This is a genomic window from Oligoflexus sp., from assembly GCF_035638955.1.
Classification (GTDB): Bacteria; Bdellovibrionota_B; Oligoflexia; order Oligoflexales; family Oligoflexaceae; genus Oligoflexus.
The window spans coordinates 1-115,343 of record NZ_DASQYZ010000013.1 but is presented as its reverse complement, the minus strand read 5'-3'; the positions used below and the strand labels follow the sequence as shown (position 1 = coordinate 115,343).

General features: G+C 53.4%; 102 protein-coding genes and 1 pseudogene (1 of these 103 running past the window's edge). 60 read left to right on the top strand and 43 right to left on the bottom strand.

The genetic code is table 11. The features are described 5' to 3' along the window. From VE954_RS01265 to VE954_RS01250, 4 genes are all read left to right on the top strand, one after another. A protein-coding gene (locus VE954_RS01265; protein WP_324948821.1) for a PP2C family protein-serine/threonine phosphatase crosses the window boundary here: on the top strand, positions 1 to 481 show its end. 1,385 nt of this gene lie to the left of the window's left edge; only the last 481 of its 1,866 coding nucleotides appear in the window; the start codon falls outside the window, past its left edge; its stop codon occupies positions 479 to 481. Then, positions 478 to 1,986, top strand: a complete 1,509-nt coding sequence (locus tag VE954_RS01260; RefSeq protein ID WP_324948819.1) for a hypothetical protein — start codon at positions 478 to 480, stop codon at positions 1,984 to 1,986. The genes VE954_RS01265 and VE954_RS01260 overlap by 4 nt, the downstream gene beginning before the upstream one ends. Then, complete coding sequence (locus tag VE954_RS01255; RefSeq protein ID WP_324948817.1) at positions 1,980 to 2,768, top strand: hypothetical protein; 789 nt, start codon at positions 1,980 to 1,982, stop codon at positions 2,766 to 2,768. The genes VE954_RS01260 and VE954_RS01255 overlap by 7 nt, the downstream gene beginning before the upstream one ends. Before the next feature lie 198 nt (positions 2,769 to 2,966). Continuing rightward, positions 2,967 to 3,392 (top strand): hypothetical protein, encoded by a 426-nt coding sequence (locus VE954_RS01250; RefSeq protein ID WP_324948815.1) that lies wholly within the window; start codon positions 2,967 to 2,969, stop codon positions 3,390 to 3,392. Positions 3,393 to 3,436: 44 nt separating this feature from the next. Here VE954_RS01250 and VE954_RS01245 read toward each other — a convergent pair whose 3' ends face one another. After that, positions 3,437 to 4,588 carry an FAD-dependent monooxygenase gene (locus VE954_RS01245; protein ID WP_324948813.1) on the bottom strand — a complete coding sequence of 384 codons (1,152 nt, stop codon included), beginning with the start codon at positions 4,586 to 4,588 and terminating at the stop codon, positions 3,437 to 3,439. Between the two features lie 163 nt (positions 4,589 to 4,751). Between VE954_RS01245 and map the strand changes: the two genes are divergently transcribed. The 3 genes from map to VE954_RS01230 all read left to right on the top strand — a co-directional run bounded on the left by map (position 4,752) and on the right by VE954_RS01230 (position 7,134). Continuing rightward, positions 4,752 to 5,507 (top strand): type I methionyl aminopeptidase, encoded by a 756-nt coding sequence (map, locus tag VE954_RS01240; protein ID WP_324948811.1) that lies wholly within the window; start codon positions 4,752 to 4,754, stop codon positions 5,505 to 5,507. 80 nt (positions 5,508 to 5,587) lie between these two features. Continuing rightward, entirely contained in the window at positions 5,588 to 6,928 is a 1,341-nt protein-coding gene (locus tag VE954_RS01235; RefSeq protein WP_324948809.1) for a phospholipase D family protein, read from the top strand. Between the two features lie 11 nt (positions 6,929 to 6,939). After that, positions 6,940 to 7,134 carry a hypothetical protein gene (locus tag VE954_RS01230; protein WP_324948807.1) on the top strand — a complete coding sequence of 65 codons (195 nt, stop codon included), beginning with the start codon at positions 6,940 to 6,942 and terminating at the stop codon, positions 7,132 to 7,134. On the opposite strand, the gene VE954_RS01225 is transcribed toward VE954_RS01230, so the two are convergent. After that, complete coding sequence (locus tag VE954_RS01225) at positions 7,131 to 8,153, bottom strand: diacylglycerol/lipid kinase family protein (RefSeq protein WP_324948805.1); 1,023 nt, start codon at positions 8,151 to 8,153, stop codon at positions 7,131 to 7,133. The genes VE954_RS01230 and VE954_RS01225 overlap by 4 nt on opposite strands. On the opposite strand from VE954_RS01225, the gene VE954_RS01220 reads away from it, so the two are divergent. Continuing rightward, positions 8,139 to 8,957: a metallophosphoesterase gene (locus VE954_RS01220; RefSeq protein ID WP_324948803.1), complete on the top strand. Its 819-nt coding sequence runs from the start codon at positions 8,139 to 8,141 to the stop codon at positions 8,955 to 8,957. The genes VE954_RS01225 and VE954_RS01220 overlap by 15 nt on opposite strands. A 38-nt stretch (positions 8,958 to 8,995) precedes the next feature. Here VE954_RS01220 and VE954_RS01215 read toward each other — a convergent pair whose 3' ends face one another. Both VE954_RS01215 and VE954_RS01210 read right to left on the bottom strand, forming a co-directional pair. After that, positions 8,996 to 9,412 (bottom strand): nuclear transport factor 2 family protein, encoded by a 417-nt coding sequence (locus VE954_RS01215; RefSeq protein WP_324948801.1) that lies wholly within the window; start codon positions 9,410 to 9,412, stop codon positions 8,996 to 8,998. A 14-nt stretch (positions 9,413 to 9,426) separates the two neighbouring features. After that, positions 9,427 to 10,749, bottom strand: coding sequence for a hypothetical protein (locus VE954_RS01210; RefSeq protein WP_324948800.1), 1,323 nt, complete (start codon positions 10,747 to 10,749; stop codon positions 9,427 to 9,429). Positions 10,750 to 10,898: 149 nt separating this feature from the next. Between VE954_RS01210 and VE954_RS01205 the strand changes: the two genes are divergently transcribed. Genes VE954_RS01205 through VE954_RS01195 form a run of 3 tightly spaced genes read left to right on the top strand, consistent with a single transcriptional unit; the run spans position 10,899 to position 12,298 of the window. After that, complete coding sequence (locus VE954_RS01205) at positions 10,899 to 11,363, top strand: hypothetical protein (protein WP_324948798.1); 465 nt, start codon at positions 10,899 to 10,901, stop codon at positions 11,361 to 11,363. Then, entirely contained in the window at positions 11,299 to 11,910 is a 612-nt protein-coding gene (locus VE954_RS01200) for a hypothetical protein (protein WP_324948797.1), read from the top strand. Before VE954_RS01205 ends, VE954_RS01200 begins: the two co-directional genes overlap by 65 nt. Further along, a complete protein-coding gene (locus VE954_RS01195) occupies positions 11,891 to 12,298 on the top strand; it encodes a hypothetical protein (RefSeq protein ID WP_324948795.1) in 408 nt (135 codons plus the stop codon). The genes VE954_RS01200 and VE954_RS01195 overlap by 20 nt, the downstream gene beginning before the upstream one ends. Positions 12,299 to 12,335: 37 nt before the next feature. On the opposite strand, the gene VE954_RS01190 is transcribed toward VE954_RS01195, so the two are convergent. Next, a complete protein-coding gene (locus VE954_RS01190) occupies positions 12,336 to 12,503 on the bottom strand; it encodes a hypothetical protein (protein WP_324948793.1) in 168 nt (55 codons plus the stop codon). 269 nt (positions 12,504 to 12,772) lie between these two features. Here VE954_RS01190 and cobA point away from each other — a divergent pair, with 269 nt between their 5' ends. The 11 genes from cobA (at position 12,773) to VE954_RS01135 (ending at position 23,725) form a co-directional block, all read left to right on the top strand. Continuing rightward, entirely contained in the window at positions 12,773 to 13,558 is a 786-nt protein-coding gene (gene cobA, locus VE954_RS01185) for a uroporphyrinogen-III C-methyltransferase (RefSeq protein WP_324948791.1), read from the top strand. Then, a complete protein-coding gene (locus tag VE954_RS01180) occupies positions 13,533 to 14,150 on the top strand; it encodes a bifunctional precorrin-2 dehydrogenase/sirohydrochlorin ferrochelatase (protein ID WP_324948788.1) in 618 nt (205 codons plus the stop codon). The genes cobA and VE954_RS01180 overlap by 26 nt, the downstream gene beginning before the upstream one ends. Beyond that, positions 14,147 to 15,808, top strand: a complete 1,662-nt coding sequence (locus VE954_RS01175) for an NADPH-dependent assimilatory sulfite reductase hemoprotein subunit (protein ID WP_324948786.1) — start codon at positions 14,147 to 14,149, stop codon at positions 15,806 to 15,808. Before VE954_RS01180 ends, VE954_RS01175 begins: the two co-directional genes overlap by 4 nt. After that, complete coding sequence (locus tag VE954_RS01170) at positions 15,805 to 16,560, top strand: phosphoadenylyl-sulfate reductase (RefSeq protein WP_324948784.1); 756 nt, start codon at positions 15,805 to 15,807, stop codon at positions 16,558 to 16,560. The genes VE954_RS01175 and VE954_RS01170 overlap by 4 nt, the downstream gene beginning before the upstream one ends. Beyond that, a complete protein-coding gene (gene cysD, locus VE954_RS01165) occupies positions 16,541 to 17,452 on the top strand; it encodes a sulfate adenylyltransferase subunit CysD (RefSeq protein ID WP_324948783.1) in 912 nt (303 codons plus the stop codon). The genes VE954_RS01170 and cysD overlap by 20 nt, the downstream gene beginning before the upstream one ends. Then, on the top strand, positions 17,452 to 18,960 hold the full coding sequence (locus tag VE954_RS01160; protein ID WP_324948781.1) for a sulfate adenylyltransferase subunit 1: 1,509 nt from the start codon (positions 17,452 to 17,454) through the stop codon (positions 18,958 to 18,960). Before cysD ends, VE954_RS01160 begins: the two co-directional genes overlap by 1 nt. A 94-nt stretch (positions 18,961 to 19,054) precedes the next feature. Next, the gene (gene epsC, locus VE954_RS01155; RefSeq protein ID WP_324948779.1) at positions 19,055 to 19,879 is read left to right on the top strand and encodes a serine O-acetyltransferase EpsC; all 825 of its coding nucleotides are present in this window, start codon (positions 19,055 to 19,057) and stop codon (positions 19,877 to 19,879) included. A gap of 40 nt (positions 19,880 to 19,919) precedes the next feature. Further along, positions 19,920 to 20,867 (top strand): cysteine synthase A, encoded by a 948-nt coding sequence (gene cysK / locus VE954_RS01150; protein WP_324948777.1) that lies wholly within the window; start codon positions 19,920 to 19,922, stop codon positions 20,865 to 20,867. Positions 20,868 to 20,968: 101 nt separating this feature from the next. Next, positions 20,969 to 21,109 carry a hypothetical protein gene (locus VE954_RS01145; protein WP_324948775.1) on the top strand — a complete coding sequence of 47 codons (141 nt, stop codon included), beginning with the start codon at positions 20,969 to 20,971 and terminating at the stop codon, positions 21,107 to 21,109. Between the two features lie 210 nt (positions 21,110 to 21,319). Next, the gene (locus tag VE954_RS01140) at positions 21,320 to 22,507 is read left to right on the top strand and encodes an aminotransferase class I/II-fold pyridoxal phosphate-dependent enzyme (RefSeq protein ID WP_324948773.1); all 1,188 of its coding nucleotides are present in this window, start codon (positions 21,320 to 21,322) and stop codon (positions 22,505 to 22,507) included. 12 nt (positions 22,508 to 22,519) lie between these two features. Beyond that, positions 22,520 to 23,725, top strand: a complete 1,206-nt coding sequence (locus VE954_RS01135; RefSeq protein WP_324948771.1) for a PLP-dependent aspartate aminotransferase family protein — start codon at positions 22,520 to 22,522, stop codon at positions 23,723 to 23,725. Here the strand turns inward: VE954_RS01135 and VE954_RS01130 are convergent. Both VE954_RS01130 and VE954_RS01125 read right to left on the bottom strand, forming a co-directional pair. Next, the gene (locus tag VE954_RS01130; protein WP_324948769.1) at positions 23,718 to 24,620 is read right to left on the bottom strand and encodes a DMT family transporter; all 903 of its coding nucleotides are present in this window, start codon (positions 24,618 to 24,620) and stop codon (positions 23,718 to 23,720) included. The genes VE954_RS01135 and VE954_RS01130 overlap by 8 nt on opposite strands. A 121-nt stretch (positions 24,621 to 24,741) precedes the next feature. Then, positions 24,742 to 25,500 (bottom strand): RICIN domain-containing protein, encoded by a 759-nt coding sequence (locus VE954_RS01125; protein ID WP_324948767.1) that lies wholly within the window; start codon positions 25,498 to 25,500, stop codon positions 24,742 to 24,744. A 254-nt stretch (positions 25,501 to 25,754) separates the two neighbouring features. Between VE954_RS01125 and VE954_RS01120 the strand changes: the two genes are divergently transcribed. Then, positions 25,755 to 26,705: an SAM-dependent methyltransferase gene (locus VE954_RS01120; protein WP_324948765.1), complete on the top strand. Its 951-nt coding sequence runs from the start codon at positions 25,755 to 25,757 to the stop codon at positions 26,703 to 26,705. After that, the gene (locus VE954_RS01115; protein ID WP_324948763.1) at positions 26,698 to 27,273 is read left to right on the top strand and encodes a DNA-3-methyladenine glycosylase; all 576 of its coding nucleotides are present in this window, start codon (positions 26,698 to 26,700) and stop codon (positions 27,271 to 27,273) included. The genes VE954_RS01120 and VE954_RS01115 overlap by 8 nt, the downstream gene beginning before the upstream one ends. On the opposite strand, the gene hemN is transcribed toward VE954_RS01115, so the two are convergent. Next, positions 27,259 to 28,605, bottom strand: a complete 1,347-nt coding sequence (gene hemN / locus VE954_RS01110; RefSeq protein WP_324948761.1) for an oxygen-independent coproporphyrinogen III oxidase — start codon at positions 28,603 to 28,605, stop codon at positions 27,259 to 27,261. The genes VE954_RS01115 and hemN overlap by 15 nt on opposite strands. A gap of 226 nt (positions 28,606 to 28,831) precedes the next feature. After that, positions 28,832 to 29,800, bottom strand: coding sequence for a hypothetical protein (locus VE954_RS01105; protein WP_324948759.1), 969 nt, complete (start codon positions 29,798 to 29,800; stop codon positions 28,832 to 28,834). Between the two features lie 192 nt (positions 29,801 to 29,992). Here VE954_RS01105 and VE954_RS01100 point away from each other — a divergent pair, with 192 nt between their 5' ends. The 7 genes from VE954_RS01100 to VE954_RS01070 all read left to right on the top strand — a co-directional run bounded on the left by VE954_RS01100 (position 29,993) and on the right by VE954_RS01070 (position 39,938). Continuing rightward, entirely contained in the window at positions 29,993 to 30,661 is a 669-nt protein-coding gene (locus VE954_RS01100) for a carbonic anhydrase (protein ID WP_324948757.1), read from the top strand. Positions 30,662 to 30,875: 214 nt separating this feature from the next. After that, positions 30,876 to 31,850 carry a diacylglycerol/lipid kinase family protein gene (locus VE954_RS01095; protein ID WP_324948755.1) on the top strand — a complete coding sequence of 325 codons (975 nt, stop codon included), beginning with the start codon at positions 30,876 to 30,878 and terminating at the stop codon, positions 31,848 to 31,850. Next, the gene (locus VE954_RS01090; protein WP_324948753.1) at positions 31,847 to 32,884 is read left to right on the top strand and encodes an NAD-dependent epimerase/dehydratase family protein; all 1,038 of its coding nucleotides are present in this window, start codon (positions 31,847 to 31,849) and stop codon (positions 32,882 to 32,884) included. Before VE954_RS01095 ends, VE954_RS01090 begins: the two co-directional genes overlap by 4 nt. After that, positions 32,884 to 34,419 (top strand): hypothetical protein, encoded by a 1,536-nt coding sequence (locus tag VE954_RS01085; protein WP_324948751.1) that lies wholly within the window; start codon positions 32,884 to 32,886, stop codon positions 34,417 to 34,419. Before VE954_RS01090 ends, VE954_RS01085 begins: the two co-directional genes overlap by 1 nt. Next, entirely contained in the window at positions 34,403 to 34,984 is a 582-nt protein-coding gene (locus tag VE954_RS01080) for a hypothetical protein (RefSeq protein ID WP_324948749.1), read from the top strand. Before VE954_RS01085 ends, VE954_RS01080 begins: the two co-directional genes overlap by 17 nt. 157 nt (positions 34,985 to 35,141) lie before the next feature. Continuing rightward, the gene (locus VE954_RS01075) at positions 35,142 to 37,124 is read left to right on the top strand and encodes a helicase-related protein (protein WP_324948747.1); all 1,983 of its coding nucleotides are present in this window, start codon (positions 35,142 to 35,144) and stop codon (positions 37,122 to 37,124) included. A 219-nt stretch (positions 37,125 to 37,343) separates the two neighbouring features. Beyond that, on the top strand, positions 37,344 to 39,938 hold the full coding sequence (locus VE954_RS01070) for a sensor histidine kinase (RefSeq protein WP_324948745.1): 2,595 nt from the start codon (positions 37,344 to 37,346) through the stop codon (positions 39,936 to 39,938). Here VE954_RS01070 and VE954_RS01065 read toward each other — a convergent pair. Beyond that, on the bottom strand, positions 39,868 to 40,620 hold the full coding sequence (locus VE954_RS01065; RefSeq protein WP_324948744.1) for a hypothetical protein: 753 nt from the start codon (positions 40,618 to 40,620) through the stop codon (positions 39,868 to 39,870). The two genes, VE954_RS01070 and VE954_RS01065, sit on opposite strands and share 71 nt — an antisense overlap. A 117-nt stretch (positions 40,621 to 40,737) precedes the next feature. On the opposite strand from VE954_RS01065, the gene VE954_RS01060 reads away from it, so the two are divergent. Both VE954_RS01060 and VE954_RS01055 read left to right on the top strand, forming a co-directional pair. Continuing rightward, positions 40,738 to 41,955, top strand: a complete 1,218-nt coding sequence (locus tag VE954_RS01060; protein WP_324948742.1) for a patatin-like phospholipase family protein — start codon at positions 40,738 to 40,740, stop codon at positions 41,953 to 41,955. A gap of 74 nt (positions 41,956 to 42,029) precedes the next feature. Then, positions 42,030 to 43,178 (top strand): hypothetical protein, encoded by a 1,149-nt coding sequence (locus VE954_RS01055; RefSeq protein ID WP_324948740.1) that lies wholly within the window; start codon positions 42,030 to 42,032, stop codon positions 43,176 to 43,178. 9 nt (positions 43,179 to 43,187) lie between these two features. Here VE954_RS01055 and VE954_RS01050 read toward each other — a convergent pair whose 3' ends face one another. From VE954_RS01050 to VE954_RS01040, 3 genes are all read right to left on the bottom strand, one after another. Continuing rightward, positions 43,188 to 44,915, bottom strand: a complete 1,728-nt coding sequence (locus tag VE954_RS01050; protein ID WP_324948738.1) for an ATP-binding protein — start codon at positions 44,913 to 44,915, stop codon at positions 43,188 to 43,190. 91 nt (positions 44,916 to 45,006) lie between these two features. Further along, positions 45,007 to 46,185, bottom strand: a complete 1,179-nt coding sequence (locus VE954_RS01045) for a glycoside hydrolase 5 family protein (protein ID WP_324948736.1) — start codon at positions 46,183 to 46,185, stop codon at positions 45,007 to 45,009. A 146-nt stretch (positions 46,186 to 46,331) separates the two neighbouring features. Next, positions 46,332 to 46,739, bottom strand: a complete 408-nt coding sequence (locus VE954_RS01040; protein WP_324948733.1) for a response regulator — start codon at positions 46,737 to 46,739, stop codon at positions 46,332 to 46,334. A 472-nt stretch (positions 46,740 to 47,211) separates the two neighbouring features. Here VE954_RS01040 and VE954_RS01035 point away from each other — a divergent pair, with 472 nt between their 5' ends. Beyond that, positions 47,212 to 47,904 carry a response regulator transcription factor gene (locus tag VE954_RS01035; protein ID WP_324948731.1) on the top strand — a complete coding sequence of 231 codons (693 nt, stop codon included), beginning with the start codon at positions 47,212 to 47,214 and terminating at the stop codon, positions 47,902 to 47,904. On the opposite strand, the gene VE954_RS01030 is transcribed toward VE954_RS01035, so the two are convergent. The 10 genes from VE954_RS01030 to VE954_RS00985 form a co-directional block, all read right to left on the bottom strand. Next, a complete protein-coding gene (locus VE954_RS01030; protein WP_324948729.1) occupies positions 47,887 to 49,800 on the bottom strand; it encodes a 7TM diverse intracellular signaling domain-containing protein in 1,914 nt (637 codons plus the stop codon). The two genes, VE954_RS01035 and VE954_RS01030, sit on opposite strands and share 18 nt — an antisense overlap. Before the next feature lie 157 nt (positions 49,801 to 49,957). Continuing rightward, positions 49,958 to 51,973, bottom strand: a complete 2,016-nt coding sequence (locus VE954_RS01025) for an adenylate/guanylate cyclase domain-containing protein (RefSeq protein ID WP_324948727.1) — start codon at positions 51,971 to 51,973, stop codon at positions 49,958 to 49,960. A gap of 19 nt (positions 51,974 to 51,992) precedes the next feature. Beyond that, the gene (locus VE954_RS01020) at positions 51,993 to 52,478 is read right to left on the bottom strand and encodes a chemotaxis protein CheX (protein ID WP_324948725.1); all 486 of its coding nucleotides are present in this window, start codon (positions 52,476 to 52,478) and stop codon (positions 51,993 to 51,995) included. 1 nt (position 52,479) lies between these two features. After that, positions 52,480 to 52,869 carry a response regulator gene (locus tag VE954_RS01015; RefSeq protein WP_324948723.1) on the bottom strand — a complete coding sequence of 130 codons (390 nt, stop codon included), beginning with the start codon at positions 52,867 to 52,869 and terminating at the stop codon, positions 52,480 to 52,482. Position 52,870: 1 nt separating this feature from the next. After that, positions 52,871 to 53,365, bottom strand: coding sequence for a chemotaxis protein CheD (locus tag VE954_RS01010; RefSeq protein WP_324948721.1), 495 nt, complete (start codon positions 53,363 to 53,365; stop codon positions 52,871 to 52,873). Then, a complete protein-coding gene (locus VE954_RS01005) occupies positions 53,362 to 54,246 on the bottom strand; it encodes a protein-glutamate O-methyltransferase CheR (protein WP_324948719.1) in 885 nt (294 codons plus the stop codon). The genes VE954_RS01010 and VE954_RS01005 overlap by 4 nt, the downstream gene beginning before the upstream one ends. Before the next feature lie 11 nt (positions 54,247 to 54,257). Further along, a complete protein-coding gene (locus VE954_RS01000) occupies positions 54,258 to 54,782 on the bottom strand; it encodes a chemotaxis protein CheW (RefSeq protein ID WP_324948717.1) in 525 nt (174 codons plus the stop codon). A gap of 24 nt (positions 54,783 to 54,806) precedes the next feature. Next, positions 54,807 to 57,053: a chemotaxis protein CheA gene (locus tag VE954_RS00995; RefSeq protein ID WP_324948715.1), complete on the bottom strand. Its 2,247-nt coding sequence runs from the start codon at positions 57,051 to 57,053 to the stop codon at positions 54,807 to 54,809. A 22-nt stretch (positions 57,054 to 57,075) separates the two neighbouring features. Then, entirely contained in the window at positions 57,076 to 58,971 is a 1,896-nt protein-coding gene (locus tag VE954_RS00990; protein WP_324948713.1) for a HAMP domain-containing methyl-accepting chemotaxis protein, read from the bottom strand. A gap of 3 nt (positions 58,972 to 58,974) precedes the next feature. Continuing rightward, on the bottom strand, positions 58,975 to 59,406 hold the full coding sequence (locus VE954_RS00985; RefSeq protein WP_324948711.1) for a response regulator: 432 nt from the start codon (positions 59,404 to 59,406) through the stop codon (positions 58,975 to 58,977). 514 nt (positions 59,407 to 59,920) lie between these two features. Between VE954_RS00985 and VE954_RS00980 the strand changes: the two genes are divergently transcribed. The 10 genes from VE954_RS00980 (at position 59,921) to ilvA (ending at position 71,950) form a co-directional block, all read left to right on the top strand. After that, positions 59,921 to 60,544 (top strand): OmpA family protein, encoded by a 624-nt coding sequence (locus VE954_RS00980; protein ID WP_324948709.1) that lies wholly within the window; start codon positions 59,921 to 59,923, stop codon positions 60,542 to 60,544. A 13-nt stretch (positions 60,545 to 60,557) separates the two neighbouring features. Beyond that, positions 60,558 to 61,619, top strand: a complete 1,062-nt coding sequence (locus VE954_RS00975) for an alpha/beta fold hydrolase (RefSeq protein WP_324948707.1) — start codon at positions 60,558 to 60,560, stop codon at positions 61,617 to 61,619. 158 nt (positions 61,620 to 61,777) lie between these two features. After that, entirely contained in the window at positions 61,778 to 62,188 is a 411-nt protein-coding gene (locus VE954_RS00970; protein ID WP_324948705.1) for a hypothetical protein, read from the top strand. A gap of 130 nt (positions 62,189 to 62,318) precedes the next feature. Continuing rightward, positions 62,319 to 63,365, top strand: a complete 1,047-nt coding sequence (locus tag VE954_RS00965; RefSeq protein WP_324948703.1) for a hypothetical protein — start codon at positions 62,319 to 62,321, stop codon at positions 63,363 to 63,365. Between the two features lie 233 nt (positions 63,366 to 63,598). Continuing rightward, the gene (locus VE954_RS00960; protein ID WP_324948701.1) at positions 63,599 to 65,266 is read left to right on the top strand and encodes a pyridoxal phosphate-dependent aminotransferase family protein; all 1,668 of its coding nucleotides are present in this window, start codon (positions 63,599 to 63,601) and stop codon (positions 65,264 to 65,266) included. A gap of 9 nt (positions 65,267 to 65,275) precedes the next feature. Then, positions 65,276 to 67,171 carry a sensor histidine kinase gene (locus VE954_RS00955; protein ID WP_324948699.1) on the top strand — a complete coding sequence of 632 codons (1,896 nt, stop codon included), beginning with the start codon at positions 65,276 to 65,278 and terminating at the stop codon, positions 67,169 to 67,171. Continuing rightward, positions 67,159 to 68,535: a response regulator gene (locus VE954_RS00950; RefSeq protein ID WP_324948698.1), complete on the top strand. Its 1,377-nt coding sequence runs from the start codon at positions 67,159 to 67,161 to the stop codon at positions 68,533 to 68,535. The genes VE954_RS00955 and VE954_RS00950 overlap by 13 nt, the downstream gene beginning before the upstream one ends. 231 nt (positions 68,536 to 68,766) lie before the next feature. Next, positions 68,767 to 69,657 carry a HAMP domain-containing sensor histidine kinase gene (locus VE954_RS00945; protein WP_324948696.1) on the top strand — a complete coding sequence of 297 codons (891 nt, stop codon included), beginning with the start codon at positions 68,767 to 68,769 and terminating at the stop codon, positions 69,655 to 69,657. Beyond that, positions 69,650 to 70,270 carry a hypothetical protein gene (locus tag VE954_RS00940; protein WP_324948694.1) on the top strand — a complete coding sequence of 207 codons (621 nt, stop codon included), beginning with the start codon at positions 69,650 to 69,652 and terminating at the stop codon, positions 70,268 to 70,270. The genes VE954_RS00945 and VE954_RS00940 overlap by 8 nt, the downstream gene beginning before the upstream one ends. 171 nt (positions 70,271 to 70,441) lie before the next feature. Further along, positions 70,442 to 71,950, top strand: coding sequence for a threonine ammonia-lyase, biosynthetic (ilvA, locus tag VE954_RS00935; protein WP_324948692.1), 1,509 nt, complete (start codon positions 70,442 to 70,444; stop codon positions 71,948 to 71,950). 49 nt (positions 71,951 to 71,999) lie between these two features. On the opposite strand, the gene VE954_RS00930 is transcribed toward ilvA, so the two are convergent. Next, complete coding sequence (locus VE954_RS00930; RefSeq protein WP_324948690.1) at positions 72,000 to 73,667, bottom strand: SET domain-containing protein-lysine N-methyltransferase; 1,668 nt, start codon at positions 73,665 to 73,667, stop codon at positions 72,000 to 72,002. A gap of 185 nt (positions 73,668 to 73,852) precedes the next feature. Here VE954_RS00930 and VE954_RS00925 point away from each other — a divergent pair, with 185 nt between their 5' ends. The 4 genes from VE954_RS00925 to VE954_RS00910 all read left to right on the top strand — a co-directional run bounded on the left by VE954_RS00925 (position 73,853) and on the right by VE954_RS00910 (position 81,065). Further along, positions 73,853 to 74,701: a lysophospholipid acyltransferase family protein gene (locus VE954_RS00925; protein ID WP_324948688.1), complete on the top strand. Its 849-nt coding sequence runs from the start codon at positions 73,853 to 73,855 to the stop codon at positions 74,699 to 74,701. A 54-nt stretch (positions 74,702 to 74,755) separates the two neighbouring features. After that, a complete protein-coding gene (locus tag VE954_RS00920) occupies positions 74,756 to 76,849 on the top strand; it encodes a S9 family peptidase (RefSeq protein WP_324948686.1) in 2,094 nt (697 codons plus the stop codon). A 101-nt stretch (positions 76,850 to 76,950) separates the two neighbouring features. Next, positions 76,951 to 79,032 (top strand): adenylate/guanylate cyclase domain-containing protein, encoded by a 2,082-nt coding sequence (locus VE954_RS00915; RefSeq protein WP_324948684.1) that lies wholly within the window; start codon positions 76,951 to 76,953, stop codon positions 79,030 to 79,032. After that, complete coding sequence (locus VE954_RS00910) at positions 79,029 to 81,065, top strand: adenylate/guanylate cyclase domain-containing protein (RefSeq protein WP_324948682.1); 2,037 nt, start codon at positions 79,029 to 79,031, stop codon at positions 81,063 to 81,065. The genes VE954_RS00915 and VE954_RS00910 overlap by 4 nt, the downstream gene beginning before the upstream one ends. A gap of 220 nt (positions 81,066 to 81,285) precedes the next feature. Here VE954_RS00910 and VE954_RS00905 read toward each other — a convergent pair whose 3' ends face one another. The 4 genes from VE954_RS00905 to VE954_RS00890 all read right to left on the bottom strand — a co-directional run bounded on the left by VE954_RS00905 (position 81,286) and on the right by VE954_RS00890 (position 84,350). Then, positions 81,286 to 81,912, bottom strand: coding sequence for a glutathione S-transferase family protein (locus VE954_RS00905; protein WP_324948680.1), 627 nt, complete (start codon positions 81,910 to 81,912; stop codon positions 81,286 to 81,288). Next, complete coding sequence (locus VE954_RS00900; protein WP_324948678.1) at positions 81,912 to 82,793, bottom strand: DUF6279 family lipoprotein; 882 nt, start codon at positions 82,791 to 82,793, stop codon at positions 81,912 to 81,914. Before VE954_RS00900 ends, VE954_RS00905 begins: the two co-directional genes overlap by 1 nt. Before the next feature lie 92 nt (positions 82,794 to 82,885). Continuing rightward, on the bottom strand, positions 82,886 to 83,221 hold the full coding sequence (locus tag VE954_RS00895) for a hypothetical protein (RefSeq protein ID WP_324948677.1): 336 nt from the start codon (positions 83,219 to 83,221) through the stop codon (positions 82,886 to 82,888). A gap of 163 nt (positions 83,222 to 83,384) precedes the next feature. Then, complete coding sequence (locus VE954_RS00890) at positions 83,385 to 84,350, bottom strand: CPBP family intramembrane glutamic endopeptidase (RefSeq protein WP_324948675.1); 966 nt, start codon at positions 84,348 to 84,350, stop codon at positions 83,385 to 83,387. A gap of 220 nt (positions 84,351 to 84,570) precedes the next feature. On the opposite strand from VE954_RS00890, the gene VE954_RS00885 reads away from it, so the two are divergent. After that, complete coding sequence (locus tag VE954_RS00885; RefSeq protein WP_324948673.1) at positions 84,571 to 86,265, top strand: hypothetical protein; 1,695 nt, start codon at positions 84,571 to 84,573, stop codon at positions 86,263 to 86,265. Positions 86,266 to 86,297: 32 nt separating this feature from the next. On the opposite strand, the gene VE954_RS00880 is transcribed toward VE954_RS00885, so the two are convergent. Further along, entirely contained in the window at positions 86,298 to 87,818 is a 1,521-nt protein-coding gene (locus VE954_RS00880; protein ID WP_324948671.1) for an ArnT family glycosyltransferase, read from the bottom strand. Positions 87,819 to 87,841: 23 nt separating this feature from the next. Beyond that, positions 87,842 to 88,519, bottom strand: a complete 678-nt coding sequence (locus VE954_RS00875) for a phosphatase PAP2 family protein (RefSeq protein WP_324948669.1) — start codon at positions 88,517 to 88,519, stop codon at positions 87,842 to 87,844. Positions 88,520 to 88,644: 125 nt separating this feature from the next. Here VE954_RS00875 and secB point away from each other — a divergent pair, with 125 nt between their 5' ends. Continuing rightward, positions 88,645 to 89,106 (top strand): protein-export chaperone SecB, encoded by a 462-nt coding sequence (secB, locus tag VE954_RS00870; RefSeq protein WP_324948667.1) that lies wholly within the window; start codon positions 88,645 to 88,647, stop codon positions 89,104 to 89,106. 190 nt (positions 89,107 to 89,296) lie between these two features. Beyond that, positions 89,297 to 90,385, top strand: coding sequence for a YHYH protein (locus VE954_RS00865; protein ID WP_324948665.1), 1,089 nt, complete (start codon positions 89,297 to 89,299; stop codon positions 90,383 to 90,385). A 147-nt stretch (positions 90,386 to 90,532) separates the two neighbouring features. Here the strand turns inward: VE954_RS00865 and VE954_RS00860 are convergent, their stop codons facing one another. The 4 genes from VE954_RS00860 to VE954_RS00845 form a co-directional block, all read right to left on the bottom strand. Next, positions 90,533 to 91,750 carry a hybrid sensor histidine kinase/response regulator gene (locus VE954_RS00860; RefSeq protein ID WP_324948663.1) on the bottom strand — a complete coding sequence of 406 codons (1,218 nt, stop codon included), beginning with the start codon at positions 91,748 to 91,750 and terminating at the stop codon, positions 90,533 to 90,535. Beyond that, the gene (locus VE954_RS00855) at positions 91,747 to 92,208 is read right to left on the bottom strand and encodes a response regulator (protein WP_324948661.1); all 462 of its coding nucleotides are present in this window, start codon (positions 92,206 to 92,208) and stop codon (positions 91,747 to 91,749) included. The genes VE954_RS00860 and VE954_RS00855 overlap by 4 nt, the downstream gene beginning before the upstream one ends. Then, positions 92,168 to 95,587 (bottom strand): PAS domain S-box protein, encoded by a 3,420-nt coding sequence (locus VE954_RS00850; RefSeq protein ID WP_324948659.1) that lies wholly within the window; start codon positions 95,585 to 95,587, stop codon positions 92,168 to 92,170. The genes VE954_RS00855 and VE954_RS00850 overlap by 41 nt, the downstream gene beginning before the upstream one ends. Positions 95,588 to 95,726: 139 nt before the next feature. Continuing rightward, positions 95,727 to 96,761, bottom strand: coding sequence for a S8 family serine peptidase (locus tag VE954_RS00845; protein WP_324948657.1), 1,035 nt, complete (start codon positions 96,759 to 96,761; stop codon positions 95,727 to 95,729). Between the two features lie 154 nt (positions 96,762 to 96,915). Between VE954_RS00845 and VE954_RS00840 the strand changes: the two genes are divergently transcribed. The 3 genes from VE954_RS00840 to VE954_RS00830 all read left to right on the top strand — a co-directional run bounded on the left by VE954_RS00840 (position 96,916) and on the right by VE954_RS00830 (position 100,307). Beyond that, complete coding sequence (locus VE954_RS00840) at positions 96,916 to 97,404, top strand: hypothetical protein (RefSeq protein ID WP_324948655.1); 489 nt, start codon at positions 96,916 to 96,918, stop codon at positions 97,402 to 97,404. Next, positions 97,401 to 98,102 (top strand): zinc-dependent metalloprotease family protein, encoded by a 702-nt coding sequence (locus tag VE954_RS00835; RefSeq protein ID WP_324948653.1) that lies wholly within the window; start codon positions 97,401 to 97,403, stop codon positions 98,100 to 98,102. Before VE954_RS00840 ends, VE954_RS00835 begins: the two co-directional genes overlap by 4 nt. A 126-nt stretch (positions 98,103 to 98,228) precedes the next feature. After that, on the top strand, positions 98,229 to 100,307 hold the full coding sequence (locus VE954_RS00830; RefSeq protein ID WP_324948651.1) for a neutral/alkaline ceramidase: 2,079 nt from the start codon (positions 98,229 to 98,231) through the stop codon (positions 100,305 to 100,307). Here the strand turns inward: VE954_RS00830 and VE954_RS00825 are convergent. Together VE954_RS00825 and VE954_RS00820 are read right to left on the bottom strand one after the other, a co-directional pair. Further along, positions 100,238 to 101,152 carry a DUF72 domain-containing protein gene (locus tag VE954_RS00825; RefSeq protein WP_324948649.1) on the bottom strand — a complete coding sequence of 305 codons (915 nt, stop codon included), beginning with the start codon at positions 101,150 to 101,152 and terminating at the stop codon, positions 100,238 to 100,240. The genes VE954_RS00830 and VE954_RS00825 overlap by 70 nt on opposite strands. A gap of 9 nt (positions 101,153 to 101,161) precedes the next feature. Further along, positions 101,162 to 101,647: a hypothetical protein gene (locus tag VE954_RS00820; RefSeq protein ID WP_324948647.1), complete on the bottom strand. Its 486-nt coding sequence runs from the start codon at positions 101,645 to 101,647 to the stop codon at positions 101,162 to 101,164. Between the two features lie 195 nt (positions 101,648 to 101,842). Between VE954_RS00820 and VE954_RS00815 the strand changes: the two genes are divergently transcribed. Continuing rightward, positions 101,843 to 102,799: a hypothetical protein gene (locus tag VE954_RS00815; RefSeq protein ID WP_324948645.1), complete on the top strand. Its 957-nt coding sequence runs from the start codon at positions 101,843 to 101,845 to the stop codon at positions 102,797 to 102,799. Positions 102,800 to 102,881: 82 nt separating this feature from the next. On the opposite strand, the gene VE954_RS00810 is transcribed toward VE954_RS00815, so the two are convergent. After that, positions 102,882 to 103,805: a DUF1338 domain-containing protein gene (locus VE954_RS00810; protein WP_324948643.1), complete on the bottom strand. Its 924-nt coding sequence runs from the start codon at positions 103,803 to 103,805 to the stop codon at positions 102,882 to 102,884. Positions 103,806 to 103,904: 99 nt separating this feature from the next. On the opposite strand from VE954_RS00810, the gene VE954_RS00805 reads away from it, so the two are divergent. After that, positions 103,905 to 104,798 carry a hypothetical protein gene (locus VE954_RS00805; protein WP_324948641.1) on the top strand — a complete coding sequence of 298 codons (894 nt, stop codon included), beginning with the start codon at positions 103,905 to 103,907 and terminating at the stop codon, positions 104,796 to 104,798. 187 nt (positions 104,799 to 104,985) lie between these two features. Here the strand turns inward: VE954_RS00805 and VE954_RS00800 are convergent, their stop codons facing one another. Continuing rightward, positions 104,986 to 105,150, bottom strand: a complete 165-nt coding sequence (locus VE954_RS00800; RefSeq protein WP_324948640.1) for a hypothetical protein — start codon at positions 105,148 to 105,150, stop codon at positions 104,986 to 104,988. 267 nt (positions 105,151 to 105,417) lie between these two features. After that, complete coding sequence (locus tag VE954_RS00795; protein WP_324948638.1) at positions 105,418 to 106,584, bottom strand: tetratricopeptide repeat protein; 1,167 nt, start codon at positions 106,582 to 106,584, stop codon at positions 105,418 to 105,420. A gap of 396 nt (positions 106,585 to 106,980) precedes the next feature. On the opposite strand from VE954_RS00795, the gene VE954_RS00790 reads away from it, so the two are divergent. Continuing rightward, positions 106,981 to 107,796: a hypothetical protein gene (locus tag VE954_RS00790; RefSeq protein WP_324948636.1), complete on the top strand. Its 816-nt coding sequence runs from the start codon at positions 106,981 to 106,983 to the stop codon at positions 107,794 to 107,796. A 250-nt stretch (positions 107,797 to 108,046) separates the two neighbouring features. Here VE954_RS00790 and VE954_RS00785 read toward each other — a convergent pair whose 3' ends face one another. Together VE954_RS00785 and VE954_RS00780 are read right to left on the bottom strand one after the other, a co-directional pair. Then, the gene (locus VE954_RS00785; protein WP_324948634.1) at positions 108,047 to 108,394 is read right to left on the bottom strand and encodes a hypothetical protein; all 348 of its coding nucleotides are present in this window, start codon (positions 108,392 to 108,394) and stop codon (positions 108,047 to 108,049) included. A gap of 141 nt (positions 108,395 to 108,535) precedes the next feature. Continuing rightward, positions 108,536 to 110,098 (bottom strand): oligopeptide:H+ symporter, encoded by a 1,563-nt coding sequence (locus VE954_RS00780; protein WP_324948632.1) that lies wholly within the window; start codon positions 110,096 to 110,098, stop codon positions 108,536 to 108,538. A gap of 398 nt (positions 110,099 to 110,496) precedes the next feature. On the opposite strand from VE954_RS00780, the gene VE954_RS00775 reads away from it, so the two are divergent. Together VE954_RS00775 and VE954_RS00770 are read left to right on the top strand one after the other, a co-directional pair. Continuing rightward, positions 110,497 to 111,528: an esterase/lipase family protein gene (locus VE954_RS00775; RefSeq protein ID WP_324948630.1), complete on the top strand. Its 1,032-nt coding sequence runs from the start codon at positions 110,497 to 110,499 to the stop codon at positions 111,526 to 111,528. Continuing rightward, positions 111,528 to 112,565 (top strand): lipase secretion chaperone, encoded by a 1,038-nt coding sequence (locus VE954_RS00770; RefSeq protein ID WP_324948628.1) that lies wholly within the window; start codon positions 111,528 to 111,530, stop codon positions 112,563 to 112,565. The genes VE954_RS00775 and VE954_RS00770 overlap by 1 nt, the downstream gene beginning before the upstream one ends. Here the strand turns inward: VE954_RS00770 and VE954_RS00765 are convergent. Both VE954_RS00765 and VE954_RS00760 read right to left on the bottom strand, forming a co-directional pair. Next, entirely contained in the window at positions 112,562 to 114,466 is a 1,905-nt protein-coding gene (locus VE954_RS00765; protein ID WP_324948626.1) for an adenylate/guanylate cyclase domain-containing protein, read from the bottom strand. The genes VE954_RS00770 and VE954_RS00765 overlap by 4 nt on opposite strands. Before the next feature lie 15 nt (positions 114,467 to 114,481). After that, positions 114,482 to 114,640 carry a hypothetical protein gene (locus VE954_RS00760; RefSeq protein ID WP_324948624.1) on the bottom strand — a complete coding sequence of 53 codons (159 nt, stop codon included), beginning with the start codon at positions 114,638 to 114,640 and terminating at the stop codon, positions 114,482 to 114,484. A gap of 193 nt (positions 114,641 to 114,833) precedes the next feature. On the opposite strand from VE954_RS00760, the pseudogene VE954_RS00755 reads away from it, so the two are divergent. After that, positions 114,834 to 115,343: pseudogene (locus VE954_RS00755) on the top strand (hypothetical protein); the annotation flags it as partial.

The window sequence follows — 115,343 nt, the reverse complement described above, 5'->3', positions numbered from 1 at the left end:
GCGTGGTAAGCTCTGTATGAGCTTCCTGGCTCTGCTGATCGATAGCGAAAACCGCACATTGACCTTCTCCAATGCCGGTCATCCTTATCCCGTTCTGATTCCGGCCAACACCAAGGATACCCGTCTGGGCCCCAACCCGAAGGTGCCCTACCGCCACCTTCTCCAGAAGCGTAAATCCTCCTGTATTCTGGGTCTGGAAAAAGACTCCGTTTTCTATAATGAGACGGTGAACCTGCTCCCAGGTGACAAGATCATTCTCTATACAGATGGTCTGACGGAATTGGAAAACGCGGAAGGCAAGCAGTGGGGCGCGCGTCCCATGAAACTCTTTCTGCAGGCCCATGCCCACGAGGATCCGTTTACTCTTTGCAAATCACTGATGAACAACGCGATCACATTTAACAAAAAGGCCAAGGTCTTTGACGATGACCTGACCCTTTTGATTATCGAGTTCAAACAGGAAGAGATAATGGCTGCATGAGATGTCTTTGGCTCATACTGTTGTTCATTGCGCTGCCTGGGCATGCTGCCGAGGACGTTCTGACCCTTGATGCCATAACTCAAAAGGCCTACATTCGCCTGCAGAACGCCGATAAAATCTTAAGTGGCGAAACCAGCCAGGCGCAGTGGCTCCGCCTCTGCCAGGGTTTGGGCCAAAATCTTCTGGTCAATAACAGCTCGCCGGGCTTCCTGGCCGAATACATCTGCCAGCGGGACATTCAGGAACCTGAAACAGCCGAAGACGTTCCCTGGCGCATTACTTTTACGGCTCGCCCCAAATTTATCGACATTGATATTCAGTTTCAGGCCAAGGGTCGATGGATTCCCGTCCAGACCTTTAGTTTTCATCTGGACGGTGAATTCCTGGAGGATCTGCAAAAGGCCAGCGTGCTCCGCTTCCTCTCCCGTCTGATTGTGGAAAGCCTGCCGACGGGTTGGGTCTATACCCATACGGCAGTCGGCAAGAATCTTGAACTCATCATGCATCCGGATATGCCCCTGCTTCCAGAAGAACTCCTGATCTACGAACTGAACTACATGCCGGCCAAGAACCTGTGGATGCCCAAGCTCAAAGCCCGCCTGGGTCGCAAGCAGCAGTTTCGGAATCTGGAGCAAGGCCGTGCGGAAAGCTTTGAATGGAAGCGCACTTATTCCCCCCTGCGTGAGGGAGAACGCTATTGGATCCAAAACAGCAAGGGACGCAATCAAAGGCAGGCGGAATACGAAAAGAAGATCAATGGTGAAACCCAGGGCTTTTCGCTCCTGAATCTTTTGGATCGCATGCTCTTTGAAAGTTTCTCCTCCAATTACGCTGGCCTGCGTTACGGTCACTCCTTTGTTCAGGGTGAATCGGTGATCACCGAGACGTCGCTCCTTTCCCTGCTTCTGGAAATGCGTAGCGGACCGCTGGCCGGATTGCGTTTGTACTATGACCTGACCCCAAGAGCCGAAAAAGAACACAACGGCCTGGTCGAATTTTTTGAAATGAGCCGTACCTCGCTGGGCTGGTCCTGGGAATTTACCCCGCCCGACGCATGGGACGGCTTGATTTCGCGCATCGATGTGCAGCCCAAGATTGGTCTTCTCAGCTTTCAATCTGAGCTGGCGGTGCAGGATAGCGTCGGGGAATACCAACTGACCGCCTTTGAGGCCCGCCGTGTTCTGAATCTTAATGTCGAACTGGGACTGGAAAAAGAATCGCTTTGGCTACGCAATCGGCTCTGGGCCTCTTATAGTTCGGCCAAGGCCAGCATTGTTAAATCCAATGGCGTGTCCGTGACCAGTGCACGTATTGGAGTCGATGCCTATATCGATCTCATGAAAGAACGAAATTGGGACCTCAAAGCCCTCGCCTTTGGTTACGCCGAACGCCTATCGCTGGAACGCGATCCCAAATCCATCGCCGCTGCAGACAGTGACCTGGCCATTCGTCAGTTCGGCTTCAATCTGCTCTACGTCGGGGGAGGGATAACTGTCTCATGGTAAGACTTCTCTTCATCCTTGCTCTTTTGGGCCTGATGCGGCAAGCGCGGGCTGATGACATTGCAGATCCCATGACCTGGTGGAACCAACTGTCGGAGTCTGTCTGGCAGCAGCCCACGCTCTTGCGCAACATCACGATCCGCACCGGGAATGCCACCAAAGCCCGCCGCTGGGATAAAACCATGGCGGATTTTTCAGGTCTGGGTTTTGTTCAGTATGTTCCTATCGAAGATATGGATTTCATGCGCCGCTTGAATCCTAAAGAAGACCTGTCCGAGTTGCCCAACGACCTGCTGCTCGATCCTGATCTGCTGCAGATGGTGCTGGTGGACCGGGGCACGAAGATGTCGGTCCTTTCCAACACCAGCAAGCATTATAAATCCCTTGGTTCTTGGCCTTTGTCGGCCCAGGATCGCAAAAATTCTTCCACTATGCTGACCTGGATGTCGCGTAATCTCGGTTACGATGCGGTGGTCCTGGATGCCCGTGATGGTTTGATCCTGGCTGGTCTTTTGAAAAATACCAGCGAACTGGGTCAGGGTCTTTTGGTCAAACAGAGTGCCAAGCGCTGGGTGATCAAGGAATCCAATACCCGCGGTGAAGCTCTGCTGCAGATGCTCAAGACCAATGGCTCCTTGGCCGTTTTTGAGGTGCTGCTGGCCAAAGGCAAAACCCTTGAGGTGGAAAAGGGCTCCAAGATTTTACTGGGGCAGAATAATAATTGGATGAAAATCATGCAGCCGGATGCTGCATCAAAGACCAAAACCACCTCGCCTGAACCGTAAGAACGGACATCTGTCCCGCCCGTCTCGGCCTGGTCATGCCGTGTGCAGACTCCAGGACAATGTCCAGGAACATGAACAAGTCCATCCCAATAATACCAGACCAGCCAGCTGCAGTCGGTGATCCGCGCGGCACCCGCAATGGCACTTTCTTTGCACTGCGCGAGGAGCGAAATACATTCCAATGATCGGGAGTCTCCTATGAAATCTCTGCTATCAGCAACTGTGTTGCTTGTCCTGGGTTCCACCGCTCACGCCGTCAGCAATGGTCCCCTTCCCCACTATGTGATGAACTATGGCTGTGGCCCGGAAGACAGGATACCGCAGGCATGCGCCAGTGAATCGGAAACCAAAAACTATTGCACAGGCTTCAAGCATCTTGTCGAGAATATCTCGAACGCCGGCAATCATATCGCTGCCAAGGATTATGTCGTCTGGTGCTGGACCATTCTGGAAGATTGGACGCAGTGCCGTATTCCTTCACCCAAACTGCAGACCCAGTGTTTGAACTACGCTAAAGACCTGGCCGCTCCGGCCACTGAAGGCAGCTGCCAGGCCCTGGGTTTTGAAGTCGCAAGGCAAATGTATCAGGATGATATCAAACTCAAGTGCCCAGCCACGGAATAAGCAGTCCCGCCCCAACAAGACAGGCCGTTCCTATCCGGCGGCCTTTAGGACCCTTCCGACAATCCGACTTCGGGCTTGTCAATGCGGGCCAGTGTCGCCTGCTGGATCCTGGCCGGCATATGCTTCACAGTCAGATCACGCAGCGTCTGCAGCCAGGGTCTTTTAATGTGACACATCGATTGAAACGACCACGATTGCCGTACGATCCATAAGGCTTTGCTCTGCCGAGCCGCCTGATACGATTGCAATGCGATGGGCTCAAGTCCAAATTTTTTCAGTGCCACACCGAGTGCCCAGGCGTCTTCAAGGGCTTGAGCCGCACCTTGTCCAAGATTGGGAGTGGTGGCATGAGCGGCATCGCCCATCAGCGCCACGCGACCTTGCACCCAATGGGTCGTCGGTTGAATATCACTGATATCGGTCTGAATAATGCGGGCAAGATCTGTGCGCTCGACTATCGCCTTATATTCAGGAAACGCGGCCATCAGCTGCAGGGCGTGAACCTTGCCTGCCTCAGGCGTTCTTGTTTCGTGCGGCGGCGCATCGAAGGTCAGATACCAATAAATATCGTGGCTATTGATATGAGCATAGCCGAAGCGACAACCGGGCCCCCAGATCTCGCCTCCAACATGGGGATCGCTTAACAAGCCCGGAGCTGCCGCAATACCACGATAACTGCTGGTTCCGGAATAGCGCAAGGTCACCGGCGGAAAAAATTGCGTTCGCACCTGCGAGCGCAAGCCATCCGCTCCGATCAGAAGCCGTGCGGAGAGTATCACGCCGTCGCGCAACATGACCCGCACCCGATCGCCCTCTTCATGCATGGACTCGATGCCAACACCGAATCGCAACACCTCAAGTCCCAGATCACGCGCCAGCAGTTTCTGCAATTCTGCACGATGAATGGCCAGAACCGTTTTATCCTTCATGTTCATTGAGGATAAAACACCACTGCGGGTGGATACGAGGTCGACGCGATGCATAATCCAGCCCAGGGGCAACAGATCAGGCAGCAAATGAATTTCACGCAAGGCTGCCAGGGCATTGGGAGCCAACTGTAAACCAGCGCCCACTTCGCTCAGCCCCGCGCTGCGTTCCAAAACACAGACACGAAATCCCACCTGACGCAAAAAGTGAGCGCAGCTCAGGCCGCCAATCCCCCCGCCTACCAGGATCACATCCCATTCCTGGACCATGCCGCTTCCTTTCGTTCTCCAAAAACACCAGTTTATCCTGAAGCTTGGCCCTTGGCCACCAGCAATACGCCAGGGGCTGAAGCTCCACGTGCACCGCCCTTAAAAAAGGAGTATCATCCCCGCATCTGCTTGTACTTTGGACAACACAAAGGACCTGAAATTTATGACCATTGAAACTTTCGAGGAATTGGAAGGTTTGAAACGCATTGGCAAGATCGTCGCCAACTGCCTGCAGCACATGGCACGCAGAATGGAGCCAGGCATGACCACGCGTGAATTGGATGACATCGGGCGAGATTTTCTCGCGGCCCATGGCGCACGCTCGGCACCACTCGTCACGTATAAATTTCCAGGCAGCACCTGTATCTCGGTGAATCATGAAATCGCTCATGGCATTCCAGGTGACAAGGTGCTGGAAGCCCGCGATCTGGTCAATATCGATGTGTCGGCGGAACTGGATGGTCTGTTCGCGGATACAGGCGGCAGCTTTATGATCCCACCGGAAACCAAAACCAAACGTCAACTCTGCGAAGCCACGCGCGAAGCCCTTGAGGAAGCGATCAAAGTCGCCCGCGCGGGCCAACCGATTCGTGCCATTGGAGCAGCGATTGAAGCCACAGCCAAACGCCGTCGGCTGACTATCATCCGCAATCTCGGCAGTCACGGCGTCGGCCGCGCCTTGCACGAAGACCCGGAATTTATAGCGCCGTTCTTTGATGCCAAGGATAAAAGAATTTTGAAAGAGAACATGGTGATTACCATTGAACCGTTTCTTTCCAATGGTGCCCATCATGCTGAAGATGGCGACGACGGCTGGACACTGCTCACCCACCCCCGCTTTGTCACAGCTCAGTTTGAGCACACCATGGTGATCACCAAGGGTGCTCCGATCATCGTGACCATTCCCGACGCTGTTTAAAACCTGACCATTCCCGGCCCACTCTTTGCAAAGTGGGTGTTTGTTCGGCAATGAACGCCGACTTCACCGGGAACGTCACCATGCTTGTGTCTATGTTGCTGGCTTTGCTCATGGCCCCTTTCGTCCTGTCGGGCTGTGCCGCACATGCGCTCGGCTCACGACAGAACGCCCCCGTTTCTACTGCCCTGCCGGCGCCTGAGACGTCGCCGCTTGTCAATCTCGTGCAAGCGAAAGCGAAATTTTATCCCAACGAATCGGGATTTTATCCCTTGATCGACGGCGAGACAGCCCTGCGAGCCAGAACTGCCTTGGCCGACACGGCCGTGCGTTCGCTTGATGTTCAGTACTATATTTGGCGCAATGACCAAACCGGACGCCTTATTCTCTCGCGCATTTTGGATGCCGCTGAGCGAGGTGTTCGGGTTCGCATCCTCATCGATGACATCCACAAAGGAGAAGATCGCAGCCTTTTGAAGGCTTTGGATCGACATCCTTTGGTGGAAATTCGGTTATTTAACCCGGCCAGCACGGGCAGCCAGGGTCTAGGCATGATCACGCGTGGCATGGAAATGGTACTCGACTATGGACGCCTGACCCATCGCATGCACAACAAACTTTATCTGGTCGATAGCAGCCTTTTGATAGTCGGCGGGCGCAATATCGGCAACGAATATTTTGATCTGAACGACGAAAAAAACTTTCGAGATCTGGATGTTCTGGTCGCTGGACCCGCCGCGAAACGATTTGGTAAAGTCTTCGACACCTACTGGAACGCCGAGGCGTCCGTGCCGGTCAATGAACCGGGAGAGAATCTGAAAGGCCGGGATTCGCTCGATTGGGCAGCCTTAAGGAAACAGTTTGACGCCGCGGCTGAAGATCAGATGGTCCTCCCTGTTTTGGAACCGGAAAAGTCCTATCCCTGGCTGGTCACTCGGGTCAACCGTATGATCTGGGCGCCTTATCGTATTCTGGCGGCTTCACCTGACATTGTTCACGATGATGAAGCGGAAACCTTTGGGGACCAGTTACTCAAGCTTCCTGAGCCGGAAACGGAGCTGCTGCTGGAAACGGCCTATTTCATCCCCTCACGGGCTTTGGTTCGAAAATTCAGGGAATGGCGCAAAAAAGGGGTGAAGACTCGAATCCTGACCAATTCCATGCGATCCAACGATGTGCTGGCGGCGCATGCTGGTTACGCCAAACACCGCGAGGATGTGCTGACGGCAGGCGCAGATCTCTATGAATGGCGGAGTGATAACCAACCTGCGAAGTCGAAACACAAAAAAGGCGTCCTGGCCAGTCGCGCGAACCTTCACACCAAAGCTTATGTCATTGATCGTGAATATTCGTTTGTGGGCAGCTATAACCTGGATCCACGATCATCAAAAGCCGGGAGTTCGCCAACCTGCTCGTCGGCATGATTGAAAACGGGATGCAACCCACCAATAGCTGGCACGTTAAGCTGCGCTGTGAAGGATCGGAATGTGACAATGAGGACGAGAAACTGCTGTGGCAAGGACAGAGAAAAAATACACCGGTCAGCTTTCAAGAAGAACCGGACAGCAGTTTCTGGCAGAGGGTAAAAGTCAAAATGATCGGCTGGCTGCCGATCGATGAGGCTCTTTAATTTAAGGTCGCGCGAGCATCCTGAGGCATCAAAACGCCCAGGCCGTGCTTGGCCACTCGGAATTCAAAAAAGCCCGTACCGATTTCCTCGCCATCAGCCCGAATCGGCAAATGACTGGGCCCTTTGATGGATGCTTTCTCGCGAACGAAAGCATATTCCTTCATAGGATGATGCGGCTTATGGGTCACAAAAGCCCATAAAAGAGAGAAATAGTGCCGGAACGTGCGCGCCCGGATAATGCAGATTTCGATCAAACCGTCGGATGTGCTGATATTCTCGCCCCAGCGCAATCCCGTGGCCCCCATGGATCCCGCGTTGGTGACCATGATGGTTGACGCCCGGCGCATGAATTTTTTACCGTCGACATCCAGTTCGAAGGTCCAGATGCGTTCCTGAAACATGAGCTTGAACGTATTCCAGATATAGGCGATGCGACCAAATCTTTTTTTCGCATGCTGAGGCGTCTGCGTGGTGATCCAGGAATAGGTCCCGACACTGATGTGACACAGAAAAGCCTTGTTGCCCACCATGACCACATCCACAGGTTCCAGAGCGCCGCCTTCCAACACGAGGTCAACCGCGTCTTCAATTCCCTTGGGAATCAGATGCTCGGCTGCAAACACGTTGGCCGTTCCCGAGGGAACAACACCGAAAACCTTATTCAGCCGAAAGGCTTCGGTGGCCACAGCCGCCAGGGTTCCATCGCCGCCGGCGGCTACAAAAACTTCAGCGCCGTTGCGGTCGGCCTGGTCCAAAATGCTTTTCAGATCATCCTTGGGCTGCAGGATATGAAACTCCACCGCCTTGCCGAGTTTTTGAGCTTTTTCCAGAGCGTAGGTCTGCAGCTTCTCGACATTGGCGCTACCTGACGCGGGATTGAGCACAAAAAAATACCGGCGAAATGCCTGACCGGGATTCCCAGTTTGGGTCCAGGAGTTGCATTCCTCGTCCTGAGTCCGCAAACGCGGAAGAACAGGTGGAACGAATTGATTGTAGGAGACTTCATGCGGCTCATTCATGTATCTGATCTCCACTTTGGCCCCCATTATTCAGATTGGGTTGGGGAGCAGCTGCTGGAAGCGCTTGCAAGGCTCAGGCCAGACGGTCTGATCATTACAGGCGATTTGACACAGAGGGCCAGAGAAGAAGAATTTGTCGCGGCGGCCGCTTTTTTAAAGAAGGCCCGGACACTGACGCCCAAGGTCGTGGTTTGTCCGGGCAATCATGATATTGCGCTCTACCGTTTTTGGGAGCGAATGTTGATCCCTTTTGCTCGCTATCGGAGGCATATTCATCCCCAGCTGGACACAGTGGAACATATACCCGGCGCGACGATTGTGGCACTGAACAGCGTTCGACCTTATACGCGGCTGGTTCAAGGCCGTCTGAGCCGATCGCAACTGGAATTGTGCCGACAGGCCTTTGCCAAGGCGCCAGAGAATGATTTTCGCATCATGGCACTGCATCATCCGATTGGCATGATGGATCAGGGCTTTCATCACCCCTCGCTGGACACGGATTGGCAGGACGTCTGCGGCGGGATTCGTCTCGATATTGTCCTGACGGGACATGTGCATCAGGCCGCCGTCGTTCCATTGAAACCCACACCCTGTTCATCACCCTTGGTTCTGATCAGCTGTGGAACAACGACATCCAATCGCGGACGTGGTGACGAAGAGTCACGGAACCATTTTCACGTTCTGGAAGGAAACGACGAAGGATTGCATCTGGAAAGTTACCGCGTCGAAACCAAGGGCGGTTTTCACGCGTTTGCAAACTATAATTTTCCTCGTCGTCAGGGTTTGTTTGCCCTGACCCAATAGTTCCATTCCAGCGCCTTTCCATGGGAAGGCGCCGCTCTTCAGGAATGCGCGGCCCGGTTTTTGAGCCAGCCCACCAGGCCACCGATAATCGGCAGTTTTTCATAGAACATGGCGCTCAGATCGAAGTAATCGCGATGGTAATAGACCATGCCATCGGCATACTTGATATGAGAAACGCCATCGACATTAAACGGCTTGCCTTCATTCAATTTATCGGCCGTGACGCGCATGGTCCAGGCCAGCATATGCGAGTCGCCTTCCTGCAGATGCTCGCCAAAAGCAAACTGAACATCCTCGGCGCCTTCATACATCTTTTCATAATGATGGATCAGCTGCTCGCGGCCTTGGAGTGCCACCAGGGGATCGCGGAACTGAATATCCTCCCGATAGAACTGAGGGACAAGAGTCGCGATATTATCAGCATTGGCGGTTTGAAAAAAACGTTCGATCTGCATCGGAGCATCCATGATTAAAAGGCCTTGCGGCTCGTGTAAAGAGTACTGAAATCACGAATCAAAGGACAGGTGGAATCCCAGCTGCCTTGCCCCGGACAGATGACATCAAAACTGATTTGATTCTTCAGCGCCTCAGGTGCTGCGATCGAGAGATTCCAAAACCCAAGGCCTGCAAGCTTTGTGCCCTGGGCCACCCGGAAGGTAGCCGCATAGAAAACATCGCGGTCGTCCCAACCCTGCGCGGAATTGCGGACGATTTGCCGACCGAATTCACCCAAATACAGCGGCTTTTGCAGATTGGCCTTGCGCATGACTTCCACGTGCGACTGCACCCAGGCCTGAATGAAAGTGGGACCGTCCTGCTGATCGACCGCGAACCAGTTATAAGGCCAGGCATGGAAGGAGCAGACATCAATCATCGGCTGCTGACAGTCCTCAAGAAAGTAACTGCCTTCGGGCACAAGGTTCTCGATTTCCACCACTTGCGTCAACGGATTGGTCCGCCGACCTTGGTGAAACCGCGAGGCCTGAAACGGATATTGATCGTAATTGAAGGCGGCAAGACTATCCGAGGAAGGCACATAATCCTTCAGAAAGCCCTCGCTCCCCGTACCGACCAGGTGATGAGGATCCCAGCGTTTGATGACACCCGCCGCCCAATTCAACCAGCCGCTGACGGTCTGGCCCGTAATATCCGATCGGCCCCGTGCTTCATTGATCGGCTCCCAGATCAGTATCGTCGGATCATCTTTATAGGCGATACCGGTCAGGTGATTCACCCGTTCCACCATATGTTGGACAATGTCCTGATAAACCGCGCGAGCTGCTTCCGATCGATAAAAATCTTCCCGATCAAAAAAAGGCTTCTGCTCTGGAGGCAGGCCGGCCCATTCCCCCAATTTATTGATGCCGCCATATTCATCCCAGTAATTGGCCAAGGGCATGATCAAGCGAATCTGCAGATCGCGGGCCCGTTTCAGCACGTAATCGAGTTGCTGCCAGGCTTCCTCAGGATACTCAAGTTTCGGTGGAAAAATACCCGGCTGGCGATTGTAAACCAGGCAACGCTTCGGATCCGCGGGCGCGTCACAGTTCGCAAACGCAAAAATACGTAAGGCATTGACCTCGAGTTTTTGCAGAGACGCAAACTGCTGGTCCGCGGCCATACGGGAATCCAGCATGCTGTAGCTATTCGCCGCGAAAAAAACATAAGGCTCGCCGTCGACCCGAAGTTCGCTTCCGTCGGCATAAACGAATCCCTTGGGGCGCGCCGTTTGTGCTTGAAGGTCGAGCGTGGACAAAAGAAATAAAAACCAGCAGTAAATCCTGAAGTGCATCGTCCCATCCTTGTGCTGCCAGGGGTTTCATACCCCATGCTCCGGGTCTAGCATCGGCCTGGAAGGATGTCGATGGGTGTTAGCATGTACAGCCTGGCGTCCCCCCAACAACCCTGCTAATATGTTGGTTTCTTCGGCATGAGGTCCTGGTGAAGCGATTTCTTTGCGAACATCCCCTGGTTTTAACGGCAATTGTCATCGTTGCTGTCAATGACCACTATTTGAAACAGAGTGGGGTGGCAGGGTTTGTCACGGGCAAGTTGTCTGACTTTGCAGGTCTTTGGTTTTTTCCCTTTCTGCTGGCTGATATGTCCAGTCTTGTGCAACGTCGCTGGCAACACTCCTCCTTCATCTTCGGTGGATGCCTTGCGTTCACAGGTCTCTTCTTCGTCTTACTCAAAACCAGTGCGGAGGCTGTAAGACTTTACACCGAAGTTTATGCGACCGTCGGCATCCGGGTCGCCGTGGTACGGGATCTGAGTGACCTTTTGGCTCTTATCATGTTGCCCTTGGCCTTCCTCTTTCATCATCACTTACAGGATCGTATTCATGAGGCTCTACCTTGGAAGTTTCCTTCTACTGATGCTCCTCCGTTCGACTCTCGTACAAGCTGATGCCGTGACCTTGACTCTGGGTCGTCCAACCGGTGAGATGACACCCGATCAGCATCGGTATGCCCGCAGTTACCAGGATAAGATGTTCAAGGACCAAAAGCTGCAGGGAACCCAGGCCGAGGCTGCATGGCATCTTGCGTTCAAGCCCATTGGACGTTTCACCAGCGCCTGGGTGCTCGGCCTGGGTCACGTGAATGCCTCCATTGAGGATTCGTATTCAGGTGGAACTTTAAAGCTGGAGCGGAGCACCACTTTTATTCACGGTGGTTTTCGAGTGATGGAAGAACAGTGGGTTCCGTCACTCCGTTTGGGTCTGGAATTGATAACCATGAAAGGCCTCAACGGCAAGGTCACGCTCAGCGCTCCCACCGGGAAGCAGACCAACCGGGAAGATCACAACATCATGGATATAGGTTCGCCTTATCTGGGAGCCACCGCGGGATATCGCATCACGCCCTTCCTTTCTCTGGACGCCCTGATTCGCTTGTCTCAGTTAACGGGCCCCAACTACTTTCTTGGAGTGACCTATGATGTCTCGCATTTATAGTGGGCTGATCCTGGGGTTTGCCATTGTCACGTCACTGGCAACCTCGCAGAAATCCCATACCAGAAATTTTGCGGAAGGTACTTACCTCGTGACATCGGATTGCCCGAATGCCCAGGCGGAAGGACAACTGCGCATCGACCCGGTGGTATCGGGCAGCGGTCTGGACACAGAAAACTATACTCTGGTCACAGGCACCGATTTTGGGTTTCCCTCAAACACACTCGAGCATGGCGCGGTCAAAGACCCCAACCAGGGCGATACGGCAACCGTGACGGCGAACGGGCGTGAGTGCAAGGCCATGCTGTGGGATACCCAGGCGCATTCCGGGCTGTTCACCTGCCATCGAGGCGACCAACTGGAATGCACCATTCATCTGCAAAAGCTCTAAGGCGACGCTGCCCTGGGTCGGGCCTCCCCGGGGCTTTTCAATTTAAATCTTTGAAATGAGTGGCAAAATCCTGGCAGCGGCAGAGCCTGCAAATACCGGCAGATTGGCTGCAAAAAGGCAAACGCATCCAAACTGTAGTTTTACCGAAAATAACCTTCCAACTTGTGCGGCATTCAGGATTGACTTCAAAATTGACCTCTGGCATGTTCACATCCTGACATCTGTTTCCCACAGAGGTAAATCATGAGATACGAACAACAAGACTTACGACCAAGGCCGACAAGCTCCCTGCTTGCCCCGTCCAACCTCGCCTCCCCTCGCCTTGCTTCCTGTCTATGTTGCCTCTGTTGCTGTTGTTAAAGAACAGCGCCGTTTTTTAATTCCTTTTAAAAATTCAATAAAACGCGCTGGTCTTTGATCCATAGCCTTGAGCTTTTGTGGCTTTGGTTTTGACCAACACTTGGGAGTGCAAGTATGCGTTCAGGTTTTGTCGCCCTTGTTGGGGCTGGGCCCGGTCACGTCGATTATTTGACTTTGGCTGGTTTGAAAGCTTTGCAAAAAGCCGAAGTCATTCTCTATGATGCTTTACTTTCGGCGGAATTCCGCCAGTTGTTTCCCAAGCGCGCGAAAGCCATTTATGTAGGAAAACGCTGCGGTCGGCATGCGCTTGCACAGCATCAGATCAATGCGCTGATTGTCGCTCACGCAGAAAAAGGTAAGTTTGTGGTTCGCCTGAAAGGGGGTGATCCCTTTATCTTTGGTCGTGGCGCCGAAGAAGTCGCCGCCCTCCGGGAAGCTGATATTGAATATCGGGTGATTCCAGGCGTCAGTGCCTTGAATGGAATCGCCGCAAGTTTCGCCCTGCCTCTCACCCTGCGCACCGGCGGCAATGAATTCCGCGCGATCCAGGGTCACCAACTCCCCGATGATCCCCAATGGTGGCAGGATCTGGCTCGCTACAAGGGAACGGTCGCCATCTTCATGGGCCTTGAAAAACTGCAGAGCACCTTGGAAAAGCTGCTCGCCCATGGCCGTGATCCGGCCAGTCCTCTGGCCCTGATTGAAAGTGCGGATGACGGTTCCAGCCATGCCTTTCCTACGACGATTCAAACCATTCTGGCCTTGGGCTACCAACGCGTCGGTCATGGTCCGGTGATTGTTTACCTCGGCGAAAATGTTCGCTTCATGGATACCAAGGCTCAAACTTTCCACAATCTTTTTCAGGAGGCGCCTCATGTCCTTTCTGCCCATTTTCATTGATCTGAAGGACAAGCCCGTGCTTCTCATCGGCGGTGGAGCGGTGGCCCGTGAAAAACTGGAAAAACTGATCCAGGCTGAAGCCCGGGTGCGCGTCATCGCTCGCGTGATCGCCGCAGAGACCAGGCAACTTCTCGCGCAGCATCACCTGTCTTTCGAAGAACGTCCCTTCTTTCCCAACGATGTGACGGGCCATGTCCTGGTGATCTCGGCCGTGAACGATAGCCTCGGTCATGCCCGTATTGCAGCCGCAGCGCGAGCCCGCGGCATCCTTGTGAATGCCGTCGATGAACCGGCGTCGGCCGATTTTTTCTTTGGAGCCCAGATCGAACGCGGTCCGCTGCAGATTGCCATTTCCACCCAGGGTCTCTTTCCCGGTGTGGCTCGCGCTTTGCGCCTGTGGCTGGAAGAGGCGTTGCCGGAGGATCTCAGTGATGAGCTCGGACAGCTCGCTGTCCTTCGCAAAAACGTCCGACATTTCATTCCCGATCCCACCCAACGGATGCGCCAGCTTAAGGAGCAGCTCCAGATCTGGCAAAAAAGTTGGTTAACAGAACACACACATTATTCGCAAGCAGGAGAATCCACACGATGAGTCAGCAGGAAAAAAGCAAAGCCGAAATTCTCAAAGAAGAATCCCGCGGGCTGCGTGGCACCCTGTACGAAGAAATCAAGAGCGACGCCGGTCGTTTTACTGGCAATGCCGAGAATCTTCTCAAATTTCACGGCATGTATCAGTACAAGGATCGTGACAAGAAAAAGCCAGGCGAGGAATCCACCGGTCCCAAACCTTTTACTCTTATGATCCGTGGGCGCATTCCAGGCGGACGCTTGACCTGGCAGCAGTGGCTCGCCTGGGACACCATAGCTTCGCGCTACGCGACTTCAGGTCTCCGCATCACCACACGTCAGTCCCTGCAATTGCATGGCGTTTTAAAGGGGAACGTCAAACCCGTTCTCAAGGAAATCCACGAAGCCCTGAGCAGCACCACCGGTGCCTGCGGTGATGTGGTCAGAAATGTGACGCAATCCGTGAACCCATGGGGCGATCCGCGCCTGGCGCAATTGGATGAGCCTTCAACGTTTCTTTCCAAACACTTTGAAGTCACGTCCAATGCTTATTTTGAAGTCTTTTTGGATGGCGAACCGGTCATTGAAGAAAAACCTGATCCCATCTATGGCAAAGCCTATCTGCCACGAAAATTTAAGATTGGTCTCACCGCCGTTGGTAACAATTCCATTGATATCCTGACTCAGGATCTTGGTTTTGCGGCCACCTTCGACCGACAGGATCAAATCGAAGGTTACTTCGTCTTTGTCGGCGGTGGCATGGGCATGACCCACAGCGATTCGGAAACGCACCCCCGCCTGGCAGATCTTCTGGGCTGGATTCCCAAGGAATCTCTGGTTACGGTGGCGGAAGCTGTGGTCACGACCCAGCGTGATTATGGCAATCGGGAAAATCGCACCTTTGCCCGTCTCAAGTATCTCCTGGATACCCGCGGCGTCGCCTGGTTCAAGGAAGAAGTGAGCCGGCGCGCGCAGTTGACTTTCGATGATCGACCCTTGCCGTCGTGGCAAACACCTCAGCATTTGGGTTGGATTGAAGCGCGTGATGGCACTCTGGCCCTTGGTTTCCATACCCTGTCCGGTCGTTTGATCGACGCCGAACGTCCTTTAAAATCAGCCTTGCGTAACATCATCGAACAGTACCAACTCAATGTGCAGTTGACCGCCGAACAGGATCTGATCCTGTTCGGAATTCAGCCCAAAGATAAACGGGCGATTGAAACTTATCTTGATACGCAGGGTCTCAATCCTCTGAGTCCGCGCAAGCTCTATGATAGAGCCTTGACCTGCGTCGCCCTTCCCACCTGCGTCAAAGCCCTGGCCGAAAGCGAGCGCGTGGGTCCGACTGTTTTTGGTCAAATTCAGGAGACTCTGGATCGCTATCAACTGAATGATAAGGCCCCAGTGGTTCGTATCACAGGTTGTCCGAACGGTTGTGCGCGCCCCTACTCGGCGGAACTGGGCCTGGTCGGCCAGATGCCGGGCCAGTACGCTATTTTTCTGGGCGGCGAACCGGAAGGTCAGCGGCTGGCGTTCAAGGTCAAAGATAAGGTGAAATCTGATGACCTACCCCTTGTGTTCGACAAAATCATTGGTTTTTGGAAGCAGGAAGGTGGCACCAATGAGTACCTCGGCGACTTCGCGCAGCGTGTTGGTGCGGAACGCCTGGGAGCGATTCTATGACTCGCTTGCAATCGGTGACGGCGGACGAACTGACAGAATGGAATCGGCGTTATGCGTCGCTTCCAGCTCTGGATATTGTGCAGCTGTCCTCCCGTTGGTTTTCTCCCAACCTTGTTTTGGCCAGCAGTTTTGGTCCCGAAGACTTGGTGCTCATGCATCTGGCGCTGCAGCAGGACCAAAGGCCCGAGATATTTGTTCTGGATACCGGCCGGCTGCCTCCCGAAACGTATGACCTGATCGAGCGCTGGCGTCTGCGTTATGAGGTGAAGTTCCGCTTTTATTACCCGGATCCTGTGGCCCTGGAATCGTTTGTCACGACCCACGGTCCCAATGCTTTCTATGAAAGCGCAGAGCGCCGCAAGCAGTGTTGTCAGATCCGCAAGGTGCAACCCTTGCAGCGGGCTCTCCAGGGAAAGGATGCATGGCTCACCGGTCTGCGTCGGGAACAATCCGCCGCGCGATCGACCATCGATCTCTTTGCTTTCGATGAAGCGGGGCGTTTAAAAATCAGTCCTCTTATCGACTGGTCCAGGCAGGAGGTGTGGGACTACATCCGGACTCACAAACTGCCTTACAATCCGCTGCATGACAAGGGCTATGCCAGCATCGGTTGCGCGCCCTGCTCACGAGCTATCGAAGCGCATGAGGACGAACGGGCCGGCCGCTGGTGGTGGGAAGATCAAAGTCACAAGGAATGCGGACTGCATTCCCCCGTAAAAAAAGAGGATCAACATGCCCCAGCATCCCTTTGATAATACCTATCTGAATGATCTGGAAGCCGAGAGCATCGAAGTCATGCGCGAAGTCGCGGCCAACTACGAACGACCGGCGATGCTCTATTCCGTAGGCAAGGATTCCTCGGTACTTCTGCATCTGGCCGTGAAAGCCTTTGCTCCAGGTAAAATCCCGTTCCCATTGGTCCATGTGGACACCGGTTTCAAGTTTAAGGAAATGTATCAGTTCCGTGATGATACAGCCAAAAAGCTGGGCGTCGAACTCATCGTTCATCGCAATGAACCTGCCATTGCCGACGGGACCAACCCCTTCAAGCTGGGCACCCGTGCCTGCTGCGCTCTTTTGAAAACGGAAGCCCTGCTGCAGGTTCTGAAAACCTATGGCATCGATGCGGCGCTGGGAGGTGCCCGCCGCGATGAGGAACGTTCGCGCGCCAAGGAACGGATCTTCTCCTTCCGCGATCGACACGGTCAATGGGATCCCAAAAATCAACGGCCCGAACTCTGGAATCTGTATAATACTCGCGTGCATGAAGGTGAAAACATGCGAGTCTTTCCCCTCTCCAACTGGACGGAATTCGACGTTTGGCACTATATCAAGCGCGAGAACATCAATATCGTGCCTCTTTATTTCGCGCATGAACGGCGTGTGCTGGATAAAGGTAGCAGCCTGATTCCACTGGATGAAGATGATCCGCGCTGGAATCACAGCGACGCGAAGAATGTCATCTGCCGATTCCGGACTTTGGGCTGCAGTCCCTGCACAGGGGCCATCCGTTCGAATGCTCAGGACCTGGACGATATTATCAACGAGCTTTTTGAAGCCAAAAGTTCGGAACGCTCCACCCGGGTCATCGATCATGATCAGGATGCTTCGATGGAACTCAAAAAACGAGAGGGGTATTTCTGATGACACAGGCCTCAACCCGTTCCCTGCTGCGCATCACGACCGCGGGCAGTGTGGACGACGGAAAATCAACCTTGATTGGTCGCCTGCTTTACGAAGCGCGCGCAGTTTTTGATGATCAACTGGCCGCGATCGAGAGCGCCAAACGCATTCAAGGCGAGCTTGATCTTTCGCTCCTTACGGATGGCCTTAAGTCCGAGCGCGAGCAGGGCATCACCATCGATGTCGCCTACAAATATTTTTCCAGCAGTCGGCGTAAATATATCCTCGCCGATGCGCCTGGGCACGTGCAGTACACGCGAAATATGGTGACAGCGGCATCACTGGCCGATGTCGCGATTCTTTTGGTCGATGCACGGCACGGAATTCTGGAACAGACCCGGCGTCATGCTTACCTGTCTCATCTTTTGGGCATCAAGCATCTGGTGGTAGCTATTAATAAGATTGATCTGATCGCCTACGACGCGGAGCGCATTCAAGCGATTGAACGCGAATTCCGGCAACTGGAATGGATCAAGCCTGAGCAGTCCTTGCATGTGATTCCAGTCAGTGCCCTGCGGGGTGATAACATCAGCAGTCGGAGTGATCTCACCCACTGGTATCAGGGGCCCGCTTTGCTTGAGGTTCTCGATGCCCTGCCGGCACGAGCCGAAGTGGGCAAGGACTTGCGCTTGCCCATTCAAATTATTCTGCGCGACAGCAGCGGGCAGCGTCTTGCAGCCGGAACCTTGGCCGAAGGTCAGCTGCGGGTGGGCGATCCCATCCGTATTCTGCCTTCGAATCAGACCAGTCGCGTCGCGCAAATTTATCGTTCGGGAGTGGAGACCGACGAGGCTCTGGCCGGTGATGCCATTGCCGTGGCTTTGGAGGACGAACGCGATCTGGACCGTGGCAGTTTTTTCGTCACCGATGGGACCGCTCCCTCCCCAACCCGCCATTGGCAGGCTCAGCTCGTCTGGTTTGATGAGGACGCCCTGCGCCTGGATGAACGTTATATTATACGTCTTGGTACGCAAACCGCACGAGCCCAAATCTCCAAATTGAATCATCGGTTTGATCTCACGACGCTGGCACCTGTTCCGGCGCAAGGCCTGCAGCTCAATGACATTGCCGCTGTAGAAATCGAAAGCTCCAGGCCGCTCTATGCCGCGCCTTATCACCAATCACGGGCGCTCGGCGCGTTTATTCTGATCGATCCTCGCACCTACCGCACGGTTGCGGCTGGCATGATCGATGCGCCGTTGAGTGGCGACGGTCTGCGCCCCGATCAATTGCACCTCGCCGCTGCGAATGATCCCATCTGGCAGGAAAACCGTGGAAAACCGGGTTGGCTCTTTTTGCCCAAAGCCTTTTTGCAGAAAAACACCCTGGAGATTCAGCAGCAATCGGTCGAAAGCCTGCTGGAACTCGGCTGGAACGTGGTGGTGGAGGATGGCAACGAAGGTCAGTTCCTGCGCAAACGTCTGGCGACACGCGGTATCGGCGTTTACCAGGATGGACTCGGCATCTGAGGAAAACTTTTCAGAGGAAAGGATCTGGAACTGTTTCATGAGAAGCGGTATAAAGGGACACATAGAGCCAACGTCCCCTGGCAGGAGATGAAGCATGGGCAACCCCAGGACTTTGAGCGAGCGACTCAGCGAACACAGGCTGGAGCATAATGTGCTCTGCGCCTTTCAGGATGAAATTCATCTTCTGGTGCGTCTGGTCACGGCGGGCCTGCTGTTTAATCCTAATAAGGGGCAGTTTTTCGTCGAAACGGTGCAGCCGGTGGTCGATAAACTGCTGGCCTATCTGCGTCACACCTATGGTACGGAACACCCGCGTCTGACTTCGGTGTCCACCACGGCTCTTCTGGGGGAGATGCAGGCGATTGAACATGTGTTGCGTTCCGATATCGAGGCGGCGCTCAATAACGATCCCGCCACCGATGATGCTTTGGAAGTGATCATCTGTTATCCGGGATTCAAAGCCGTGCGCTATCACCGACTCGCTCATATCTTCTATCAGCATAACATTCCGCTGCTGCCGAGGCTCATCGCGGAGCTGGCGCATCAGGATACCGGGATTGATATCCATCCGGGTGCGCAAATAGGCGCCAATTTTTTCATCGATCACGGCACCGGAGTGGTGATCGGGGAAACGGCCATTATCGGCCGCAATGTGACGCTTTATCAAGGTGTCACCCTTGGCGCCAAACGATTTCACCGAGACGACAAAGGAGTTGTTGTCAAGGGCAACGCCAGGCATCCGATCATCGGAGATGGCGTGACCGTTTACGCTGGTGCGACGATCCTGGGACGAATCCATATCGGCGAAGGATCCAGCATTGGCGGCAATGTCTGGCTCACAGAAAGTGTGCCGCCGAGCAGTCGCGTAACCCAGCAACGCTATCTGTCATCATATTTTACCGATGGCGATGGCATCTGATCATCAACTACCTTTAGGCACGAACACAGGAGTATGCATCATGACCGAACGTCGTCACCGTCCCAAGATTGCCAACGGTATCCTTGAAACTATCGGCAACACCCCACTGGTCCGATTAACCAAAATCGGCAAGGGTCTGCCGGGTGATATTCTTCTGAAATTGGAATATTTCAATCCGCTTTCCAGTGTGAAAGATCGGATTGGAGCCGCCATGATCGAGGCCGCGGAAAAAAGCGGTGAGTTGAAGCCAGGCGGCACCATCGTCGAGCCCACCAGTGGCAACACGGGGATTGCTCTGGCCTTCGTCGCCGCGCAAAAAGGCTACAAACTGATTCTGGCCATGCCGGAAACCATGAGCGTCGAGCGCCGCAAACTCCTCAAGGCTTTGGGTGCCCAGCTCGTTCTCACGCCTGGGGAAAAAGGGATGAAGGGCGCCATTGCCAAGGCGGAAGAGATTCTCGCCGAAAATCCTGGTTATTATATGCCCCAGCAGTTTAAAAATCCGGCCAACGTCGAAATTCACAAAAAGACCACGGCCCTTGAAATCTGGGATGACACCGATGGCAAGGTCGATTATCTGATCTCCGGTATTGGCACGGGTGGAACACTGACCGGAACCGCGAGTGTCATCAAAAAACTGAAACCGTCATTCAAAGCCATCGCGGTGGAACCCAAGGACTCCCCTGTCCTGTCCGGAGGCGCACCCGGTCCGCATAAGATCCAAGGGATTGGTGCCGGCTTTATTCCGGCTATCGTGGATACCAAACTGATTGATGAAATCATCCAGGTGACCAACGATGAATCGGGAGAATGGGCCCGTCGCCTGGCCAAAGAGGAAGGCATATTCGCCGGTATCTCATCCGGGGCCGCTCTCGCAGCCGCGCTCCAGGTGGCCAGCCGTCCGGAAGCCAAAGGCAAACAAATCGTGGTCATCATCCCTAGCACTGGGGAGCGTTACCTTTCGACCTGGCTCTATGAAGACGCCTGAACGTCCGCGGACCCGCACGCGGGTGGCCGACCCATGGGATGGTCCTGATCATCCCAAGAACCGGGGGCTATCATTCGACCTCTCACGCTGGTGACCGTTGCATGGATAGCGTCTCGTTTCGCGGACTTCATACCGGTTGCCAGCCAGGGATCTCTAATCTTATCGAGGCCTTCGCGGTGGTTACCACCGATGGGATGTTCAATCTTATCGAGGCCTTCACGGTGGTTGCCACCCAGCTGTAGGTTTTTTATGGAGCGACCCGTAAAAAATCTTGCCCCTTTTTCTGGGACTCACTATGGTGGGTCTAAAGGATTTGTGGCCGATTGCAGCTTTCTCTGCTAAAGCGCCAAATGAGTTCAAGAAAACTCGCCACGCCCTTGCGTGGCGTTTTTTTTTGCGCAAAGAAACAAATCCTGGTTCTCATTCACTCTTTGCTTCCGGAAGGTTATGCCATGACGCATCAACGTGAACCAGGTCTATCCACACTCTCTGTTCATGGAGGAGAGGCTCGAGTCAAAAGCGATTTTGGTCTTGTGGATCCCATCCATTGTTCATCCACGTATACTTTTGAAAACACCGCCGCGCTGATTGCCATGCTCGAAGGCGAAAGCGAGGAACGCGATGAGTACGCGCGTTACAGCAGCCCCAACTCCCGCACCGTGGAAAAGAAACTGGCGGAACTCGAGGGCACCGAGGACTCCATCTTATGCACGACCGGCATGTCCGCACTGACCCTTCTCTTCCTTGCCGATCTTAAACCCGGCGACAAGCTCGTCTTCTTCGACCAGTGCTATCACCGCACACGGCAATTTTGTTTTGAATATCTCAAAGCCTATGGCGTGGAATGCGTGCAGATTCCCACAGGGGATTTTCAGGCTTTGGAACAGGCCATGGACGGCCGTACCCGACTTCTCTTCACGGAACTTCCCACCAACCCGCATCTGACCGTCATCGACCTGGAGCGTTTCGTTCAAATCGCCAAAGCCTATGACGCCGCGACCTGTGTGGATGCAACGCTGGCGAGTCCTGTGAATCATCTGCCGGCGCGCTGGGGTGTGGATTATATTGTGCATTCGGCCACCAAATATCTGGGCGGGCACAATGATCTGTTGGCTGGCGTTATAGCCGGCACCAAAGCACGGCTTGAACCCATCCGCAAACTCCAGGGGATCATGGGAGCCATAGCCGCTCCGCACACCGCCTGGCTTCTGCAGAGGGGGCTTAAAACCCTGCCCCTGCGCGTGCAGCAACAGAACAAGACCGGTCTCGCCGTTGCTGCTTATTTGAACGAGCATAAACTCGTAAAAAAAGTGTATTACCCCGGGCTGCCCACGCATCCCAGTCATGAGCAGGCCCAAAAATATCTGACAGGCTGTGGTGGTCTGATCAGCTTTGAATTGAAAACCGATCGGGAAGGCTGCGCTCGCTTTATCGATTCCGTTCGCATTCCTCGCATCGGTCCCAGCCTTGGCGGCGTGGAATCGCTGATCGAGCAGCCGGCGATCATGAGCTTTTACAAGGCTTCCGAAGCCGACCGTCAGCGCTGGGGTATCGATAGCGCCCTTGTGCGTTTATCGCTTGGCATCGAGGACACCCAGGACCTTCTCATCGACCTGGACCAGGCTTTGAATCGCATTTAAAGGGGACACCACATGCATTTATCCACGCGTTCGATTCATATTGGCAACGAAAAAGATCCTCTGACCGGCGCGGTGATCCCGCCGCTCTATCTTTCGTCCACCTTTGCCCCACCGGGTGAATTCAGCGAGGCGCTTTATGATTACAGCCGCAGTGGCAATCCCACGCGCGGCGGATTGGAAACCACAATAGCCGCGCTCGAGGAAGGTGTGGGAGCTCTGGCCTATGGCTCCGGCATGGCCGCCATTCACGGCGCGCTTATGCTGCTGAAAAGCGGGGATCATGTCGTCGCCGGTACAGATATTTATGGTGGAACCTATCGCATCCTCCATAAGATTCTGAACCGCGTGGGCATCGAAACAACCCTGGTCCCCTTGGATGATCTGGAGCAGGTGGCAGCTGCCATCCGGCCGACAACCCGCATGATCTGGGCGGAAAACCCCGGCAATCCCCTGCTGTCCCTGGTGGATCTTGCAACCCTTGCGGACATCGCGCACCAGCATGGGGCGCTCCTTGCGGTGGATAATACCTTTGCCACCCCCGTGGCAACGCAGCCTTTGAAATTGGGCGCCGATATTGTCATGCATTCCGCCACCAAATACCTGGGCGGACATTCTGATCTTCTGGGTGGAGCTTTGGTCGTTCGGGATAAGGCCCTACTCAAGGAACTTTATTTCATTCAAAACGCCACCGGCGGGGTGATGGCACCGCTGGATTGCTATCTTTGTGCACGCGGCATCAAAACCCTCGAAGTTCGTTTCCGCGAGCAGTGTAAAAGCGCACTCTGGATTGCCCAGTTTTTGGAAAACCATCCCTCTGTGAAAAAAGTCTATTACCCCGGCCTTCCCTCACATCCCCAACACGAACTGGCTCAAAAACAGCTGCGAGGCCTGTACGGCGGCGTCGTGAGTTTTGAATTGAAATCCGATTTTCAGGCTGCCAAGCGTTTCGTCAGTTCGACTCAACTTTTCCAAAGAGCTGTGAGTATGGGCGCGGTGGAGTCCCTGATCGAGCAACCCGCATCGATGTCCCATGCCAGCTATGATAAGGCTGATCGTCTTAAGGCTGGTATTGATGATGGTCTGATACGTTTGTCGATCGGCCTCGAACATGTGCAGGATTTGATCGAGGATCTCCAGGGAGCGTTTCAACTGACCCTTGAGCAGGATGAGTGCGCTCCATCAGTCAATTGGAATTTGGAAGCAGGGTATTTCAGCTGATTTCCGCGGCGGGCACCTGACGAGGCATCGGCCTCGCCACCACCAAGAGCCCCAGCAGAATCCCAAGAGCGCCTAGCATTTGGCTGGCGCTCAGCCGTTCCCCTAAAAACATGGCGGCCAGTATAACGGCGGAAAGAGGTTCCGTTGTGCTGAGCAGAGCCACTTCCCAATTCTGCAGTTTTTGCAGTCCCGCCAGAAACAGACTCATGGCCAGTACGGTTCCAACCAGCGCAATGAGCAGAATAATCCACCAGGCGTTCCACCACAGATTTTGAATCCTCTCGACGTCATGCACAAAAATGCCCGTTAAAATCATGGCGGCAAAGGTTTGAATATAGGGCACCGAAATATCGGCTGGAACCTTGCGCAGAAGGCGACTCGACAGCAGGATATAAAGCGAATAAAAAAGCGCGGCACAGAGCCCAAGGATCAAAGCGCTGGCCTTATCCACCGAAAACTCCCCCCACACCAGGGCCACGGTTCCCGCCACGACCAGCGGCAGAGCCCAGAGTTTTTGGATGGGAATGGTTTCCTGGAAGAGAAGCCGACCGCCGATCGTCACCATAACGGGATAGGTATAGAGCAGGAGGACCGAAAGCGAGGCCGAGAGGCCACCGAGCGCCGCGAAAAAGCACCAGGCAAAGAGCGCGTAACCAAAAATTCCGAGCACGGCACAGGATAAAAGCTGAGGCCATGATATAAGAAGGCGCTTTGGGCCGCGTATCATATGCCAGGCAAAAAGCATTAGCGCGGCAAAACTGAAACGCAGAGCCAGCAGTTCACCGGCTGTGGCTCCATGCTGATAGAGGAGTTTACCGAGAATTCCAAGACAACCAAAACAGAGACCCGAAGCAATGACCTGCTGAATACCCAACCGACGCTTTGGATGCAACACCCTGCCCTCCCACACGATTCCGTTTCCCGAGAATCGATGGCTTTGAAGGCGCTGTCAACCCTTTCGCATTCCGGTTTGAACCCACCGTCAACTTCGCGCTTGGGCTTTCTCGGACTCGCATTCAGATGGATTTCTTCAGCATGAATTCCGTGTAAGTCGTGGTGCAATTGCCTTGAAAGATAGTGGCACTACCATCGGTGCCGATTTTCAAGCACATGCCGCTCGTCCGATTCTGCAGTTTGAATCTACTGCCATCCGCGGCCGCATCGAAGAATTTCCAATGCTCAGCATTGTCACTCACGGCTTTGCAGGGGCGCAGCGTGGGTGGCGTGCCTTCGCCGGCCATGTTGCCTTCCAGGATCATGCACTTGCCCGACATCTTATGAAGGATGCGAAAATATCCGTTATCACGCATTTCCAGGGTGAATTGCTGGACCTCGGTATTGTTGCAAGGCAGCGAACGAAAGATCGAGCCATCGCCGCCGCTGGCATCCATGGGCTGCATGCAATCATTCGCATAGTAAAGATTATAGGGCCCTTCCAATTTGGGCGCCGTGGGCGTGGCCGCTGGCGTAGGAGTGGCTGTCGGTTTGGGTGCAGGCGACCCGCTGACTGGGGCCCCTTCCGCCTTGGTTTTTTCCTCTTCGGCTGCCTTCAGCTGCTTTTCCAGCGCCTCGCGCTCGGCATCCGACATCTTTTGATTGGTTTCCAGCTGGTTTTTCAGGGCCTCAATAAGGACCTCCAGCGTATCGACACGCGACGAATCCGCGGTCGCAGCATCGCCGTCGCCGCTTGGGTCATCCGTGGGGCTGCGGGGCTTGCAACCAGCCAGGACAAGCCAAGCACTCAAAATCCAAAGCAGTTTTTTCGACCAGTTCATTGTTCGCCTCTTCACGTGTTCACCTGCAAGGCTGAATCCAAGTCCTATGCCATATTCATCATGCCATTTTACTCTATAATGTTCCAGCCTTGTCGAAGGCGGAGGGACTTTGGGGCGTCTGGGCACTATACACCTATGGATTATTCACACCCGATATCAAGGCCAAGAGCCGGCTGCCTGGGAATGGTCGATAAACCCCTGGACAAGCCCTCTTGCCCCCGCTAAAACAGCGAGGCTTAACGGAGGGGGATTGTATGGAAACCGCTGTTTTTCAAAAACGTTTGCAGGATTATTGGACGCCCGAACGTCGCGCCAAATTTCTATCCGGTAAAAGCTATCTGCTGACTCCCTGGCAAGGTGGTGAGCTGCTGTTTGCTCTAGGTCTTTTGAATAAGGACGCGTCGATGTCAGCCGACGCGACGAAAAAATTCATTCAGATCAATCATATGCTGCAGCTCCTGCTGCCGTCTCTGAAGCAACTGGCCAAAAACTTTCCCAAGGTTCGTGTGGTCGATGCAGGCTGCGGCAACGCTTATCTCAGTTTCCTGATAGCCTGGTACTTCCGTGATATTCTGCGCCATCCTTTGGAATTGATCGGCATCGACCATAGTCAGGCGATGATCGATCGTGCCAACGCTCGTGCACTACAGCTGGGATACCACAACAACTTGAAGTTTGCCGTTGCCGATCTGCAGACCTTTTCATGGCTCAGCGAACATCATAAAGCCTTCAGCCAAATCGAAGCCAATTTACGCCCGCACTGCTTTGTGGCTTTGCATGCCTGCGATACCGCGACCGACTTTGCCCTGGCGGAAGCCTTACGATTGAAGGCCGATGTGATCGCCGTGGCGCCCTGCTGCCAGGCGGAACTCGCTCGCGTTTGGAAAGATCAGCCCCTGTCGGATCTGCTGCCAATGAGTCCTGTGATGCGCGCCCCCCACTTCCGCCGTGTGGTCGCTGCGGACATGACCGATATGCTGCGTACCCTGCTGCTGCGAAGCCGCGGTTACGAGGTGACAGCCACGGAATTTGTGGCCAGCGAACATACTCCGAAAAATCGTTTGATGCTCGCCACCCGGCGCGGCAATTTCCTGCGTGCGGCGGAAGACGAATTCACCTCCTTAAAAACTGCCTTGGGAGAGCCTGTCTTGAAACTGGAGGCCCTGCTGAAAAATTCTGGAGAAAGTCGAGCGTCCCATGCTTGATCCGATCCTGCCCTTCAGTTTTTACCAAAAATCGGCTCCGGATTTGGCAGTGGCGCTGCTCGGCTGTCCCATGGTCAGGCGCATCGGCGACCAATGGGTGGGCGGCATCATCACGGAAACCGAAGCCTATACCGAGGATGATGAAGCCAGTCATAGCTTTCGCGGCATGACTGCGCGGAACGCCGCCATGTTTCAAAAGCCCGGCACCCTCTATGTTTACCGAATCTATGGCATTCATTTCTGTCTCAATATCAGCAGTGGTGACGAAGGTCGGGGCGAGGCGGTTCTGATTCGAAGCATTCAACCCCTTTGGGGCATCGAGACCATGCGGAAACTCCGCCTTTGGCCCGAGCCGAAACCGATCAAGGGACTTTGCAATGGGCCTGGCAAACTCGCCCAGGCCTTGGCCATTGATTTAAGCCTCAATGGTGTCTGGCCCGGTCAAAAGAGTGACCTGCAGCTGGGTCCAGCGACCCAGCCTGTGGAGAAATTCAGCTGCGGACCGCGCGTTGGCATTACCAAAAATGTCGAGCGGGCCTGGCGGTTTCAGGCTTCAACTCACCTGTGAACCGCGACCTTCGCGTTGCTGCGTATCGAAGACTGCCGCTACAGCCTGCCGCAGGATCAGGCCAAGCGGCTGGGTCAAACGAATGTCGTGGGTGTCCAACGTCACCAGTCCATCCCGAGCCAGACTTTTCAGGTCGTGCAATTCTTTCGCAAAGTAATGATCAAACTCAACATCATGGAACGCTTCGGTGTAAGGCTTGTCGATCGTCCCGTGACAGAAGATTTGATTGATGACCTCGCGCCGAATCTTATCATCTTCCGTCAGAATACGGGATTTTCGCTTGAATTCATGATCATCAACCATGACGAGCCATTGATCAATGGACTTCGGGTTCTGCACGAAAACATCATCCAGCATACTGATAGCCGATGGTCCGAAACCCAAATGAGGCAGGTTGCTGCCGGTCGTCATACCCTGGAAGTTCCGCCGCACTTCATCCTTGCGTGCGGCCACCGCCAGGGGATCGTTGCTTTTGGCAAAATGATCCAGACCAATGAATTCGTAGCCTGCCGCTAAAAATCGATTGATGCCGAGCAAATTCAGTGCAAGGCAGGCAGCGCCTTCCGGTAAATCCTTGTCGATAAACGTCTGCTGCGCCTTGAACATGTCGGGCAGCACCGCCAGCCGATAATAGGCGATCCGGTCCGGGCTCAATCGAATGACCTGATCCAGCGTCCGCTGCATCGACTCCTCGGTTTGAAAGGGCAAACCATAGATCAAATCGATATTGATATAAGGAATGCCGCACGAACGCACCAACTCGACGGCTTCCGCGACTTTTTCATAAGGTTGAATACGGTTGATAGCTTTTTGGACCTGGGGATCAAAGTCCTGGATCCCAAAGCTGACACGATTGACGCCAATCTCATACAGATAACGTATCTCATCCTCTTTAACCAGGCGTGGATCGAGTTCCACACTCCACTCGGCTTCTTCACTGACGGTGAAACGACTCAACACATTTTCATACAGCTGCCGCCATTGGGCGACGTTCAAAAAATTGGGCGTGCCGCCTCCAAAATGGAGCTGTTCGATCACACAGCTATCGACATGATGCTGGAAATGTGCGACTTCCCGTTCAAGACCTTGCAAATACTGCTGCACCACGTCCTGAGTCGCGGTGCTGGCTGGATTCATGATCTCTTTGGAGCAGCCGCAGTAAAAGCAAAGCCTTTGGCAGAAAGGCACATGAAAATAAAGACTGAAGGCTTTCTGATCAAGTGCTGTGGCATCCAGCTGTTCCTTGATGGCAGGAATGGTGGATGTATCCTTCCAACCGGTGATGGCGGGATAGGACGTATAGCGGGGCAAGGCGAGCCCGGAATACTTCAAGCAAATTTCCTGTTGACGAGCATTCAATGACAAGGTTTTTGACATCTTCAATCCTTCCCGTAAACCAATGCACTCGATCTGCAAAGAGCAGGCCACCTATTTTTCCCATTTCCCAGCGGGCTGCTAAAATTTCAACCCGTAATCTCTGTGGGAAATCACGCACGACGCAAGCACCGGAACCCCGGAAATGACATCGGGTGTTATATCACAAGCAGCGTGAGGATCGTTAGCGCGATCCCAGATGGACACGCATCTGCTGCTCCAGCTTCACGCGGCCGGCATCTCCCATGCCTTGTTGTTCGGCCAAGGCCAGCGCTTCGCGCGCAAACGCCTTCGATTTTTCGTAAAACGGGCGGGCTTCCGCTGGATTTTTCGTTTCCGAGTACTGCGCCCAGGCTGCCCAGACTGCTGCCAGCTGCGCCACGGCCCAAACTTCGCGGAATTCCTTTTGCCGAGCGACAGGATCATAGACCTGACTGATCCGTCGACTTTCTCGCGCCGCAGCCTCGGCTTCCTGGAACCGCAGCAGCTCGGTCAGACTCAAGGAAATATTGTTCCACGTGATGATGAGGGAACGGAAGCGCTCGGCGCCTTCGGGCATCTGCTGGGCCACGACGAGAGCCTCGCGCAGCCATTGTTCGGAAGCAAAATAATTGCGCAGCAGCGCGGCATCGACATCGAGGCTGATTAACGCATCAAAGCGATCCGTAAGGCTCCCCACACGTCGCATGTAAAGCCATTGGATCTGATGCAAAGTATAGGCGCGTTCAAAGTCCTCCTGGTCACGGTAATAGGCACCCAACTTTTTCAGGCTGCGTGCCAGGATGCGGCTCAGATCCGGATCCGGGGTAGGACGCGCGTCGCGCAGCTCCTCGTAATTGGCGAGCAAAAGTCGCAGGGCTTTTTCGGTAGCGCCGATTTCAAAATAAGCCTGCCCCAAGAGCAATCGATGCCAGGCTTTTTCCTGGGGCGTCACAGCTTGCATGGCGCTGAGCTGTTTGATGACCTCTTTGGCCTGACCCGCTTCAAGCTGTGTGGCAGCGTCCTGGAGGGCGCCGGCAGGTGGCACAGCGACGCCAGGGACAGGCGAAGTATCCAAACTTGGATAGCCTGCGTAATCCTGTTCCACCGGCTCGCAGGCCAATAAAAATAAAGCCTGGATAAAGAATGTCTTCAGGCGCCAAACGAACTTCATGCCAATTTCTCCGAACCACTTTAAATGATGACGAAATTTAGTCTACCGCACCGAGCCGATCCGGTCCAATTCTCATCCCGACCGCCAGGAGGGCTTCCTGATGGGCGGGCCCTCGATTTGAGGGATTGCATCCGCAGCAAAACCAAGACATATTTGGCGGCGAAGATCATATGTTATAGGAGTCATTGCGACATGAAAAAACTCTTAAAGGGTATTGTGGACTTTCGGGAAAAGTTGCAACCAGCTTACCGCGAAACGTTTGCTCGTCTTGCCCTCGGTCAATCGCCAGACGCCCTCCTGATCGCCTGCTCTGACAGTCGCGTGGTCCCCAACCTGTTTGCCTCCACCGATCCCGGTGACGTTTTTGTCATTCGAAATGTGGGTAATCTCATCCCACCTTGTGGTGAGGATGGCATTAATATTTTCGACAAATCGGAAGCTGCCGCCGTGGAGTATGCGGTGGATCAATTGAAGGTTAAAGATATAGTTGTGTGTGGTCATTCAGAATGCGGCGCTCACATGGCCGTGCTAAGGGGCACGCAGGAGCTCAGTGGCAATCTGCGGAGCTGGTTGCGCCACGCGGAGCCATCTCTCTTTAAGTTACATGCCGGGACCGGTTTGGATTGTGCAGACCTGGCCCCGCATAATCAATTATCCCAGCTCAATGTGCTCCAGCAGCTGGAACATTTGCGCACCTATCCGAGCGTGCGCCGGGCCATGGAAAACGGTCGTTTACAGCTGCATGGCTGGTGGTTTGATATCGCGAATGCGGAAGTTCACGCTTGGGAACCACCGTTGAACCGGTTCGTTATCATTGATCGGGAAGAAGCCGAAGCCATCCTGCAAAGGATTGACCACTAAGGCTTTCCGGACTTTTGAAAAATCAGGGGACGCACCCCTGGTTCAAGCACACACCGCCATATGGGTTACAAACCGACCCGAGACAAAACATCCTTTCTTCTTCAAGAAAATCTCGCAGAGTCTATGGCTTTGCAGCGAAAGAAATGTCATAACTCATTCCGAGAGTCTTCCCTCGGAAGGAAATTGCTTTATAACGCGCAAGGGCTTGATCATCATGCAAAAAGTTCGAGTCTTCCTGAACACCCGCGCCTCCCAAGGTCAAAGCCGAGATTGGCAAAGTCTGATCCGCCGTCAGCTTTTTCGCAGCGAATTGGATTTCATTTCCCCCAGTGATGAAAGGGAATTGAGAGCCGAAATCAACCGCGCAACGGCAGACAAGGTGGACGTGATCGTTTCCGTCGGTGGCGACGGAACATTTCATACCTTGATCCAGCAGCTGGCCGAACAGGAATCACGCTTTCTGGTTCTGCCGGCCGGTACCGCCAACGACCTGGCGCGGGAACTCGGCATCCATAATCGTGTTCAGGAAGCTTTGGAATTCGTTCGACTCGACGAATGGAAAGCCATCGACCTCATCACCGTCAATGGCATTCATATGGCAACCAACGGTGGCATTGGCATCATCGGTGACGTGGCCGAGAGCATCAATCAGTGGCGGCGTAGCATTCCTGGTTTTCAGTCGCTGATGAGCAACATCGGCCATCCTATGTACACGCTGATCCTGGGCCTTAAACTTCTCGGCTCGCCCCAGAAAAAATATCGCCTGCGTTTGACCTCGCCCGATTATCGAGGCGAGCTGGAGAGCCCTTTGCTGATGATCAATAATCAGCCTTCCGTGGCGGGTTCCTTTAAAATCGCCCCGGATACACGCAACGATGATGGAAAATTTAACGTCAGTATCTTCACGCATCATCATCTGTGTCAGCTCCTGACCGGGCTCTATCGGGTTCGCCAGCACATACCGCCGTCCAACGATCCCCGCATGCTGTCCTTCGAAACCGATCATTTGGAAATCGAACTCCTCGACAGCAAGGATCAAAAAATGGCCTTCTACGGTGATGGCGAACTCCTGACCAGCGCCCGGCGCCTGGAAATCGGTATTAAACCGCAGTCGCTTCGCGTCTATTCGCATCAATTGCCCTATCTCAACGCCTTTGACACCTCCAACCGTTTGGAGGTTCGCCATTGAGTACGGTTCTTATCATTGGCGCCGGCACCTTTTTCGGCCGGCAGTTATGCCAACAATTTATTCACGCGGGTTGGAAAGTCGTAGCTTGCAGCCGTAAAGCGCTGCCCGGGTCGCTGAGTCTCTTACCGATCCAATGGTATAATGCCTCGTTTCGGTCGCAGTCCGAATCATCCCTGCGCCCTCTGCTCAAAGTTGCGGCTGACGCTGAAGTTGTGATCTACGCCGGCGGGCATCATGATCCCGAGGCGAACCATGCGGTGCTTTACGAAGAGCATGTGGTACGCACGGCCAACATTCTGCATTTCTGCCGATACTTGCCGCGCCTCAAGCACTACTATCAAACCAGCACGGTGCGCGTTGCCGGTAACTATGCAGGCCTGTTCGACGAATCCACCAAAATTCCCGATCGAACGCATGATGATGCCTGGGCTGGTGCTCTCTTCGCCGCGGAAAAACTCGTATTCCATGCTGATACCCCCTTTGCCCGCAGCGTGGTTCGCCTCGGTGAGCTTATCGGCTCCACCGTCACGGGAGAATTTCCTCGGATCAGCGGCATGTACCATATTTTGCAAGCCCTTTCACGGCTGCAGAAGTCGCGTATTCCTCTGCGTAAAATGACTTTTCTGCCTTTCGTCTTTTCGGAATCGACGCGCCTGCCACTGCTTCCGGTCGATTTCGCGGCTCAGGCTTTTCAGCAAATCGTAGCCAGCGGTTACCAGCAGCCGGGCAACACCTGGCATATCCTCGGCGGCGAAACGGGCATCTCGGCTCGGATCGTGCTAGCGGAAATGATGAACTTCATGGGCCTTGATATGGAACCCGTAGCCTTGCCTTATGATCGCGTACCCAAGGCTATCTGGAAATATTTCAACATGCCCTTGGACATGCTGGCGACGCTCAACAGTCCCACTCGATTTCACTCCAGGAATTTGCAAGCGTGCTGGCCTGAACTGCGTTTTCCACATTACAAGGACTATGCGCCCACTCTGTTCCGTTATGCGGAAGAGCATCTCTTTAAAGGAGGCAAAGTCTGATGAAACGAATTATCAGTCTGAGTCTGGGCTCCTCTCGTCAGAATTTCGATCGTATCCTGCAGTTTGCCGGTCAGTCGATCCACGTGACCCATTACGGGGTGGATTACGACGAGGAACTCCTGTTTCGTCTGATTCGTCAGCACCAGAGTGAATGCGACGTGATGGCTTTGGGCTGTATTCCCGCCCCTGTTTATATGGGTCGCAAGACACTCCGTCACCGCATTCTGCAGCGTCTCAATCAGGAAGCGGTTCAAGTCCCTATGGTGACAGGTCACCTGCTGCGCTCCACATTCTTCGACTGGACCCTGCAGCATGTGATCAAGCATGGCGAGCTGAAAGTCCAGAACAGCACTCTGACTTTCTTATCGGGACTCACGCAATACGAAGCTTTGCAGTCACTCGACAGTATTGCCAAGGATATTTATTGTTTCGATCCTTGTTTACAGTACAGGTTGCCGACAGCCTTGCACGGCATCAAGGCTCTGCGTCGCTATGCGAACATCGCCGGACGACGGCTCCAGAATTTGCCCGTAACGCTCCCGAACACGCGCCTTAAACTTTCATCGTTGAGTCTCAATCCGATCGTTCACAAAGCTTTGCAGGCTGATTATTTTCTGGCCACGAGCAATGTGATTCGCTGTTTTGATTTACAGGATTTTTCCGATAAAACGCTGCTGCTCGATGATATGAATGAAGAGCTGGCTGCCGATCTGCGCGCCGCCAGGGTTTTCAACGCGTTTTGGTTCAAGCCGCAGATCCCAGGGCTGACCGAGGACCTGCCGTATTCTGTGATCGAAGCTGTCATTCAGCTGTGTCAGGACAGTGATGAAAGTCTGAGCCAGGATGATATTCTGGAATTTCTCACCATTCATCGGGTCAATCCCTGTATGCAGCGGCTGCATGCCGAACGGGAAGGTTCCATTCGGCGCTTTGCCTTTGTGATTCATCCTCTGAGCCGGCGCGACCTGTTCCGCCATCCCGTCCTAAAACCTCTGACCTGGCTGCCAGAGCGCGTGCAGCCGTGGATGGAAAAAGGCATTGGCAAAGCCCCGGGTGTGCTATACGGACGTATCAAAGGCATCAAGAGCATGGCCGACGGTGGCCTGGCTGAGGGTCTGATTTATACTCTTTTTGCCACGCCCAAGGAAATGCTGGCGGCCAACCCGGATGCCATCTATGAAAAAATTCTGGCCATCGCGGACGATGCGAAAAAGCAGGGCGCGGAAATTATCGGTCTCGGGGCTTTCACCAAAATCGTCGGTGATGCCGGTGTGACCATTGCCCATCGCAGCCCCATACCTGTCACAACGGGCAACTCCCTGTCCGCTGCGGCCACGCTTTGGGCGGCGCGCGACGCTCTCCTGAAGCTCGGCTTTATCCAGATTGGCAAGGATAAGCATAAAAAAACGCAGGGCCGCGCCATGGTCATTGGAGCCACCGGGAGCATTGGCAAAGTCTGTGCGCGTATTCTCACTTTTTACCGACGTGATTTTGGTCGCGACCAATGGGGCCCGCCTCATGACGCTGCGCGATGAATTGCAACAAACCGCCCCGCACTGCCGCCTGACCGTCAGCACCCGTCCTGATCGTTTTGCAGGGCAATCCGACCTCATCGTCATCGCCACCAGTGCCACGGAAGGGGGCGTGCTTTCGATTAATAGCGTCAAGCCTGGCGCTCTGTTGTGCGATGTGGGCCGTCCTCTGACTTTTACCGCCAATGAAGCGATCAGTCGGCCGGATGTTTTAATTATTGAAAGCGGTGAAATCGAACTGCCAGGCAAAGTTGCGCTCAACTGCGACATCGGTCTGGAAGCCAGCGTGGTCTATGCGTGTCTGGCTGAAACGGCTCTTCTGGCGCTCGAAGGCCGTCTGGAATCCTTCACCCTGTCGCGGAATATTAATTATCGGAAGGTGATTGAGATCTATAAAATGGCCAAAAAACACGGGGCAAGTCTGGCCACGATTCGCAGTCCCAATGGGATTGTCACGGACCAGGAAATCGAACTCTGCCGAGAGCATGCCCTAAAAGCACTGCGTCTCATGCGTCAGCCACCTACGTCACGGACGTCACATGAAGCGCCTGCACTCGCGCCACGCTGATATTTTTAGAGTCCGGTTATCATTGCATTAACAACCTCCCCTTATCCGATTGGGTGCGTCATCCGGCAATGACCAATCGGCGCATTCCTTGACAAAATTGCGATCAATCTTATATATACGGTGTTGACCTACCGATTGATTACCTCTTGGAAACTGAATGTCGTTAACTACAGAAAAAAGAATAGAACTCACGGAAAAATTAAGGACCACCTTTGTTCAGCACGGGCGGGAAGCGCGTATCGAACATGTCCCTTTCTTTTTCGATCTGACTCCTGACGAGCAGGATGCCGTCAAAAAAATCCTGAAAAAATTCCGATCCGGCTCGCATACTCCGGAAACACTGCTGGAAGAATATCATCGCTGGAAGGACGGAGCGGGCGTGCCCAAAGTCCAGCCTGTCCAACCGACCCAAAAGACCTTTATTAAAAGCGTCAATAAAGCGGCCAACCAGTCGCTAAAACAGGCGCATAAGCAGACCGATAAGGATCAGTTCAAAGCTGAGAAAAAAGACAGGAAGGCCGCGCAAAAACGTCAGAAGAATGCGCTCGAGATCGCTTTGATTGCCGCACTGCGCGAAAATCGGGAGTTCTCGGATTACAAGGACGTGTTTTTCGCCGCGCGCGGGAAGAAGCGCAAGCTGATCGCGTTCCTTGGACCCACCAATAGCGGCAAAACTCATGCGGCCATGGAAGCGATTCGAACTGCCCACTCCGGTGTGTATCTCGGACCTCTGCGTCTGATGGCCTTGGAGAACTACGATCGTTTGCGGGAAAAAGGCGTCAAAGCCGGCCTCCTGACCGGTGAAGAACGCGTGGATCTGGAAGAGGCCACGCACGTCTGCCAGACGATCGAGACCGCGGATTTCAATCAGAACTACGAAGTGGCTGTGATCGATGAGATCCAGCTTTTGACCGATAAGGATCGCGGTGGTTACTGGCTCAACGCGGTGATTGGTATCGCCGCGGATGTCGTGTACCTCTGTGGGGCCCCGATCGTGGAAAATATTCTGCGTGACCTTGCGGAACTGACCGGTGATGAAATTGAGGTGATCTACACCGAAAGGATGTCGCCTCTGGTCTTTGCCGAGCACAAGGAAGACCCTAAGAAAATGCCGGAATCCGGCACGGCCTTTATCTGCTTTTCCCGCAAGAATGTGCTCCTGTGGAAGGATATGCTGGAAGGTGCGGGAGCGAATGTTTCCGTGGTTTACGGCGCGCTTTCGCCTGAAGTGCGGAAGGAGCAGTCGCGGCGCTTCCGTGATGGGGAAACCGACTATCTCGTGGCCACCGATGCTGTGGGCATGGGTCTCAACCTGCCGATTCATAAAATTCTGTTCACCGAAACCGAGAAATTTGATGGCGAAGGCTTTCGCCGTCTGGCACCTCAGGAAGTCAAACAGATTGGTGGACGTGCCGGACGCTATGGAATCGCTTCGGAAGCCGGTATTATTACCAGCTATGATCAGAAGGACCTGCATTTCCTCAAGCAACGCTATTCGGCGCCTGAGCCGGAAGTGGGTTTGACCCATGTGCACATGAAGCCGACCGCGGCGCACATTCGTAAAATATGTGAAAGCTTCAACAACCACAGTCTGGACTTCGCCCTGCGGAAGTTTCAAAAAATCGGTCACGAGATATTTTCGGTCGATATTTCCGAAGAAACGCTGCTGGTGGCTGAAAAAATGGACCGAATTTTTGGTACTGAGGCCTCGTCTTTGAGCGTGCGCTGGTTCTTTGGCATCGCTCCGGCTGACACCAAGAATGAGGACGCTTTTTCGTACTTTCTGGATCTGGCCGTAGGCTACAAAAAAGTTCTCAGCAAAGAAAAGACCACTGTGCCTCTGCAAATTTATGAAGATCCCGACGCCCGTTTGGAGTATGCCGAGGCTCAACGTAAAAATCTGACCGTCTATCTTTGGTTTGCCAACAAGAAGCCGGAGATTTTCGAAGAGAAAGAAAAAGCTCAGGAATTGGCGGCCTTCTACGATGGGCTGATCAACAAACTCCTGGCCGGCAACAAACGAGTCCAGAAGAAAAAAACCATGGGCTTGCCCCTTTCCTTCTGCACGGAATGCAAGGCAATGATGCCCCCATTCACCCAATTCTCGGTCTGCCGTGACTGCCACGCCAATCGCCGGTAATTGATCTGCAACCGGATCAGGGCCTGGGCCCTGACCGGATACGTCCGCCCATTTCCCACCCGAGCGTCCCCCTTTGCAGCGTTCTCATACACTGGAGTATCTGTGCAGGACGGAATCGCACCCTTGTCGGTAAAAAAAAAATTGGTGCAAGCAAAGGGAGTGGCCGGTGGGGGATGCTGAGTGCTACTGTGCAAAGCAGATCAAGCAGGGCTCAGGGCGATGCATAATTGGGTTAAGACGTTCAAAATACTTGCTTACCTTGCTTGCCTAGGTGTGGCTGTCCTTTGTATGACAGCCCTGGCAGGTTTGGCCTACGGCATCCCCGAACTGCGGCAGTGGTTTTCAGAAGGCCCACCGATGCGGGCTAATACCGCCATTGGTCTTCTGTGTGGTGCACTTGGTTTTATCCTGCGCACCTACCCATGGCCGCGACCCCTACGAGGGCTTTTGAACGGCAGCGGCGGCCTGCTGTCGTTGATTCCTCTGTTTATTGGTGTTGTAACCCTTGTGCATTATGGTCTCTCACTCCAATCCGGGTTTGATACTCTTATCTTTCAGGATCCGCTGGTCACAGGAGCCTATCCCGGTCGACCGTCTCCAGAAACAGCCCTTAACCTTTTTGTGCTCGGCAACGCCTTGCTCCTTATGAATCGGCCCAGTGTCTGGTCGCAGCGGATCACGAAAGCCTTGGCCCTTTTCCTTTTGGGCTTGCCCCTGATCACTCTGATCAGTTCATTTTTTGGAGCGAGTAATCTTTACACCATACTGCCTCAGACCCAACATGCTGTGGGCACGGCGACCAACACGGCCGTGGCTATGGTCCTCCTATCGTTTGCGCTGTTTTTTCGCCGACCGGACGAGGGCATGGCAGCGATCTTCGTGAGCCCGACCATGGGCGGACTCATCGCCCGTCGCCAGCTGATGACCCTGATCGTTCTGCCCTTCCTGGTCGTGATTCTGGTTCAGATTGAATACCTTTTCGGCAAGAACGATCGCCCCGTCTCCCAGGCCTTGGCCCTGATCCTTGCCTTTGGCAGTTTGGTCGCCTTCAACTGGTTTACAGCGCGCCGACTGGATCGGATGGATCGGCAGAAGCAAAGGGACGAACAACGCCTGCGCGAGCAGGAAAGACTCCTGGCTGGGGTCCTGGACACGGTTCCAGTTGGGATCTGGATCACCGATATAACTGGCCATATTGTACGCGGCAACCAGGCCGGCATCAAAATCTGGGGCGGCGAACGTTATGTGGACATACCCGAATATGGCCAATACAAGGGTTGGTGGGTTCATAATGGGCAAAGGATCGAGGCCCATGATTGGGCCCTGGCCCGGGCTCTGCAAAAGGGCGAAACTTCGGTTGATGAAACCATTAAGATCGAAACTTTCGACGGCGCGCACAAGGTGATTTTGAATTCGGCGATGCCTCTGCGTAATGATCAGGGTCACATCACGGGTGCCCTGGTCACGAATTACGATATATCCCGCCGCTTCCGCTTGGAACAGCATCAGGCCCTGGTCGCTCATGCTGGTGAGGAGTTACTGACTTTGCGGGACCTGGACACGACATTTTCCCACCTGGCTCAGCTGACCATGAAATCGCTCTGCGATTGCAGTATGATTTTTCTTCTCGATGATGAAAACCGGCCCAAACTTGTCAGCCAGGCCCACCGCGAGACGCCGCGCGCGCAGAAGATGGCCGCCATGCTCAAACGCTATGAGCCCAAATCCGCTGCGACCATGGGTATTATGGGAGTTATTGAACGTGGCCGTTCGATCCTTGTCAAGAATGTGAAAGAAAACACCATCGATGACCTGAGCCAGGATACGCAGAACGCGGCTGACCTTCGTGAGGTGCTGCAATCCTATATGATTGTCCCAATGACCGTGGAACGAAAGGTCATCGGAGCGATCGGCTTTGCGTCCTGCGAACCGGGGCATGTGCTCGATGATATTGATCTGGCCGCTGCGGAAGAACTGTGTCGCCTCTCGGCCCTGGCCATAGAAAATGCCCGTTATGCCGAGAGATTAAAACAAGCCATCCAGGCTCGCGAGGACGTTGTGGCTATTGTTTCCCATGATCTGCGCAGCCCCTTGTCCGTGATCCTGCAAAGCTGCGATCTCATGGTGAGCCGGCTGGAGTCGAGCCCTGAAACCTCGGCGTCGTTATTGAAACTGGCCCATCTCGCCAGGTCTGCAGGCAAACGCATGTATGAATTAATCTCGGACCTCTTGGACCTGGCCCATTTGGAGTCAGGTCATTTCGTTCTCAAAAATGAAGAATTCGAATGCGTGGGCTTTATCCAGGAAATAGTCGAATTATTAACGCCGATCGCCCTGCAAAAAAAAGTGCGCCTCACGGCAGCTCTGCCGGCTGAATTACCATCGCTTTATGCCGATCGCACCCGCTTTACGCAAATACTCAACAATCTGATCACCAATGCCTTGAAGCATACGCCGGCAGGGGGCTTGGTGGACGTGGGTGCTTACGTGCGTGACGACGGCTGGCTGGAGGTGACGGTGAACGATAATGGGAGCGGTATTAAAAAAGAATATTTACCGCTTCTGTTCGAACGCTATTGGAAGCCCCACGAATCAGAAGGTGGTTTCGGGCTTGGTCTGTTTGTCGTCAAAGGCATTGTCGAAGCTCATGGCGGACGCATTGAAGTCACGAGCGAAGAGAACAAAGGAACTTCATTTGCCTTTACCCTGCCGACCATTTTAGTTGTGACAGGTTATGGGCACTCTAGCGTTTCAGATGGGCACGAAGGCTATCATAAAGAATATTCAGCGGCTCCGCCCCATGAGTTCGTTTGATCAACGCTCCAACCAGGATTTGCAGGGATTTTTGCAGAGCCAAGGGATCAGGCTGCATATCCGTGATCATCCGCGGTGCCACCCCTTCCTCGTCCAGAACCCGACCCGTCTGAATGCGACCATCCATCAAACGCACTTCCTGATACACCTTGTTCTCACGCTGCGTAAGCAGAGCCTTGTGCAGTTTTCCATCATGCCAGTCGATATAGAGATCCACCGGACCGTCGCCACGCAGAGCCAAAGTATATTTTTTTTGAAAGCTGTCGCTCAGCAGAATCGTCTCCACCCGATCGAGCGTGGCGCCGCAGCGCATATCTTCCAGAAAGGACCGCAGAAAAACCAGGACAACCTCGTTATCGTGGATGAATTGAAAACCAATTTTATCAGGGCTCTCGTGCACTTTTTTGGCTTTGATCGGACAGGAGCGCTGAAACAGGTAAAGGAAGCCTGAAATTTCGGGATCTGAAAACTCGGGCAGGGACAGTCCAGTTTTGAGAAGCGCAAAGCCCCCATAGCTGATATCGCGGAGCTTCGGGAACTGCTCGATAGGGAATTCCAGCCGGATAAAATCGAAGTCTTCCAGGTTATAGCGCGGATGGATACGGGCATCAGCTACGTCGGCGGCGGTGCCCGAGGTCGCTGCTTCCGTCAAACCCAGCATTTTCTTCAGTTTATCCAACATGGTCCTCATCCTCCAAGGCCTTCCCGAAAGCTTATCAAAACGAAGCAGGAACGTCCAAAATAGAGGTTTGACGCCAGATTTTGATGACAAACCTTTTCGCCTGACGACGAATACGTTATGATGGGGACGAATGGTTGGCTAACAAGGAGGTGGGCCATCTCTTCCCTGCGTGAGAATCGTCTGGCCCTGGTCATGTCTGGAGGCGGTGCCCGAGGCGCCTACCAGGCCGGAGTTGTGAAAGCTCTGGCCGAAATCTGCATTGAAGTGGGAAGGCCTGATGCATTCAGTGTGATCACCGGCGTGAGCGCTGGTGCCATCAATGCCACCTTTCTTGCGGCGCGGCATGATAATTTTTTAAAATCCTCGAAAAAACTCACGGACCTTTGGTGCAATCTGAATATCAATCAGGTTTTTCGCACCGATCTTCGTTCGTTTGGTAACATCGGCTGGAACTGGGCCGCGGACATCATTACAAGCGGCGCCATCGGGACCAAGCGGGCCAACTATTTGCTCGATACCACCCCCCTCTTCAAATATCTGACCGATCATATCGACTTCGCCAATATCAAAAACAATCTGAAGTCAGGTCTGATCGATGCGTTGTCGTTATCCGCCACCGACTACGCGACCTCCACCAACATAACCTTCGTCAACAGCATCAAGCCCTATACGGACTGGAATCGCACACGACGCATCAGCCAGCCCTCGGACATTACCTTGAACCATGTGTGTGCATCAGCAGCCATTCCGCTATTTTTTGCGCCGGTGGCCATCGGCGAACGTTATTTCGGTGACGGGTGTTTGCGCAATACCGCACCGCTGAGTCCCGCGATTCATCTGCATGCGGAAAACATCCTGGTCGTGGGCGTTCAGCATACGCCTCAGGGTGAGACGCCGGTGCCCGTTACGAATGCGGTGCCCAGCATTGCCCGCATCTTAAGCGTTCTCCTGAATTCGGTCTTGCTTGATGGTGTGGCGATCGACGTCGAACGGCTGCGCCGCATCAATCATACGATGAGCCTGGTCCCCGAGGCGGATCGGCAAAAATCGCAGTTACGCTTGATCAACTGCCTCCATATCAGCCCGACGGAAGATATCAGCGCCATTGCCTATCAGGAATATGAACGCCTGCCGCGATCCATTCGCTACCTGGTCGGGGGGCTGGGATCCAAGGACGACGCCGGCAACTTGGTGAGCTATCTGCTCTTCGTTCCCAGTTACTGCGAACGTTTGACCGATCTTGGTTATCGTGATGCTCAGGCTCGACGGCCCGAAATCGCTGATTTTATCAGGAATGCGCTCAGCTCCTCCCTTTCCCCTGAGGGCCTCGATTAAAGGCCAACTTGAAGCCTTGGCCCGCCCCCGCCTTGATGCTATAACCAGCCGGTTTCCAGAACGGGAGTCTGCTGGTGGATCGCACAGAATTCATCTTTGAAGCCGAAGTCACCCATGTGTCCAACCAGGGCTATGGTGTGATCAAAGGGCCTGATCGCGTCACCTATTTTGCCCGTGGCACCTGGCGCGGGGATTACGGTCGCTTTCAGGTCGCGGATGCTTGGGATGGCGACTATCAATTCGTGGAGGTCCTCGCGATCCTGAGACCGTCCATCGATCGACGGGAAGCGCCCTGCCCCCACCTCGGCCCAGGCACGGATCAGTGTTTTGGCTGTCCCTGGATGATGGTGGATGATCAGGCCCAGCTGCGCGAAAAACAACATCGGGTGGTCTACGCTTTGGAACGTGTGGGTTTGCAGGCTCTGCCCGTCGCCACGATATGGCCTTCGCCCACTGCCTTTCATTATCGCCGAAGGGCCCAGTTTAAAACCAATGGCGAGAGTCTGGGCTATGCCGGCCGCCAAGGTCTTGCCATCGCTCCGATTGTCCATTGCCTGGTCCTGACCGATGCCATGCAGAAGCAGCTGCAAGCGTTACGGGCGCGTCTGCCGGAAACCAGCTGGAAACCTGGCCCGGGACATATTTGGAACTACCTGGACATCGATGAAGACACCGACCCGCAGCAATTGAGCATCAATCGTCGACGTCCGTTTCAACAGGCCAATGCTGAGCAAAATAAAGCCATGCGGGGCTGGCTCGCGGAACAGCTGGCGTCTCATCATCGAGCCGATCCCATCCTCGAACTTTTTGCGGGTTCAGGCAATTTCACCGAAGTCCTGGTTGAACAAGGTTTTTCTCAAATCACCGCGCTTGAAGTCGGAGCCGATGCGATCGAGCAGTTGCAAAAGAAAGCCTGGCCAGGTGTGGAAGCCAAACGCATGGACCTTTACGGCAAACACGCCGCTTACGATGTGGCCCGTGCGGCGCAGGATGCGCGCGTCTTGATTGCCAATCCGCCCCGAGCAGGACTCGGGACCATGTGGCGAACGATCCCGTCTCTGCCGTCCTTGCAAACAGTGATTCTTATATCGTGCGATCCGCATTCCTTTGCGGGTGATGCGCGGCGATTGATCCAGCTCGGTTTCACCGCGTCCCGGATTCAGCCTCTCGATCAGATGCCGCACACGCCGCATGTGGAAGTCCTGGCCCGCTTCGATCGATGATGGGCCTACTCAAGCCGACTGTAAATTCTCATGCGCCTGAGGCAGGGTCAGCACGAATCGCGTGTGGGGACATTGCAAATCCACTTCCAAATCCCCACCATGGGCTTGAGCGATGCCGCGGGAAATGCTGAGTCCAAGGCCTGTTCCGTGCCCAACACTCTTGGTCGTAAAAAAAGGTTTCATGATCTTTTCGGCCAGATCCTTGGGAATACCGGGCCCCGAATCCGTGACCGCAATCCGTATCCAGGCGCCCTCGACATAAGCCTCGAGACGGATCCATTTTTCCGGCAGCTCACGAATCGCATCGATGGAATTGTTGATCAGATTGATCAGGACCTGGGAAATTTGCACGCCTCGGCAGACGCAGCAAAGGTCCACGGGAACAGGACTGGCATCCAGATATATATTCTCGTTCTTGAGTTTGGACTCACAAAGGCCGAGGGTTTCATCCACAATGACCCGAATGTTGGTATTCACAAACGGATCGAGATTACCATCGCGAACCACATACCGCAGGCTGCGAATGATGCGCCCGATCCGATCGGCCGTTTTTAGAATCAGGGCCGCTGTGTGTTTTAATTCCTCCCGGTTGAGTTCTTCGCGCCGTAAACGAATCTGCAGCGTTTGCGCAGCACCTTGAACGATAGCCAGAGGATTGTTGATTTCATGAGCAATGCTGCCCGCCATTTCCCCAAGTGAAGCCATTTTTTCCGTGTAGAGAGCGCTTTCCCGCTGCCGCTGCAGCGACTGCTGGAAATGGCGAATCGTAAAGTAACCCAGAGCCAGAATGAGCAGATATACCAGCGTGGCCAGCACGATCACGCGCTGGATTCTATGATAACCAACCAGAACTTCATCTGGATGGCTGATCATCACCAGCGTCCAGCCGACGCTATGCATGGGCGTGGACTGTATAAGCATATTCTCCAGCCCGGCCATGGCATCCGCCAGACGCACATCCAATATACTATCTATGGCTTGTTCAGGATGCAGGCGTTTGGCCTGAGCCAACAGCTCAGTCGGCCGCGAGTGGCCGATAATGTGCCCCGATTTGGCAACCACGATGATGGTGTCCGAGGGTTTGGTCTTGAGGTTGCGCAGAATATCCTGGATTTGAGGCACGACAATATCGACTGAGATGACCCCTTTTTTTTGACCAGTTTTCAGGTCATAAAAAGGCTTTAGCAAGGAAATGTAGGCCACGTCCTGTTCCCTATAGGGACTGGTCACAATAGTTTTTTCATCGATGGCTATTCCAGACTGATACCAAAATTTTTTGTGGTAGTCGTAGTCCGGGGTACTCCATTCATAAGTGATGATGCGTGAAGACTGGGGATCCTTACGATAGGCATAAGGCCCAAAATGCTTCAGCTGGGGATCGAAGGCAAAGGGCTCCCACCAAATGCCGATACCATAAATAAAATAACGGGGGGCACTTTCTAAAAAGTAATCCAGATATTGCTCGATTTGTTTTTTATCGCCCCCTTGATAGCGCTCGACAAAGACCTGAAGTGCGGCAGCCAGCTGGGTGGCAATACTGGAATAGCTCTGGACCTGGATTTCGACTTCACGGGATTTTTCTTTCTGATAATCACGCGCTTCAAAAAGGCCCGCTCGATAAGTTGAAATGTTAAACGTCACAGCCCAGACAAGACCAAGGACGGCCAGTGCCCAACTTGTAAACGTTACGTGAAAATATGTGCGATCTTTTTTTGTTTTCGCCTGGGTTGTTGCCATAACCGTCCCTGGCTCCGAAAGGGGCGGAACCCTGCGGGGTCTGCCCGCGGAGTTCATAAAACCTTTTCAAATGGGAAGTGGCAAGTAAAGTTTATAGCGAAGGCGGGGGCATCAGCTGGATAGGAGAGTCCTGCCGAGGGCTTAAGCTCATGGGAAGCTGATCCGGGGTGCGGGAACTTTTGCGCCGCTGACCCTGAGCGAATTTTTCGATCACGGCCACGGTCGAAGCGCTTTCCGGATAATATACTGTAAAACCATCATAGTCGGGATAAAGGGACCCATCGTCCTGGTGCCCGGATAGTAGCCAGAAATTGGCCCCATCCAGGTTGAGTCGGGCAAACTCCGCATACCAGCTTTCGTACTTGCCGTCCCGTGTGCCTCGATCACGCCGCCCCATTTCTCCACAGAAAATGGGTTTTTCGAGCTTTTCCCGTGCGCTCTGGGTTTGCCACTGAATATAATGGATCGCTCGGGCATCATCATAACCCCAGTCTTCCGGATAAAGATGAAAGGAGGCGATATCGATATGGGGTGAAGCATGCGTCAGGACAAAATCGGTGGCCTCCTCACCCTCTGAACCCGTCGTGACCAGGTGATTGGAATCGATGCTTTTGATATAGGCAGCCATCTCATCAATCCATGCATAAAGCTCATGCGCCCGCGAACGATCGATGCGGGGCTCGTTGGCCAACTCCCACATCAGAATGGTCGGGTCGTCCTTATACCTCAGACCGCTGATGGAATTCGTGCGATACAAAATATAATTGACGTAATCTCGATAAATAGCTTTGGTCTCGGGATCCGAATAAAAATCATCATGCGTTCGGGCCGTGGGTGACCAGCGAATATAGGCATTCATACCACCAAACGCATCCCAATTGTTCACGAATGTCAGAATCAACCGGATGCCCAGCTGCCCGGCTTTATGAACGGCATAGTCAAGGTTACGAAAGGTTGCTTCATCATAAACGCGAGGCTGTGGTTGAAAGCAGTAGCCTTCGTTCCACTGACCGTCGCAGAATGCCCAGGTCCGCATGACCGTCAATCCCATGCGCGAGGCATCCTCCAATACTTCATCGATCATCGCGCGTGACTTATAAAATAGGTAGTACTGATTGGCTCCGGCGAAATAAAAGCTCTGCCCATCCACTGTGAGCCGTGACCCATCACGTCGAACAAATCCGGTCTGGGGCGTCGACGCCTGCACGATGTCGGAACCGAACACCCACAAGAAAAATAGGGCACAACAAGCCTGAGCGGCCTTGAGCATGAGCTGGCCTTCCCTCATAATGTTTTATCGATAATTTTAACTATGGCTTTTTTTGGCGGAAGGGGGCAAGCAAGAACTGCGCATCGAGCGGTAAGAATTTTTGAACACAAGGATTGCTGATCAACTTTTCACCAGATGGATCAAGCTCAGCTCGAGAGCCCAAGGGCACCCCGAGCCACCTGCAGGATGGTCTCCATGCGGAAGGGTTTGGCCAGAGTTTGATAGCCGCGCTCACGAATAATGCGCACGAGGTCATCGCCCTGAGAACGATCTTCAATCCTGCCCGAGATGAAAATCATCTGGGGCATCAATAACCCACGCGCTCGACCGATGGCCGTGATCTCATCAATCATTTGCAGCCCATTGAAATCAGGCATGAGGATGTCGGAAAAAACCAAACGAGGATATTCACAGGCGGTCATCGTCGACAGTTCGTTCAAGAGAATACGCGGTGATGTATAGACTCGACTGCTAATGCCAGGAATTTCACTAAGGAAAGCAGCGATAATTTCCACCGTGCCCTCGTCATCGTCAATCACTACGACTCGACTCATCTTAGACCCGCCCCTCTTCACGTTCGGCCCTTTTCGATCACTCCGGGAAGTATACTTGAGCCCCCGGGTCCCCTCCTAGCTTTTGCCAATTCGAACCCATTCGAAAATTTTTTTTGCTGTATTGTGGATCATACACCAAAACAGCAAATCCTTTTCCCTTAACGATTTCACGAGATACCATTTTCCTCCACTACAGCTTGAAGTGAACGTGTGAGAAAATAGTTTAAGTATTTGTGCTGCACTTTAATTTGAATCTGTATATTATAATTTTTGCGGATTTCCGTAACTGTTAAAAAGTCAATGAAATGACATAATTCACACACGCATAGTCATGATCGGCAAACCAGACGCTCAACCTCATTTCCACTGGAATGTGTGCTTGGCAAAACTCTGGTTTGCTCTTTCTTTAAGGGATTTGAGAACAGAAAACTTCTTTACCCTGTTGGCATCAATCTGAATCGTGGAGCATACTATGACCCTACTCAAAGATCCCGTAGTCGTCAAAATTATAGAAGACGACGAACTGGTGCAGAGCGCCCTAAGTGAAATATTGAAACAACAGGGATTTCATGTTGAATCATTCACTTCGGTCGCTGACTTCCAACAAAACGACGTTCCTCGGGACCGGACCATTTATCTCGTTGATGTGCGCCTCGGTGTGCACAACGGCATGGATGTTGTCGATTCCATTCTGCGCCGCAACCCCTTGGAAGTTGTGATTGTCACGACATCCTTCGGCGGTTTCGAAAACGGTGCGGAAGCCATCAAGCATGGTGCTTTTGATGTGTTGGAAAAACCCTTCACTAACGATACTTTTCTGCGTAAAATTGAAATGGCCACCCTGGAACTTCACAAGCGCGTCAAGGATCAGAAAAACTTCAGCTTGTACGAAGAGACGATGAACAAGCTCAGTTTTGGCGAGAAGAAGGTTTTCGAATACCTGCTCAAGGGCACCGCGAACAAAGTGATTGCTTCCGAACTGAATGTCAGTCTGCGTACGATCGAACTGCGTCGGGCCAAGCTTTTGAAATCATTCGGCGTCGGGTCGTTGGCCGAGTTGGTGAGTCTGCACTGTATGGTGGCGAAAGCTGCGCCACCTTATATGCAGCAGCAGGGAGGCGGCCCTGATTTTTTTCAGGAATCACCCTTAAAGGGCGTGATGTAACGGCAAAGAAACGGTGATACGGAGGCCCTGCTCCTGTCCTGATTCAGTGACAGTGGACGGGCCGATGTTCAGCTCCCCGTTTAACAGCTCGGAACACATTTGCAGGATGCTGAGCCCGAAGCTTCCTGCCCCTGTCAGCTGCTCATTAAATCCCTGGCCAACATTCAGCGTAAAGATCTCCACGCGCTTTTCCTTCGAAATACCCGGCCCCGTGTCGACCAGATCGAAGATCAGGCGGCGGTTGACCAATCGTAGCTGCATTTGAATCAGGCCACTCCTGGGGGTGAATTTGATCGAATTGGAGAGGATGTTGCCTATGATGTTGTGCACCAGAATAGTGGCGTCCGTGTGAATGACCAGGTCATCGCGGACTTCGTTCACAACCTCCAGGCGGATGTCACGATCGTGGCAAAGCGGCTGAAAGACCTGCAGAACCTCACGGATGATCTCGGACACGGGCACCGGTTGAATCTGCACTTTTTGACCCAGCTGCATCTGTCTTACAGCTTCCTTGGCATGCCTGATAATCCGCGTCTGCATGGTAATGGCTTCAAGGGCCTTCTCCAGTTCCTTGTGCGGCAGCTTCTGGCCCTTCACCTTGGTCAGAGCCATATTGCAATAAAGAGAGATGGCCTGGAGCGGGTTGGCAATATCATGCGAAATAATTTTGAGCAGAAGATTCAGACGCTCATTGATGCTGTGATTGCGATGACTTTTCAGCATCTCTGTGTACGCTCGACGCGACCTTATAAACATCGCATAGCTGATGAAGATGATCTGCATCACGTGACCAACCGCGGGAGCATAGAAGGCACTCGGACTGATCGGAACAATGTTCATTTGCGACAGGCGTACATAGACCACGCTGATTGCAATGAACAGAAATGAGCTCGTATAAAGCCATGCCAGCTCCTTGCCACGCAGCATGGCGTTCACGCCGGCCCAACAGGCTAACGAGACAAACAACATGGTATTCAGACTATGCAGGACGAACCCTTGATAGCTCGTGCTGGGAATCAAACGCAGGGCCATGGTAAAAACCGCGATACAGGGCACGGCCATGAAGATTTTGTCCAGATAGGGTGAAAGGCGACGCGTGTCCAGCAAGGGGCGCATAAAGAATGTTCCCGTCACCAGGGTCAGCATCCCCCCGACATAGGATAGATATTTCTGCGTTTCCCACATGGAAAACATGCGAACCCAAATTCCATAATAGGACATCGCAATCGTCATGATGCTGGCGCAATAGGCAGAATACCAAAGGAAGGTCCTATCCCGATAAGCCGCAGCTTGCATAAGGTTATACAGAACCGCAAGAAACATGATGCCCAGGAATAGCCCGACAAAGAATGTACTCAAAACCTCCCAATTGTTGAACTGCTGCCGCGTCGCGATTTGAAAATTTTGGTTCAGCTGCTCATACCCGGTCTGAATCTTAATATAGACGATGGTGGATGTAGCCTTGGGAAAGTGGAAGGTGGCATAGCTGCTGCGACCGATAATCATATCACCGGTTTCGAAATCATCCCGCCGATAGCTTCTATGCTCCACAAACGCACCATTCCGATAAAAATAGAAATCGAAGTGCGGCGCGGAAAAATTGTTAGGCAGATAAATGATGCGCTCGAAATCTTCTGCAGTGGAATTCTGAATCTCAAAGCGCAACCAAATGATTTGAAAGGCACCACCTAATTTGTCGCCATGGGATATGGCCTCACCGGGGCTCTCCCCAATACGAGTCAGAATTTCCTCATCAGTGCCGGCCTCGCTGGGAAAGACTTCGACCGAGGGAACAGGCTGCCGGGACATGGTAGCGTTCAGACTCATCGCCGCAGCATCAGGCAGCCTCGCTGCTCCAAGTAAGGCGAGGACTATCAGAACCAATCTGAGGGTCATGCAGTTTCCAAATTGTAAATTTTCGAAAGAATTCAGAGACAGTGGTATTGGTAACCTGTTTTTCGTGAAGTGAAAAGGGTTGGACGTAAAGTCTTTTGTAAGGGCTCTGGTCGTTTGACCTTTTGCTGCAAAATTGCGGTGATCCGCATACTCCAGCTCATCCGGTCTTTTTTTCCAAGGGTAAAATCCCTGGACGCCAGGGCGCGAGTTCATAAAGGACTTGGGACCCGGCAATCCCTTTCAATTGATAAGACCCGTGACTTCGTCGCGCCTGCATTGGGAGATGACGCGCCATCTCTTCAGTTACGAGCATGGTATTGGGTTCAGCCGCATTCTGAATCCGCGAAGCCAGGTTCACGGTATCACCGATAGCCGTATAGTCACTTCGCATGGGACCACCGAAGCTGCCGACAACCGCTGGCCCACTATGCATGCCCATACGCATCTGCAGCACGGACCAGCCCTGCGACTGCCAGAAGGTGTTCAGGCTCTCCAGAGCCTCCAGCATGCGGGTGGCACAACGCCAGGCAGCCTCGGCCTGGAGGGAGGGTTCCATAGGCTCAGGAGCCCCAAAGAGGATCAGGACACCATCCCCTAAAAATTTATCGATGGTGCCATTGTGCTCAAATACCGTTTCCGTCATCTGCACCAAAAAACTATTAAGAACGACAGCCGTTCGTTCCGGTCCCTGCTGCACCGAAATCTGCGTAAAGTTGCAGAGATCAGCGAAGAGCACAGTAATCTCAAGAGATTTGGCTTTCTCATCCAAGGTACGTTTGCCGGCGACAATATCGGACACCACCCGGGGCGGCAGGAACCGGCGCAGAACATTTTCGGCAATATAACGGTTCATGTCCGTGAGCTTTGCCGTTTGTTTCTGCACCTCTTCCTGCAAATGGCTCGAAAGATACTCTGACTTTTCCAAAGCATCCGCAAATCGTTGCGCAGTCAACTGCAGCTGGAGGGAAATCCAGATGGCACTCCCATAGCCGGATATATTCAGCGGCAGATAATCAATAACGCGATAGACCACCAGCATTTCCAGCACCATGCCGCTGAACGCAAACAGGACACCGATCAGGTGCGGCCACACATGGTCGGCTCTCTTGCACAGAGCACGGATCAGGAAATAGATGATCAAAGCTACCGAACCCAGGCCAAGCATCAGGAAGATTCCAGCGTAGTTGGTCCAGAAATGAACGGGTGTCAGAAGCTGAATCAGCAGGGCTCCCGCACTCAGGACACCCATCATGCGTTCGAGGCGGCGCGGCAGATGTCCATTTGGTAAAAAATCTTTCAGGCTTTTCAGCGACAGATAAGGGACAAGATACCCCGCCCCATAAATAAAGAGATTCTCCAGACGCCAAAGCCAGGGTGAGGAACCGGCGTCCGTGGACGCGGCGTGATACAGAAATGCAATCCGCAGACCGAGCAGCAGGGCCCCGAGTGCCACATAGAGCGCGGTCTTTTCCTGACGACGGCGCCAGGCAAAACTTGCCCCGTAAAAACTGACAAACAACAGAATGCCTAAAATGAAGGCATAAGACTGCTCCTGTTGGGCGAGTAATTCCTGAAATTCAGCCGTCGGACCGAGACGTGGCGGCAACCACATACCGGCCCAGGTGTGATGAAAGCTACTGACCTGCAGCATGATGATCAGTTCTGAACAGGGAGAGATTGCGGCCAGAGGCGCCAGACGCTGAATGGCAAAGGTGGAAAGTTTTGGAGTGCTGCTGGTCAGGCTCGCACCAACCTGACCCAGATCCAAGGTTAATGGCCGATGGGGTTGATTGCGACAGAAGACCTGGCTTTTGGCACTGCTGTAATAAAGACCGTGAAAGAGAGCGAGATCCGCAAGGTTCTGCGGATGATGCAGCCGCAGGATGTAAGTTCCGTAACGGGGCGCATCGGCGCGATCCTGGATGGACACTCCGGCTCCAAGGACCCGAATCGACTCGGCATCGTGGACTAAACTATGTTCGAATTCATGAGGTTCCATGAAGCGGCCTGACAGATAAAGCCACTGGCCGTCCAGATTCAAGTGCTGCGCTTGATCCCAAAGGGCCAAATCGAAACGCCCTGGCATCGGCGCGGCACAAAGCAGTCCTGAGACCCACCAGCACATGCTGATGAGCACACCCAGGTAACCCTGTTGCCAGAGGCTTCTATGCATGCCTTCAACCCATCATGGCTCATGCGGCTTGACCCTTTTTAAACGCCAGTTCCAATTCGATGGACCCCTCATTCAGTGCATAGGTCTGACGAACCAAAACATCCGGATCACGCGGCCTGGCCGTTTCCATAAAAATCGTTTGAGGAATACCCAAATCAAACGAGCTCGAGTTGTCCACCAGATGTGCCAGAATCCGTCCGCTGATCGTATTCACGAGTTCGCAAAGACCATCCTGGACCGAGGCATCACCCATGGGATCACTCCCACCGAGCATGGAACTTACCAGGCTTATCGCCAATTCACGTCCGATCATGAGGCGAATGGAGCCCGCATAAGGCTGTTTGACTTCAAGCGTCGTGACGTAAAAAGGCGCTGATAACGGCTCAACGCGAGCGGCCGCGACCGGCACCGCTTCCGTAAAGGCCAACGTTTCCAAGGTATCCTGAACCGCGTTGTTCAAGGCCGTGATGCTTGCGTTCACAAGATTGTCCTGATGTATTGCCATATCACATGCCCAACTGAGTTTTAAGATTGGTGAGAGTCTGTGCAATCTGGGGCAGATGCAGAGGCTTGGCCAGAATCCCTGCCACCTGCAACGGCACCAGCTCGGCTTCCCGCGCTGCATTCTGGGTCGACGTGATGACCAGGACCGGAATATGCTTCAAATCCTTGTCCGCGCGCATGTCGCGCAGCATGGAAATACCATCCTTCACGGGCATATTGATGTCGGTGATCACAAGGGCAAGCTTCGGATGGCTGCGCATCATATCCAGTCCTTCCTGGCCCTGGCTGGCTTCCAAAAAGTGACAGCCTGCAAACCCTGCTATCTCAAAACATTGTTTGATAAACATGCGTGCTGTTCTGGAGTCATCAATGATCAGGATAGTTTTTTCCATATTAGATCTCCCAAACGCCTTTTCTAGGACACGTGATGACGATATGCCCGGATTCCTGGTGCACCTCGACTGTACGGCTGTGGTCGCCACCGACATCTTCAGCCATCGGCGCCAGTCGAGACTGCCAGAGGCACTTCTTCAACGCCAGAACATTGCGTTTCCCTATATTGAATAGGCCTTCCCCATCCATGATGTTGGAGCCACCGACCAGTTTCACAATAAAGCCCTGCCCACGGGGATCACAGCCGAGCCTGGCCATACGCGCCAGCAGAGCCGTGACCGCAGTATCGGCAAAATATCCGGGCATAGCCAACGCCTTGACAGCATCGGTGCTGGATTCGGGCAAAGCCACATGCGCCATGCCGATGGCTTTTGTTAGGGGATCCATCATAATCAGAGCCACGCAGGAACCCAGGGCCATGGTCTTCAAACGCGCGCCGGGCGTCCTGGTTCCATCCAGGTTCCCGACACCCAGCATGATGGGTTTCTCGCTCATGCCGTCAGTCTCCTTTGATAAACAGCGGGAACGAGGTTTTTAAAGGGCGTACTGCCGGAGTTTATCGCTTCCGAGTGGCCCACGAAAAGATAGCCGCCGGGCTCCAGACAGTTGTGGAGCCGTTGCAGAAGATTCAGTCGGGTGTTCGCATCAAAGTAAATCATCACATTGCGGCAAAAAATAATTTGAAACGGTTTAAAAGGAAACGTGCCATTCATCAGATTAAAACGACGAAACATGATTTCTTGACGAAGGCGTTCCTGGACCTGATAGGAACCATCCGCCTGCAGGCGAAAGTAGCTGCGCAAATAGTCCTGAGGGATATCCTGGACGCGATCGGCGGAATAAATACCCTGGGTGGCCTGCTGCAGGACTTTGGCCGAAATATCGGTCGCCAATAGCCCCGCATCCAAAGCCGTATATTGGAGACCAAGGGTTTTCATGACACTCATCTGAATCGTGTAGGCTTCCTCACCACTGGCGCAGGCAGCACACCATATGCGTAAATCCCGGCGGCGTTGCTGCTGCAAACGTTCCATGACATCGGCCAGGACTTTTTGCTGAAGAAACTGGAAATGGCTGTTTTCGCGAAAGAACGACGTATGATTGGTTGAGATCTGATTCACCAGCTCGGACAGCATCGCACCGGTTCGATCGTTGAGAAGCATATCCAGATAGATGGAGAAACTGGGGATCTGCCGGCGGTGTAGAGTGGACTGCAGGCGCCCCACAACCAGGCCGCGCTTGTCATCCGTCAGGCAGATGCCGAAATTATCATAAACCAGTTTGGAAATGGCTCGAAAGTCAGGATCGGACAGCCTCATCGCACCCGTCTCGAGGGAGTCAGCTGCCTCGGTCAACTGTTCAAGCGCAGTTTTCAAATCATGACCCCTTAGGCTGTAAGGAGCTGGGCAACAGCTTCCGTTTCCGTACCATAGAGCAATTTGCTCACATCGAGGATGATGCGAACCTCATCGCCGACTTTGCCAATGCCCCGGACATACCGCGCACTTTCACTGTGAGCCACACGAGGCGGCTCGCAAACCGACGATTCAGGGATGCTTGTCACTTCATTCACAGAGTCCACCACAAGGCCGATCGGATTGTCATCGTAGTTCACCACGATCACGCACGTTCTCTCGTTATACTCCTTGGGAGGCATGCGAAAGCGTGTGCGAATGTCCATGACGGGAATCACCTGACCGCGCAGATTGATCACGCCCTTGATAAAGTCAGGCATATCGGGCACAGCCGCGATCTTTTGTATGCCTACGATTTCGGTCACATACTGAATCTCAATGCCATAATCCTCTTCATGGACGCGAAATGCCAGATAGCGGCCTTTCATGCTGTCCTCTTCCTCTTCATCCCATTCGCTATCCTGAAGCTCACGCTCGTTGGTTTTTTTGCTGACCATGGATCCTCCCTTCCTGATTGAGGTTTAGGCTGCTGCTTTGGTCACGTAATCCTGATAGGTCCTGCCCAGGCATTCACTGATACCGCCAACATCCAGGATTAAACTCACCTCCCCCGTTCCGAGGATGGTGCAGCCGCTGATCGCACGCGATCTTTTGTAGTTGGTCGGCAGGGCTTTGATCACAGTCTGCTGCTGACCGAGAATTTCATCCACGTGCAAGGCCAGCGTTTGCTGATTCGCTTCCACCAGAACGACCAGAGCATCTTCGGGCAGGGGCGGACAGTCCGCGTGACCAAAAAGCTGCGCCAGCTGCACGATCGGAATAAACTGCGAGCGAACTTCGACCATGCAAAGGCCATCCGGCCCCACGGTGACCCGATCCGGACTTAATCGAATGGACTCCTGGATCAAAAGCAGTGGCAACGTATACTTCGTCTGGCCCACACGCACGAGCATTCCGTCGATGATGGCCAGGGTCAAAGGTATTTCAAAGATAATCGAGGTGCCTTGGCCCGGAAGGGATTCGATGCGCACACGACCTTTGATTTTCTCAATATTCTTGCGCACCACGTCCATGCCCACGCCACGACCGGATATATCCGTCACCTGCTCCGCGGTCGAGAAACCAGGTTCGAAGATATAATTGAACACCTCGGCGTCGGTAAGGGTGGCTTCCCTTTCAATACCCGGCAGGTTGCGCTCCCGAGCCCGCTTCAGGATTCTATCGCGTCTCAAACCACCGCCATCATCCTTAATGATGATCCAGATCTCACTTTCCTCGTGCCGCGCCTCGAGAGAGATGGTGCCCACCTCTTCCTTGCCCGCGTCTTTGCGAGTCTCGGGCATTTCCAGGCCGTGATCAATGGCGTTGCGAACACAATGGACCAAAGGATCGGCAATCTGTTCGATCACCGTCTTGTCCACTTCCGTGTCTTCACCCTTAAGGACGAGCCGAGCTTTCTTCCCCATTTTTTGGGTCGTATCATGGACCAGTCGGGTCATCTTCCGAAACGTTTGGGCCACAGGCACCATGCGAACCGACATCGAAACATCCTGCAGCTCCAAGGTGGTCCTGCGCAGGTGATAAAACGCCCGCTCCAGCTGCTCGTTTTCAATGCCTGCATCGGCAAGGCTGCCGCTGACCATGGCTTCAGCGATCACCAGCTCGCCGACGAGGTTCATCAAAATATCAAGCTTCTTGAGATCCACGCGAATGTCATTGCGCACGGGATTCAGATGCGGGGCCAGACCTTCGGCCTGGTTGCCGCTTTTCACGCGTTTGTCTTCTGGCGCCTCGATAGGACGGCGTTTCTTCTCATGACCGGGTATCGCCGATTCCATATAAGCAATGAGTTGCGCACGCTCCTCGATCGTGTCATCACCACTTTGACCTACGCGGAATAAAGTGCTTTTAATCGCATCCACGGTACGGAGCAGACACTCGGTAGCACCTTGAGTGATGAGGTCGGGATGAATTTTCAATCGCTCCAAATGCCCTTCCAGAGCATGCGAAACTTCGGAGAGATCCTGAAAGCCCATAAAGCCACAGTTCCCCTTGAAACTGTGTATGCGACGGAAAGCTTCCTCGACCTGCTCAATCAGTTCGTGACCTTTGACAGTGGACAAGGCCAGGAGACTGGCTTCCACTTTCTGCAGGGTCTCATCAGACTCCTGCAAAAAAGAAGTGCGCATGGCATCCGTGATGCGAAAGGCCGGCGGGGTCGCCACAGCCGGTGGGGTCGCCAGGGCAGGCGCGGGAATCGGATCGTCCACAAACACATAAAAACCGGATGAAACTTCCTCCATAGCCGGTCGCCCGTCGGCCCCAGGGCCTTCGCGATCGATCAAAGCGCTTTCGAGTTTCATCATCAGATCCATCACATCACCCTGGGTGTGGGGATCCATATCGATTTTTTCTTTTTGAATGTGACTCAGCAGAATTCGGAAAAGATCTATCGACTGCTGGCACAGTTCCAAACGCGCGCGGTCGAGTTTGATGAGGCCTTTCCGAATGGCATCCAGCAGATTTTCCGTTTTGTGAGCCAGCGCCGCAATGTTTTTAAAACCCAAGGAACCGGCGCCCCCCTTCACCGTGTGAATGAGGCGAAAGATATTATTCATTAATGAATCGCAGGTTGCCGCGGAAACTGCTTCATTGCTGGTGGCATCGGCCAACTCGATGAGCTGAAGTTCCAGCTCGTCGAGAAAGTCGCTGCTCTCCGCAATAAACGTTTCTGCCAGTTCCTGTGATGCCAGATAGTCTCGATCCACAGCCGACCCCCTCAACCGGGTTTTACGCCCGATACTTGCCAAAATCCTGGTCATCCAAAGCTACAGGCTTGGAATTCGTGTCACTCGAGGCCTGAGCGGGAGCATGACCGCGTCCCCAATCCGAGCCAGCAGGTGTGGTGGCGGAACGCATGGCAATCACTCGGCCTTGCTGCGACGCAGACCCCATGCGATCAAAACCGAGGCGATCATCACCCAGGCGGAAATAAGCCAGACTCCGTTTCAGCTCCTGCGATTGCCCGGCCAACTCTTCCGCGGCCGAGGCCGTTTCCTCAGCACTGGCTGTCGTGGTTTGCGTCACCTTGTTGATCTGGTTGATACCCGACGCGATCTGACCAATAGCCGAAGCCTGTTCACGGCTGGCATCCGCAATTTGTTTGACTGTGGAGGCCACTGCCAGCGAACCCTCGACAATGTCTTTGAAGGAATCAGCCGTCTTGCGTGCTTCACTCAATCCACCCTCGACCTTGCGCGAGGATGATTCGATCAGCTCGGTGGTTTCCTTGGCGGCTTTCGCGCTGCGTCCCGCCAGGTTTCTGACTTCATCGGCGACCACCGCGAAGCCTTTGCCGTGCCGTCCCGCACGGGCTGCTTCCACAGCGGCATTCAAGGCCAGAAGGTTGGTCTGGAAGGCGATATCATCGATGACTTTGATGATCTTGGAAATTTCAAGACTCGACTGATTGATGTCGTTCATGGCCTTCAAGGTGACTTCAATCTGGCGGTTGCCTTGCTCCGCGGATTTTTGAGCGCGTTGCGCGGTTTCACTGGCCATGATCGCCGAGTCAGCATTGTTTTTAATTTTTGAACTGATTTCGGTGACGGAACTCGTTATCTCTTCGACAGCCGCGGCCTGTTCCGTCGCGCCTTGCGAAAGGCTCTGGCTGGCGCTGGACACCTGCTCGGATCCGGCTGAGACCTGGTTGGCGGCAAGGTTCGCTCGAGTGATAACTTCCTTCAGAACATTGGTCATGGTCTGGAAGGATTTTCCCAAACGGTCACGGTCCGACAACAGGACGATCTCTTTCGTCAGATCCCCTGCTGCGATGGCTTCAGCCTGGTTGGCTTTATCATTCAGGCCTTTGACCATCGTGCGGATATCGTTGTAAACACCGTAATTGATGCTGGCGTTGAGCTGCAGATCAGTGTCGCCAGTCGACACGGCTTTGACCACGTCTGAAATTTCCGAAGGATCAACACCCAGTAGGCGGAGAGTCGAGCGGGCTATATTGAAACCGATATAAATGGAGCCACCCAATGCGCCCAAAGCCACGAAAATCATCGCAATGCGGAAAACATTGACTGTATTCTCGGCATCTCCAGCAAATATCTTGGCCTGACTTACGGCGCGATCGGTCAAGGCAACCATGGTTATTGTATTGTCGTCATAAGGCTTGCCGGTGGCATGCTGCGCCTCATAAATTTCGTTTTGAAGTTTTTGGTAGATATCGGGGGTTTTTTCCCGGGTTCCGTCCCGAATCATTTGTTCTTTCCTGGACCACAGTGGTTCAACAAACCTTTGCAGACGGTCCCACTCCCCAAGTTCCTGCTTCAACTTTTTAAGGAGAATCATCGACTGGGGGTCATCCTCGATCGCTTCATAGTCAGCCAGCGCCTTGTTCATTTCCCTGTAATTGAAATCGTATTCCTTTCGTAGGCGATTGCTGTCATCAAGGGTCAGATCGGGCTGCATGAGTCCACGCGCCATGGACCGCACTTCCGTTTGGGTTTGGTTGGCTCGCCAGATCATATCCAATGAAGGAACGCTTCGGCTTTGCAGCGTATCCAAGGCATCGACGGCCCGCGTCATGGCAAAAATCCCTAGACCACCCACAATCAACGAAAAAAATGCGGATACCATAAAGCTGACCAGTAGCTTCTGCTTTAAATGCATGGACATCGTTCAAGCCTCCATTTTCCGTCGGGCAAATTCTTTGATCGTATGATTGCAGCGATCCAGGTGAACCCTGGCATCGGTTAAAGCTTCCTGTATGCATTGCTGTGTAACCGGCTTGCGAATGACAATGCGGGCCCCGAGATCAAGGCAACGACCGGCTATCACCATATTGTCCGCACCTGTGATCACATAGACCTGGATGCCCTGCTTAAGTGCCATGCAATGACGCAGCACATCGTCGCCATACATGCCAGGCATATTGATATCGACCAGCACAATGGGAATGCGATCCTGAGCGATAGCCTCCAAAGCCTCCTGAGGCGATTCGAAGCTCAACGGCTTCACCCAGGTAAACACAGCACAGAGTTGCTCGAGGATCTGGCGATGAAACGGGTCATCATCAAGTATGGCGACCTTGTAAGGAAGTGGCGTTATCATGCGAGGTGAACTCCAGAAGGCATCATCGATCATTCCATGGTCTTGGAGCTTGATGAAAAAAACCGCGTTGTTTTCATCCGGCTGTTGAAACTTTGACAGTGTTCGGTAGGCGAAATAATGACTTGAATACGGCTACCAGTATGATTTTGTGCACTTTTCCATAAACCGCTAAAGTGAGAGCCTTTTTCGCTCTACTATTTTTTTTTGAGTTGTTCACAAGGCAAAATTACGCGGATTTTTCAGACTGTTAAACCTCACATTTATCACTCCAATAGACTAAATAATTCTACTAAATGGTGCCTTATGAACCCAGGCCAGCGCCGCGCTCCCAGGTCACTGCCGCCTGGGACTTTCGGTTATAGACATCACTGGGCACCCCTGAATAGGACGCCGTAACATGCGTCCAACACAGGAGATTGAAAGGAATTTTTTGCACACTTTAGCGCGTTGTGAAGTTTGCAATCAAAAATTCCGATAAAGTACGAAAGGCTCTCGTCACCGAAAGGCACTTTTTATGATGACTCGTATGCGACAGCTTGGGTTATGTGCAGCACTCCTGTTGAGTGTTCTGCCAGCATGTACCGTGACAGATGCTCAAAATCCCGAAGATATCCTGTCCGAAGATGACCTCGACGCACCCGCAGCGCCTGCCGTGGCGGATGAACCGGTCGTCGAAGACAAAGCTCAACCAGCATTGGCTCCTGAAGCGACGAATATTATCACCGCGGTTGATGATGACGTCGTGGACTATGCAATCGCGGATTATAAGAGCTTCGATCCTTCAGGCATTATTGTGCACTTTGAATTCGACGATGCGCGGCTGAGTGAAGTCACGATAGCGGCCTTGAATAAAATCGTCGCTGGCATGAAAAAAGATCCCCTGGCCCGCGTGTCCGTGCGCGGCCATGCGGACAAACAGGGGACAGAGGGTTATAATAAGACCTTGAGCAGCCGTCGCGCCAAAGTCATCGAGGATTATCTCATCCAGCATGGAATCGAAAGGGATCGTCTGAATCCTGTTTCCATGGGTGAAAGCGATCCCATCGAGGACGGTAACACCGTTACGGTCTTCAAAAAGAATCGTCGCGGCGACTTTACGATCAACTACGGACCTTCAGCGTTTGGCAAAGCCCCTTGATCGTGGATGAGGCATGTGGTTTCGATGGTTGATGATTCTTCTGAGTTTCCTGTCTGAAGCGCTGATCGCTGCGGATCGTGAAGCTATTTTTCCAAATTGGGCGAAAAAGGAACTGGTTCCCTGGTTTAACAGCCAGCCGGACCAGTTTTTCACGTCCGCTGTGGTCACACCGCAGCCGGTTATTCTGCGCTATAAATCATTTTTGAAGAACACGGCCCGAGGCCAAATCGTGCTGGTCCATGGCTATGGCGAGCGCAGTGAAAAGTTCATGGAGCTGGCTTACGACTTTTATCAGGCTGACTACAATGTGTTTGTCTATGATCAAAGGGGCTTTGGGCGCTCCACTCGTTTGAACCCCGAGGGCAAGGATTCCATTTATGTGGAAAGCTTTGACCACTACGCCAGGGACCTCGAACAATTTCTGGTGCAGGTGGTGCGAGCGCCCGGTTCGCAACCCACATTCCTCTTCGCTCATTCCATGGGTGGGCTTGTCACCACGCTTTTGCTTCATGCCCGCCCCGATCTGGTGAAGGCCGCCGTACTTTCCGCGCCTATGTTCACCATTCCCACCCGCGGCGTGCCACGTACCATGGCGACCCTCATGACCCGGATTGCGGATCAGCTCGGATTTGGGTCAAGCTACGCGTTTGGTCAGGTCGGCCCACGCCGGCCGGAATACACGGCAAGTTCAGGAACTCTGTCACGACCGCGCTGGCAGTTCTATGCTGATTTTTATAGCAGCCCTGAGGAGTGGCCAAGGTCCCTGGGAGGCGCTTCCTTCCGATGGCTGCATGAAGCCCTGCGCGGGACAGAATTGGTGGATCATGACGAATGGGCCGCTCAGGTCCAAACACCGATTCTCCTCTTCCAGGCGGAACACGAGACGTTTGTGGGATCGGAAGGGCAGGATGCGTTCTGTCTTCGAGCCGCACAGTGCCGCAAAATCTTCGTTCCGGGAACCCGACACGAAATTTATCGGGAACAGGACGCCGCGCGTGCACCCTATTTGCTCACCATCTGGCAATTTCTGGAAGAACACGCCGGGTCTGGTCGGAATCCGGCCACCCATCACTGACTTTTTCGGACAAGACCCCCATAAATCGAGCCAAAATGGCCAGATTTAGGCTCAAATGCGGCCATAAATGCCGAAAATGGAGCGGAACGCTTTCTGCAAAAGAGGAAAACGCTGGTCACAAAGATCGGCACTATTTCCCCGCACAAGGAGTTCGCATCATGTCTGGCCTCGCATCTGAATTACTTCCCCATTGTCGCTTATCCTCGGAAGACAAGGATCTGGAAGTCATGAACCTTGCGATCATCTCCCAGGCACCGAACGGTGCTGCTGCATTCCGCGGCCTGTATGAACTGCATAAAAGTTTGTATCGCCCCATGTCCTTCGGTTACATCATGAGGCGCACAGGCATTACGTCCAAGGGTTACCTGTCGCATGTGATGAATGGTGATCGACGTTTGAATGCCCGTTACCATAATGCAATCTGTGAGCTGTTCAAACTCAAACCCGAGGCCAGTCAACTCCTGCGCGAGATCTGGCAACGTGATGAAGCCGCCCAGCGCGACCGTCGCGCCGCGCAAAATGCGGCTCACTTCAAGCGCCCTGCACCTGTTTTAAGCCAGGCGATCTGATCATAGGATCCGTCGCTTTCTTAATTTGTTATTCTCTGTCGTCATGGCTCTGAGCCCTTTGGGTTCAGGGCTTTTTTCATCAACGGTTTTCTGCAATACTGAAGAGGTTCCATCACTTAAAGGATAAGCCATGCAATGGATTGTCTGGTTCATGGCGGCCTATGTCTGCCTTTTCGCGGCTCAGCCAGCCTCCGCCGCGGTTTTGCGCAAAAAATCGGGGCGAGCCATCATTTTGGGGTTTTCCCGAACCGAGCTTGAAAATTACGGCGTCGGGCAATATATCCTGATCGAGAACTTCGAAAAAAATCAATGGACGGGACTCATCAAAAAAATATACCGGGTGAATCGCGTCCGTATCACATTGATCGATGATGATGCTGAAGACATGGAAGTCGGTGAAACATTCCGCATCAAACCCGGCGAAGCGCCTCGCTCTGTTGGCCGTCCTGATTTCGATCCGACCGAATTTCAACCGACCGATGATGACGGAGACAAACTCGATGAGCCCGGTCCGGCATCCGAAACAAAAGCCGCGCCTGCACCCAGTCTGGTGGAACGCACCGTTCCACACGAAGCCGAACGCGATCGCCTGGTGCTCGCGGCGGGATTGGTGACGCGTTACTATATCGTTCCTGCCGGTAAAGCTGAGGGCGATTTGCATGGGACGGGCACCCAGATTCAAGGCACTTATTTGCTGCATAACGGCCTCGGTTTTCATCTGGGTATACGGCGTGAGGATATGGTTTACTCCGGGGTGGATCAGTTTTCCGATTATGATGCTTCGGTTCTTATGTATTTCACGGGCTTCTCCTACAGCTGGCAGCTGCCGCGTTGGACCCTGAGCGCCGGGTATCGATATTTGATTCAGGCCAAGGGTGAAGGTTCCCTCCAGGACACCATCGTCGGCGCGGATCAAAGGCCGGTTTCGGTTCTGGTTCGAGGCGTCGGCGAGATGCGGGCGAATGATCTGGTGCTGGTCGCCTCCTATAACTGGGATCATGTGAGCCTCTTTGCGGAAGGCACCATCAGTCTGCAGGCTCGCTACACAACCAAATATCGTTGGCAGCTCAGTGCCGATGGCCCCAATGGGACCGAAGTCCTGCAGGAGTACCGGACCGAAAGCTCATTCCCCATGCAGGTCGAAGGGCTCACGGTCGGCATCAGCCTTTCGCATTAATGCACTCAGTTTGAGCAGCAACCCCGTCGGGCCTGGCGAAATTCTTACCTCGACCCGACGAAAAAAGCCGTTTGGTCCAAGGTCCACTCTCACTCATTAGCTGCGTGCATCCGCGCCCTTCCTTCTGACGCTTTCTAGCGACAGTCGCCTTTGCAATTAATACCTGACCCAATTCTGCCGAGGCGGAAAGAGGGAGGCCGAATGCAGTGAAGTCGGCCCGATGGGGGAATCTTATGACCAATTTAGCCAATTCCATTCGTCACACCAGGTTTCGCGTCCAGCAGGGTGGAGACCTCACGCTCACTTTACAGTCGAGTTCGGGGGCAACCCATCGATTGAAAGTGCTCAATTGCTCCCTCCTGGGACTGGGTGCCACGACGGATGTCTCGCTTTCTTCGGATGAAGGCTTTTTCGAAGGCAGCGTTCTGCCTCCAGCCAAGCTTTCCTGGGGTGAAAAGAGCGCTTACCTAGGGCGGTTGGTTTTGCGAGCGATTCGCTCGGAAAACAACAGCTATTTCTATGGCTTTCAAACCATCGATAACAAGGTTCCCATCGATGGTCCTCTGAGCCAGGTCCTGACGATGACCGAGAGCGCCTATGAATTTGAATTGGATCCCGACAAATTCAGCCTGGCATCGTTTTTGAGTTCAGAGAGCTCCAACGTGGATCTCTTTGCCCGCTGTCGCCAGTTTTCATTTCTATATAGAAAGTGGAAGGAAACACCGAAGTATCAATATCATAGCTTGCGGCAACCTTCGAAAGGCCCAAGAGTCTTGCTGGACATGCCTCGCAAGCATGGTCGTAATGATTATCTGATGCTCTGTTCCAATGATTATCTGGGACTGTCGAGTCATCCCAAAGTTATCGAAGCCGCCAAGCAGGCTCTGGATCAATATGGGTTCGGTTCCACAGGCTCACCGATGACAACGGGCAATACACGCGTTCATGATGAGCTGGCTCATGAGCTGGCCCGCATGTTCGGCAAGGAAAAGGCCCTGCTCTTTAATTCTGGTTATACGGCCAATGTTGGAATTATTACAGGATTGACAGCCGAACAGGATTTGGTCATTGCCGATGTGCTGACCCATGCTTCCATTCAGGATGGCATGCGCATGAGTTCAGCAACGTCAAGATTCTTCAAACACAATCAGCCCAAGCATTTGGAGAAGATGCTGATCGACGAGAGAAATCAGTACGTCGGCTGCCTCGTCGTCACGGAAGGTGTCTTTTCCATGGATGGCGATGTAGCTCCGATCGATCAGATCAGTGCCCTCGCTCGCCGGTATAACGGTCGACTGATGGTGGATGAAGCTCATTCGTTCGGAGTGGTTGGCCCAGGCGGTATGGGAGCGGCAGCTCGGAGCGGCGTCCTGCCCGCAGTGGATGTGGTCATGGGCACCTTCTCGAAAATCTGCGGTGGCATCGGTGCCTTTGCTGCTGGTTCCGCCGAGATGGTGGACTGGCTTTATCATTTCGCCAGGCCTCACATTTTTTCTGTATCCATTCCGCCAAGTACGGCCGCAGCAGCCCTGGCAGCGCTCCGCATCTTTATGAATGAAAAAGAACTTGTGACTAATTTAAAGGATAATATCAGCCACTTCGTGCGTGGTCTGAAGCATCTCGGGTTTAGCATAGATCCGCATCACGAAAGTTCAGTAATTCCTGTTATCATCGGAGATGAAAAAAAGCTCAGTATCATGAATGCGCACTTGCGGGATGAGGGTATCTTTGCGGTCCCCATCGTTTATCCTGCAGTGAGTCGCAGCAGCTGTCGGTTCCGGTTTACGTTGATGTCTCAGCATACACGCTCCGATTTGGATTTTGTATTAACCACCTTGGAAGCGGCGATGCGCAAGGCCGATTTTTCTCCCGATCAGTTGACTCTTCCCTTGGTGGCCTAGGAGGTTTGAATGACTTTGTCCGAGTTCGCAGTCTCGGTGCTCATGAGCCTGACGTCCCTTCTGGGCGTTGGGTCGCTGCCTTCGTTGTCGGAGCAGTCGAGCCAGTGGACTGTCGAACAAACCTGGCAGGAAAGCCAGGGCGTTTATAAGCTGGAAGCCAGCAGCGAGGCAGCCCCACAGGCTTGCAACGCCAACCCCGAAGGTTTCATAGAATTTCCCATGATTATTCATGGCGCTCATGAGGCCCTGTTGGATGGCAAGCGCGTGGAATTTTTTGGTGATCCCACATTCGCCACAGCGCGTTCCTTTTATGGGACGATGATCGTCGCCTGCAAAACCATGCTCGGCGGTAAAAAGCTGACCTGGCGAGCCTATTCTTACAGCCAGTATTTTGCCCGAGTGTCTTTCTGGCCAAGATTCCAGGCGGAATCTCCCAACATCAATTTCTATCAGGAAACTTTGAACGCGGTCGCATCAGGCGGTCTTTTGATGCTGGCGCTGATCAGTTTCTTCGTCTTCTGGGGTCAGGTGCCCCATCTCCTGACCCTGTCCCTGGTCGGCACGGGAGCAGCATTCGCAGCTTATTTCATAGCGACCACGCCCTCGCCTTTCAATCTGCACTACTCCATGCTGGAACTGCATAAGCTGGCCGATTTTTCCCTGTGGACGGGGACGCTGCTTCTCTTCAATACCTTCCGTGTGATTGGACTGTTTGGCTTTCGCGCACTGACCATTTACTGCGCGCACGTGATCGTGGCCGTCCTTATCATAGCCCTGGGGACCACGGGCGACGTGATTCAGCTTGGGACAACGATTCCATTCGGAACATTCTTCGGCGTCATGGGCATGGGCTTCTATAACCTGATGCAGAGGTCCCGCCGTCAGGGCATCAACCGCACGCTCGTCCTTCAAATTTTGAGTTTGAGCTCGTTCATTTTTATCTCGGGCAACGATGTCCTGGTCGTTCTCGGGCTGGTGCATGGACCTGTGCTGCTCTCGATCGGTGTCCTATGTGGAGTGACATTCCTGGCCCTGGATGTGCATGAGCGCATCACGGAAGCCTATCGGGAGCGTGACTATCTGCGGCATCATCTGGAAGATGAAGTTATTAAAAAGACCGCGGAAATATCGGCTAAAACGGAAGCCCTGGAAGAAGCTCTGAATTCTCTGCGCATGGCCCAGGCGGATTTGATTCAATCGTCAAAGATGGCCTCGCTCGGTATGGTGGCCGCAGGCATAGCCCACGAAATCAACAATTCGCTGAACTATGTGAACGGGGCTATCACTCCCTTGCGTCGCCTGTTTCAAAAGAGTGCCCACTTTGAATACAATGAGCAGGCCGGGAAGCTTCTGAACACAATGCAGGAAGGCCTGCGGCTCACCTTTGAAATCATGAACAGTCTGCGTACCTACTCGGGATTGAATCATGCCAGCATGCGTGAACATCGTGTCATCGATCTCGTTCGATCGACCATGGCTATTCTCAATAACCGCGTGCCCCAGGGTGTAACGGTTGAAATCAATGTTCCCGATGATCTGGAAATTGCCGTGAACGGCGCATCGATCAACCAGGTGCTCATGAACCTTGTCATCAACGCCTTGGATGCCATCGGTGACCGCGGCTTGATTCAAATCACAGCCGAAGCCGCCCAGGACGCGGTGCAATTGAAAATTCACGACGACGGCCCTGGTGTGCCCGACGATATACGCGACAAGGTCTTTGATCCTTTCTTCACGACCAAAGATGTCGGTAAGGGAACCGGATTGGGTCTGCACATCTCCCGCAAGGAAGTGGTTCGCCACGGGGGATCGCTCCTTTTGGATCCGCATACACGCTGCGGCTCGACCTTCACCATCACGCTTCCCAAGAGTCCACAGGGAGGCGCTCCAGCATGCAGCCCGTGATCATATATGTGGATGATGAAGCCAATAACCTCACAGTTTTCGATGCGATCTGTGCGGCGAGTTGGTCCGTTCACTGTTTTGACAATCCCTTGGCGGCGCTGGCCCGTATGAAGGAATTGGATCCCTGGGTGATTGTCACGGATCAAAGAATGCCGGGGATGAAGGGCGTGGAATTTCTGGCCCTGGCGGCTCAACTTGTGCCGCTGGCGGTTCGTATCATTGTCACGGGATACTCGGATGAAGATTTGGTCATCAGTTCGGTAAACAAGGCCCAGGTCTTCGATTACATCAAAAAACCCTGGGAACCCGAGCTCCTCGAACAATCCCTGCAGCGAGCCATCGATTTTTATCGAGTCAATCGCCAGAAAGAGGAAGTGCTGGCCGACCTGGCTAATAAGCGTCAGGAGCTGGAACGCCAAGCCATGGACCTCGAAAAGGCCCGACTGGAATTGGAATTGGCCCGTCACCGCGAATCCGAAATGCGGCGCGAGCTGGAGTGCTGGGTGCCACCCTTCGTGCTGTGGGCCTTACAGAATCCGCAGCTGAAATTCCCCATCCGTCGCGATCTGGTCGGCATTACCTTTGATATCGTCGGATCCAGCCGCATTCATGGGCTCACCATTGAAGGCAAACCGCTGCGAGCGGCCGTGATTCAGCTCTTTTCCGAATCCATCATGCGGCACGGTGGATTCCGTGAATCCCATTCCGGGGACTCGGCTTATGCGCATTTTGGTTTGATGGATGGCATTCGGGGTTATGGCGAAGCCGCGCTGGCAGCAGCCCGGGAATTCCGAGTGGCCTTGCGCGGCTTGAACAAGGTCTATCATGTGGATCTCGAATGCGGGATTGCCTTGCATGCAGCCCATGACGCTGTTGTGGATGTGCATACCGTGCATCTGAAGACACCAGCCGGTGATGTGACGCAAAAATCATTTGATACCACATCCAATGAAATCGATCTTTTGCACCGCATTGAAAAATTGGTGCATCGTCTGCCTGGCTCCAATATCATCATGACCGAAAGCTTTCTGGAGCACTTGACCACAATACCTGACGAGTTGATCTATCTGGGTTCGCGGCAGTTTGCGGGTCAGGCGCGCCCTGTGAAGCTCTACTTGATTCGCAGTGATCTGCTGTCTGCGGAAGAACTGCGGAATTTCATTCGCGATGAATTTCCGATTGAACCCTTGACCCTGCCCCACCCTCAGCGCATTGCCGAACGGGCGTTGACCTTGCATCAAAAAACCAGGTCGCACACTCAATACGGAGATTGGCAAGGTTCCATCCTTCATCGTCCCTTGCGCATCATCCGACGAACATCCCTGCCCCTTCGTCACGCTGTTCGTCAGTTGAAAGCATCATAACAGGCCGGCTGGCCAGCTCAACCATATCCTCAGACCCATCCTCTCAAACTGTCCAAAAGCATGTATTTATCAACTTCATGTTTATGTCCATTCATTTGGCCTTGGTTTTTAATATGCATGAACCTGCGGTAATTCCCGACAAATGAAGACTTTTCTGCGCTTGTGCTTTTGGACAGCGTCACGCATTCTTCCTTTAGAAACATTCCATTGAATCGCAAAAGAGACTTATCCATGCCCGACGTGCCTGGCCTTCTGCTGAAATTTAGGAATTTCGCGGATTCCATTCTGTCACGTAAAAAAAAGCCCCAGGACCTGCGGTGTTCCTGCCGCAAAATAGCCAAGTCCCTTGGACTGGAGTCACTGGATACGATGGTTGGCGGCGTGAGCCATGAAGTCAACAATCCTCTGGCCATCGCCATGGGCTTATTGATCCAGTATGAAAGGCTGGCTCAAAGCGATCCTACCCCCGCCGATTTCATGCTGCTGCAAAATAAGTTGGATCAAGCCCTGCAGCGTATACGTTACGTCGTCGATGGGCTTAAATCCTTTTCACAGGGGCAATTGGATGAAGCCATCCAGGAAAAAAATATCGGAAGTCTTTGCCGGCAGCTCCTGATCTTGAACCAGAATCGCCTTCAAGGTTCACGTGTCTCCGTCCAGATTATCGATGCCACTTACAATATGTGCATTCAATGCCGTCCGCATCAGCTCCTCAGGACTTTGCAAGGACTGCTCGACAATGCACTGGAAGCCACCGCGCATCAGGACCAGCCTGATGTCACGATCAAGATTTTTCGTGAAGACACGCGTGTGGTTCTGCAGGTCATTGATAACGGTCACGGGATCCCTGTCCACCTTCGGCCTCGCATCTTCGAACCTTTTTTCTCCACCAAATCTTTCAAGGTTGGCCAAGGCTTAACGCTGGCCACGGCAAAAGGTTTGATTGAGGCGCAAGGTGGGCAGATGAGCTACGAGTCGCCCACGATCGGCAGCTGTTTTACGATTCGCATGCCCTGTGACCTTGAATTTCCAGGAGACGCTCATGTTTCGCTCTTTGCGCCTATATATCGATCAATTTCTCTTTGGAAGAAGGCAAAAAAAACGACTGCAGCTCTTGGCTGATTTTGCCAACGGTATGGCCCGGGATCTCGACCAACCCTTGCGGTCTTTGGAACGCTTTGCCAATGACATGCGTGCCATCACCGGATCAGACCAGCTCGCCGATGCCATGCCCCGAATCCAGTCTGCCCATCGAGCCGTGCTCGACATTTCTCAAAGCACCCAGCGTTATCGTTTGATTGCTTCAGGTCCCGGGATTGAGGATGATCAGCCGATTCCCGTCCGCGAACTGATCGACTTTGTCCTGCTCTTTCCCTCGTGCCAGGGCCACCTCAGTCGTGGCCGCACTCTGACTTCAGGCTGTGATCAGGCTCAGACGCTCCCCCATGCCGTGGGCCGACTCGTGATTCTGGTCCTCTGCTCGACCTTGAATCGCATCGAAGGTCCTCTGCAGGGTCGCCTTCATGCGCTTGGTTTTGAAGTGCAGCATGCAACCTGGATGTTTACGCTGGTTTTCTTTGTCCACAATCATCAGCGTCTCCAGCTTGATATCCAGGAACTGCTGGCCGATTTAAAAGGCACCTTGCAGTCCGCCCGCGGCAGTTTCATGTTGCAGCTGCCGGATGGCGGCCAGGGACCGGCGACCTTGATCCTGCGTCTGCCTCAGGATTTTTAACCGCATGTTTTGACGCCAATTTGACCATTCATACTTTCCTCACCAAACGGTAGCGTTTTCCAACCCTGCCGTAGGCTTTCAAGCGTCAAAACGCAGTGAGTTCGGGAAAGCCCTTCCCTGGACCTCACCTCCCCTGTGCTAGGATGGGCCCAGTTCAACCCGAGGCCCACCATGGAACAATCGCTGTTTAAAGAGATTCTCAAAGCTCGCGTTTACGATGTTGCCAGGCATACAGTGTTGGAAGCGGCGCCCCAGCTATCAACCGCATGGGGTAATTCCATTTACATCAAGCGCGAAGATCTACAGCCGATTTTTTCTTTCAAGATTCGTGGCGCCTACAATCGCATAGCGGCCATTCCCAAGGACGAGCGCAGCCGCGGCGTCATCTGTGCCTCGGCAGGCAATCACGGCCAGGGCGTGGCCCTTTCCGCGCGCAGACTGGGTATGCCCGCCTGGGTGGTGATGCCAACGACGACCCCGGATATTAAAATCAAAGCCGTCGCCCGCTTCGGGGCCGAGATTGTGTTGGCTGGTGATCATTACTCGCAGGCCTATGATCATTGCCTTCAGCTGGTGGAAAAGCTGGGGGCGCAGATGATTCATCCGTTTGATGATCCTTTGGTCATCGCGGGTCAGGGAACCGTGGGCAAGGAAATCATCGAGGACTGCCCGGAAGTCGATTATGTCTTTGTTCCCGTCGGCGGCGGCGGCCTGCTCGCTGGCCTGGCCATTTATATCAAGAGCCTCAATCCCGCCGTGAAAATTTACGGGGTAGAACCTCTGGACAGCGATGCCATGGCTCGCTCCGTCCAGCAGAACGAACGTGTGGTGTTGGATCAGGTCGGGGTCTTTGCCGATGGCGTGGCCGTGCGGCAGGTCGGAACCCATACCCTTGCCATTGCTCAAGACTATGTGGATGGTTTCATTCAGGTCTCGACCGATGAAATCTGTTCCGCGATCCAGGATATTTATAGCGAAACGAGAACGATTGTGGAACCCGCTGGCGCTTTATCCTGGGCGGGGGCCAAGGCCTTTATCCGGCAGCATGCCTTGAAGGAAAAGCATATCGTAACGATCAACTCCGGCGCGAATATGAACTTTCAACGCCTGCAGTTTGTAGCGGAACGAGCCATGACCGGCGCCGGGCGCGAGTGCCTTCTGGCCATTCGTTTATTGGAAAGGCCGGGCGCGCTGAAAGAATTTTGCACGCAGATTCTGGCCGGTAAAGCCATTACGGAGTTTAATTATCGGACCAATGGAACACCAGAGGCCTATATCTTTCTGGGACTTTCCGTTCATGGAATCGATGACCAGGAGCGCCTGCTCATTCGATTACGGGACGAGGGCTATCGGGTGGAAGACCTGACTGAAAACGAGCTGGCCAAGGAACACGTGCGGCACATGGTGGGTGGGCGTGCCCCGCAAGCCATTGAAGAGGAACTTTACAGCTTCGTCTTTCCCGAGCGGCCGCGGGCCCTGGCCGATTTCCTGGCCGTGATCAGCGATCGCTGGAATATTTCGCTCTTTCATTATCGATCCCACGGCGCCGATTATGGACGCGTGCTCATCGCTTTTGAAGTGCGAAGGGACGAACGCCTGGACTTCGAAGGTCATTTGCAGCGAATCAATTATCCATTTACCAGGGAAACGGATAATCCGGCTTATCGACTCCTGCTTTAGTTTTTCTGCAGGCATGGGGCGGGATCTCTCCCGCCACCCCTGGTCTGACCTAGATCAGCCATTCCTTGGGCAGACCCTTCAAGCAATGGTCACTGGCCATGCTTGCACCATAGGCTCCACCCGGGAAAAAGGCGAGGAAGTCACCTTCAGCCATGGGCGGCAGGGAGCAGGAGCGGGCAAAAATATCGTTGGCTTCATTGATATTACCGGCCACCACATAATGAGCGTCGATTTCTGCCGTGGGTTGTGTCACAGCAATGATTTCCTGCGGAATGCTGTAATGGGCGGCATAAACGTTCACATTATGCCCACAGTCCACGCCAATCCAAGGTTGTTGAAAGCGCTGCTCGAGCGTGTTGATTTCGGTGACCAGCAATCCTGATGAAGCGACGACATAGGTCCCTGATTCACACGCAATCTGCAATCCCAAGGGCGCCAGGTGGGTTTTTATGAGTTCAGCCCACGACCCTATGGCCAGGGGCAAATCCTGCGATGCCTGTTTCCAGCAAAGGCCGCCTCCAATGTTAATCGTCTTGAGAGTGGGCAGATCACGAGCCAGCTCAGCCACCTGGCTGAACACATGGGCCAACAGTCCAGCAATTTTCTGCTGCAAGCCCCAACCCACATGAACGTGGAGTGTATCGACGACAAGTCCGGCGTCCTGCGCGAAAACATAAGCCTCGAGGCCCTGAGCCAGCGAAAACCCAAACTTGCTATTGCCATACGAGAGCTTGGGATTGTCGCCATATCCAAGAGCAATCCCAGGATCAAGTCGAAGACCGACGTTAGGATTTCGTCCGGGAGTCGCTGCCCAACGCCTTAAGGCCGAAAAGGTGTCGAGATTGAGATGAATTCCATATTCAGCGAAGAGCTTCAAATCCTTGCGTGACGGCATGCTGCAGGTGACGGAAATTTCATCGGCTCGAAAGCCTGACTGCAACGCCAGAGCCACCTCGCGTGGTGAGCTGGCATCAATGCCAACATCCTTCTCGGCCCGCACCAGAGCAAGAATGGGACCAAATCGATTGGCTTTCATTGCATAATGCATGCGATACGCCGAGCCGGTCGATTGCAAGGCACTCCGCAATTCCCCAAGACGCTTGCGGATGGTTTTTCCTGAGTAAACGTAAAGCGGCGTCCCATGTTCCTGAGCCAGTTCCAACACCGGCTTTCCATCGAGCAAAAGTCCACGCTCGTCTTCAGCGAGTTCATCCTTCATCCACCAGGGCTGTAGCGGAATCAGGCGACGCAGATAGGGCAAAGCCAGATCCGCCAGCTGGAGTTTCTGATCCATGGACAGATGCCGAAAGCCCTGAACGGAACCGTGACACTCATCCGAGCCGCACTGACATTGGAAAGGCGAGGCCATTTCCCACTCGCTGCTCAGATAGTTAAAGGTCACCTCTTCGCCTTTTTTGATCGGCTTGACCGCGATGATTTCCAAGGTTTCGGCTACGAAACGGGCATTGGGGTCACAGCTGTGGTTCAAAAATGCGCCGAGGTTCCCCTCGGTCACGAGATGCTTTCGGTTATCCACCTGTATGGTGTACCTGGTTGGATATTCGACGAACTCGGCTTCAAAAATCGCCAGCCGATCACCAATCACAAAATTTTGTGCTGCAAACACCCCCAACCCGTGGCTCTTGTTTTCCACGAGCAGACTTGGGTTGAAGCCTACGGTTTTATGGGTCGCCGACGATACTCCGGTCCTGTTCATCAGGTGTCCTTTAAGAGAATGGTGCATGGAATGGGAACATGTAATCACCAGTCTCGCCTTTCGTCAAATCCTCGTCCATGCAAATTCCACAAAGGTAACCTCTGGGTTTTTTTACTGGACAAGAGGGACCTAAAAGCTTTATGGGTAAAAGATATAACTCCCCCATGACTGATAAGGACTTAAGCGTGGAACACGTTCTCACCGCTTTGGCTCAAAGCCTCAGCCGGCTGCCGGATCGTATTTTAGTCAGTCTGGCCCATTTTATCACCCTGATTGTCTTCGACGGGTTGCGTATCCGTCGATCACTGATGCTTCGCAATATCGATACGGCCTTCGGCAGCAGCAAGTCGGCTCAGGAAAAAGAGCAGATTGCCCGTCAGTCGATTTTCAACTTTATCTTGAGCATTTTTGAAACCATGATTTCGATTCGCAAACCCATTGCCGAACGGATCGAGGTTCGTGGTGGCGAACACCTGCGTGCGGCACTGGCGGAAGGCCGAGGCGTCTATATCCTCTGCTTCCATCTCGGCAACTGGGAGGCCATGGGAGCCAAGGTCACCCGGGCCTTTAAACCCGCTTACGTCGTGGTGAAAAAAGTGGGAGGCAAAGGCACCAATCGCTTTGTCGAGCGCCTGCGTTTCAAAAATGGCTTTTATTGGATCCGGCGCGAGCGTGCGGGCGATGGCATGCGTGGCATCCGTGAAGTCCTGGACCGTGGCGAGATCGTCGGCTTTGTCATCGATCAAGCCCGCCCTGGCGAACCCCGACTGCCATTCTTTGGGACGCCAGCCAAGACCAATACCAGTTTTGCCGCGATCTGGGCCCGACGTCCCGCCCCCGTCGTTCCGGGCTATATGCATCGCACGGCGTTCGGTGAGCATGTGATGGAATTCGAGCCGGCGTTGAATCTGGTCACCAGCGACAACCGCAGTGACGACATTCTGCAGCATTCTGAGCTGTTTAACCGCGTCGTGGAAGGCGCAGTCCGCAAATACCCAGAACACTATTTTTGGCTGCACAACCGCTGGAAATAATACCTGTCCTATGCTAGCAATGGCAGCTGGTTTTTGACAGGAAAGGTCAATGCGATGTTGCTTCGTCTCTCACTCCTCTTGACGTCTATTGGGTTCACTTCAAGCTTGGGCCTGGCGATGGCTCCACCGAAGACGGTGCGCCTGGAAAAAAAGCTGGAAAAGCATGGTGACGTTCGCGTCGATCCCTATCTGTGGCTTCACGATCGCCAGAATCCCAAAGTCATTCAGCACCTCAAAGACGAAAATGCTTATACAGAATTTGTCCTGAAGGACACGGAAAAACTTCAGACAAAACTTTATGAGGAAATCAAAGGCCGGATTGAAAAAAATGATCAATCCGCACCTTACTCGCATCACGGCTATGCCTATTACACACGCACCGAAGGCGAGGGCGAATATCCGATCTATTGCCGACGCAAAGGCGCCATGGAAGGGCCTGAAGAGATCCTGGTGAATGGCAACGTCCGCGCCCGGGGCAACAAATACTTTGCCATGACCGCACCGTCGCTCAGTCCTGACGAACGCTACATGGCCTATGCCGTCGACACCCAGGGTCGCCGCTTCTACACCATCGAGGTGTACGATCGGAAAACCGGCAAGCGGGTTTTGAGTCTTGAAAAAACCAAAGGCAATTTTGAATGGGCCGAGGACAGCAAGACCCTGGTTTACGCACGGCAGGACCCCACGACCCTGCGCTCCTATCAGATCCTGCGTCGCACTCTCGGCGACCTTAAAAGTGAGCTGATCCATGAGGAAAAGGACAACACCTTCGAACTCTCGATCAGCAAGAGTCTGAGTGAGCGCCTGCTCTTTATCAATGCGACCAGCACCACGACCTCGGAAGTTCGGTTTCTCCCCACGGATAAGGTGAAGAGCACACCTACTCTGGTGCAGCAACGGGTGCGAGGCCTGGAATACTCCGTTGAAGACGGCGGGGACCGCCTGATCATTTTAACCAACTCGAACGCGCAAAATTTCCAGGTCATGGAAACCACCCGTGATAAGCCTGGGATGGCCCATTGGAAAACCCTGGTCGCTCATAGTCCCCAGATTTTAATCGAGGGCCTGGAAGTTTTTGATAGTCATATCGTCCTGAACCAACGTGAAGGCGGTCTCAGCCGTTTGCGTATTTTAAGCCGGAAGGATGGATCCGTCCGTGACATCCCCTTCCAGGAGGCCGCTTATGTGGTGTCGCCTTACATCAACGCTGAATATGATACCAAGGATTATCTTTACGCCTACCAATCGTTGACCAGGCCCAATACGGTCTACGCCTGGGATTTTGCTGCCCAGCAGAGTCGGGAAATCAAGCAAACCAAGGTCAATAACTATGACCCCAATGCCTATGCGACCGAACGCGTCATGGTCAAAGCTCGCGACGGCGTTGACGTCCCCGTGTCACTTGTATATAAAAAAGGTCTGCAAAAAAACGGCAAGAATCCGGCCCTGATCTATGGCTACGGCTCCTATGGATTTTCCATGGAACCATCCTTTCGTTCGGCTCGCGCCAGTCTTCTGGATCGCGGTTTTGTGTTTGCCATCGCTCATATCCGTGGTGGTTCGGAAATGGGACGCGCCTGGTATGAAAGCGGCAAACTTTTGAACAAGAAAAATACCTTCCACGATTTTATCGACTGCAGCCAATGGCTCATCGATCAGGGCTTCACCTCGCCCGATCACCTTTACGCCATGGGCGGCAGCGCGGGCGGTCTTTTGATGGGCACGATCATCAACCTAAGGCCTGACCTCTATAAAGGCGTGATTGCGCAGGTGCCCTTTGTCGACGTCGTCAGCTCGATGCTGGATGAAACCATTCCTCTGACGACCGGCGAATACGATGAGTGGGGCGATCCTCGTAAAAAAGAATTCTATGATTACATGAAATCCTATTCACCTTACGACAACGTCAAGGATCAAAAGTATCCGCATATGCTGGTCACCACGGGTCTGCATGATTCGCAGGTTCAATACTGGGAACCGGCAAAGTGGGTTGCGAAGCTGCGTGATCACAATAAAGCTCCGACATCCATACTCCTGCGTACTAATCTGACAGCAGGACATGGCGGCGCTTCCGGACGTTTCGCAGTGATCAAGGAAGTCGCTCAGGAATATGCCTTCATGTTAAAGCTTGAAGGCCTGACTCTCTAGGTTCCTGCTCAAAACGTAAGACATCTTTCCCTTTCCTGGCCACATATCCCTGCCCAGTCCGCCGATAAATCATCCGTATGCTTACGGAATTTTGAGGCGGTATGAACTGGACCCAAATCCTTTTCACTTTTTTGCTGGCGTGCTGCGGCGCCGGGCCTCTTTTTGCCTATGACCTTGGACAACCTGAAACCATTGAGTTCGCCCAGTACGATGCCCCGCATCAGCTGGCCCGGTGGCTGCAAAAAGAGCTGCCGCAAGTGGATCGGGACAAGCGTTTCAAGGAATGGATCACAGGTTTTGTGGCTTTGCTGCGTTCGGAAACCAATGAGGCCGCGATTCCCAAGGCGGATGAGCTCGCTTTTGCCGAGAAAACGGCTTATGACCGTCAGTTTTATCGCGAATATCTCTTCGTCAAGCGCTTCCGTCTGATGCAGGGTGTTCAGCATAATCCTGAAAATTTCACCGCCCGCAAGAAAATTTATATCGATATGATTGAAGAGGCCAGGCAGCTGAAGCAGAAGGGCGTTGAGCTTTTGATCCTGACGGAGCTGGCGTGGATTCTGATCGATACGGGCAATACCAAGGAAGGTCTTGGCAAACTCAAGGACATCCCAAAAATCAAGCCGCAGGACCTGAATATCGGGACCTACGACTGGCTGGAAATTCTGCATAATTGTGTGGCCATCCTCCCTATGAATGCAAGCCAGGACCAGGTCCTGGGCATGTACCGCGATATCATCAAAGCCCTCGAAAAAACCCGGCCTCGTTATTTCCTGGCCTCGGCCAAATCCAACACCTCGCTCCTGCTCACCCGCATGGGCAAGTCGTTCCCCGACCTGGATCCCGAACTTCTGCTGCTCGATGCCATTGCCATGTCCACTGAGATCGATGAAACCATGACCATGGCAACATCCATGTCGGCGCTTGGCGTTTACTATCATAAAAAAGGTCGGCACCAGGAATCGCTCGAATGGTTGCAGAAAGCTCTCCAGCTGTTTCAAAAGCTAAAATCTGAAGTTTGGCTCGGTGATACTTATAAGAAGATGGCGCGAGCGCATCTAGGCCTCCAGCATTACAAGGATGCACTGACTGGTCTTGAGCAGGCTCAAAAAATATTCAAAGAAAACTATAAGCAGGATCAACTGGAAATTCTGGACCTGCAGCAGCAAGCCCTGGCAGCTTTGAATCAGCCGAAGGAAGCCTATGCGAAGCTGGAGCAACACCTCAAGCTTTATCATGAAACCCTAGCTGCCAACGAAAGTTCAGAGGTCAATGCCCGACTCATTGACAATCAGATCGATTTGGAACAGGCCCGGGGTTTGGCCCTGGAAGTTGAAGCGGCAGCCAAACGTCGTAAAACCCTTGTGGAAGAGCAACTCCAGCAGATCACAACCGGTCGGAAGAAGTCCCTGGATATTCTGATCCGTGGAGCGCTGCTTCTCCTCATCCTGATCATCGTGCTGACCCTCGTCGGCAGAAAGCTGCACCAAAAAACTCATGATGTCCACCTGCATATCCGGGAAAACCTGCTCCAGCGTTTTGTGCCACCAGCCCTTGCCCATGCGATCGCGGCGGGGGAAAAGCATGTGGAGCAGGATCCAAAGCGCTATGACATCACCGTGGTCTTTGCCCGCATTCCACACTTCGAGGACCTCATCCAGAAACTGGGCCCCAATCACCTGGCCGAGGCCTTGAATCTGTTTCTGGAAGCCATGAGCGAAGTCATCTTTGCTCACGGTGGCACCATCGATAAATTCAATCGAGGCACGCTGATGATCCTGTTCGGAGCGCCTCTGCCCATGGATGATGAGTCCCAGGTTCGGTCGGCTACGCGGTGCGCCGAAGCCATGATCATGCGTCTGGATCAGCTCCAAAAAACCTGGTCCTTGCCTCATGGGCTTTATCTGCAGCTGGCGATCGGCATCCACCATGGGCCTGCACTGGTGGGCTTCTTCGGTGGTGAACAGAGAACAGACTATACTGCGATCGGGGCCACGGTGAACATGGCTTCGCGCATTGAAGGGCTGGCGGCGCCTGGTGATATCGTGGTCAGCGAACTTATTGCGCTGATTTTGAAGGATGATGAATACCGTCTGATGGGCCATTTTATTTTAAAAGGCATTGAACTGCATCAGGCGCTCTATATCTGGGTTCGCCATGGGGAACAGGAGGCTGTCTCATGAGGCTACTGGTCCTTATTGGTCTCTGGCTCGGGAGTGGTTCCCTGTGGGCCGGGCCTTGCCTGAAATCGAATGCCAGCCTCAGTCAACTCCTGAATCAGGCTGCGGACGATCCGGTCACTCTTTTGGAGCAAAGCCGTCATGATCTGGCCAGCCTTCGGGATCGAACCAAACCCTTGATGGCTCCGTGCATGGTGGCGATCGGCCTGGCCGAAATGAGTTTACATGATATCAGCGCCATCAAAAATCCTTCTGACCTTCTGCACGGCGCACGGCTGGCTCGCCAACAGGGCTGGTTGGATGGGGCCGCGGTACTCGAGGCCATGAGCCTGGCGCACCGGCTCCTGCAGGGCGAACATCGCGATGTCACGCCCCTCAAGGAATTTCTGCGTTCCACGGAACAACGTTCCCTCGATGCGCAGATTATTTCGCAGATTCTTCTTTATGATTTTCTGGAATACCGGGAGCGAGCCTATTATGATTTAAAGCTGAAACAGATTGCCGATGATGAAACCGCTCCGCTACTCTACCGTGCGACGATTTATGAAAGCTTCGCGCATCGAACCGATTATCGTAAGTTTGCCGATCGATCCGTCACAGCATTTCAGGATCTTTGGCAACTTATTCAACCCATGCCTCTGCGTTATTTCAAAGCCAACACCAGCTATAATCTGGGCGTCATGCATACCTGGCTCAAGACCCGTGAGGGTGATCGCGCGGCATCCCAGGCTCTGCAAAAAGCGTTGGATCTTCTCAGGAATCTTCCAGCCAGCGGCCTGCACGGATCCGTCCTGATTGCCCAGGCCAATCTTCTGAATCGAGCGAATCAAACTCAGGCTGCGTTGCTGCTGCTACAAAATGCCTTGACCTATTTTCAACCCGAACTGGACGAAGAGTGGCTGGGCGACGCGCAAATCAAAGCGGCAATGATTTATGCCAAGTCAGGTCAATGGCAAAAAACGCTTGCGGCGGTGGAAACATTCCGTCGGCTCATGCCGGCGTCTTTGATTTATGATCACATTATAGCCCGCGAATTGGAGGCCCAGGCCTACTATGGCCTGCGAAACTATCCCCGGGCCTATGATGCCTTGCATGATCATGCCATTCGCCTGCGGGCCTGGCACGAGGGCTTTGCTCAGGAAACCTACCAAGCCGAAGCCGCCCGACTGGGTCTGCAGGCCGAAAAGGAGAAAACCCGAGCGTTGACCGTGCAGCAGGAGACGGCCAGTGAAAACCTGCGTCTGGAAGCTATAAAAACCCAATCACTCCGGCTGCAGCTCGGCCAACGCTTTGGCCTGGCGGCCCTGCTGCTGGTCCTCACTGGAGTCAGTCTTTGGATCAGCATCAAGGTGATCCGCAATATGATGGAGCTGCGGCGCATGAATCATTATCTGGCGACCCAGGTTTTGCAGCGCTTTATGCCACCCCAGGTGATCCGTGAGGTTTTGCAGGGTCGTATGCATTGGCATGAGCAGCCCGAGCAACGGCTTGTCACCGCGTTGTTTATCGATATCGTCAGCTTTACCGAAGCCACGGAAAATCTGGGCACCACCGAAATTTCCCGCATTCTCAACCGCTTTATGGTGGCCACCACTCAGGAAACTTTTGCTCAGAACGGTTTGATTGAACGTTACGTGGGTGATGCTGTGATGATTATCTTCGGCGATACAGGCAACACCCAGGCGAGTGTTCAGGCTCAGCAAGCTCTGGCCTGTGCGGAAGCAATCCTGGCCCGCCTTCAGAACATCAATCTTGATCTTCCCCCGGACCTGAACTGGCATCTGCGGGTTCGTATCGGCATTCATCAGGGTCTGGCCGTGGTAGGCAGCATCGGGCATGCGGCGCGTATGGAGTATATGGCCCTGGGTGAGGCGGTGAATGTCGCCCATAAATTACAGGAAGAAGCCGAGCCGGGTGAAATTCTCATTAGCCGACCGATGACCTATCACCTGAGTGCCGATCGTTATACGCCTCGCGCCAGTCACCGTTCGGTCCCAGCTTCCATTGACCTTTTTGTTTTGAAAAAAAGCGCCTGACCGCTCATACCAAGGGCCTGGATTGATTCGGCATGAGAAATCCAGAGGCATACGCAGCGTTTTTCCCTTATCTTGGGCATAATTGATAGACGCCCATCGTGAGCCCTGCATGACCATAAAGCCAAAGCCCTTGATGTCGGTTTCAGTGATTATCTCACCAAACCGATCGAGGCCAGGCAACTTGTGGCCATCATTGAAAAGCATCTGCATAGGATAGAGACTAGAGGGCAGGCTCCAGGTATTTCTCACGAAAGCGTTGAAAGCCTGGTCTTTGGGTCATGCGATCCCGGTATTCGACCAAACCCTTATCCAGCCCCGGCGCATCCAGCGATTGAGCCCAGCTGACCAGGGACGTCATGAAAATATCCACGACCTGAAAATTGTCGCCCAACACGAAGGGCCGAGCCTGCATATGCGCGGCGAAGATGCGACAGGATCTTGCGAAATCATCCAGAGCTTGCGGAATAATTGCGGGCACCCTCTGCACCTCAGGAAGCAGTTTCGTGTTTTTCAACACCAACCACAATGGGGCTTCAAGTTCTGTCAAAGCAAAGGAAAGCCACTGATCATGCGTCCCGCGAGCCCGACTTCCGGCCGCGGGAATCAACTCCCGTTCCCGATGCTGATCGGCAAGCCAGGTGCAGATGGCGGATGTTTCGGCCAGACTGAAGCTTTCGATGGCAATGCAGGGGACTTTGCCAAACGGATTGATGCGCCAGTAGTCAGGATGATGATGCTCGCCCTTCCGAAGATCGACGGGTTGCAGTTCTGAAGGGACCTGCAATTCCTCCAGGAGCCAAAGGACACGCATGGTGCGCGTGTTAGGATTGCCATAGACCTTCAGCATCAGCTGCCACTCCTTTCAGCCATATTCAACGCTTCCATATCCACGACCAATTCTTTGACCACTTTCTCCAGATGCTGCCATTGCTCCTGATCAAGACTCGCAAACAGCGCGATTAAAAAGCCCTGCGCTCGTTCCTGGGATTCCTTGCGAAAGCGCAGATGATCGGGGTCGCGAAAGCTGCCTTCCGGATGGGCCGAATTGCGAATAGCAGTTGCAAGCTGGTCCCGATCGCGTTTTTTCAAAAGTTCGATCCAAAATTGTCGGGCCTGGCGCCGCTGCTTCAACTGTTCGGTGAGCATGGCTCGATTCCAGCCGAGTTTATCGACGAGCAGCGCCTTTTGATCCTTACGAAGTTTGCCAACCCAAAACTTGTAACCGGCTGCAGCCTCGTCCACATAATCCGCAAACTCGTCGGGGAACTCACTGTCACTGCGTTCCAGAAGGTTCACGAGATTTTTGTCAGACTTGGCCAGTTTACGCTCCAGATGATCGATCTGCGATGCATCCAGTTGCTTGAGCAGGGTGGACAAAGGTGGTGTGATGCGTTCGGTCACTTCCAGGCGCCAGACACTGACACGTTTCACCCAGCTTTCATAGGATTTTGCATCGATCTTGCGAGCCTGCACGGCCGTCTGCACATCACGCAAAAGATCGGTGATCGCCGGCAGACGTTCCGCCTTCAACCAATCCACAGTGTCCTGCACGGGGACCTTGATGCTTTTTTCCTGGGCTGATGTGAGATCCAGATAGCTATCCATCTGATAAACCACAAGCCAGTCGAGATTATTAAAGATCATGCGCTTATAAGCACACCCGCTCAAAATGAGAATTGGCAGGATGAAACAGACCAGGATTTTACGGGGAAAACGCCAAAAATTCACAGAAATGCTCCGTTGCCTCGTGTATCGCCCGGGCCATTATAGGGTAAAGAGCCGGGCGCGGCGACCGATTTTCCTGGATTGGCAGCGGCGATTCAACGCTGGTAGAACCCGAAGGCACGATGGATGGCTGCTTGTAAATAGGTTTCAGGACAGATGACCCAGTGGATGCGCTTGTCAAAAAAGCGGGACAGTTGCTCCGTGAGCATCTCTATGGACGTCTGGGCATGGGTGGCAATCGTGACGCCAGCTGAATCCTCACAAATGGGCAGGCATTGCCATTCCAGGCAACGGGCGTGACTCAAACGGATCAAAAGCTTGGGATCCAGAAATTCTTCAGGCAGCTGGGAATAGAAAGGCAACTGGGGCGAATCTGTGGCGCTACCAAGGGCATCGCGGCCCTGTAGCCTGGAACGTTTATAATCCCGCATGCGTAAGACCTTTCCTGATCCCCCGGCGCCAGCCGTCCTGGTTGTACTAACCTGTCTAGTTGCGATCGGATGATTTGGGAATTTTCTTAACTTGCGGCGCTTTTCGCTTGAAAATTCGCATGCTAAAGAGCTTTATTTCAAAAACCTACCAACCCGTTTGGATTCACCAGAGCCAGGAAACGGCAGGCAACCAGAGCACAGGCGGCGGTCCACGCTTATCATCCTTCAAACGCACGAGATAAGCACTGGAGAGCACGATCACATCCCACCAGGTATGAACGAAGATACTTTCACTTAACGTCCAGCCGCGCCTTTGCTGTAACCAGCCCAAATAATATCCCATGCCGATCTGAGCAAAAGGCCGTTCAATCGTGGAACGATGAGCCAAGCCAAAAACAGTGGCCTGGACCGCATTGGCCCAGAATGGGGAGCGCCAGGATTCATATAGTAAAGGCTGTAAATAACCTCGAAACAGGGCCTCCTCCGAAACCCCGGCATTATAAGAAAGAACGCTGGCATAGGCCGCGTCCGACGACGTATAGGGATCGCGTTGATAATCTTCGGGCAACGCCTGGCTGCTGAGCGCCCCTAAACCGGCTGCAATCAATAAGGGAGCCCAGGTCGTGGAACGCTGCAGATGCGAAAACTGAAAGGGTGCCGCAAGCAGATCCATGGGTGTTTCTTCCGTTTGCAGAAATTCATAGCGGCCCAGGGGTTTTTGCGTTTCCACTGCCGAACGAAAGGAGTGCCAGGCGCTCATCGCTCCAACAGCCGTTATATACTGCCCGGCTAGCGTCGCCTGCCGCGGCAGCTCCCGATGATTCCTGTAATCATCCTGCTGCCGCTCGGACCATAGATCCCACTGCATCGCATCCTGATCGTCCTCCAGGCGTTCCAGGCGATCCTGATACCAAACGTTGGCCCCTATCCATGCGGAAGAATAGAGAAGGCCCGAAGTGTAATGACCTTGAGCGTACTGATCAAAGCCAGGCAGAAGCAGCGATACCAGGGGGCGCCAGTAAACATTCTGCGGTTCCTTGGGCGCATCGGCAGGCGTAAACCAACTGGCTTCAGCAAAAAGAGAAGAAACCCAAAACAGCTGAAACATCAGACTGCATAATATTTTCATAGGCGTCCTGATCATTCTTACCCAAGGTCCATCCCGGTTGTCCATATTCGCCAAAGTCATGAGGAAAGGCAAGTCGGGAATGGTCATACAAAAGAAGTATCAGCGGTCATTTGCTGTAGGCCTTCATGGGGTTAACACCTTTACCGCAACGTAATGATGGGAACCGTCTCGCAAACCGAAGGGGTCTTTATTACGAGTCGGTTCTTGCAGGAGACAGCGCATGAAAAAAATCAAGTCCGGAAAAATTCTGAGCGGCCTACTCGGTGCATCGTGCGCCTTGGTCGCTTGCGGAAAAAGTTCGTCATCAGCAGATGATGCGACGGTGGTCGCAACCACCATCGCAGGTGAAGTCGCCAGTACCATGAATATGGCCTATCCCGGCGCACTGGCCCTTGCTGTGTTCCCAACGGAAACAGGTTCGGCCCTCAGACTTGCAGACGAAGAAGCCCCTGAGACCCTGGCAGCCAAAGCCGCAGAAGCGGAATCATACCTCGATGGTACGGCTGCAACCTGTCTTCCACCTGTCTTCCTGCGCCCAGCTAAACAGGTCGATGAAACCTGCTACGAATTCGACCAGGAAATGATCGTCGGTAAGCAAAATAGCCTCTACGGAACTGCGGACGGCAAGTCTAAAGTCACCGGCAGCACCGAAGCCTGCCTTGTGTCCTTTGCTCGTGCCCAGATCAAGGAAATCGAAAACCTGATCGATATGGGCCTGGGTTTGCAACAAGGTATGATCTGCCAGGCTGTCAAAGACGATGTCGATGTCGCAGCTGCAGAAACGGAAGAAGGCGTGGATCTCAAAGAGACGCTGGACGACGCCATGGACAGCAGCACCGATGCACGCAAGCCGGAAATCACGGTCTCTGAAGCGACGATGAGCAAGGAAGTTGATGCGGATGGTAAGGATATCTTCAAAGTTTCCATCGTGATCTCGATGAAAAACGACAAGGGCACCTTTGCTCAGAAGTATTCGCTTTCCCACGCACCTGATTCGGATGACAATACCGCGTATCATGGTGTCATGACTCTGACTCGGGCGACCACGGCGGCGGCGCTGCAGGGCCCTGCTCCTAGCCAGAGTTCGAAAACTCATATCATCAGCGTGACCTACAACAAAACTGCCGAAGATAGCAAAAACGTCATCAATGCCGAGCTGCGCAGCGCCCGCTTTCATGCGGATCTTGCCACCCTCGCCACCGGTGATGATGGAGTTGTCAATTACAACGTGAATGCTGATTTCACAGTGGCATCCACCGACACGAACTACGGTAAGTACAAGAACCCAACAACCAGCCAGTACTTCCAGCAGGCCAACGACGCTGTGGATGGCATGCTGTTTGTCGGTTACAGTATGAACGTCGATGACAACACAGGTAACTTCGAATACTGGCAGAATCCAGGTGGAAACTACACAGAAGCCGCTCGCGGCATGGTATTTGCCATTGAAAAAGATGATGCCGGTTTGCATGGTTGCGGTATGAGCGGTGCTGTCCTGGGAGTCACCCACATGGCTGATTCCGTGAGTATCCGCCGCTCGATCAAGGAAGCTATCGCTCTCTCACCCAATGGTTTTTACCATCCCTTCTTTGCCAGCGGCAAGGATGCGGGCGGAACCCCCAAGGTGTATTACAAAGACGCCAATAACAATAACGTGAAAGATACGACCGAAGCTTACTGGACCGTTCCAAGCCTGACCGATGCGACCAAAGCCTCGACCTGGGCCAACTCCCAGCACGGCAACCTGGTGTCGCGCCAGTGCGTTCGTCAGGATGCAACGACCGGTGAGTATCAGATCGACACGACCAAAATCACGGAAGCTGCAGGGTTTGATCTTTTCAATCCGACCAGCAGCCCTGATTTTGTGATCGCAAAACCTGAGCGTCCACCTGTGCCGCCAGCTCCTGCGAAGTAAATTTCTCTCCTCAAGAGCCCACTCCGGTGGGCTCATTTGTTTTTCCTGCTTTGCAGGACGTCCGCCGGCGGCGCGATCAGCTTCCCGAACACGGCCAGATATTTTTGCGAAGCATGGTAACGCAAGGGTACCGGTTCCACCCGCTCCACCGCGATCATGTCGCTTAATAATTCCGGCCGATAATTCTTTTCCAGAATCACCAGCGTTACGGGACAATCCGCCCAATTCAATCCGGCATCACGAAACGTGTAATACGAAGGATGATTGCGATCCAGGGATATGACAGGCATGCGTTTATTCAAAAAATGAAGCTGCGCTACGACATACCAGCGCTGTCCGGCCAGGTAACCGTCCACAGGACAATGCTCCGGCAGATGCTGAAGAATAGGCTTCGTTACGCTCTGCACACCAGAGTTTAAATCGGACCAGAGCGTGAGTTCCATCAAAGGCCCTGCGTTATGCTCCAAAACAGCCAAGAGACTTTTGCGAAAATCCTTCCGGGCCAAAAGACTCGGCAGCAGCACACTCAGCCCAGCCGCCAGAATCCAGCTTCGCTTGGATCGCGCCACCGCTTCTCCATAGAGCGCAATCAGGGCGGGTAGGAGCAGCCAGAATCCAGGCATGATCCAGTGGAGCAAAACAGGTTTAAAAAAGCTGATCACTAGAATCAAGCCGATCAGGGGCAGACTGCTGCCCAATAGAATCAAAGGCACACCTCGCGGCAGGCGTGGCGCCTCCTTCCACAGTCGTCCTATCGTGCTCAACATCAGCAAAGCAAACCAGGGCGTGACAAAAATCAAAAGCCCTAAAAGAGTCCGAAGGCCGCCTTCGGGCTGCCAATGAAGATCCCCCATCCCATGCTGCGTTTGAAAACGAACCGAAGCCCAATCGTTCTGAATATTCCAAACCCACACTGGAGTTGTCATGACGAGACCGAAGACCAGGACACTGCACCAAAAAGAAAAATCCTGCCGCAGATTATAGCGACGCAACCATAGCAAGGACACCATCAGGCCGGCCCCGACCGGAAGCGCATGGTACTTAAACAGACCGGCCATGCCCAGAAGAACGCCCAACCAAAAACCTTGATTGACTCCCAGTTTTGCCTGATTGCGATAGCGTAACGTTAACCATAAAGCGGCTGTGATAAAAGGATAAAGCCCCGCGTCAGGCAGCGCAAACACACCGAGCAAACCAAAACCAGGCCAAAGAACTGTGGCAGCGCTCAGCATCATAAAATCGCGAGGCCGCCAGTCAGGATGAATATAACGAAGGCACTGCAAAAGGAAAAAGGCGGCCAGGGTATGCATGAATGGAATCAGAAGTCGCACACCGAGCAGCCCTGAAGCCATTTTACTATTCAGGGATGTGACCCAGGCAATACCGGGGGGATGATCGTAGTAACTCAGCTGCAGCTTTTGCCCCCAATCCCAGTAATAGGCTTCGTCGTTGCTCAACGGGAAATGCGCCGCGAGCCAGAGATGAAAAATAAAGCCCAACCAGAGGATAAGCACAGCCAGCGTCCAGCCGGTTCCTGTGCTGAGACTGGCCATCAACGATTCTTTCCAATTTTTTCTTAGCAATCCTTAGGCTCCATACTCGTGTTCCAATTGCGAAAACGCAGGTGGGCGATCCCCCAACCCAGCGCGACGGACGCGAGTGTGTCCGTGGGCCAGTGCGCACCGATCATAATACGGCTCACAGCCATACCAAAAGTCAGGAGCATGACCAGGATACCGCCGATCCAGGGCAGCTTTTTAAAACCCATGGCATAAGACGCATAGCAGAACGTCAGAAGGCTGATAGCATTGGCGGTATGACCACTCGGAAAACTGCCGCGGCCCCAGCCCTGCAGCAGGCGTTCATTCCATCCATCCCAACTGCTGACGCTTGTGGCAAGTTCATAGGGTCGGGGCCTTGCCACCACACCTTTGAAAAGGTGAACCCACAGGGCCGTCAGAATCGAAGTGGCCAGAATATAACCGAGGGCCGCGCGCCAGCGTCGTAACTGTTGTGGAGCAACCGACAGAAAACTACCCAACCACAGCAGAAGTCCAGCAACCTGCAGAAAAATGGCAAAATCACCGGCGCCCAGCCCTTCACCTTCAAAAATGCTGCGGTCCATAATGTCGGCAAAGACCGGCAGGGAATGCAGACGCAGCCACTCCGAAATAAGTCGATCAAGGGGCTCGACCAGGTTCATAAAAATCATGGATATCAGGATCATACAAAAATACAAAAGGCCTCGTCTCACCTGCTCCCCCTCGGTCCGGCGGACACTGCTTCGGGGCAAAAAACTCTTTCCCAAATGCCAGGCATCAGCTACTGTGAGCGTCCGCTCCCTATGGAGTAGCAGCCCGACATTTATCAGGAGTAGCCATGGCTGACCAGGAAATACAAGTTGCCTTGCAGAGAATTTATGTCAAAGACCTCAGCTTCGAATCGCCGAACCCCGTTGAAGTATTCGGCCAGAACTGGAAGCCCCAGGTCAATGTCGAAATGCAGACCAAGAACCGTAAGATTGCTGAGTCAGCTTACGAAGTTTCTCTGGAAATGACCATTACGGCCAAGAATAGTGATAAAAACGCATTCGTGATCGAAGTGGAGCAGGCCGGGATTTTTGTGATCAAAGGTCTGGAAGGAGACAACCTCCGTCGCCTGATGGGCACCTTCTGTTTGACCATTCTGTTCCCTTATCTGCGTGAGACGGTCGACAGCCTCTGCTTGAAGGGCAGCTTCCCTCCGCTGGTTCTGGCTCCGATCAACTTCGATCAGCTGTACGATCAAAGTATGAAACAACAGCAGCAGCCGCAAGCTTCCGCGAATCAGCCGCAAGCTTAAAGGCAGCCGATCCATTCGATAGCCGGGCCCCGATCCATGGGCGCCCGGGCGCCCACCCCACAAATCCAACCAGACCGTGGAATTCGATAGGGTCTCCCTCCATTTTTATCAAATCCACCAACCCGCGAGATGCATGAGAATCCTTAAGATGTTCCGGAATCTTACGATACGGTACACAGGAGGAAATTACATGCTCATCAGACTTTTTACGTTCCTATGCCTGGCTGTACTGCCTTTTCCGGTTGGTTGCTCGGATACAACAACCGAAGACGCGGCGTCGACAACAGACGAAGACACCACGACGACCACCGAAGAAGACGGCAGCATTACGACCACGACGACAGCCAGTGATGGAACCACGACGGCGACGACCACAATGCCTGATGGGACCAAAGTGACCAGAAGAAAAAAACCTGATGGTACAACCACCACCACTACGGTGAAGACGGACGGGACCACGGTCACGACTGAAGACGACACGACCACCACGACGAACACGGATGGCAGCACCTCGACATCCTGCGCGTTGACGGCAAATACGACCGCAGCATCCACGGCCAATTCCTATGGCTGCAGTGTCCTGACGCGTGATACCAGCTCCTGCCAGGCATCGCGAACAGCGCAAGGTCTGTCCGGCTACTGGTTGAAATTCTCATGTCGCGTGACCTTGACCAAGTCAGGGACCAACGTTCAAATTTCCACCGATAGCCGCCCTGATACCAAATCTCAGTATTATGCAACGACCGATGCATGCTACGAGGCCTTCTCGGCTACCGGTCGCAAGACCAATCCGAGTAAAATCTCAGCTCAGACACTTCTCGTCACTGTGCCCATGACCGGAGCGAAAGCGGCTTCGACCACGACTGTATCGGGTGCCACGATTGGTGTCGCGGTTTCGGGTGTCAGCATCTTCGGTAACTTCGCAGCACCTGGCGATGATATCTATGATGAAGCGGCAACCTTTGACAAGTGCGAAGGGCATCCGCAAGGCACAGGCAACTATCACTTCCATTCCGAACCCACAGCAATCACGCAGGCCGACTCAGCCTTCGTCGGTGTCATGCGCGATGGTCTTCCCATCTACGGCCGACTTGATACCGATGGCACCACACCGACGCTGGATGCAGCTGGCGGGCACACTGGAGTGACGGTCGATAGTCCGTCCACGGCTGTCTATCACTATCATGTGAATCTGCAGACCAATGGCACGGATTCAGCGTATTTCATCTCCAAAGGATCATACGCCGGAACCGTTGGGACATGCACGGGTTGTAACTAAGCCTGGTCCCATCTCATGCCTGCCGCATTGGCGCTGACGAGGGGCTGTGGTAAAATCATGTAGTACCCCAGGCTATGAGTTTTGGTTAAAGACAGTGCCCGCCCGATCGCACACGGGCGGGTTTTGTTCTTTAGCCCACGGGCTCAGTCAGTGACATTCCAGTGCCAAAGGGGGCGTGACCGTCGATGCCACGGATCCCTTGCTGCCTTCCCTTCCGCTGTACGGCAGGGTCACGCGAAAGGTAGCCCCAAGGCCTTTTCCTTCGCTCCTGGCTAGCACCGTTCCGCCATGCAGATCCACAAGGTTGCGTACGATCGAAAGCCCAAGTCCGAGGCCCCCGTAGCGTCGGGTCAGCGAACTGTCTTCCTGCTGAAACCGCTCGAATATGTTAGGCAGGAATTCCGGGTCGATCCCAATTCCGGTATCAATGACCTCAAAGATCACCCACAGACCCTCGCGAAAGACGTTGACCTGGATGGAACCATTTTTATACGTAAACTTGAGCGCATTGGACAGAAGGTTCCAAAGTATTTGCTGAAGACGAGCGCTGTCAGCCCAGACCTTGGCCGGCACATGGTTCAAATCCACGTTCAGTTGAATATTTTTGGCGTTGGCAGTCGACCTGAGACTCTTCACAACGTCCTCGATGATGGCGGCCGGCGCTATCTCGGACGGCTCAAAACGAATCTTCCCCGTGATGATGGACGAAATGTCGAGCAGGTCATCGATCAATTGAGTTTGGTGGACGGCATTCCTATGGATGGCTTCGGCCATAAGCCTGGCATCCTCATCCCCTGTTTCGCTGGCATGTTCCAGCAGGATCTCGGAATTGCCCATGATCACATTCAATGGGGTTCGCAATTCATGGGATAGCGTCGCCAGGAACTCGTCCTTGAGACGATTCAATTGATCGGCTTGCGCGTACAGCTCGCGCAGCCTTTTCTCGCTCTGCCGCAACTCCTGCTCGGCCTCTCTTCGTTTGCGACGGTTTTCCGCCTCACGCAGCTCCCTTTCCGCTGATACCACCAGCCGATCGAGATTGTCCTTCAGAATATAATCGCTCACGCCGAGCCTCATCATTTCCACAGCTTCGCGTTCGCCAATGGAGCCCGACACCAGGATAAAAGGTATATCCTTGCCTAGTTCCCGTACGATTTTCAGGGCCCCGCGTGAGCTGAAGGACGGCATGGCATGATCGCTGATGATCAAATCCCACGGCTCCTGCATGGCATCACGCAGGGCCTCAGCCGAAGCCACGCGTTTGGCATGAAGACGATAACCAGCGCACTCAAACTCATCCTTCACCAGCTCGGCGTCGTCTGGCCGGTCTTCAACAATCAGTAAACGTATCGAAGTCAGGCTCATGGATAGCCTCCGACGTGTTCCCACGATGCTGGATAATGATTCATCATCATCCAGTACTGGCTGAGACGTAGAACAGCTTCTTCAAAATCGTCGCTATCGATGGGCTTCTGGAGGTAACTGTTCACATTGAAGCGATAGCTCTCGATAACATCGGACTCCTCCTGTGACGATGTGAAAACGATCACAGGAATCTTGGCTCCTTCATGGCTCATTCGTATCTGCCTGAGTACTTCCAAACCGAAGATTTTTGGAATTTTCAGATCCAGAAGGATGCAATGGGGCAGCCGTCGACCCTTGTATCGATCCGTGCGCGCAAAGAAGTAATCAAGGGCTTCAGCGCCGTCCTTCACATGGATGATATGAGTTTTGAGCTGGGACTCTCTCAAGGTGGAGACGATAAGCTCAGCATCATCTCGACTATCCTCGACCAACAGTAGGGTTTTCTGACTCGATTTCATGTTCTTTTCCTTGGACACTCGGCAGTGTAAAGCTGAATTTGGCCCCTTTGCCCGGTTCGGCCTCAGCCCAAATTCGCCCGCCATGTTTATGCAGAATCCTTTGCACGGTCGCGAGCCCTATGCCTGTTCCTTCGAACTCGTCCTCATCATGAAGACGCTGGAAAGGAGCGAACAACTGCCCGGCATACTCCATATTGAAACCCGCTCCATTGTCCTCAACAGTCACAAGTGAAGTGGAATCCGAGGTTGACCCGTCGACTTTGATCCACGCCTTGGGAAGACCTCTGGTAAATTTCCAGGAATTGCCAATCAGATTTTGCAGGACCTGCCGCAGCAGATTCGCATCACCAAACGTGACAAGGCCGGGAGTAATGTGAATCTCGACATTGTCGCGATCGCTATCGCCTTCCCGTAGCTCTTCCACAACATTATGCGCCAATTGACTTAAATCCACGGCCTTGAAATCGGGTTTCGTTCGTGAAACTTTGGCAAGCCTCAGGAGATCGTCAATGAGGCAGCCCATGCGGACCGATGCGGCACGGATGCGTTCAAGGTCCTCCAGGGCAGCCGGATCAAGTCCAGTGAGGCGTCGCATCAGTCGCTTGCTGAAACCGTTGATGCTGCGAAGCGGGGCTCGCAGGTCATGCGACACGGTATAGCTAAAAGACTCAAGCTCCTGGTTCGCCAATCTCAACTCCTCAGTCCTCTTTTTGACCTCTTCTTCAAGCTCTCTTTTCGCGGTACGAAGGATGTCCTGAGCTCGCTTTTGATCCTCGATATTCACCGCTGCAGCGTACCATGCAAGAATCTCGCCTCGATCATTGAGAAGAGGCACCGTGTTTAAGCTATGCCAGTTATAAAGACCCTTGGCATCCCGCAGTCGCAGCTCAGAAACGTTGGGGCGACCGAGCGCCAGGGCCTGCGTCCTGGCCATGACCAGCCGATCGAGGTCGTCAGGATGCACGGTTTCGAAAACCTTTTGCAACAGCCATTCCACAGGCTGTCCTGTATAGAGGGTCCACTGGTGGTTAAAATAAGTCAGCTGACCTTCGCGTGTGTGGGTCAACACAAGATAGGGAACCGCATCGGCAAGAATGCGATACCGGGTTTCGCTCTCACGCAGCGCCAACTCGGATTTCTTTTCCTCAGTGACGTCACGAAACTCAAGAACTGAGCCGATGACTTCACCATTCTTTTCGAGCGGTGCAATGGAATAGGAAACAGGAAAGAGGGAACCGTCTTTCCGACAAAATACCTCCGCCTGATTTTGAACAGTTTGCAGATCCGCTTGAGCATTGTCGATCGGACACTCTTCCATGGGATACGGTGAACCGTCGGCTTTTTTCCAATGGACCGCATCATGCAAGGGTTTACCCTTGATTTCTTCGAGGGAACCATAGCCCGTCACACGCATCGCAGCCGGATTCATAAACGTCGGCCGACCATTTCTGTCCATCATAAAGAGGCAGGATGCCGCGTTATTGGTCACAGTTCGAAACCTCTCCTCGCTTTCACGGAGCTGTTCTTCAGCCTGTTTGCCTCTGGTGATGTCCCGGGTAACGATGACAGACAGGGTCTGCCTGCCTTGATCGTCGAAAACAGGTTCCCCAGTATAGGAAAAGATCCAGGCCTGGCCCGTATCGACTCGTCGCCCCCGCAGTTCCAGATAGGGGAGCGATTCCCCGCGCATCACTCTCGATACCGGCCACTGCTCGATCGGTAAAGGCGTGTCGTCGAGGGAGCTGAGTTGGAAGACTGATACGAAATACGGCAGGTCGCGCTTCATGTCATCGATACTCTCGAATCCGCAAATACGAGCTTCCGCTTCGTTCAAGAGCACCACCTGGCCCGCCGTGTCAAAGACCATGATGCCATCGCTCACGGCTTGAAACGCCGCCTCAAGCTTGGCCTTGCTCTCGTTCAACTCTTCCCTGGCACGCCTTTGTTCGGTAATGTCTTCATTGAAGATGATGATACCGCCGAGCTCGTTCTCCTCGTCGCGCCAAGGCCTGATGTCATAACGAAAGAAATGAAACTGGCCGTTCCGGTCCACATAGGACGTTTCCCCGACCTCGATGGAACCCTGCAGGGCCCGCTGATGGATCGCTATCCAATCGGGATTCAGGTTCGGAAAGATCTCATAATGATTTTTGCCGAGTATGGACGATGCTTGAAAACCAAATGTGCGTAACCATTGAACGCTCACTTCGAGGTAGTTCATGTTCCGATCAAACATGGCGACATCAAGAGGGGTGTATTTGATGAACATCCTCAGCCGCTCTTTCTGCGCCTCGATGTTCTGCTGAGCCTGCTTGCGATCGGTAATGTCTACCAGAGTACCGAGGATATGGCGTTCTCCCGCTATATCGATGAATTTCATATTACTGGAGGCAACTCGGGTTCTGCCCTCTTTGGTGATGAGTGTGGTTTCAAAATTACGGACTTCGCCAGCTCGGTGGAACTCTTCGTAAAGTCGATCCCTATCATCCGCATTCTTGTATAGACCAAGCTGCAGGCCACTCTTCCCCAGCGCTTCCTCCCTGCTGTAGCCCAACAACTGAACCCAGGCAGAATTCACGTCGACAATGATTCCCTCTGGCATTTTTACCAGAGCAAAGGCAAAAGGTGCGATTTCAAATGTTCTTGCGAACTTTTGCTGACTCATCAGAAGTTCAGCCGTCCGTTCCTCAATGCGGGATTCGAGATGTCGTTTCGCATCCACCAATGCAGCTTCTGTGCGCCTTATATCGGTTATGTCCTGAACGAGGTAGGAAAATCGCGGATAACCTTGAGGATTTCGGCCGATATAACTCACAACAGCTGATAAACGGCGCAAGGCAGAGGGCCCCTGGTGCGTGTATTCAAACTGGACGGGCCGCCGGGACGCTTCGGCCTCGCGGTAGTGACCCACCCACAGATCAATGCCTTCCCTGGGCACGCCCAGCTCACTGGCGAGCTTTCCCTGCAGATCGGCATCGCTTTGGCCAAAGAATTCTGCGGCTGCGAGGTTGTCTGATACGTGCCGGATGTTATCGCCTTCAACATCCGAGATTCCCATCATCATAGGTGCCGAATCAAAGAAACTCCAAAGAGCCTGCTCCCTGTCGGCAAGGGCCTGCCTCGCTTGCATCGTACTCAGCAGGGGCGAACACAGTCTATACAAGTACACCCCGGCACCGACAGACCCGAAAGCCGCCAGCACATTCAACCAGGCGAGCGACGGGGGGAACAGCGACCGGGATGTCCCAGCGAACATGAAATGGAGGAGGCCTGTTGTGAGAACGGTGATGGCCAGGATGAACATGACGGGCAGAAGGCGGCGCTGGAATGGTTTTGCCTGTTGATAGAGTAAAGTCGAAAGGACGAGCACGACCCACATGATGGAGGATGCACCCAAGGACCCAAGGAAAGGCGCTAGATTCGCGATAAGAAACCTCTTGGTTCTTCAGAACGTCTAGCTCCTTCTTATCCAACCTTGAAGAAAAAGCCCAGTGCTATCCGGGCCATCTTGAATGACGTTAAGGCTGAAAGGAACATATATTCATGGGAGGCTCCGGGACCAGAGGCTCCAACGGCTCTTGCGGTGTCTCAGGCGCAGGCTTCTCAGGCTGGGGTGTTTCGTCCTGAGGCTCTGGCACCAGTTTAGCTCGGGCTGTCACCAGCAGCTTATGCACATCCAGGACACCTTGCGAGACAACATCATCCTTGTTGAATTTCCCGGCCCCGGTGGCCTTGGTCATGAGAGGATAAACATCACCATACCGGAAGCGTTCGATCTTCGATTTCCGAAGACCACTGAGGACTAGGGCATAACTTCCAGCGGCAATCGGCGCGGCCATGGACGTTCCCGACATATTTTTGTAGGTACCGCCAGGATAAGTCGAAAGTGTGAGACTGCCTGGCGTCGCGTTGCTGCCAAGAACCCGGATCGGCATGATCTTGATGGGGACACAGGATGCGACACCAGCCACACCTTTGGCATTCAAGGCGGTGGCCGCAATCAAGCCAGCCACATGCGTTCCATGCCCGCGCTGATCATCCCATTGATCATCCGCAGCGCCTTTGCTGCCTTTACCCACGAAATTCGCGCCAATGATTTTGCCGTTGGCGTCACGCAGGAAACTATCGACCAGGTCCGGGTGATCGCTATCCACACCGGTGTCCACTACGGCTACGATCACCGGCTGCACCTTATCCAAGGCCAGACTTCTGCAGGCTTCATCGCGATGAATGGTTTGCAGATAATATTGCTTCGCACGCAGGGGGTCGTCCTGTTTAACCGTATCTTCGCTGGACCTGACGACGGCTTCCGCTTCAACTTCCTTGATCCCTTGCATGTCTTCCCAAAGAGCAAGCGCCTGTTTCAGCTTCTCATCGCCCATGGAACAGCCATCGAATTGAACATGATAGGTCGCGGCAAGGTCGGCGATGGGATCCTGAAACGATAATCCTTCGACAGAGGCCACCTGACAGCCTATCTGTGACGCCACGTCTTCACTTTGAGTCTTAAGATGGGAAAGTCTTTCGGCTTGGGGAACAACAGCGAAGGCCACAGGAAGAACTTCGCTATTATCATCGGCTCGCCTGGTTTGGTTGAAATGAGAATGCGGTGGGTGAAAACAAGGCATAAAAAATAGCAACTGCCGCAACATTGAAATACAAAATCTGGCCTTATATAGTCCCTCCCTAAATTTATGAGAGGTGCACATGCTTTTAACATCTGTTCAAAAATTGTTGTCTGGAGTGTTGCTGGGCTGCTTGTTTCCTTGGACCGCTATGGCCTACGAGGAATATCCTGAGGTGATCGATGGTCTCACTGGTGAGGCTATTCCCAACACCGAGGTGACGGTGGAAACCGACAGAACAACTCTTCGCGGAGCTGGAGAAGCGGCCATGGTTACCTTTAAAGCAGAAGGCTATTTGACTCGTACAATTTTTCTAAAAGCAACGGACGAAGGTACAGTGTTATTTCGTTCCGTGAGATTGTATGCTGGGTCGTCCCGGGATTCTGATCGCGACGGGGTTCCGGATGTTCAGGAAAAAGCCATCCGCACCGATCCTTATGATGCGGATACCGACGGCGATAGCCTGCCTGATGGCACCGAAATCAACGGTCATGATTATGTCGACTATCCCTCGATGGGCGCCTGGACCTGGATGATGAAGTTCCCTATGACTCCAATCTCAATCCCGTGACATCCCAGATTCAAGGCTATAAAAGAAAGCATTTTTCATCGCGACGAAGCCATGGGTTTCATTATGCGCTTTTTGCGAGCCGATACAGCGGCGGCAATTCCTCAGGAAAATCCATGGGAATTGTTGCCTCGGATTTCCTGGTGACACTCGGCACATCGGGTGGGGGCACTGCGGAAAAGCAGGCAGGAACTTTCATGCATGAGCTGGGTCATAATCTGGGCCTGAGGCATGGCGGAGGCGATAACACGCATCGCAAGCCCAATTACCTCAGCATCATGAATTATAGCTTTCAGTTCCGTGGCGTCCCGCATAGCCGGGGCAATCGATTTGATTATTCCCATACAAGACTGCCGAGTCTCAACGAACGCGATCTGAACGAATTCGATGGGATTGGCTGTGAAGAAGGTTATGGCACCATCATGAGAACTTCGAGCGGCAACGATCGCTTCATTGCCGATGCATCGGGGAGGATTGACTGGAATCGAAGTGGGCGCTTTGTTTCCAACCTTTCGCAATCCATCAATGGGGACAATAACCGAAGCCTCTTGAAGGGCTTTGACGATTGGCAATCGCTCAATTTCCAGGGCGGCGGCATGATCTCGGATGAAATCGGCGAAGGCGCAGGCGTAGCTCTACGCCGCGTCCCGTCCGTTACCCTGCCAGGTGATGACGAAGATTGCCCGCCTGACGAGGATTGATGACAGACCTGCCTCCCGGACTTGATCCGGGAGGTCCCGCTGCCTCAAAATTTACCAATTGGCTTTTCGCGCGTCTCGCCTCATATAGACTAAGCCCATCTGTTTTCAAAACTCGACGGAGGTCTTATGAAACGCGCGCTTATCGCCGTATGCCTGTGTTTGGCTGTGGCCTGTGGCCAGAAATCGCCACCCTCATCCAACCTTCAAGACGTTGCGACAAAAGACTCTTATCTGATTGGGACTGGCATCTACGACATCACCGGTCCAGCTGCCGAGATTGTGATGATGGGTTTTGCGGTCGGAGATCAAAAGACGTCCGGTCTTCATACAAGACTGCGTGCGCGATCGTATATCGTAGGCGACGCGAACAAGCGCGTGGTTTTCGTCAACGCAGACCTGGGCATGATGTTCCAGATGGTGAAACTCAAAGTCGCCGAGCGTGTCGCCCAGAACCCCGAGCTGGCTCCGCATTACAATGAAAAAAATATCCTCCTCTCGGCCACGCACACCCATGGTGGACCAGGCGGTTACTCCGGATATTTTCTTTATGATTTCACGATCAATGGTTTTATCAAAAAACATTTTGAAACCATCGTGAACGGAATTTACCAGTCCATTCTCAATGCGCATAACAATCTGGAACCAGGTAAAATCCTGGTGAACGAAGGCACCCTGGACGGTGTGGGCGGCAATCGAGCTGAGGAGGCTTATCAAAACAATCCGGCCGCCGAACGCGCGCGCTATGCAAGCTCCACCGATCGGACCTTCACCCTGCTGAAGTTTGTAACCAACCGCGGCGAGGAAATCGGCATGGTCAACTGGTTTGCCGTCCATACCGATAGCATTGGGCCGGGCAATCGATTGATCACTGGCGATAACAAAGGGTGGGCCTCCTATCTCTTCGAAAAGGATCAGGGCACCAATTATTTCGCCGCCAAAACCTTTGTTGGCGCCTTTGCGCAATCGAATGGCGGGGATGTCACGCCCAATATAGGCTTTGGCCAGGCGCCTCCGGATGTGACCTTGCAAGGCAACAAAAGTCTCGGCAATGCCGTGAGCAAACAATATCAAAAAGCTCGCGAACTCTACGATGAGGCAACCGAAGAGGTCACAGGGTCCATCGACTATCGTCACGAATGGGTCGACATGCGCAAGCTCCAGGTTGAGGCTGCCCAGACCACCACCTGTGCCGCGGGCATGGGCGCATCCTTTTCCGCCGGGAGCCCTTACGATAATCCCAGTCCGGCTCCCCTCTTTCCCAACGGCACCACGGTGGATAGTCTGGTCTGGAGTGAAAACGCCGGTCAAACGGCTCTGAGTAAACTTTTAGGTGGATTCTTCGCTTTAATCTGGACCGATACGAGCGATCCCAATTACAAACGCTGTCATGCGGAGAAATTGGTGCTCATTCCTACCGGCATCGCGCATGTCAATCGCAATGGCCCGACGATGACGCCGCAAATCATGCCGCTGCAAATCATTAAAATCGGCAGCGTGGCTCTGATTGCCGTGCCCGCGGAAGTCACGACCATGTCCGGCCGCCGCTTCCGTGAAGCTGTGGTGCAGGAGCTGGCCCCGCTTGGTGTGCGTTATGGTGTCATCAGTAGTTTGGCCAACTCCTACGCCTCGTATCTGGCCACGCGCGAGGAATATGCGAAGCAATGGTACGAAGGCGCCGCCACCCTTTTCGGGCCGCATGAACAGTCAGCGTTTCAGCAGGAGTTCGTGAAACTTTCTCGCGCCATCGTTCAGGGCTCCGATGTGGATGCGGGTCCTCGACCCGAAGATATCACCGGCAAATCGGTGGATTTGACCGCCAAGGTTGTTCTCGATGATAAGCCCATCGGCAAAAAATATGGGGACGTCATCACCCAACCTTTGGCGGCGTACACGCGCGGTGAAACCGTGAGCGTCCAGTTCTGGGGCGCGCATCCGAATAATAACTACCGCACGCAGGATACTTTTTTAGTGGTGGAAAAACTGGTCAATGATATTTATCTGCCGGTCCGCTACGATTTCGATCCGGATACCACCTATCGTTGGGAACGCAGTGGCCTTGCCAACTCCAAAATCACCATCACCTGGCATACAGAGGGTGCTGAGCCCGGCACCTATCGTATTCGCCATCAAGGCGATCACAAATCGGGATGGACGGGCGAAATCGCACCGTATGAGGGCCTATCAGCTTCTTTCATCCTGAAGTAAGTCTTTTCATAAAGATACCGCAGAGCAAAATCCACGGTCTGCGGTATCGCTCCATGCCGTTCCTGATGCGCAAAAAAATAAATCTCATCCAGGCCCGCAGCCGCCCAATCGGATAACCGATCCATCCAGGCGCGAACCCTTTGATCATCCTTTTTCGACGGAAAAACGCCCTGAAACCGCACCATGACTTTGGGATGGGTCAAAGCCATATGCACCACATCCCGGCGTCCCGGACTGTCCGTGATCACCGTGGCGATATTGGATTTGAACAGGAGGTTAATCACCGGATCCGGCAGCATATGATCGCGAAACCAATCCGGATGGCGAAATTCAATGGCCAGTGGGTAAGCATTCCCCCACTCTTCGATAAAGGCCTTCAAGGCTGGAAAATGCGTGGGTCCAAACCAATCGGGCAGCTGCATGAACGACAGTCCCAAACGATCATCAAAACCCTCACACATGCGTTTATACTGCTGGAGGAGTTCCCGATCCAGGGACTGGTGCATCTTGTGGGAAATGTCCTGGGGAATCTTGGGACAGAACGAGAAACCTGGGGGCACTTGATTCACCCAGCCTTCCACCTGATGCGCCTGCGGCAGATGATAAAAGCTGCCGTTGTATTCCACGCAGTTATAATGCTGTGCATAAGCCGAGAGATATTCCGAAGGTCGAGCCGTTTCTGGATAGACCGTGCCAATCCATTCCTTACAAACCCAAACCGGAGCGCCGCAGCGGATCAGCCCTCGCCCCTCGTGGTTGAGCTTTAAAAAACCCAAAGTGCGCGGCCGGGGATCTGGAAGGGCCAAATCCAAGCCGCGATCATCCTGAACGCGACCAAAATGCATAAAAATGTCTCACAGACGGAAGCGCACATGAGCCAGGAACGTGTCCTTGATCAGGCCCTTGTACTCGCCCATCCAGCTATAAAGTTTGGTGTTCTCGATACCCAGACCAATATAGGGATCGATGTCAGCCGTCAGACCGTACGAAAGAGTCGGTCCAAACAGAAGTTCAGTATCAAACAGATTGTGATGGATCAATCCAAAGCCAGGCGCCAGGAAATAATCAAAGATCCCGGCTTTCACATGACCACGGGCTGAGGCACCCAAAGCGAAGATCGCGGGCGCGCCTTTATCCTCGTCCTTCGAATAAAGACGCACATAGCCGCCGTAACTTTCCGTGGCGGTATCATTCACCAAAAAATCTCCGCCCAAAGCCAGCCCACCTTCATCGATGCCTGCATGGATCACAACCTGCTTAGGTGTTCCAGCTGGAGCAGGAACAGCCAGCGACTGTGTGGCAAGGGTTACCGTAGCAAGCAAGGCAGCAAAAAGTTTCATAGAGGCTCCTCAATGCAAGTGATGGTCGCGGAATGGAGGGAATTCCCTGTTTCCAACCTGTAGGTACATCGAAAGGGACGTGGGATGCAAGTCCTCACAACAAACTCCGAGCCAACTGGACCTGGATGCAGCGAATTGGTTATGATGGATGTCAGTGCTTCCAGCCCCTGCTGTTTGTTGAAGGAGACAGAATATATGCTGCGGTCCCTTTCCTCGTGCCTGGCTCTGATCGCTTTATGGGCAGTCCCTCTTGCCGCAGCGGACCGTGAGACATTGATCCAGGACTATAAGAAGGTCCTGGAGAAATTCAGCGCCCGCTCGTCCTACATTGGCCAAGGCAATCCCAAGACCACACACCATCCCCTGACCACCGAGCAGTGCCTCGACAAGGCGAAAAAAGCCGGCGTCACTTTCGAAAACCCGCAGTTCGAAAAAATCTGTGGTGCCCCTTACATGGCTCCCCTTTATAATCCGACCAAGGAGAAACCGGAAGATGCTAAAGTTTGCATCGACCAGTTTGAATTCCCCAACGTACCCTGTGAATATCCTGTGGTCTGGACCCGCGCTGTGGAAGCCGCCGACATCTGCACATCCATTGGCAAACGCATGTGCGACGCTCATGAATGGGAAGGTGCCTGCGCCGGTTCGCTGGAAGAGCCGGATTACGCGTTTGATACCTTCAAGGATGCGTCGGCCGAAAATAAGATCCGGCAGCGCCGTCTGGCTCACAACCGGGTGGCGGATAAAAACGCTGTCTATTCCTATGGCAAGGAACGTAAGAAGGGCATCTGTGGCATGAACTCCATCAAGGACGACGGTTGCAATGGTGGAGACTGGAAGCGCTGTGGTTCCAACACCTATCCCGTGGGCTCATTCACGGATTGCAAGAGTGCCCTTGAAGTCTTCGATCTGCACGGCAACGCCGCGGAGCATATGAATCTGCCGACCAAAGTCGAAGAGATGGCGAGCAAAGGCAGCAAGGATTTAGGTTACACGGAGATGAAGGGCAGTTGGTTTATCTGGGATAAATACCAGGCGCATGCGGATCACTGCCGTTGGCGCGCCCCTTACTGGCACGGCACGCGCGTCAGACACCCGGATAGTCACGCGAACTATCATCTCAGCTTCCGTTGTTGCAAGGATGTGAAGTAGGATTCGTCGAAACATTCAAGCTGGAAACAAGCTTGGGTCGCAATGGTAAGGCCTCGGTGGAATAAACCGAGGCCTTTTTGTATTATTTTTTGAAAGTTGATTCGAAGATCTTGTCGGCATTTGACGTCACGAAGCCCTGATAATAGGACTGCCACAGACCGTCATGTTTTTTATCCGACATGGGATAGCGGTAAGCGAACTCCACGAAGCCGTATGGTACTTTTTCTACACCCTCCTGGAATGCGTAATCGATATCCACAGCCATGGTGGAAATCTGCTCCAGCAAAAGGTCGGATGTGCCCTTCACCACGCCACCGGAATGATTCATCGGCACCTTCAAATCCTTCTCCAGGAAGTCCGCGACGGCCCTGATGCCCTGGAACGATTTCAAAAGATGCACGCTCACCGTAAAGTGATTGATCTGATGACCGAAGAGCATGGTCCACGATGCGTATTCACTTTCTTTCTTCAGGACTTCATAGTCCCGCAGGCTCGGACGGCTCCACGAAGGAAAGGTGGTGAGCAGTGTCACGCATTCGCGCGTCATCTGCTCAATGGCCAGTTGATTACCGCCCCTCACCTGATCGCGCAGCTGCTGGATGCGGCGCAGAGGTGAGGCTGTGACCTGGGAACCCAGACGGCGAATCACTTCCTGAAAGTCCGATGAAAATTTGGTCGGAATTAATTCCGACACAAAAATCTTGGGCGAAGCGTCTCGCGTGTGACCTTGCACATCGGGTGGGCAGAGCCAGAACGCTTTTAATTGTTTGGCCTCAAAGAAATAGTCATCCTTGCGCGAGTAGCCCAAGGCTTCAAAAACACCCTGCAGAATATGGGCGCCGGTAAATTCACCGGGCAGTGTGCGATAGGCGACATGATCTTCGGTCCAATCTTCCCCGCGATCCTTGAAAGCCTGGTTCAGCTTGGGTACGATAGGAACCAGTTGACTATAATGAGCCCAAAGTCTTTTAAAGACCTCGCGTCGGCATTGATCGATTAACTCCACCCGAACCCTCCTTTCGGTTTTTATGCAGCGATCACCATAGCATGGACCGCTGGCTCATGTTAAGATGCAAGCCATGTCCTGGAGAGAAACCCAGACCCTATGACCTACCAAAGTTTGAAAGAAACGATCTACGAGGCCGGCGGACCTGCCCGGGTGCTTTTGATATCACCGCATGGTGCCGACGCCAAGGATTTCCTGGACGCCTTTCCGGCGATCGCAGCCGATCCGCAAATGCAATCCGTTTGGCCGCTTTTTGAAACCTATTTAGCTATTGAGCGTGATGTCGGGTCCGACGAGCTGACCCATGCCATAGCTCATAACCTGGCGCGACGTTACGATGTGCCGTGCCATGTCGTGTGCATGAACTATCCGCGGGCTATCATTGACGGGGGTCGGTTGATGGACCACTGTCTGCGGTCCTGCCTGCCTACCGCACTTTTTGTCCAGCTGAGGGATCAGTTTCTGGAGCTGCACCGGAATACACTCCAGCGCGCCGAGCAACTTTATGCGGACCTAAGATCCGACCGGTTTCGATATTTGATTGATGTGCACACGATGGCCAGTTTCTGTCCGATCGATGCCAAGGGGTCGCGTTATATTCTGCCGGTTTCGTTTCCGCGCCTTGAGGACTATGTGAATCAATTTGTTGAGGCTCGCGATCATAGTTACCGTCGCAGCGTGGATTTGATTACGGCGGACGATCACGGGCAACGCCTGGCGGATTCACGATTGATTGCAGAATTTCAACACGCGCTGCGGGCGCAAGGTTATCCGCAGCTGGAAAATATCCCTTATTGCGCGTCGACCGCCTACCTCAGCCATCAGCATATGAAGAGTGTACCGGCCATCTCCATTGATGTTCCGAAACATCTCGTGTCCAGTTGGTCGAATGATTTCACCGATTATCAGTTGGATGACGTGCCGCTGTCGGCTGATAAAATTGAACAGCTGGCGCGTTGTCTGGCAGGTGCCGTTCATAGGGCTATGGATTAAATGCAGCTGGCGCGTTGTCTGGCAGGTGCCGTTCATAAGACTATGGGATTAAATGCAGCTGGCGCGTTGCCTGGCAGGTGCCATTCACAAGGCCACGGTCTAAAAAACTGAAGGGACTGACGACAGTCAGCCCCTTCCACCATGCAAGCTTAGGCTTTCCCAGGTTTGGGAATAAGAGAGTCTGGGATCATACTATGGCATCAGCTTCCGAATGCTCGGCGCCGTTGTCATCCTCGTTATCATCTGCTGGCGCAACCGCCTCAGCAGCCCGATGTTGGACTCGATTCGCAGGGTTATACAGGGTATCGTTGTCCCGGCTGGGCAATCCTACAATGTATCGTCCAAATCGCATGGGCCGCCTCTAGGTTATTGTGTGCAGTAAAATCTATAATTCCTTTATCGGCAGAATTAATTGGGAATTGACTGAGCGGCTTATGCGCTGGGATTAACTGGTATTTTAAGGTAATAATTCAAATCCCGGGCGCAGAAAGCATGTGCAGAAAAGTCATCTTTAGGCCATTTGAGGGAGCCTCATCCCACGCCGGGACGCAAACGTTAAAGAGCGCCGGACCGCATGGTACCGACGCTCTGGAATGGATAAGGTTGTCATGGAACCGGATTATGCGCCCAGGGGCTCCAAACGAGCCAGGGCTTGCTGAGCTTTGATGAAATCGGGCTTACGGGCCAGCGCCATCTGAAAGTACTGGGCCGCCTGTCCCGAAGCCCGGCGCTTGGCATGGGCAAGGCCCAGGTTATAGTAGATAGCGTGGGCAAATTCACTTTCGTGCACCTCGCCCAAACACTGCTCGTACATGCGAATCGCACCGTCCAGATCCTTTTCCTTGGATAGACGCACACCTTCGTTATTCAGGAACTGCACAAGTTCAGCATCACTATGGCTCTTGCGCAGATGGCGACAGGCGTCCAGCACGCGACCCTCGGCCATCGCAACCTTGGCGAGAACATCCGCCGCGATGCGATCTTTCTCATCCAACTGCTTGAGGTGCAGCATGGTGAGTCGGGCCTTATCGTGATTGCCGACTTCATAGCTGGCCTGCCCCGAATCCGCGAGCAGCTGCAGATTCAAAGGATTGCGCGGGAGCAGGTCATCGAGCATGGAAGCCGCTTCCTTGAAATTACTGTCATACATGTGCGAGACCGCCATGCGATGGGTGGCGGGTAAAAATCCTGGATTCACCTTTAACGCCGCGGTGAAAAACTTGCGAGCCTCGGCGGTTTTCTTTTCTTTCAGAGCGATCTCGCCCAGCAAGGTCAGAATCCGTTCCTGATAGCCATGCGAGCGGAACAGGCTGAGACAAAGTTCGCGAGCCATGGTCAAAAGCCCGGAATGATAGGCTCCCCTGGCACTGCGCATGGTGATTTCAAAGGGACTCAACTCCGCTTCTGCCCGCAGAATGGCCTCGAGTCGATTGGCAATTCGATCGGCGGTGAAGGGTTTGGGTAGAACATAGCGAATATCGTATTCCTCAAAGAGAGGCTTCATGGCCTCGGTAATCGAATCCACCAGCAAAAGATAGCTTTCGGATCCATAGTGCCCGCTGGCCCTTATTCTTTGCATCAGACTCAACCCGGAAAGGCCGGTGGTCTCCTGCCGCAGGATAAAGAGATGGAAAGGGTTCTTGGGATCCTGTTTCATGATCTCGCGGCTATCCAGCATCACTCGGATCTGCTCGATCCCAAACGATCGCAGGATATGAAAGAGGATATCCCCTTCCTCCTTGGTACTCGCAACGACGGCGACCCTCTTCTCTCGATACTGTTGCATGCCCGGACTCCTTACCCTAAATAAGAAACTTTCAACAACAAAACGTCCTCTATCAAGCTCTGAAATAGGGCTGACGTAATCTTTGGCAAACATCGGGGGGGAGGTACTCTATTGCTACGAATCTTATCGCTCAAATGGACAGGTGGCTTGAGATAAGCTCTGCGGACGCGAAAACGCCTATCATACCCGGCAGTGAGCCGAGCGTTTTGCGAACGTTTTCTCGTGTAAGATTCCCGCGGTGTATTTCATCCTCGTGGCTTTCTGCTGTGACGGCAGAGTCGCGGTTCATCAGCGTTAAAATCCCCACTCTTTACAGTCGGGTAAGATTATTTTCAGTCAAGATTTTGCCACCGAATGCCGATAATGGTTCGATTCGCCACTCTTGGGGGGACAAAAATGCGACGGAACTTCACGAAGATCACAGGACTTTTTTTCAGCATCGCGGTGCTGTTTGGGGCCAATTTGCAGGCGGAGGCCGGATCCCTGGAGGAAAAATTCCGGCCTGAATCAAAAATGGACGCTGACGCTGACCTGGATCTGACCAGCGACAATATTCTGCAAAATGGCGAGCTGACCGCCTCACGCGCGTCTGACAGCGCCGTGGACCGTGCGTTCGGCAAATTGGATAAGCGCCGGGCTAAAAATCAGAAATATAAATACTGGTACCTCCTGCCCCTGGGCATCCCCCAATTTACTGAGGGTTACCGCGGTATCGGCTCCGCGTTTGCTGTGGGTCAGGTGGGTTCCTTGGCTCTCTATTATGATCGCATGAAAAAAGTGGATGCCGGCAACGCTGCAGCCACGGATGCGACCCGTAACCTGACGCCCGCGCAGGCCGCGCAGAATCCTTTCATTGTGAATTTTTTGAACCAGAATGAAAAGAGTGTGAAGGATGCCCAGAAAGAGCAGAAGCTTTTCCTGTTCACCTTTATCGGTCTCTATGGATTAAGCGTCTATGAGGCTCTTTATGATCCTCTGGATATGCGTAAAGTCGATGCCCTGCGTAAAAAGCGCAAGGACCGCGACCGCGACCGCGATCGTGACAGCGATCGGGATCGCGACCGTGATGACGACTCTCGCGACCGCAATGATGAGGACGATGAGGACGAAGCTCTGAACGACCGTCGCAGTCGCTCGCGTTTCAGCTTCATGGTCCTGCCTTCGGACAAGCGTTACGAAGTGGCCTTGGGCTGGCAGACAACACTGCCCTGATCGGCTACCCACTTCCGCATTCGCATCACCCCCTGCAAGGCCCCCCCTTGCGGGGGTTGTGCGTTTGGGCTGATCAGCACCCAACTTCCGCATGCGCATCACCCCCTGCAAGGCCCCCTTGCGGGGGTTGTCCGTTGGGGCAAGGCCCCCTTGCGGGGTTTGGGCTGATAACCCCTGCGGCAAGGCCCCAAATAAGAAACCCGACCATCCCCTGGGGACGTCGGGCTCACAATCTCAAAGTTGGTTGAATTTATTTCAGTGCTGCTTCCAAAGCCGTAACATCCGTTCCGGTTGGAAAGGGCGTGACCGTTGCATGGGAAGGAATCGTAGCTGAAGCTGTAATCCGGGCTGCCGTCGCAGCTTTTTTCGCGGACGTAGCAATCGCTCCATGACAGGCTGCGCACTTGGCCGTATAGACCGTGGTCCCTTGGGCTTTCAAAGCTGTGGCATCACCAGTTCCAGCTGCCGGAGTCCCCCCAGTAGCGGGAGCAGCAGCCCCAGCGGCCATGCTCTTTTTATAGCTGGTGGCAACCGGTTCGGAATCACCGCACGCTGTGAGCATGAAAAGACTAATGGCAAACAGTCCAACTTTGATCATGGTTTATACCTTCGCATAGATGTTTCTCTAAAATAAAAAGAACCCCGGTCCCGTCGTCTTAGATCGGCAGGAACCGGGGCAAAGTTTAGAAAAACTTTAATGCTATGTAATATCCACAGGTTGGAACCCTATTTTAAGGCCTCAAGCCTTCAAATAGTTATCCGCAACCGGGTACCGCCGGGCATAAAGGCCAAAGGCGGCCGCAGCCACAAAGGCAAAGCCAGCGAAGAAGAACATCTGGAACGCCGTCACGCTCACCCCGCCTGAACTCACGGCCTGGGTCACGCTTTCCGATTTCACACCCGCGTTCACGAGCAGCACCCAAAGACTGCCGATGGTTACGGACAGACTCCAAAAACTCATGATCACACCCTTCAAACGCACCGGCGCCTGGCTATACGCAAACTCCAAACCCGTGGCCGATACAAAGACCTCGGCCAGAGTCAGGACAATATAGGGCAGGACCTGCCAAAGGATGGAGAGCTGGGCTCCGTTATCGATGGCCAGCTGAAACGCCCCGACGATAACCCAGGAAATCCCTGACAATGCGATACCGAAGGTCATGCGGCGCAAGGCTGAAAAGACAATGCCGCGACGAGCCAGGAACGGATACAGCACGAGGTTATTGAAAGGAATCAAGAGAACCACCAGCAATGGGTTCAGCGCCTGCATCTGCGAGGGGTTGGTCAACCACGACCAACCAGGAAGTTCCATCACCCGCGCCTGCAGAATCCAGGTGGAAGCCTTCTGATCAAAGAGGGACCAGAACGGTGTCACAAGTCCAAAAATCACCAGCACCCGCAGGACCGCCCGCACACCCTCAACAGCCTCAGCCGGGTGCATCGATCGAGCCTGATCCAATTGCAGCCAGGCCCCCACCCCACCAAAGAGCATCACCAGGACCAAAGCCAAACATACAGCAGCCACGACACCCAACATCGGCCAGCACAGGACGGCAACGACGGCCAGCAGAATACCAACAAAAGCCAGGACCGTTCCAGTCCGACGACCCTGCGAACGGAAGAGCGCACTATAGACAACTCGCATAAAGGAATTCGGATCCGCGGGCGCCGGAGGCGTCACGCGATACTGTTTCCGTCCCAGCCAGAACACCAACGTAGCCAAAGCCATCAGCACACCGGGAATACCAAAGGCCCAGCCAGCCCCATACCGATCCAGAATCAAAGGAATCAGGAGCGAAGCAAAGAAGGACCCGAAGTTGATACTCCAGTAAAAGATATCAAAGACCACCCGCGCCTGAGTCTTATTACTTTGATCGAATTGATCACCCACAAAGGACGATACGCAGGGTTTAATACCACCTGACCCCAGAGCGATGAGAAAGAGTCCAAAATAAAAACCAGGTCGCTGACTTTCAAAGAGCGCCAGACAGAGATGACCCACGCAGTAAAGAAGGCTCAACCAAAAGATCGTGCGATACTTGCCCAGGAAGCGGTCCGCGAGCCAGCCCCCCAGCAAGGGGAAAAAATAAACGCCCATGACAAAGATATGAAAAATTTCCTTGGCCGCGGCTTCACGTTCTGATGCCACCACATCAACCAAAAGATGGCTGACTAAAAATGCGGTCAGAATATTACGCATGCCATAAAAGGAAAAGCGTTCGCACGCTTCGTTCCCGATGATGTAAGGGATCTGCGGCGGAAACCCACCGGCTTTCTTGGTCGTCTGAGTGGCGGCGGACATGAAAACTCCCGGCTTGATGGAAAGTAAAAAGCTTTTTATCCGCCCTACGGTGAAAAGACAACCATTCTGCGACTCACAAAATTTCCTACCATTCGGAATGCACGATCAGCCTGAGTATTCGGCCTTATTATGGCGAACGATTGTCACCTCCTATTTTCATATGTCGCGGTGAAATCCCCAAGAGGCGCGAATTTGTCAGCCATCGCAGCCAGTTTTTTTGTCATGCACTTTTGCATGCCGGCCGCAAAATCAGGCCCAAAACGCCTCACCCGCCTTTCTGAAAAAATCTGCAAAGGTGCGAAACGAAATTGCAAACCCTTAGGTCTTGCAATAGAACAAATTCAGCACTTCTACTAATGGGAACCGGAATCAAAATAAGCCTAACTAAGGGGGATCATATGTCAGGCCTATCCGCATCCGCGTTCGGTACAAGATTGTGGTTCAAGATTCTGCTTTGTAGTTTTTTCGGAGCTGCCATCACGCCTCTCGCCCAGGCTGATAGCGCTACTTACGCCAAAACTCGTTATCCAATTGTTATGGTTCCCGGTGCCTTCGCCTTTGATAATGTCCTCGGCGTTGTCGATTATTGGTACGGCATCACCGACGAGATGCGGAGCCAGGGTGCGGAAGTCTACGTCACGAAGCTGAGCAGTTCAGCCTCCAACATCCGTCGGGGTGAGGAGTTGCTGGAAGACATTCGACAGATTCGTGCGCTGACCGGTGCCAGTCGCGTCAACCTTATCGCGCATAGTCAGGGCGGTCCGGCCGCACGCTATGTCGCCAGTTTGAAACCGGAATGGGTTGAATCCGTCAATTGTGTGACCTGCATGAACGAGGGCACCGAGTTCGCCGACAACCTCTACGATTTTCTAAACCGCCATCAATTCCTGAAATGGATTGCCAACGTTGCCCTGTCTTCGGTTTTCTCGGCTCTGGATATTTTTTCGACCGGCCCTTCGGACGGTTCCTATAATAGTGCGTATCGCGGTGTCCAGATCGCGGAGGACCTCGTTAAAGCCGCCGGCACCCGATCGCTGGATGAATTCAATCGCCGCTTTCCTGAAGCCCTTTCTGAAATGAACTGTGAGCTGCAGGAAAAGGGCAAACTCTATAAAGGCATCAGCGGCCCTGCCAAGGTCAACGATGTGTCCTATTTTTCCTGGGGTGGCGTGGATGTCGTGACCAATCGCGTGGATCCTCTGGATTCCATCCTGGTCCCGGTTGTCAAAATGTTCTTCCCCAGCAATGTTCGCATCTGGGACGGCCTGGTCCGCAGCTGCGGTCATCCTCTCGGAAAATTGACGGAAGGCTTCTATCCTTTGAATCACTTTGATGCCATCAACCAGGCTTTTGGTTTGGTGCGAAGCGGGATCGATATCCCAACGCTCTATACGCAAAACGCCAATCGACTGCAGAAGGCAGGTCACTGATGAAGCGTCAGTCGATCGCTCGTGGGCTGATCGGCGGCATCATTCTGGTGATCGGGCTTATACTGGTTCTCCCATACCGACAGCCGGAATCTGCCGCGACCGAGATGCATGCCGTGCCGGCCACTGCTTCCGGCCCGGGCCACAACCTGACGAACCCGGACGCGCCTCACAAGGCTCCGGACGCGTCCACTCCGGATCCTCGCGTTGAGCCCCATCCTTCCCTGGCGGGCACTGATGTGAATGGAGGTATTCGCGTCGATCAGAATGGGCGTGTGGTTCTGCATCGCGATGTTCGCCGTATGTTTGATTATTATCTGAGCCTGCGTGGCCGTATGGAAAACGATGCGATTCGGGCCCTGCTGCGCCAGCACCTGGAAGCCTCCGAATCCCGAGACGTCGTCAATCAGGCTTTGGCTCTTTTTGACAAGTATGTGGCGCTGATCGATGCCGAAATCAGGTTAGCGGATGAATGGACCCAACGCGATCTGAAGGCCAGCGCTCAGGTGGCCACAGTTCTGGAAGAACGCCGGAATTTGCGCAGAACCCATTTAGGTGATGATCTGGCCGAGGCTTTTTTCGAGGAGCAGGAAAGCTACGAGGACTACCAGCTCGAACGCATGAAAATTGGCACAGACCCGAACCTGAGTGAAGCCGAAAAAGCGGAGGCTTTGGCTGCTGCCGAAAATCGCCTGACCCCTCAGCAACAGGAGATCCGCAAGCAGACGTTTGCGTGGCTCGATATCAAACAACTCGCGCGCCAGCCGATCGAATCGCTGAATGTCGAAAGCGCAGATGCGATTCGGCAAAGATTCGGTGAAAACGCCCTCGATCGGCTGGCCGCAGTCGAGCAGGAACGAAAAACCTGGGAGCAAAAACGCCAGGCGTATCGGGATGAGAAAGCCCGTCTGGAGGCTCGCACTGATCTGTCCGATGACGAGAAAAAAGCCAGCCTTCTGGACTATGTCCAGGCTCATTTGGATGACAGTGAGTGGCGTCGCATGCAGGCGCTCGATAGTGTTGAGGGCGAATTGGATTAGGCCGCGTGCTCATTGCGGGATTGGGTGGCTGCCGGAGCCTGATATTCATAAAGGTCCAGCATCTGACTGACGCCGCGCAAGGCCGTGGGCCCCAGTGGAACCAAAGGCACATGCATGAGATATTGGGCCATCTCTGCGCTGAGCGTGATGGTATTGGGCCTTGCCTTCGCTTCAATGCGTGCGGCTATATTCACATTCAAACCAATGGCGGTGTAGTCGCTTCGTTTTTGACTGCCAAAGGATCCTACGATAGCCGTTCCTTGATGCATGCCGACCCGGATGGCGAACTCAATCCCCAGATCCTGTTTCCAATGTTGATTCAGTCGTTCCACACAGCTCAGAATCGCCAGTGCACATTGGAAAGCCTTTTTAGCCTGGGTCGCGGGATCTTCCGCCAGCGGCACTCCAAACAGAACCATGACGGCATCGCCGATGAATTTGTCGATCGTGCCACCGGCGGCAAAAATTTCTTCGGTGACTTCCTTGAAGAATTCATTCAGCACCAGGGCAATCTTCGGCGCGCCGAGACGTTCCGAGGAATGTGTGAAATCCACAAGGTCACAGAATAAAACGGTGATGACCGATTCCTGCGCTGGCTGATCGAACGGCGTATTGCCTGCCACCACCTGTTGAATGATTTGCGGTGGGAAAAATCGCTGCAGAACTGTTTCATGAATATGCTGCTGCAGACTATGGATTTTATCACGTTGCCTTTTAAGCCCCATCAGGCCGACCACCAGGACCACGATTAAAACCAAGGCCGACACCAGGACAATGCTCTTATAAAACGACGTCTGCTTTTCCTGCTGATTTTCCAGGCTCAGGATCCTGGCCTTTTCTTCTTCCACAACGAGGCCCATATCCACCTTGAGTTTATTAAATTCACCTTTGGCCTTTTCTTCCATGATCTTCATCTTATGGTCATGGAGTTGCTTGAGCAGTTTGTACGCGGGTTCGTAGCGGCCCATGGATTCAAGCAGGTTTAATTTTTTCAGCCGTATATCTTCGACATAAACATCCACATCTTTGCCGGCATAGCTCTCGGCCTTCTCAATGGCCTGCAAGGCTTCCTCGACCTTGCCATGAGCCTGCCTGATCTCGGCGAGCTGGGCATAAGCATGCAGGAGCCACATGGGATTGGTCTTTTCAAAGATGGGAATGGCCTTCATGATTTTCGTTTCGGCCTTGTCATACTGTGTATTACGGTAATCAATCGTAGCCAGGGCCAGGGTTGCTGGCCCAAAGGTCGCCGTATCCTCCAGCTCCAGAGCCAGAGCTTCCACTTTTTCGAAGTGCGATTTCGCCTCATCCCGCACAGCTGGATTGCTTTCATCCAGTAAAAGGGCCCCCAGGTTATAACGGGCGATCATTTGATAGCGGCGCAGCTTATTCTTCTCGAAATACCGAATCGCATTGTAAAAAATCTCCCGAGGTCCTTGGCTACCCAGACGTAATTCCGGCGTTGACATGGCAAATTCCACCAGCGCGATGTGCCGATCAAAGGGCTCAGCCACGCGGTTTCTTTCCAGGACTGTTTTGGCCTTGGCAAAATAGCTCAAAGCGTCCGTGCTGCGATTCACCTGCTGCAGGACTTGTCCATACAGCAGATAGACCCGCAGTAGAAAATCATCATTATCCATCGCAATAGCGGATTGAACCTGAGCCTCGATTTCAGGCCAGACCTGATCAAAGTTACCAGCCCTGATATGAAGTTTAACGCGAGTGTCCTTGAGATAGAAAATTTCAGGCTTGAAGTCAAAGCGTTCCAACCCTGCAAGAATGATTTCCACATCCTTCAAACTGCAACGTTCGACGGCCGCATCCATACGCAGAAAACAATCAATGGCCCGCCATCGATAGTCCTGGGCCGAATCCGCTTCCACCTTCGTGCGTTGCCGCATGGCCTGAAATTCGCGCTAGGCGGCTTTCGGATGGTCACCCACACGATACTTCCAATCGACCAAGGTGCGATCTTCAGCGCGTTGACCCTGGGCGGCGGCGACGGGGATAAATCCATAACTCATGCCCAGCATGAAGAAAAGTAACCCAATCCGTATGAATGAAAAACTCAGCAAAGTGGCAACCTCCAGGCCCCTTATCGCCCACCTTGGACAATGATTGAGCCTGAAGAATCCGACCCTGCGGAAATTATGGATATTTCCGGGATTTTTAGTCATGCCCGCATATGGTCACCAAACTTATGATGCTGGATCTCGCCACCAGTAACCTGGCTCAATATGGTTTCACGATGTCGGCGGACATCACCTGGTGCGCGGCAAGTTTCCCAACATGGCAACCGATCCCTTTGAATCCCGACTGGCTCTGGGATTCCTGGCTGCTAAAAACGGTCTTTCCAATGCCATTTCCGTTGGCCCCAGCAACAGTCCCTTGATCACCGCTGCCGGTTCACCCAACGCGCCGATCGCCTTCGATTGGCCGCATGTGGATCACCGCGGCGCACAAAATTCGATCAAACGTTCGGCGTACTCAAGCCATAAGCTTTCCCGAGTCGACGAGGAAGCAGAAAGCTTTGGCTGGAGGTCAGAGGACCTGGCTATCTCCCATCATCGGAGATTCCTTGTTTTCCTCTTGCCAAATGCTTCTGGCATCCATACATTTGTTTGGCTGGAGGGTATGTTGGCAAGGTCCACAACGAAAACCTTTGTGTTCGAGACGGAGATTGTTTCATCTCCGGATGACTTTCGTTCGCTTCGGCAGTCCGAGGAGCATGGAAGGAAGCTCTACAACGCGGTGCTGGGAAAACTGCTCAGCAGCCTG

Coding starts and splice junctions, on each gene's coding strand:
- VE954_RS01145 (WP_324948775.1), top strand. CDS start 20,969: ATGGATAGCGTCTCGTTTCGCGGACTTCATACCGGTTGCCAGCCAGGG.
- VE954_RS00815 (WP_324948645.1), top strand. CDS start 101,843: ATGCTGCGGTCCCTTTCCTCGTGCCTGGCTCTGATCGCTTTATGGGCA.
- VE954_RS01180 (WP_324948788.1), top strand. CDS start 13,533: ATGTCCTTTCTGCCCATTTTCATTGATCTGAAGGACAAGCCCGTGCTT.
- VE954_RS01060 (WP_324948742.1), top strand. CDS start 40,738: ATGATGGGGACGAATGGTTGGCTAACAAGGAGGTGGGCCATCTCTTCC.
- VE954_RS00960 (WP_324948701.1), top strand. CDS start 63,599: ATGACCAATTTAGCCAATTCCATTCGTCACACCAGGTTTCGCGTCCAG.
- VE954_RS01070 (WP_324948745.1), top strand. CDS start 37,344: ATGCATAATTGGGTTAAGACGTTCAAAATACTTGCTTACCTTGCTTGC.
- VE954_RS01255 (WP_324948817.1), top strand. CDS start 1,980: ATGGTAAGACTTCTCTTCATCCTTGCTCTTTTGGGCCTGATGCGGCAA.
- VE954_RS01250 (WP_324948815.1), top strand. CDS start 2,967: ATGAAATCTCTGCTATCAGCAACTGTGTTGCTTGTCCTGGGTTCCACC.
- VE954_RS01030 (WP_324948729.1), bottom strand. CDS start 49,800: ATGACCCTCAGATTGGTTCTGATAGTCCTCGCCTTACTTGGAGCAGCG.
- VE954_RS00785 (WP_324948634.1), bottom strand. CDS start 108,394: ATGATCAAAGTTGGACTGTTTGCCATTAGTCTTTTCATGCTCACAGCG.
- secB (WP_324948667.1), top strand. CDS start 88,645: ATGGCTGACCAGGAAATACAAGTTGCCTTGCAGAGAATTTATGTCAAA.
- VE954_RS01050 (WP_324948738.1), bottom strand. CDS start 44,915: ATGGCAACAACCCAGGCGAAAACAAAAAAAGATCGCACATATTTTCAC.
- VE954_RS01000 (WP_324948717.1), bottom strand. CDS start 54,782: ATGGTCAGCAAAAAAACCAACGAGCGTGAGCTTCAGGATAGCGAATGG.
- VE954_RS01020 (WP_324948725.1), bottom strand. CDS start 52,478: ATGGCAATACATCAGGACAATCTTGTGAACGCAAGCATCACGGCCTTG.
- VE954_RS01260 (WP_324948819.1), top strand. CDS start 478: ATGAGATGTCTTTGGCTCATACTGTTGTTCATTGCGCTGCCTGGGCAT.
- VE954_RS01220 (WP_324948803.1), top strand. CDS start 8,139: ATGCGGCTCATTCATGTATCTGATCTCCACTTTGGCCCCCATTATTCA.
- VE954_RS01075 (WP_324948747.1), top strand. CDS start 35,142: ATGTCGTTAACTACAGAAAAAAGAATAGAACTCACGGAAAAATTAAGG.
- VE954_RS01215 (WP_324948801.1), bottom strand. CDS start 9,412: ATGCAGATCGAACGTTTTTTTCAAACCGCCAATGCTGATAATATCGCG.
- VE954_RS01230 (WP_324948807.1), top strand. CDS start 6,940: ATGCAACCCACCAATAGCTGGCACGTTAAGCTGCGCTGTGAAGGATCG.
- VE954_RS00765 (WP_324948626.1), bottom strand. CDS start 114,466: ATGCGGCAACGCACGAAGGTGGAAGCGGATTCGGCCCAGGACTATCGA.
- VE954_RS00945 (WP_324948696.1), top strand. CDS start 68,767: ATGCCCGACGTGCCTGGCCTTCTGCTGAAATTTAGGAATTTCGCGGAT.
- VE954_RS01040 (WP_324948733.1), bottom strand. CDS start 46,739: ATGAGTCGAGTCGTAGTGATTGACGATGACGAGGGCACGGTGGAAATT.
- cysD (WP_324948783.1), top strand. CDS start 16,541: ATGCCCCAGCATCCCTTTGATAATACCTATCTGAATGATCTGGAAGCC.
- VE954_RS01190 (WP_324948793.1), bottom strand. CDS start 12,503: ATGCCAGAGGTCAATTTTGAAGTCAATCCTGAATGCCGCACAAGTTGG.
- VE954_RS01015 (WP_324948723.1), bottom strand. CDS start 52,869: ATGGAAAAAACTATCCTGATCATTGATGACTCCAGAACAGCACGCATG.
- VE954_RS01135 (WP_324948771.1), top strand. CDS start 22,520: ATGCATTTATCCACGCGTTCGATTCATATTGGCAACGAAAAAGATCCT.
- VE954_RS00775 (WP_324948630.1), top strand. CDS start 110,497: ATGTCAGGCCTATCCGCATCCGCGTTCGGTACAAGATTGTGGTTCAAG.
- VE954_RS01025 (WP_324948727.1), bottom strand. CDS start 51,973: ATGCATAGAAGCCTCTGGCAACAGGGTTACCTGGGTGTGCTCATCAGC.
- VE954_RS01120 (WP_324948765.1), top strand. CDS start 25,755: ATGGAAACCGCTGTTTTTCAAAAACGTTTGCAGGATTATTGGACGCCC.
- epsC (WP_324948779.1), top strand. CDS start 19,055: ATGGGCAACCCCAGGACTTTGAGCGAGCGACTCAGCGAACACAGGCTG.
- VE954_RS01045 (WP_324948736.1), bottom strand. CDS start 46,185: ATGCTCAAGGCCGCTCAGGCTTGTTGTGCCCTATTTTTCTTGTGGGTG.
- VE954_RS01115 (WP_324948763.1), top strand. CDS start 26,698: ATGCTTGATCCGATCCTGCCCTTCAGTTTTTACCAAAAATCGGCTCCG.
- VE954_RS00885 (WP_324948673.1), top strand. CDS start 84,571: ATGAAAAAAATCAAGTCCGGAAAAATTCTGAGCGGCCTACTCGGTGCA.
- VE954_RS00825 (WP_324948649.1), bottom strand. CDS start 101,152: ATGCATTTTGGTCGCGTTCAGGATGATCGCGGCTTGGATTTGGCCCTT.
- VE954_RS00780 (WP_324948632.1), bottom strand. CDS start 110,098: ATGTCCGCCGCCACTCAGACGACCAAGAAAGCCGGTGGGTTTCCGCCG.
- VE954_RS00930 (WP_324948690.1), bottom strand. CDS start 73,667: ATGAACAGGACCGGAGTATCGTCGGCGACCCATAAAACCGTAGGCTTC.
- VE954_RS01170 (WP_324948784.1), top strand. CDS start 15,805: ATGACTCGCTTGCAATCGGTGACGGCGGACGAACTGACAGAATGGAAT.
- VE954_RS00950 (WP_324948698.1), top strand. CDS start 67,159: ATGCAGCCCGTGATCATATATGTGGATGATGAAGCCAATAACCTCACA.
- VE954_RS00795 (WP_324948638.1), bottom strand. CDS start 106,584: ATGCAACAGTATCGAGAGAAGAGGGTCGCCGTCGTTGCGAGTACCAAG.
- VE954_RS01245 (WP_324948813.1), bottom strand. CDS start 4,588: ATGGTCCAGGAATGGGATGTGATCCTGGTAGGCGGGGGGATTGGCGGC.
- VE954_RS00830 (WP_324948651.1), top strand. CDS start 98,229: ATGAAACGCGCGCTTATCGCCGTATGCCTGTGTTTGGCTGTGGCCTGT.
- VE954_RS00820 (WP_324948647.1), bottom strand. CDS start 101,647: ATGAAACTTTTTGCTGCCTTGCTTGCTACGGTAACCCTTGCCACACAG.
- VE954_RS01080 (WP_324948749.1), top strand. CDS start 34,403: ATGACGCTGCGCGATGAATTGCAACAAACCGCCCCGCACTGCCGCCTG.
- VE954_RS00880 (WP_324948671.1), bottom strand. CDS start 87,818: ATGGCCAGTCTCAGCACAGGAACCGGCTGGACGCTGGCTGTGCTTATC.
- VE954_RS01175 (WP_324948786.1), top strand. CDS start 14,147: ATGAGTCAGCAGGAAAAAAGCAAAGCCGAAATTCTCAAAGAAGAATCC.
- VE954_RS01105 (WP_324948759.1), bottom strand. CDS start 29,800: ATGAAGTTCGTTTGGCGCCTGAAGACATTCTTTATCCAGGCTTTATTT.
- VE954_RS00860 (WP_324948663.1), bottom strand. CDS start 91,750: ATGAGCCTGACTTCGATACGTTTACTGATTGTTGAAGACCGGCCAGAC.
- VE954_RS01095 (WP_324948755.1), top strand. CDS start 30,876: ATGCAAAAAGTTCGAGTCTTCCTGAACACCCGCGCCTCCCAAGGTCAA.
- VE954_RS00840 (WP_324948655.1), top strand. CDS start 96,916: ATGCTTTTAACATCTGTTCAAAAATTGTTGTCTGGAGTGTTGCTGGGC.
- VE954_RS00970 (WP_324948705.1), top strand. CDS start 61,778: ATGTCTGGCCTCGCATCTGAATTACTTCCCCATTGTCGCTTATCCTCG.
- VE954_RS01140 (WP_324948773.1), top strand. CDS start 21,320: ATGACGCATCAACGTGAACCAGGTCTATCCACACTCTCTGTTCATGGA.
- map (WP_324948811.1), top strand. CDS start 4,752: ATGACCATTGAAACTTTCGAGGAATTGGAAGGTTTGAAACGCATTGGC.
- VE954_RS01235 (WP_324948809.1), top strand. CDS start 5,588: ATGCTTGTGTCTATGTTGCTGGCTTTGCTCATGGCCCCTTTCGTCCTG.
- VE954_RS00855 (WP_324948661.1), bottom strand. CDS start 92,208: ATGAAATCGAGTCAGAAAACCCTACTGTTGGTCGAGGATAGTCGAGAT.
- VE954_RS01200 (WP_324948797.1), top strand. CDS start 11,299: ATGAGGCTCTACCTTGGAAGTTTCCTTCTACTGATGCTCCTCCGTTCG.
- VE954_RS00910 (WP_324948682.1), top strand. CDS start 79,029: ATGAGGCTACTGGTCCTTATTGGTCTCTGGCTCGGGAGTGGTTCCCTG.
- cobA (WP_324948791.1), top strand. CDS start 12,773: ATGCGTTCAGGTTTTGTCGCCCTTGTTGGGGCTGGGCCCGGTCACGTC.
- VE954_RS00805 (WP_324948641.1), top strand. CDS start 103,905: ATGACCTACCAAAGTTTGAAAGAAACGATCTACGAGGCCGGCGGACCT.
- VE954_RS00890 (WP_324948675.1), bottom strand. CDS start 84,350: ATGAAAATATTATGCAGTCTGATGTTTCAGCTGTTTTGGGTTTCTTCT.
- VE954_RS00975 (WP_324948707.1), top strand. CDS start 60,558: ATGTGGTTTCGATGGTTGATGATTCTTCTGAGTTTCCTGTCTGAAGCG.
- VE954_RS01125 (WP_324948767.1), bottom strand. CDS start 25,500: ATGAACTGGTCGAAAAAACTGCTTTGGATTTTGAGTGCTTGGCTTGTC.
- VE954_RS00965 (WP_324948703.1), top strand. CDS start 62,319: ATGCAATGGATTGTCTGGTTCATGGCGGCCTATGTCTGCCTTTTCGCG.
- VE954_RS01210 (WP_324948800.1), bottom strand. CDS start 10,749: ATGCACTTCAGGATTTACTGCTGGTTTTTATTTCTTTTGTCCACGCTC.
- VE954_RS00800 (WP_324948640.1), bottom strand. CDS start 105,150: ATGCGATTTGGACGATACATTGTAGGATTGCCCAGCCGGGACAACGAT.
- VE954_RS01010 (WP_324948721.1), bottom strand. CDS start 53,365: ATGAGCGAGAAACCCATCATGCTGGGTGTCGGGAACCTGGATGGAACC.
- cysK (WP_324948777.1), top strand. CDS start 19,920: ATGACCGAACGTCGTCACCGTCCCAAGATTGCCAACGGTATCCTTGAA.
- VE954_RS01035 (WP_324948731.1), top strand. CDS start 47,212: ATGACCCTACTCAAAGATCCCGTAGTCGTCAAAATTATAGAAGACGAC.
- VE954_RS00850 (WP_324948659.1), bottom strand. CDS start 95,587: ATGTGGGTCGTGCTCGTCCTTTCGACTTTACTCTATCAACAGGCAAAA.
- VE954_RS00905 (WP_324948680.1), bottom strand. CDS start 81,912: ATGCTGAAGGTCTATGGCAATCCTAACACGCGCACCATGCGTGTCCTT.
- VE954_RS01225 (WP_324948805.1), bottom strand. CDS start 8,153: ATGAATGAGCCGCATGAAGTCTCCTACAATCAATTCGTTCCACCTGTT.
- VE954_RS00915 (WP_324948684.1), top strand. CDS start 76,951: ATGAACTGGACCCAAATCCTTTTCACTTTTTTGCTGGCGTGCTGCGGC.
- VE954_RS00985 (WP_324948711.1), bottom strand. CDS start 59,406: ATGATAACGCCACTTCCTTACAAGGTCGCCATACTTGATGATGACCCG.
- ilvA (WP_324948692.1), top strand. CDS start 70,442: ATGGAACAATCGCTGTTTAAAGAGATTCTCAAAGCTCGCGTTTACGAT.
- VE954_RS00920 (WP_324948686.1), top strand. CDS start 74,756: ATGTTGCTTCGTCTCTCACTCCTCTTGACGTCTATTGGGTTCACTTCA.
- VE954_RS00895 (WP_324948677.1), bottom strand. CDS start 83,221: ATGCGGGATTATAAACGTTCCAGGCTACAGGGCCGCGATGCCCTTGGT.
- VE954_RS00770 (WP_324948628.1), top strand. CDS start 111,528: ATGAAGCGTCAGTCGATCGCTCGTGGGCTGATCGGCGGCATCATTCTG.
- VE954_RS00990 (WP_324948713.1), bottom strand. CDS start 58,971: ATGTCCATGCATTTAAAGCAGAAGCTACTGGTCAGCTTTATGGTATCC.
- VE954_RS01195 (WP_324948795.1), top strand. CDS start 11,891: ATGATGTCTCGCATTTATAGTGGGCTGATCCTGGGGTTTGCCATTGTC.
- VE954_RS00790 (WP_324948636.1), top strand. CDS start 106,981: ATGCGACGGAACTTCACGAAGATCACAGGACTTTTTTTCAGCATCGCG.
- VE954_RS01065 (WP_324948744.1), bottom strand. CDS start 40,620: ATGTTGGATAAACTGAAGAAAATGCTGGGTTTGACGGAAGCAGCGACC.
- VE954_RS01160 (WP_324948781.1), top strand. CDS start 17,452: ATGACACAGGCCTCAACCCGTTCCCTGCTGCGCATCACGACCGCGGGC.
- VE954_RS01100 (WP_324948757.1), top strand. CDS start 29,993: ATGAAAAAACTCTTAAAGGGTATTGTGGACTTTCGGGAAAAGTTGCAA.
- VE954_RS00865 (WP_324948665.1), top strand. CDS start 89,297: ATGCTCATCAGACTTTTTACGTTCCTATGCCTGGCTGTACTGCCTTTT.
- VE954_RS00980 (WP_324948709.1), top strand. CDS start 59,921: ATGATGACTCGTATGCGACAGCTTGGGTTATGTGCAGCACTCCTGTTG.
- VE954_RS00955 (WP_324948699.1), top strand. CDS start 65,276: ATGACTTTGTCCGAGTTCGCAGTCTCGGTGCTCATGAGCCTGACGTCC.
- VE954_RS01085 (WP_324948751.1), top strand. CDS start 32,884: ATGAAACGAATTATCAGTCTGAGTCTGGGCTCCTCTCGTCAGAATTTC.